This window comes from Demequina sp. NBRC 110054 (assembly GCF_002090115.1).
Classification (GTDB): Bacteria; Actinomycetota; Actinomycetes; order Actinomycetales; family Demequinaceae; genus Demequina.
In genome coordinates, this window is record NZ_BBRK01000005.1 from 1 (window position 1) to 115,343 (window position 115,343).

The following is a 115,343-nucleotide window of genomic DNA, read 5'->3' on the forward strand; positions in this document are numbered from 1 at the left end:
TACCAGGGCAATCGTGATGGCGGTCAGCGTCGTGAGGGTGGCTACCGGGGTGACCGTGATGGTGGTTACCGCGGCAACCGTGATGGTGAGCGCCGTGAGGGTGGTTACCGGGGTGACCGCGATGGTGGTTACCAGGGCAATCGTGATGGCGGTCAGCGTCGTGAGGGTGGCTACCGGGGTGACCGCGAGGGTGGCTACCGCGGCAACCGTGATGGTGAGCGCCGTGAGGGTGGCTACCGGGGTGACCGCGACGGAGGCTACCGCGGTGACCGTGAGGGTGGCTACCGGGGCAACCGTGACGGCGGTGGCCGTCCGGGACGCGGCTTGGGAGGTCCGCAGGCGGACCGGGACCGCGGCGCACGACCTGGACAGGCCGAGCGCGCCACGCGTCCTCGGGTCGAGGCCCCCGAGATCCCCGATGAGGTCTCTTTCAACGAGCTGGACCGCGAGGTCAAGGCTCGCCTTCGCACTCTGAGCAAGGACAATGCCGAGGACGTCGGCCGTCACCTCGTGATGGCCGGTCGACTCCTCGACTACGACCCTGAGCGCGCCTACCAGCACGCCCAGGTGGCGTCGCAGCGCGCGGGCCGCGTCGACGTGGTCCGCGAGGCGGCCGCGCTCACGGCATACGCGACGGGACGGTTCGCCGAGGCACTCCGAGAGCTGCGCACCGTGCGCCGTCTCAACGGCTCGAACGAGCACCTTCCCCTGATGGCGGACTGCGAGCGTGGGCTCGGCCGCCCGGAGCGAGCGCTCGAGATCGCACGCGAGGAGGGCGCCTCCGGGCTGTCCGCCGAGGCGAAGGTCGAGCTCGACGTCGTCGTGGCCGGCGCGCGCATGGACCTGGGTGAGGGCGAGGCCGCCCTTGTGCTCCTGGGCCGTCTCAAGCCCGTCGATGAGGCGCAGCGGCTGCGCATCTCCGCTGCGAAGGCCGAGGTGCTTCGCTCGCTCGGACGCGACGAGGAGGCCGAGGCGCTCGAGGCCGAGGTGCCCGAGCCCGAGGTCCCCGTGGACCCGTTCCTCGACGATGTGATCCTCTACGACACGGCCGAGGTCTGGGTCGACGAGACAGAGGACGAGGACCACGACGAGGACGAGGACCACGCCGAGATTGAGGCGAGCGACGACGAGGACCGCGGTCCCGCATCGTCCGGTGACGTCGACGAGACCATGGAAGCCGACGAGCCGGCGGAGGAGTCGGCTGACAAGGAGGACAAGTGACGGAGACGTCGACGCTGCTGGGAACGGAACTTCCGCTGCAGGAGCAGCACGACGTCGCACTGGTCGACCTCGACGGCGTCGCGTATCGCGGCCCTGAGGCGATCCCGACCGCTCCTCCGGCACTTGCGACGGCCCGCGAGGCGGGCATGCGCGTCGTCTTCGTGACGAACAACGCCAACCGCTCTCCCGAGACCGTGGCCGAGCACCTCACCGAGCTCGGCATGCCGACCACCCGTGATGAGGTCATGACGGCCGCACAGGCGGGCGCCGCGCTGCTCGCGACGCTCGTCCCCGCCGACGCGAGGGTGCTCGTGGTCGGCGGCGACGGACTCGTCGAGGCGGTCCGCGAGCTCGGCTTCGCGATGGTCGACAGCGCCGACGACAAGCCCGACGCCGTGATCCAGGGATTCAACCCCGACCTGCGCTGGCGCGACCTCGCGGAGGTCGCCTACGCGGTCCAGGGCGGCGCGGTCCACGTCGCCACCAACCTCGACCTGACGATCCCGAACGAGCGGGGCATCGCCCCTGGCAACGGCTCGCTGGTCCGCGCCGTGGCGCAGGCGACGGGCGCGATCCCTCCCGCCGCGGGCAAGCCCGAGAAGGCGATGTTCCACCTCGCGGCGGCGAAGGCAGACGCGAAGAACCCGATGATGATCGGCGACCGCCTCGACACCGACCTCATGGGTGCGCGTTCCGCTGGCTATGCGGGACTGCTCGTCCTCACGGGTGTTGACCGCGCCCGCGAGGCCATCCTCGCTGCGCCCGAGATGCGTCCGGTGTACATCTCCGATGACATGTCGGGGCTTGCCGAGCCGCATCCCTCGACCGCCCTCGTGGACGGCTGGTGGACGGTGCGGGACGCGAGGGCCCGCGTGGTCGACGGAGCGCTCGAGACCGAGGGCGGCACTCGCATCGACCGGGTCCGCGCGGCGTGCGCCGCGGCATGGAGCTTCGTGGACGAGGGTGGCGAACTCAACATTGAGGCGCTTCCCGCCCACGGGGTAGCCTGAGCCTATGGCTGACATCCACGATCACCGCGTGCCGCTGGGCGAGGTCGACTACCCACCGGAGGTGAAGCAGGCGCTTCGCTCCGTGACCGAGATGCCGGAGTCGCTGGAGGAGCAGGCGGAGTTCTTCGACAAGATCCAGGAGTCGCTGGCGAATCGTCTCCGCGACGATTCCTGAGCGAGACGTGCGGCTCGACCGCGCGCTCGCCGAGCGGGGCCTCGCCCGCTCGCGCTCGCATGCGCAGGAGCTCATCCGCTCGGGTGCGGTGACCGTCGACGGCGCCGTCTCCACCAAGCCGGCCCTCATGGTCGACGAGGTGACGTCGATCGAGGTCCATGGGCAGACGGACTACGTCTCCCGCGCGGCCTTCAAGCTGCTCGGCGCGCTCGACGCGACGGCACCGCTCGGCCTCGACATCAGCGGCATGACCGCGCTCGACGCTGGTGCGTCGACGGGCGGTTTCACTCAGGTACTGCTCGAGCGTGGCATCGGTCATGTCCATGCCGTGGACGTCGGGCACGGACAGCTCTCCGAGCGCATCGCAGCGGACCCCAGGGTGACGGCTCGCGAGGGAGTCAACGTGCGCGACCTCACGTCCGCGTCCGAGGGCGCGGGCGTGGATCTGGTGGTCGCCGACCTGTCTTTCATCTCGCTCAAGATCGTCCTCCCGGCGCTCGTCGACTTCGCGCGCGAGGGCGCCCAGATGCTGCTCATGGTCAAGCCTCAGTTCGAGGTCGGCCGTGAGCGCCTCGGCTCAGGCGGCGTCGTGACGAGCCTCTCGGACCGCGCCGAGGCGGTGGCCGCGGTGCTTGCGGAGGCGCGCGCGCTCGGCCTTGTCGTGCGCCACGTCGAGCGCAGCATGCTCCCTGGTCCACATGGGAACGTGGAGTTCTTCGTGTGGGTCGGCGGAGCATGGCAGGCTAGTGACCAGAACGCGACCGCGCCCGCATGGCCCGTCCTCGACGACGAGGCGCAGGCGGCGGCGATCGCACGCGAGGTCACGTCCTCGTCGGACAAGGAAGGGGAGTGATGGGGCGCCGGATCCTCATCGTCGCGAACCCACACCGCGAGGACACGCTCGCCGCGGTCGAGGTCGCACGCCACGCGCTCGAGAGCTCGGGCGTCGAGACGTGCGCCGTCTTCGACATGGAGCAGGACGTGCCGATCGAGGCCGCGCTCGTGCTCGGCGGTGACGGGACGATGCTGCACGCGGCCCATCTCACGCGGGACGCGGGCATCCCCCTCCTCGGCGTCAACCTCGGGCACGTCGGCTTCCTCGCAGAGCTCGAGCGTGACGACGTGGCACACGCCGCGCAGAGGCTCGCCGACGGCGCGTACACGATCGAGGAGCGCGGCACGGTCGACGTGAGCGTCGTCTCTCCCGACGGAAGTATCGAGAGCGGCTGGGCGCTCAACGAGGCCACGATCGAGCGTGCGAACCCCCGGACGATGCTCGAGGTCTCGCTGGCCGTCGACGGTCGCCCGCTCTCGAGCTTCGGGTGCGACGGCATCGTCGTGGCGACAGCCACCGGCTCGACCGCGCATGCATTCTCCGGAGGCGGTCCCGTCCTGTGGCCGAGCGTCGAGGGCCTGCTGCTCGTGCCTCTCGCCGCGCACGCGCTGTTCGCGCGTCCGCTCGTCGTCGGTCCCGACTCGACCTACACGATCACCGTCGTGCCCCATTCGGAGACCGCTGGCCACGTCGTTCTCGACGGCTCCCGCACCATGGACCTCGAGCCCGGCGGTCGCGTCGAGGTGGCCTACTCGGCCGGACGCGTGAAGCTCGCGCGCCTTACGGACGCACCCTTCACCGACCGGCTTGTGCGCAAGTTCCACCTGCCCACCACGGGATGGCGCGAGGACGGACGTGTGCGGGCCCCCGGCGTCGCGGGGGAGAGTCACTAGATGCTTCACGAGCTCTCGATCGAGAACCTCGGCGTCATCGACTCGGCCCGCCTCGAGCTGGGGCCGGGCCTCACCGTCGTCAGCGGCGAGACCGGTGCCGGCAAGACGATGGTGCTCACCGGGCTCGGGCTGATCCTCGGCTCGAAGGCCGTGCCGGCGACGGTGCGCGCGGGCGCGGACTCCGCGCTCGCCGAGGCCGTGATCGACGTCGAGCCCGGTTCCGACCAGGCGGACCGTCTCGAGGACGCGGGCGCCGTGCTCGACGAGGACGGCACGGTGGTCGTGAGCCGGTCCGTCGGCGCGACCACCAGGTCCCGTACCGTGATCGGGGGACGCACGGTCCCGCAGGCCCTGCTCGCGGACCTCGCGGGCGCGTGGGTCACGGTGCATGGCCAGTCGGAGCAGCAGCGCCTGCGCAGCGCGGCACGCCAGCGTGCGCTGCTCGACGAGTACGCGGGCACGAAGCACGCCGAGGTGCTCGGCGAGTTCACGGCGGCGTGGGACGCGTGGCGCGAGGCGCGCGATGAGCTCGAGCGCATGGAGTCGGGAGCCGACAGGGCCCGCATGGAGGCCGCGCGCATGCGCGATGACCTCGCCGCGATCGACGAGGTCGATCCCCAGCCAGGTGAGGACGAGCAGCTCGCCGCCGAGGCCGCGGTGCTGCAGAACTCCGAGGCCGTGCGTGCGGGCGTGGCCGGCGCGCACGAGGCGATCGACGGGGAGTCCGAGCTGACCCTTGTCATCGCGGTCGACGCCGCGCGCAGGGCGCTCGCCGAGGCGGCGCGCCACGATCCCGCGCTCGATGAGCTCGAGAAGCGGCTCGCCGAGATCTCGTACACCGCGTCGGACGTCTCGATGGAGCTGTCCTCGTATCTGGATCGGATGGACGCCGACCCCGCTCGCCTCGACGAGGTCCTCACCCGGCGGTCCGCGCTCGCCGGCCTGATGCGCCGCATCGGTGCCGACATGGACGGACTTCTCGAGTATCGGCTGCGCGCCGCTGAGACGGTCGCGGAGGACGATGAGTGGGACGAGCGGCTCGAGAGCCGCCGCGAGGCGGCCGCGCGGGCGGAGGCCCGCGTGCGAGATGTCGCCGCGCGCGTGACGGAGGGGCGCGTCGCGGCTGCCGCGCGTCTCGCGACCGCGGTCAACGCGGAGCTCGAGCAGCTCGCCATGCCCGACTCGCAGTTCGCCGTCGACGTCGAGCCCGACGAGCTGCGCCACTCCGGCGCGGACGCCGTCACCATGACCCTTGCGGCGCATCCCGGCGCGCCCGCGCGCCCGGTGGGGGAGGCGGCCTCGGGAGGAGAGCTCTCCCGCGTGATGCTCGCGATCGAGGTCGCGCTCGCCCGCGGCGCGCATCGCCCCGGCCACACCTTCGTGTTCGACGAGGTCGACGCCGGCGTCGGAGGCAAGGCCGCGCAGTCGGTCGGCAGGCGCCTCGCGGAGCTCGCGCGCACCCACCAGGTGCTGGTCGTCACGCATCTCGCGCAGGTCGCCGCGTTCGCCGACACGCACGTCGTCGTCGCGAAGTCGACCGACGGATCGATCACGCGCTCCCAGGTCGCGGCGGTGACCGGCGACGTGCGCGTGCAGGAGATCGCGCGGCTGCTGTCGGGACACGAGGACTCGGACACCGCACGCGCCCACGCGCTTGAGCTGCTGGAGGCCTCCACCGTGGCACCATGAGCCACATGAAGCCCACCCCCCGTCGAGACACCGCACCGACCGAGGGCGAGGTCTCCGGTCCGCTGAGGCTCGAGACGAACGCGCGCGCCCTGCTGCGGCGGCTCCGCGCCGGAGATGTCGCCGTGCTCGACCTCATGGATCTGGACTCCCGCACCGCCGAGGAGCTGATCGAGGCCCGCCCCGCGGCCGTCATCAACACCCAGCGCACCCTCTCGGGCCGCTACCCGGCGGGAGGGGCCGCGGTCCTCGTCGGCGCGGGCCTGCGCGTCGTCGACGAGGCCGGCAGCGCTGTCATGGCGCTTGCCGACGGCACCCACGTGACGGTCGGCGCTGACGGCGTGGTGAGCGCCGACGGCGACGAGCTCGCGCGGGGTACCGTCCTCAGCCCTGAATCGGTCGGCGAGGAGATGCTGGCCGCCGAGGAGGGACTGCACGTGCAGCTCGCGGCTTTCGCCGCCGACGCCGTGGACAGGGTCGAGGCCGAGGCGCCGCTCCTGCTCGACGCGGAGGGGCTGCCGGAGACCGGCGTCGACCTCAGCGGCAAGCAGGTCGTCGTGGTCGCGCCCGGATATCGGCACAAGGAGCGCCTGGCCGCGCTGCGCCCGTACCTGCGCGAGCACCGGCCCGTGATCATCGCGGTGTCCGAGGCCGCGGACTCCGTGGTGGAGAGCGCGTACCCCGCCGCGATCGTGCTCGGCGATGTCGAGACCGTGTCGGAGCGGGCGCTCAAGCGTGCGTCGCACATCTCGCTGCACGACCCCTCGGGAGGCGACGCCGGCGCGAGCAGGCTCGACCCGCTGGGCCTCGCGCACTCGCGGGTCGTGTCCACCCTTGGCAGCGCGGACCTCGCGATCCTGCTCGCGCACGCGGGTGGTGCCGCGTCGATCGTGACGCTCGGCGTGCCCGCGCGGCTCACGGAGCTGCTCGAGACCGCCGCCCACGACCAGACCACAGGCGCCGCGGGGACGTTCCTCGCGAGGCTCCAGGCGAGCGACCGGATCATCGACGCGGAGGCCCTTGCCGTGCTGTACCGCCACCGGTACCCGTGGTGGGTCGTCGCCGCGCTGCTCGCGTCCGCAGTCCTCGCCCTCGGCGTCGCCTTCTGGGCCACGCCCGGAGGAAGGCCCTGGTTCGAGGACCTCTGGCAGACCGTCGGCGGCTGGATCGGGGTCGCCTGATGACGTCCTTCCGCTACCACGTGGTGTCCCTCGCCGCGGTCTTCCTCGCTCTCGCCATCGGGATCGTGCTGGGTTCCGGGCCGATGCGCACAGCGCTCGTGCAGTCCCTGAGCGACGACGTCGACACGCTCGAGCAGCAGGTCGACGACGCGGCTTCCGAGGTCGAGACCGCGCAGGCGGAGGCCGAGGTCGGCAACGCCTACGCCGCCGAGCTCGAGGCGTTCCTCCTCGCCGACACCCTCGAGGGCGTCGATGTCGCCCTCGTGTCCGTGTCCGACCCGTCAGACTCTCGCGTCGAGTCGGCGCGCGAGGCCCTCGTGAAGGCCGGCGCGACGATCAGCGCCGACGTGACCGTTGAGGACGCCTGGACGGACTCGACCCAGAGCACGTTCAGGACGGCGCTCGCGGAGCAGCTCGCGGGACAGGTCGTGGACGTCGATCCCTCGACGACGTCCTCGGATCGGCTGCTCGCGCACGCGCTCGCGCAGTCGCTCGTGCCCACGGGCGACGACTCGGACGGCTCAAGCGTCCTGCTCGATCTCCTCAAGCAGGCCGACCTCGTGACGGGCACGATCACCGGCTCGTCGACCGCGATCGTGGTCGTCTCCGGCGACGGCGGCGATGACGAGGATGCTCGCGCGGCGGCCTCGGACACGCTTGCGGGAGTGGTCGGCGTCCTCGACGGATATGTCGATGGCACCGTGGCCACGCAGGGGGGGTCGGCCACGGGTGATCTTGCCTCGGCGCTTCGCAACGTGCCTGATACCGCCCAGATCAGCACCGTGACCCAGGTCGGCACCATCTACGGCCGCACCGCCGCCGCGCTCGCCCTCGTGGAGCAGATCGCGGGGGGCTCTGGCCACTACGGCGCGGGCTCTGACGGCACGCTGCTGCCGTCCTTCATCCAGGAGTCCGCCTCATGATCGGCGTGGCCGAGGCGACGCGCACCCGTTCTGACTGTTAGGATTGAAGCCCGTGGAGCGATCGAGATTCTCGTCCAATACGGACCATGTCACCCGGCACATCTTCGTCACGGGAGGCGTCGTCTCCTCCCTCGGGAAGGGCCTGACGGCTTCAAGCCTCGGCCGACTTCTCCGGTCGCGCGGACTGCGCGTCACGATGCAGAAGCTGGACCCGTACCTCAATGTCGACCCCGGAACGATGAACCCGTTCCAGCACGGCGAGGTGTTCGTCACGGACGATGGAGCGGAGACGGACCTCGACATCGGGCACTACGAGCGCTTCCTCGACGTGAAGCTCTCGGCCAGCTCGAATGTGACCACCGGCCAGGTCTACTCGCAGGTGATCGCCAAGGAGCGTCGTGGTGAGTACCTGGGCGACACGGTGCAGGTCATCCCGCACATCACCGACGAGATCAAGCGTCGCATGCGCGAGCAGGCGGGCCCTGAGATCGACGTGATCATCACGGAGATCGGCGGCACCGTCGGCGACATCGAGTCCCAGCCGTTCCTCGAGGCCGCGCGCCAGGTGCGCCACGACGTCGGCCGCGACGACGTGTTCTTCCTCCATGTCTCGCTCGTGCCGTACATCGGCCCGTCGGGGGAGCAGAAGACCAAGCCCACCCAGCACTCGGTCGCCGCGCTGCGTTCGATCGGTATCCAGCCCGACGCGCTCGTGCTGCGCTCGGACCGCCCGGTCCCGCAGTCGGTCAAGAACAAGATCGCGCTGTTCTGCGACGTCGAGCCCGACGCGGTCGTGAACGCGATCGACGCGCCGAGCATCTACGACATCCCGAAGGTGCTGCACTCCGAGGGCCTCGACGCCTACGTCGTCCGGCGCCTCGACCTGCCGTTCCACGACGTCCAGTGGGGCTCGTGGGACGACGTGCTGCGCCGCGTCCACCACCCGGCGCACGAGATCGAGGTCGCTCTCGTCGGCAAGTACATCGACCTGCCCGACGCCTACCTGTCGGTCAGCGAGGCGCTGCGTGCCGGAGGCTTCCACCACAACGCCAAGGTGAAGATCCGCTGGGTCGCCTCCGACGGCTGCCAGACCCCCGAGGGCGCCCAGAAGGCGCTCGGTGGCGTCGACTGCGTGCTCGTGCCCGGCGGCTTCGGCGTGCGCGGCGTCGACGGCAAGATCGGTGCGCTGCGCTGGGCGCGCGAGAACAAGGTGCCCACGCTCGGCATCTGCCTCGGCCTGCAGACCATGGTGATGGAGTACGCGCGCAATGTCGTGGGGCTCGAGGGCGCCTCGAGCTCGGAGTTCGACCCTGACACGCAGCACCCCGTCGTCGCCACGATGGAGGAGCAGCTCGCGATCGTCGACGGCCAGGGAGACCTCGGCGGCACGATGCGCCTCGGCGAGTACAAGGCCGTCCTGGTCCCGGGATCGGTGACCGCGGAGACCTACGGCACGACGACCGTGGGCGAGCGTCACCGCCACCGCTACGAGGTCAACAACAACTACCGCAAGCAGCTCGAGGACGCTGGCCTCGTCGTGTCGGGCGAGTCGCCCGACCGCTCGCTCGTCGAGTTCGTCGAGCTACCCGCGGACGTGCACCCGTACTACGTCGCGACGCAGGCGCACCCCGAGTTCCTCTCGCGGCCCACGAAGGCGCACCCGCTGTTCGCGGGGCTGATCGGCGCCGCCCTCGCGGCGCGCGAGGCGCCCGCGGATGAGGCCGCGGTCGCCGAGGCCTGAGAGGTGACGGACGACGCGTCGCTCGCCGACGTTCCCGGGCCGCGCCCCGTGCTCGCCACGCATGAGCGCTTCGAGGGCAAGGTCTGGGAGGTCGCGAGCGACGAGGTCGATCTGGGCGGATCTGGCGTCGTCACGCGCGACTATCTGCGTCACACCGGGGCGGTCGTCATCGTCGCGATGGACCAGCACGACAGGGTCTACCTGGTGCGTCAGTACCGTCACCCGGTAGGGACCGAGTGCTGGGAGCCCCCGGCCGGGCTCCTCGACGAGCCCGGCGAGTCTCCCGTCGACGCCGCGCGTCGCGAGCTCGCGGAGGAGACCGACCTCACCGCCGAGACGTGGCACACGCTCGTGGACTACTTCCCCTCGGGAGGCGGCACGTCGGAGGCGGTGCGAGTCTTCCTCGCCCGCGGCATCGGCAGCGTCCCCGAGGACGAGCGCCACGAGCGCGAGGCCGAGGAGGCCGACATGATCGGCGCCTGGGTCCCCCTGGACGATGCGGTCGCCGCGATCCTCGACGGCCGGATCCACGCATCGTCCGCGGTCGCGGGCCTGCTCGCGGCGGACCGCGCGCGCAGGGACGGCTACGCGTCGCTGCGCGCGGCCGACGCTCCCTGGTTGCGTCCCGAGGCGACGCGCCTCATCCGCTGAACGTTCCCGTCAGCGAGGCCTCGCCGAGCACGTGACCGACCATCGCGTCGACGGCCTCGTTGTACGCGAAGCCCTCGGACAGTCCGAGCATGGAGTCGAGCGCGTACACCGTGAACACATAGGAGTGCGTGCCCGACGGCGGGCACGGCCCGAAGTAGCCGGTGGTGCCCGCGTCGGTCGCGCCGTCGATGCCGAGCTCGTCCCAGGCGCCGGCGTCGACGCCCGAGGCGTCGGCCGGCACGTCGATCACGATGGCGTGCACGAAGTCGGAGGCGTCCACGTCGACGATCGCGAGCGCGTATGACGCGACGTCCTGGCTCGCGCCCGACCAGGAGAGCGCGGGGCTCGTGTTCGGGCCGTCGCACTGTCCGCCGAATGCCGTCGTTGAGGCGGAGTCGGGCAGGGCGGCCCCGTCGTCGAAGTCGGGGGACGTCAGGGACAGGGACGATGCGGTGGTCTCGGACGGGTCGACGTCGACGGGGGAGCCTGTCGGGGCGGTGGTCGGGTTGACGGGTGCCGACTCCTGGTCGGTGACTGTGTCGTCGCCCCCGCAGCCTGCGAGCATCGTCGTCGCGAGCGCGCCGATCGCGAGCCCTCCGAGGATGGTCCGCTTCCGCCGCGCCGCAGCCATGTCAGCCGCCCGCGACCTCCGGCGTGAAGCCCGCGGCGCGCAACGCGTCCAGGACCTCGGCCTGATGGTTCGGTCCCCGCGTCTCGACACTGAGCTGCAGCACCACATCGTTCAGTGTAAGTCCGAGGTCGTGGCGGGTGTGGAGGACCTCGATGACGTTCGCGCCGACCTCGGCGAGCACCTCGGAGACCCGTGCGAGTTGGCCGGGACGGTCGGGGAGCGGCACGCGCAGCGTCATGTAGCGGCCCGAGGCGACGAGCCCGTGAGCGATGATGCGCTGCAGAAGCAGCGGGTCGATGTTGCCGCCGGAGATCAGCGCGACCGTCGTCCCACTCGGTGCGACGTGGCCGCCGAGGATCGCGGCGACGGCGGCCGCCCCGGCGGGCTCGACGACGAGCTTGGTGCGCTCGAGCAGGAGCAGGACCGCCTTCGCGAGGTCGTCCTCGCTCACCGTGACGATCTGGTCCACATGGTCGCGCACGAGCGGGAACGTGTGGTCGCCGGGCCGGACCACCGCGATCCCGTCGGCGATCGTGGCGTGACGCTCGATCGTGACGGGGTGACCCGCGGCGAGTGAGGGCGGGTAGGACGCCGTCGCCTCGGCCTGCACGCCGATGACCCTGATCCGTCGTCCCTGGATCTCGGCGAGCTCCTTGACCGCGGCGCCGATGCCGGCGATGAGGCCGCCTCCGCCCACGGGCACGAGGATCGTGTCGGCGTCGGGCACGTCCTCGAGGATCTCGAGCCCGATCGTGCCCTGGCCCGCGATCACGTCCGCGTGGTCGAACGGATGGATCATCACCGCGCCCGTGCGCTCGGCATGCGCGTGGGCGAGCGCGAGGCACTCCTCGACCGTCGCGCCGTCGGTGACCACGGTCGCGCCGTAGTTCTTGGTCGCGAGCAGCTTGGGCACCGGGGCGCCGAGCGGCATGAAGATCGTCGCGTCGATCCCGAGCTGCTGGGCCGCGAAGGCCACGCCCTGGGCATGGTTTCCCGCCGAGGCGGCGACCACACCGCGGGCGCGCTCCTCCGGGGAGAGTCGCGAGAGCCGGTACGTCGCGCCGCGGAGCTTGAACGAGCCCGTGCGCTGGAGGTTCTCGAGCTTCATGTAGGTCGGCACACCCAGCAGGTCGCTGAGGTAGGACGCGTGATCGACGGGGGTGTGCTGGGCGACGCCCTCGAGCGCGGCGGCGGCCGCCTCGATGTGGGAGAGCGTCACCTCATGGCCGGTCATCATCGCTCCTGCGACGCTGCCGCGGTCTCGGCCCCCGAGGGCTTCGTGAGAGAGAAGAACGCCGAATGCGCGGCGGTGAGCGCGGCGGCTCCGAGCAGGTGCATCCCGACGATGATCTCGGGCAGGCCCGTGAAGTACTGGATGTAGCCGATCGCCGCCTGCGCGAGCGTGATCGCGACGAGCACGACCCACGCCTTGCGCACCTCGTCTCGGTCGCCCTCCGAGCGGTCGCGCCACAGTCGCCACACGAGGAACGCGAGCACCGCCACGAATGCCCACACGGTCATCGCGTGGGCCCTCGCCACGAGTGCAGGGTCGAGCGCGAGGCGCTCGGTCGTGTCGGCGTCACCCGAGTGCGGTCCCGCGCCCGTCGTCAGCGCGCCGACGAAGAGCACCCCCGCGAGCAGGACGACGGACGCCCAGCGCGCCGGTGCCAGGGGATTGCCGACGCGTCGGGGCGCATTGCGGTACGCGAGCGCGAGCCAGACCGCCTGCCACACGAGCAGCATCGACAGGAGCAGGTGAGGGGCGACGACGAGCGGGTGGAGCTCGACGAGCACGGTGATGCCTCCGAGCACCGCCTGCGCGATGACGCCGATGCCCGGCACGAGTCCCCACCACTTGAGATCGGGCCGGGAGTTCCATACGCCGATCGCGAGCAGCAGCGCGACGATGAGCAGGACACCGGTGAGCGTGCGGTTGCCGAACTCGATGAACGGGTGGATCCCCGCCTCGGCGTGCAGCTCGGGCGTGAACTCGCCCGGCTCGCACTGGGGCCAGGTCGAGCAGCCGAGGCCCGAGCCGGTGAGGCGCACGGCCCCGCCGGTCACGATGATCCCGGACTGGGTGAGGATGTTGGCGATCGTCAGCCCGCGCGCGTGGCGGCCGAGGAAGTCGGCGCCCCCGCGAAGGAGTCGGGCTGGGAGCGGCTTCTGCGCCGCGGGGGACTGGTCGGTCGTGCTCACCGGTCAAGTGTAGGCGGGCGCGGAGCACGCGGATCCAGCGATCTTGCGAGGGATAGGGGCTGTCTGCCCTGGCAATCCGTCGAACCGGTTGTACTCCACGTTTCCAAAACATTACAAACGGGCAGAGGCGGGCCGATTCGGTGGCTGTCCACACATTGGCTTGGCCGCGACGGCGCGGCCGCAGAAGGAGCCCTCATGGCAATCCCGCAGACCAACGACCCTCGGTGGCAGAGGCTCATCGACGATCCAGGAGCCCACGCCTATCAGGCGCTCGCGCTGAAGATCATGATGCAGCGCATCGCGCGCAGCGCGCCCAAGACGCCAGCCGAGCGCGACGCCGCGATCGGCGAGGTGCATGGATTCTTCGTCAAGAACGAGCGGCTCGCGGCGGCCGACCTCCAGACCATCTTCGGCTGAAACCCGACAAGCAAAGGACTTCCCACATGACTGGCACCCTGCACACCCTGGACGAGGCGGTCGCGAAGATCGCCACCGGTGTCCCGCTTCTCATCGCCGGCGACGAGGCCCTGCTCGCGCAGCTGCCCGAGGGCCGATGGATCGGGGGCACGATCCCCTACTTCATGACGTCCGACGGCGGACGCACCACGCGCGACCTCCTGCACGTCGACACCTTGCCGTCGCAGGTGACGGACGTCGCGGTCCGCAGCTATGCGGCGGACGAGCTCTCCACGCTCACGGACGATGCGTTCGAGACAGGCTTCTCCATCATCATCGTGCCCGCGGGAAGCGAGGCCCACTCGCGTTACGCCGCTGAGGCGGCCGACTTCCCGGGACTGTTCGACCGTCCCGTCGTCGGCTGGGTCGCCGGCGTGCACCTCGACGATCTCGCGTCGGCGGAGGCGAAGACCTTCGCTGGTTCGGGCGAGTCGGCCAACGCCGACCGGGCCGTGGTGCTCCACGCACAGCTCGCCGACGGCGTGCTCGCGAGCGCCGACATCGTCAACCTGTTCCAGCAGGGCGACGGCGCGACCCTGACCTTCACGAAGACGGGGTTCTCCCAGGACACCGTCTGGGTCGACGGCGAGCCGAAGGTCTTCTCGACGTACTTGGAGGAGATCGGGCACGACACGCGCCTGCCCCTCGTCGCCGACTACTTCGGCGCGATGATCAACGTCTCGTTCCAGTCCGTGCCCGAGGGCGGGGGCGCGGTGGACCTGTATGCGCCGGTGTTCAGCGGCGTGGAGTACAGGCTGGCGTCGCCGGTCGGGGACTACGTCGCGGAGTTCAACTCGCATCTTCCGGCGGGCACCGTCGTCCCGACGTTCTCGTGCAACTGCATCCTCAACTACCTGTACTCGGAGCTCGAGGGCAAGAAGACCGGCGACATCGTCGGCCCCGTCACCTTCGGTGAGATCGCCTATCAGCTCCTCAACCAGACCCTCGTGTATCTGACGATCCACGAGTAGCCGGCGACTCGTCGCGCTCCCTCCCCCCCTGAGCGCGGCGGGTCCGCCGCAATGCGCCCCTTCGAGCCCCTCCGTCGTCGACGGTCGGTCGGTGCTCGGAGGGGCGCCGTGCGTCAGTCGTCGAGGCGCGACGGCGCCACGGAGGGAACCGCCCAGGTCCGGCTGATCCTCACGAAGACGGCGACGAAGGCAGGCTCCTCGCGGATCCCGAGCGCCGCCGGAAGGTCACGACGGACGAGGGCGTCCACGAACCGGCTGGCTGCCCGCGCGTGATCGTCGACCACGTCGCGCCATTCGTCATCGATCGGCCCCTCGATCCGCGAGAGCGACTCGATCTGCACCCGCATCACGGCGCTTGCAACGGTGCGTGCCATGCCGCCGGGCGGGATCGAGACCACCGTGGCGAAGAGTTCGAGGGTCTCGCGGACGAAGCTCCGCAGAGGTCCCCGCGCCGACCCCTCAAGGGACGAGAGGCGCGCACGCAATCGATCGGCCGCCTCGTCGTCCATGTGGTCGATCGCAGCGCCCACGACGAGGGGGGCCACCGCGTTGAGGACCGCCGCGGCCTCGCCGAACGTGACGGGACCGTGTGAGCCGCCCGATCGCAGCAGCTCCGTCAGGGGAGAGGCGTCGCCGGCGAACACGCCGCCGCCGGGTCCGGTGCGCACCGAGATCTCGCCCGTGGCCTGGAGGAGCCTCAGCGCTTCGTGCAGGGTGCCGACGGAGACGTCGCACAGGTGCTGCAGCTCGACGCGGCTCCCGAGCCGGTCGCCGGGGGCGGCCGCGCGCGCAAGGCTCGCGATCTGGTCGGCGGCGGTCTCTGCGCGGCGGCGGCGCCGCGTACCTTCCTCGACCTGTGCCATCGCTCCTCCTCGTCGTTGCCGGGCCGTGTCCAGGCCCATCTCGGCGCGCCCCGATCGTCAGGGAATCGTAAGCCAAATCCTCAATGATGCTCAGAGACGCTCGATATTATTCATGAAGAATTGGCGTGATGCGAGAGCCGCGCCTGCGCAGAGATGGAGAACCCGTGACGCACGACATCGAGACCGCACCCGCCAGTGACGCGCCCCGGAAGCAGCGAGGGAGGCGCCGTCGCGCGCTGAGGATCACGGGCGGCATCGCAGGGGGACTGGTCCTACTCGGAGTCGTCGCCGTCGCGGGGATCGTGATCAAGGTCGTCACCTATACCGATCCCTACGTGCAGAAGGTGGCCGACGCGGGGTATGAGCAGAAGACCGCGGACGTGAACGAGGTGGCCTTCAGCTACGTCGAGGGCCCCGACAACGGAGAACCCCTCGTGCTGCTCCACGCGCAGCTCATGAACTGGTTCGACTACAGCCGGGTCATGCCGGATCTGGCTGAGAACTACCACGTGTACGTCGTGGACTATCAGGGACACGGCGAGACCACCTACCCGGACGACTACGAGATGAGCGCGAACAACATCGGCGCGGACCTCGGTGCCTTCCTCGACGAGGTGGTCGGGGAGCCCGCGTACGTGTCGGGCAACTCGTCTGGAGGCCTGCTCACTCTCTGGCTCGCCGCCAACCGCGGTGACATGGTCAAGGCGATCGTCCTCGAGGACCCGCCGCTGTTCGCGTCCGAGTACCCGCGTATCAAGGAGACCGTCGCGATCAAGGCCTTCTCGAGCTCCGAGGCGGCGGTGCAGGAGGGGGAGACCGACGACTTCTTGAACTTCTGGCTCGACGCCAACAAGGGCTTCTTCAACAAGTACGTCGCGCCGGGCTCCGCCGACGCCATCAAGGGGCTGGTCGCGGCCTACCGCGCCGCCAACCCCGGCGAGCCCACCGAGATCGGGATCATCCCCGATGACACGGTGAAGCTGCTGTTCCAGGGGCTCGAGGAGTACGACCCCCGCTTCGGAGCGGCCTTCTACGAAGGAACGTGGAATGAGGGCTTCGATCATGCCGAGGCGCTCGCCGCGGTCGAGTGCCCCGTGCTGCTGATGCACGCGAACTGGTCGTACAACGAGGAGGGCCTGCTCGACGGAGCGATGGACCAGGACGACGCCGACCTCGCGATGTCCTACCTCCAGGATGGCACCTATGTGAAGGTCGACTCCGACCACGTCGTGCACCTCGAGCACCCCGACGAGTTCGTCGAGATCCTCGACGGGTTCCTCCTCGGCGAGCAGTGACCGTCGTCCACGCAGGTCAGGGACTGATCGACGTCCACAGCCACTTCGTCACCGAGGCGTATGTCGCCGCGGGGAAGGCGGCGGGCATCGAGCACCCGGACGGCATGCCTGGCTGGCCTACGTGGCGTGCCGAGGGCCAGCTCGACCTCATGGACCGCCTCGGCATCGAGACGACAGTCCTGTCCGTGTCCTCGCCTGGCGTGCACCTCGGCGACGACGCACGGGCGCGCGTGCTCGCGCGCGACATGAACCGCGAGGCGGCCGCCCTGTGCGACCGATGGCCCGACCGGTTCCGCTTCCTCGCCGCGCTGCCGCTTCCTGACGTCGACGGCAGCCTCGCAGAGGCCGAGGAGGCCCTTGCCCATCCCGCCGCGGTAGGCGCCGTGGTGGAGACGAACGCGCGCGGTCGCTCCGTCGCGGATCCCGCATTCGAGCCGTTGTGGGCCGCGCTCTCGGTGCGCGAGTCGGTCGTCCTCGTGCACCCGACCTCGCCGCCGAACGCGGCGCAGGTGACGGGGGGAGCGCCGAGCCCGATGCTCGAGTTCCCCTTCGAGACGACCCGCGCGGCCGCGAGCCTCGTGATGCGGGGCGTCACCACCCGTCATCGAGGCATCCGCTGGGTCCTCACCCATTGCGGGGGAGCACTGCCGGTGCTCGGCGACAGGATCGCGACGTTCGCGCGAGCGATGCTCGGCGACGGCGGCCCCGACGTCGACGCCGAGCTGAGGTCCCTCTGGTACGACCTCGCCGGCACGCCGTTCCCGCGTCACGCCGACGCGCTCGTGCACGCGGTCGGCACAGCCCGCGTCGTCTACGGGTCGGACTCGTGCTGGACCTCGGACGCCCTCATCGCCGCGCAGGTGGCGAGCCTCGACGCGGCAAGCGCCGCCGGCGACATCGATTGGCGAGCCCTCACCCGCGCGAACGCGGGGCGACTCCTCGCGCGCCGCTGAGCCGCCTCCCACCGTGCGGGTGACTCCTCGCGCGCCGCGGAGCCGCCTCCCGTCGTGCGGGCGCCCCTCGCGGATGCCCGCAAGGCGACTCCCCGTCGAGCGCCCGCCGGAACATCGGGAGGCTCCTCGTCGTTGACGCGAGGAGCCGGCCGGAGTGCGTGGTCGAGACGTCGCCGGTGAGCGTCCGCCTGAGGCACGCGACGCATCGTCCAGGGCGTCCGTGTCAAGTAAGGCGTGCCTTGCTTGCGCGCTTCTTTTTAATGATCCAAAATGGTTCGTAATTGCTCCGCGGGCGTCGAATGCCCGCTTCCCACGAGAGAAGAGGCGAGACGTCCATGCACGCAGACTCGACGCGCGACCAAGTGCTGAGCCTCATCGTGTCGGACGGCCCGATCACCGCAGCGGTGCTCGCCGAGGAGCTTCATCTGACCGCCGCGGGGGTGCGTCGTCACCTCTCGGCGCTCGAGGACGACGGCCTGATCTCCGACCACGAGCGGCCCGTCCAGGCCGACCGCGGTCGGGGCCGCCCCGCGCGTTCGTTCGTCGCGACCGCGCAGGGTCAGCACGCGCTCACGTCGGACACCGCGTCCGTCGCGGTCGAGGCCGTGCGCTTCCTGCGCGGCACCGGCTCGCTCGAGCAGTTCGTCGAGCAGCAGGTAGGTGAGCTCGAGGCCACGATCGCGCCGCTCATCCCCGAGGGTGCGTCCCTCGAGGATCGCATCGGCATCGTCTCCGATGCCCTCGGTGCGAAGGGCTACGCGTCCTCCGTGCGCCCCGGACCGGGTGGCTACACCCTTCAGCTGTGCCAGGGCCACTGTCCTGTGCAGGAGATCGCGACTGAGGCGCCCGAGTGGTGCGATGCCGAGACCAAGGTGATCGCACGGCTCCTCGACGTCCATGTGCAGCGTCTGTCCACCCTCGCGGGTGGCGCGCACGTGTGCACCACCACCATTCCCGTCGCCCCGGCGGCACCCAAGGAAGGTTGACTATGAGCACCCCCACCGACAACGCCCCGGCGCAGAGCGATGAGGAGATCATCGCCTCGATCGGCGGCTACGAGTACGGCTGGCACGACTCGGACGCGGCCGGCGAGATCGCCGAGCGTGGACTGTCCGAGGAGACCGTCCGTCGCATCTCGGCGCTGAAGAACGAGCCCGAGTGGATGCTGAACACGCGTCTCAAGGCGCTCAAGATGTTCGGCAAGAAGCCGATGCCGAACTGGGGCTCCGACCTCACGGGCATCGACTTCGACAACATCAAGTACTTCGTGCGCTCGACCGAGAAGCAGGCCACGAGCTGGGACGACCTGCCCGAGGACATCAAGGCGACGTACGACAAGCTCGGCATCCCGGAGGCGGAGAAGCAGCGCCTCGTCGCGGGCGTCGCCGCGCAGTACGAGTCCGAGGTCGTCTACCACCAGATCCGCGAGGACCTGGAGCAGCAGGGCGTCATCTTCCTCGACACCGACACCGCGCTCAAGGAGCACCCCGAGCTCTTCGAGCAGTACTTCGGCACCGTCATCCCTTCAGGCGACAACAAGTTCGCCGCGCTCAACACCGCCGTGTGGTCGGGCGGCTCGTTCGTGTACGTCCCGCCGGGCGTCCACGTCGAGATCCCGCTCCAGGCCTACTTCCGCATCAACACGGAGAACATGGGCCAGTTCGAGCGCACGCTGATCATCGCCGACGAGGGCTCCTACGTGCACTACGTCGAGGGCTGCACCGCGCCGATCTACTCGTCCGACTCGCTGCACTCCGCGGTCGTCGAGATCATCGTGAAGAAGAACGCCCGCGTGCGCTACACGACCATCCAGAACTGGTCGAACAACGTGTACAACCTCGTCACCAAGCGCGCGACCGCTGCCGAGGGCGCCACCATGGAGTGGGTCGACGGCAACATCGGCTCGAAGGTCACCATGAAGTACCCGGCGATCTTCATGCTCGGCGAGCACGCCAAGGGCGAGACCCTGTCCATCGCCTTCGCGGGCGAGGGCCAGCACCAGGACGCGGGCGCCAAGATGGTGCACGCCGCGCCCAACACCTCGTCGTCGATCATCTCCAAGTCCGTCGCCCGCGGTGGCGGCCGGACGTCGTACCGCGGCCTCGTACAGGTGCTCGAGGGCGCGAAGAACTCCAAGTCCAACGTGCTGTGCGACGCACTGCTCGTGGACCAGATCAGCCGCTCCGACACCTACCCGTACGTCGACGTCCGCGAGGACGACGTCCACATGGGTCACGAGGCCACGGTCTCGCGAGTCAGCGAGGACCAGCTGTTCTACCTCATGTCCCGAGGCATGGAGGAGACCGAGGCCATGGCCATGATCGTGCGCGGGTTCGTCGAGCCCATCGCGCGCGAGCTGCCCATGGAGTACGCCCTCGAGCTCAACCGCCTCATCGAGCTCCAGATGGAAGGATCCGTCGGTTGACCGTCACCGATCACACCCGCGCCACGTCCGACGCGGCCCACAGCCACGGCCAGGTCGTGCCCGACGCCTCGCGCGCCGACCGCCCCACGTCGTTCGACCCCGAGGTCTTCGGCATCCCGAACAACCGCGTCGAGGAGTGGCGGTTCTCCGCGCTGTCCGACCTCAAGCCGGTCCTCTCGCTCGAGGGCGGCGAGGGCTCGCTGACCTGGGAGGCCCCTGAGCTTCCCGCGGGCGTCGAGCTCGTCCAGGTCCCGGCCGACGAGGCCAAGGCCCGCTCCGTGCGCGCCCCCGGTGACCGCGCATCGTCCGTGGCCGTCGCCCGCTCGGGCGGCGCGACCCTGCTGCGCGTCGACGCGAACGCGGTCATCGAGGACCCCATCGCCATCACCATGACCGGTGCGGGCGAGGACGTCCGCGGTCACATCCTCGTCGAGGTCGGCCCCGGCGCCGAGGCGACGATCGTCCTCACCCGCAAGGGCAGCGCGACGTACTCCGAGTTCGTCTCGGTGGACCTGGGCGACAACGCGGGCCTCAACCTCGTGCTGCTCCAGCAGTGGGAGGACGATGCCGTCCACGCCGGAGAGGTCGTCGCTCGCCTGGGTCGCGACTCGCGCCTGCGCGGCTCGGTCGTGACGCTCGGCGGCAAGGCCGTGCGCCTCAACACGTCCGCGGCCTTCGCGGGCGAGGGCGCCTCGGTCGACCTGTTCGGCCTGTACTTCGCCGACTCCGGTCAGCACCAGGAGCACCAGCTGTTCGTGGACCACGCAGTGCCGCGCTGCACGTCGCGCGTGACCTACAAGGGCGCGCTCGCCGGCAAGTCGGCCCGCACCGTGTGGATCGGCGACGTCCTCATCCGCGCCGCGGCCGAGGGCACCGACACCTACGAGCTCAACCGCAACCTCGTGCTGACCGACGGCGCGCGCGCCGACTCGGTGCCGAACCTCGAGATCGAGACCGGCGAGATCGAGGGCGCGGGTCACGCGTCCGCGACCGGCCGCTTCGACGACGAGCAGATGTTCTACCTGCGCTCGCGCGGCATCTCCGAGGACCAGGCGCGCAAGCTCGTGGTCCGCGGCTTCTTCGCCGACCTCGTGCGCGAGATCGGGATCCCCGAGGTCGAGGCCGGCCTCATGAAGGAGATCGAGCTCGAGCTGGAGCACATCGAGGACGACGAGTGAGCGAGCAGGTTGCCTGCGCCGTGACGGACGTCAAGCCCGGCACGGCCCTGTTGGCCGAGCTCACCCTCGCGGACGGCTCGGACAAGCCGTTCGCGATCGTCCGCGCGGAAGACGGCGAGTTCTACGCGATCGACGACACGTGCACCCACGGCGCGGTGTCGCTGTCGGAGGGCGACGTCGAGGGCTGCGAGATCGAGTGCTGGGCGCACGGCGGCCGCTTCGACTTCCGCACCGGGCAGGCCACCGAGCTGCCCGCGCTCTCGCCCGTCAAGGCGTACCCCGTCCGCATCGACGGCGAGCAGGTGCTCGTCGACATCGACAACCCGAAGACTTCGTAAGACCTTTCACTAGGAGAACCAGCATGAGCACTCTCGAGATCAAGAACCTCCACGCGTCCGTGGAGACCCCCGACGGCACCAAGCAGATCCTCAAGGGCGTCGACCTGACCATCAAGTCGGGCGAGACCCACGCGATCATGGGCCCCAACGGCTCGGGGAAGTCCACGCTCGCGTACTCGATCGCGGGCCACCCCAAGTACACGATCACCGAGGGCACCGTGACGCTCGACGGCGAGGACGTCCTCGAGATGTCCGTCGACGAGCGCGCCAAGGCGGGCCTGTTCCTCGCGATGCAGTACCCCGTCGAGGTCCCCGGCGTGTCCGTGTCGAACTTCCTGCGCACCGCGAAGACCGCGGTGTCGGGCGAGGCCCCCAAGCTGCGTACCTGGGTCAAGGACGTCAAGACGTCCATGGACAACCTGCGCATGGACTCGTCGTTCGCCGAGCGCAACGTCAACGAGGGCTTCTCCGGCGGTGAGAAGAAGCGCCACGAGATCCTCCAGATGGAGCTGCTCGAGCCGAAGATCGCGATCCTGGACGAGACCGACTCGGGCCTCGACGTCGACGCGCTGCGCATCGTCTCCGAGGGCGTCAACCGCGTCAAGGAGAACACCGGCCTCGGCGTCATGCTGATCACGCACTACACGCGCATCCTCAACTACATCAAGCCCGACTACGTGCACGTGTTCGTGAACGGCCGCGTCGCCGAGGAGGGGGGCCCCGAGCTCGCCGAGCGTCTCGAGGCCGAGGGCTACGACCGCTTCCTGGCGGACGCGTAATCACGATGCTTCCCGACCTGCGCGACGACTTCCCGCTCCTGGCCCGCACGGTCAGGAACGGGAAGCCGCTCGCGTACCTCGACTCCGGTGCGACCGCGCAGCGGCCGCACGCGGTGCTCGCGGCGATGGACGACTTCGACCGCCTGCACAACGGCGCGGTCGCGCGCGGCGCGCACCTGCTCGCCGAGGAGGCCACCGAGGCCTTCGAGGGTGCGCGGGCGTCGGTCGCGCGCCTCGTGAACGCTGCCTCTGCCGAGGAGATCGTCTGGACCTCCAACGCGACGGCGGCGCTCAACCTCGTCGCGAACGGCATGGGGAACGCCTCCGCCGGTCAGGGTGGCGCCGAGTCGGCCAGGTTCCGCATCGGACCCGGTGACTCGATCGTCGTCACCCAGGTCGAGCATCACGCCAATCTCATCCCGTGGCAGCAGCTCGCTGCCCGCACGGGCGCCACCCTGCGGTGGATCGAGGTCGACGACCGGGGCGTCCACCGCCTCGAGCAGCTCGCGACCGTCGTGGACGACACCACCAAGGTGGTCGCATTCACTCACGCGAGCAACGTCACGGGCGTCGTCTCCGACGTCGCCGCGTTCGTGGCGCGGGCCCGCGAGGTCGGGGCGCTCACGGTGCTCGACGCGTGCCAGTCCGTGCCGCACCTGCCGGTCGACGTGCAGGCGCTCGGCGTGGACTTCGCCGCGTTCTCGGGTCACAAGATGCTCGGCCCGACCGGCGTCGGTGCGCTGTGGGGCCGCAAGTCGCTGCTCGACGCGCTTCCGCCGTCGGTCTTCGGTGGGGGAGCGATCCAGGTCGTGACGCTCGAGGAGACGACGTGGCATCCCGCGCCCACGCGCTTCGAGGCCGGCACGCAGCCGGTCGCGCAGGCGGTCGGCATGGGAGCCGCGGCCGAGTACCTCATGGCGCTCGGGATGTCCGAGGTGGCGGAGCACGAGCGACGCCTCGCTCGCCTGATCCGCGAGGGCGTCGAGGAGATGTCCGGGGTGCGCCTGCTCGGACCCGTCGGCGACGCGCATGACGTGCTCGGCATCGCCACCGTCGTCGTCGAGGGCGTCCACACGCATGACGTGGGCCAGGTGCTCGACGACCTCGGCATCGCGGTGCGCGTGGGACACCACTGCGCGCAGCCGCTTCACAAGCGCCTCGGCGTGACCGGATCCACCCGCGCCAGCGCACATGTCTACACGACCGAGGAGGACGCCCAGCGGTTCCTCGTGGGGCTCGCCTCGGTCCGAGAGTTCTTCGGAGTGCCCGCATGAGCAGTCTCGAGCAGATGTATCAGCAGGTCATCATGGACCACGCCCGCGCCCGCCACGGCGCCGGCCTGGTCGAGCTGGACCTGCCCGCCGTCGGCGAGTCGCACCAGGTCAACACGACCTGCGGCGACGAGGTGACGCTGCGAGTCGGGCTCGACGGCTCCACGGTCGCCTCGGTCCACTGGGAGGGGCAGGGCTGCTCCATCTCCCAGGCCTCGATCTCGGCGCTGACCGAGCTCGTCGAGGGCCACAGCATCGAGGAGTCCGAGGAGGTCTACGAGGCATTCCGTGCCCTCATGGGCAATCGCGGAGAGGACCTCGGGGACGACCGCGACGACATGCTCGGCGATGCCGGCGCCTTCGTCGGGGTCGGCAAGTATCCTGCCCGTATCAAGTGCGCCCTGCTCGGGTGGATGGCGCTGCGCGACGCAATCGCGCATGCGCAGGCTGCCGAGGGCGCGGAAGGAGAGACGCATGGCTGAGACCATTCCCGCGAACGTCGCGGACGTCGAGGAGGCGCTGCGCGATGTCATCGACCCGGAGCTCGGCATCAATGTCGTGGACCTGGGGCTCGTGTACGGCGTGCACATCGACGAGAACCGCCACGCGGTCATCGACATGACGCTCACGTCGGCGGCGTGCCCGCTGACGGACGTCCTCGAGGACCAGGCGTCTCAGGTGCTCGCCGGCCTCGTCGACGGCTTCCGCATCAACTGGGTGTGGATGCCGCCGTGGGGCCCGGACAAGATCACCGACGACGGCCGCGAGCAACTCCGCGCGCTCGGCTTCAACGTCTGATCCGTCCTTGGGTGCGACGCACGTCGTCCTGATCCGAGGCATCAACGTCGGCGGCAACAACAAGGTGCCCATGGCGGCGCTGCGTTCCGACCTCGGAGCCGCCGGGCTCGAAGACGTGCGGACGTACATCCAGTCGGGCAACGTGCTCGTCTCCGCGCCGGGCCGTGAGCCGCTCGAGGTCAATGGGCTCGTCGGCGACGTCCTGCGCGCGTCGTTCGGCGTCGACACCCCCGTGGTCACGATCACGGCCGAGACGCTCCGCGTCACGGTGGACGATGCGCCCGACGGCTTCGGCGCGAGCGACGACTACCGCTGGGACGTGGTGTTCCTGCGCGAGACCCTGACGGTTGCCGATGCTTATGCAGTGGTGAGGCTTCGCGACGGCGTCGATGCGGTGTGGCAGGGGAGGGACGTGCTGTACTTCCGACGCTCGGAGGCGCAGGCGGGCAAGAGCTACCTGTCGAAGATCATGTCGACGCCCGAGTACAAGCAGATGACGATCCGCAACTGGCGCACCACGACGACGCTCGCGGGGATGCTCGAGGGCTGAGCGATGCGGGCCTCGGCCCCACGCGGGCACCATGTGGCGCGGCACTCGCTGCTCCACGCAGACTTTGCCGGCGCTTGCGGCTCCCTCCCTGCCGGCGCTCTCGGATATGCCCAGGCGTGGCCGGTACGAAACTGTCCACTGGGTGACGCCGCGCTTCGCGAAACGACAATGAGCGTCCACTAGCGCGCGCGACCTCGCCGGTGCGCCCCAGTGGACACTCATGGTCGATTCCCACCTGTGCGTGTGTCCCAGTGGACGATTCCGTACCGCGCGAGCGGGGTGGTCGCGCCGCGCGGAGGGGCGAACGACCCCTCAGCGTCCACCACGGGGCCGTTGCTCACGAGAAAACAACCATGAGCGTCCACAAGCGGGTGAGGCACCGGCTGAATACGCCGTTGTGGACGCGCGTGGTCGGTCGTGGCGCGGGACGATGCGGCGGCCGGGCGTGCAGGGTCGCCGGACGCGCGCGGGTGCCCGGTCGGGCAGCCGCGAAACGGACTCAGAGCGAGATCGCGCCCGTGCTGAGCGCGATCACCGCCGCGATCGCCCCGACCACCGAGACGACGCACACCGTGACCTCCGCGCGCGTGAACACGCGCAGCCCCCGCTCGCGCCGCGCCCACACGTAGAGCACCGTCGCGGGCCCGTAGACGAGCAGCGACAGCAGCACGTACTTGAGGCCTGCGGCGAAGATGAGGAACACCGTGTAGATGAGCGCGACGGACGCGATCGCCAGCACGCCTGACCACCGGCGCGGCCCGAGCGCCTCCTTGAGGGCGAACCCGGCCGTGAGCAGGTAGGGGACCAGCGCGAGCGCGCTCGTGAGCTCGAGCGAGAAGTCGAAGGCGCTCTCGGAGAAGTGAGTGACGATGAGGAAGATCTGGGTCGCGACCGCGGTTGCCATGAGTGCGCTGATCGGCACGCCGCGGCGGTTGACGAGAGTGAGGAAGCGGGGCGCGTCGTCCTGCTTGGCGGCCTCGAAGAGCACCTCGGCCGCGAGCATGAGCCATGCGAGGTAGGCGCCGAGCACCGAGATGAGCAGCCCGATGCCGATGAACCAGGCGCCCCAGGTGCCCACGATCGACTCGAGCACGCCCGCGACCGAGGGCTGTCGGAGCCCCGCGAGCTCCTCGCGGGGCATGACCCCGTACGAGAGCATCGTCACGACAACGAACAGCGCGAGCACCGACACGAAGCCCAGCACGGTCGCGCGACCGATGTCCTCGCGTCTCCGCGCGTAGCGCGAGTACACGCTCGCGCCCTCGACACCGAGGAAGACGAAGACCGTGACGAGCATCGTCGACCGCACCTGCTCCGCGACGGAGCCGATCTCGGTTGTGTCGCCGCGCAGGTTCTCGACGAACACGTCCCACGAGAAGCCGCCGAAGATCACGACGACGATGAACAGGACCAGCGGGATCATCTTCGCGACGGTCGTGAGGGCGTTGAGCCCCGCGGCCTGGGAGACGCCGCGCGCGACGATGATGTGGAAGGCCCACAGGCCGAGCGTGCCGAGGATGAATGCGGCCCACGTGTCGCCCTCCCCGAACACGGGGATCACGGTGCCGAGCGTCGACGCGATCAGCACCCAGTACGTGACGTTGGCGATGCACGCCGAGGCCCAGTAGCCGAAGGCGGAGAAGAAGCCGAGGTAGCTGCCGAAGCCCGCGCGGGCATACGCGACGATGCCGGAGTCCAGCTCGGGCCGGGTCACCGCGAGCCGCTGGAACACGAGCGCGAGCATGAGCATCCCGCCGCCGGCGACGGCCCATGCGAGGAGCGCCGCGAGGCCGCCAGCGGAGTCCGCGAAGGACGAGGGGAGGGAGAAGACGCCCGCGCCGACCATCGACCCGACGACCATCGACGCCAGCACCGGCATGGCCATCGTGCGCACTGGCTTGTGCTGCGTCGTCATCCGGGACCCCCTGCGCCGTCCGCACTGCGAGATTCGGCGTCGTGCCTGAGCGACGCCCCGGTAGTCACGCTAACGCGCGCGGCGGCGGCGTGCCTTCCGAGCGAGCTCCGAGCGACGCGCACGGCGCGACTGCTGCTTCTGCTCGGCGATCTCCGCGCTGTGGTCCTCGACGGCCTCGTCGGAGATCCCGCGCGCGTGGAGCGCCTGTCCCAGGTCGATCGCGAAGCCGACGGTGCGAGTCGCGGCGGGGACGAGCACCGCGCGAGGGGAGCGCTCGACGCCGCGCGCCATCGCGGCCTGGCGGGACTCGCCGAGGATCCGCGCCATCTCGGGGATGAGGCGGATGAGGAGCGAGAACATCAGGCCGATCGTCTCGTGCGGCAGGATCCGCCGCAGCGGCCGCATGAGCCCCGAGAGCAGGTCGAGCATCTCGGACATGGGCGTCGAGCTCGACACCGCGAGTGCCAGGAAGACGACGGTGAGCAGGTCGGACGCGATGTCCACTCCGAGCTGCCACTCACCGCGCCACAACTGGTAGCCGGCGGCCATGATCGCGAACAGGAGGGTCCACAGCACGGCGCGCAGCGCGGTGCGCCACCGCGGCAGCGTGGACAGGTACAGGGCGAGCGACGCGCACGCGAACGTGACCCCGGTGACCACGTCCTGCACGAACACCATGAGGATCGACACCGCAGCGAGCAGCAGCACCTTGAACCACGCGGGCGCGAGGTGCAGCGGGGTGCGCAGCGGCCGGTAGGCGCCGAGCGTGGGATTCATGCGCGCTGGGTCTGCTCGGGGCGGCCGAAGATGAGGTCGCGGTAGAACTGGACCGCGTCTCCCGGCGCGCCGTCGAACGCGACCTTGCCTTCGTGGACCACGATGGTCCGCTCCGCGCGCATCGCGCTGTCGAGGTCGTGCGTGACCTCGATGAGCTGCACGGGCAGCGAGCGCAGGAGGGCGCCGACGTGGCCTCGCCACTTGAGGTCGAGCAGCGTGGTCGGCTCGTCGGCCACGATGATGGACGGCGCGACGGCGAGCACGCCGGCGAGCGCGAGCAGCTGGCGCTGGCCTCCCGACAGGGCGCTCACCGCGACGTCGGCGCGGTCCGCCAGACCGAGCGAGTCGAGCGCCTCGAGCGCGGCGCGCATCCGCGCGTCCTTGCCCTTGACGGTGCGACGCAGGGACAGCACCACGTCCTCGGCCGCCGTCGGCATGATGAGCTGCGCCGACGGGTCCGTGAACAGGAAGCCCACCATGCGGCGCACCTCGCGCCCGTGCTTGTGGGTGTCCTTGCCCTCGACGGTCACCGTGCCCTCGGTGGGCATGACGAGTCCGTTGATGAGCCTTGCAAGGGTCGACTTGCCCGAGCCGTTCGCACCGATCACGGAGATGTGCTGCTCGCGCAGCGTCAGGGTGGTCGGCTCCAGGATGGTGACGCCCGAGTCCGGCGCGACGACTGTCGCGTCCTCGAAAACGATCATGCGAACAGACTAGGCGGTCGGAGCGTCGGCCGGTGCCGCCTCACGACGCCTGGTGACAGGCAGAAGACCGGGGTAGGCGCGGTGCACGGCCCACGCGACGGTCGCGGCGGCGACCACCTTGACGACGTCTCCCGGCACGAAGGGCAGCGCGACGACGACGGTCGCGGGCAGGTCGTAGCCGAGGCGGATCGCGAACCAGGTCCAGCCGATGAGGTTGATCACGATGAGCGAGCCGGTGCCGCACGCGAGGGCGAGCCACAGCAGGTTGAGGCGTCCGCTGCGGCGCGCGGCGCGCGCGATCCAGCCGGTGACGAACGCGGCCGGGATGAACGCGGCGAGGAATCCGCCGGTCGGGCCGGCCCATGCGCTGAGGCCGCCCACGTGGCCCGCGAAGATGGGCGCTCCCGCGGTGCCCGCCGCGAGATAGAGGAGCACGGCGGAGGCGCCGCGCCAGGGGCCGAGCACCGCGCCCGCGAGGATGACCGCGAACGTCTGGAGCGTGATCGGCACGCCGCCCGCGAGCGACACGGCGGGCGCGAGGGTCGAGGCCGCGATCAGTGCGGCGAAGACGGACACGAGGGCCACGTTCGGGCCCGTGAAGTGCTTGTGCAGTGCCATCGTGACTCCCGGGGATAATGGTTGGCGGCTCACCATATCGTCACGACGGATGGGGAGCGAGAGGGTTTGCGCGAGGGGCGCGGATCCTTGTGGGATTCGTACAACCCGCCGCAGTGCCCGCCACCGACTAGGAGTTCCATCCCCGTGATCGTCGCCCAGGACCTTGAGATGCGCATCGGCGCACGCGTGCTGCTGCACCCCGCCTCCTTCCAGGTGGGGCCCGGCGACCGCGTGGGGCTCGTGGGCCGCAACGGCGCGGGCAAGACCACGCTCACGAAGATCCTCGCGGGTGAGGGCCTGCCCACCACGGGCAAGGCGATCCAGAAGGGATCGCTCGGCTACCTCCCGCAGGATCCCCGCACCGGCGACCTCGAGCAGATCGCGATGGACCGCATCCTGTCGGTGCGCGACCTCGCGGGCCTGATGCGCAAGATGCGGGAGGCCGAGGAGGGCATGGCGAGCGAGGACCCCAAGGTCCAGGAGAAGGCGATGAACGCCTACCCGCGCCTCGAGGAGCGCTTCCGCGCGGCCGGCGGCTACGCGGCCGAGTCGGAGGCCTCGCAGATCGCAGCGAACCTAGGCCTCGACTCGCGCGTGCTCGCTCAGCCGATCGGCACGCTGTCGGGCGGTCAGCGCCGCCGCGTCGAGCTGTCGCGCATCCTGTTCTCGGGCGCCGACACGCTGCTGCTCGACGAGCCCACCAACCACCTCGACGCGGACTCGATCGTGTGGCTGCGCGGCTTCCTGTCGTCGTTCCAGGGCGGCCTCATCGTGATCTCCCACGACGTCGAGCTGCTTCGCCAGACCGTGACCAAGGTGTTCCACCTCGACGCGAACCGCGGCGTGATGGACCAGTACGCGATGAAGTGGGACCTGTACCTGCGTCAGCGCGAGGCGGATGAGCGTCGTCGTCACCGCGAGCGCGACAACGCCGAGAAGAAGGCTGCGGCGCTCATGGCGCAGGCCGACAAGATGCGCGCGAAGGCCACGAAGGCCGTCGCCGCGCAGCAGATGATCAAGCGCGCCGAGAAGATGCTCGGCGAGACCGAGGGCGTGCGCCAGCAGGACAAGGTCGCGGCGCTCCGGTTCCCGACGCCCGCCGCCTGTGGCAAGACGCCGCTGCGCGCCGACGGGCTCAGCAAGTCGTACGGCTCGCTCGAGGTGTTCACCGACGTGAACCTCGCGATCGACCGCGGTTCGCGCGTGGTCGTGCTCGGCCTCAACGGTGCGGGCAAGACGACGCTGCTGCGCCTCCTGTCGGGAGTGGAGGAGGCGGACACGGGCGAGGTCCTGCCGGGGCACGGCCTCAAGCTGGGCTACTACGCGCAGGAGCACGACACGCTCGACATGAACGCGACGGTGGGCGAGAACATGGCGCACGCCGCTCCCGACCTGGGGGAGACCGAGGTCCGCAAGGTCCTGGGCTCGTTCCTGTTCTCGGGGGACGATGCTGACAAGCCGGCGCGCGTGCTGTCGGGCGGCGAGAAGACCCGCCTCGCGCTCGCGACGCTCGTCGTGAGCCAGTCGAACGTGCTGCTGCTCGATGAGCCGACGAACAACCTTGACCCCGCGTCGCGCGAGGAGATCCTCGGCGCGCTGCGCACCTACGAGGGCGCCGTCATCCTCGTCACGCACGACGAGGGCGCGGTCGAGGCGCTCGAGCCCGATCGCGTGCTGCTGCTGCCCGACGCGATCGAGGACCTCTACAACGAGACCTACCGCGACCTCATCTCGCTCGCGTAGGGCGCTGGGGGGAGCCCAGGGTGCTGGGGGAGCCCAGGGTGCGTCGAGCGCCCGGGACTCGTCGCGGGCGTGGCTAGAGCGCGTCCTCGATCTCCTCATCCGAGGGGTGGCGGCGGCGCCTCGGTCGCGCGGGGGCCGGCTTCGAACCCGACGGATCGCGCTTCAGCTCGAGATCGCGTTTGGTGAGCAGCACCGCGCCCACGGGCACGAGCAGCGCGAACGCCCACCACTGCCATGCGTAACTGAGGTGCGGTCCGAGCGACAGCGTGGGCAGCGGCACCTCGAGCAGCGGCCCGTCGTCGTCGCACAGTCCCGCGCAGTCCTCGGAGGCGACGACGTAGCCAGGGACGATGCTGTCGGTGCCGGGGTCTCCCATCTGGGCGGGGACGATGCGGGTCGCCCCGGCATCGCGCCTCCCGTCGTCCTCCTCGAACGACCGCAGGGTGCCCGAGAACGTGACGTCGGCACCCGTGAGCACCTCGGCGAGCGCGTCCTCGGTGTCCTCGGCGGCGCCGACCGGCGCCCAGCCCAGGTTGACCAGCACGGCCGAGCCATCCTCGAGATCGACCCACGCGAGGTACTGGTAGGCCGCGGTCGAGTCGACGGGACGGTTGCGCAGCGCGACGACACTGTCCGCGTCGATCACGCCCGAGACGGTCACGGTGCGCCACTGAGCGTCGTCGGCAAGCGAGCCGCCCGCGCCCGCGACCTCCTCGACTGGTGCGATGGAGTGCGTCTGCGCGGCCTCGTACGCCTCGATCGCGTCGGCCTTCGCGACGTAGCGCCCGTACTGCCAGCGGCCCGCGACGACGCACAGCGCGGACGCGACCAGCACGATCAGCGCGGTGAGCGCGAGCCGTCCCCACCCGATCTCGCGCGCGACGGCGAGCCAGCGGGAGCGGGGGATGGGTGCGGACACCCCCCGATGCTATTCCCGCCGCGCACCCTCGGACCGCACGCCCCGCGCCCCGCCCAGGGCGAGCATCGTCCATCGCCTACCTCACGCATCGTCCCTGTGGACTGTCCGAGCCCGACAATCCCGGACCCCTGACGCGCACGAACCCCCACATCGTCCGTGTGACCGAGGCTCCACTACCGTGGGATGCATGACACGACACGTGGTGGTGACAGGGGCGAACCGCGGCATCGGCCGCGCGCTCGCGGAGGCCTTCGTCGCGAACGGCGACACCGTGAGCACGATCTACCGGGGCGGGGACCTGCCCGAGGGCGTGACGGGGGCGATCGCGGATGTGACCGACACCGACGCCGTCAACGCGGCCTTCGACGAGCTTGAGGCGCAGCACGGTCGCGTGCGCGTGCTCGTCGCCAACGCCGGCATCACCAAGGACGGGCTCCTTATGCGCATGAGCGACGAGGACTTCCAGTCGGTGCTCGACGTGAACCTCACCGGCACGTTCCGCTGCGTGCGCCGCGCCGTCAACTCGATGATGCGCGAGCGCTTCGGACGCATCGTGCTGGTGGGCTCGGTCGTGGGCCTCATGGGCAACCCCGGCCAGGTCAACTACTCGTCGTCCAAGGCCGCGCTCGTCGGCATGGCCCGCTCGATCACCCGCGAGGTCGGGGCGCGAGGCATCACCGCCAACGTGATCGCCCCCGGCTTCATCACGACCGACATGACCGACGAGCTGCCCGAGGCCACCAAGAAGCAGTACGAGGCGACCATCCCCGCCAAGCGCTTCGGCGCGACGGACGATGTCGCGGCAGCCGCTGTCTACCTCGCCTCCGACGCCGCGGGCTACGTCTCGGGGGCCGTGCTGCCCGTCGACGGCGGCCTCGGCATGGGTCACTGACACCGGCCGCAGGCCGCACCGCACACTAGGCTTCCAAGAACGCTAAGGAGAATGACATGGGCATGCTCGAGGGAAAGAACATCCTGGTCACCGGAGTGCTGACGGAGGGCTCGATCGCCTTCCACGTCGCGCGCCTGTGCCAGGAGCAGGGCGCGACGGTCGTGCTGTCGGGGGTCGGCCGCTCGCTCAAGATCACCCAGGCCATGGGGCGGCGCCTGCCGGTCGAGGCGAAGGTCGTCGAGCTCGACGTCACCAATGAGGAGCACGTCGCCGCGCTCGCGGACAGGGTGCGCGAGCACGTGCCGCACCTCGACGGCGTGGTCCACTCGATCGGCTTCGCGCCGCAGACCGTCATGGGCGGCAACTTCATGTCCGGCGAGTGGGACGACGTGTCGACCGCGGTGCACATCTCCGCGTACTCGCTCAAGGCGCTCGCGGCCGCCACGGCGCCCCTGATGTCCGAGGGCGGGTCGATCGTCGGCCTCACCTTCGACGGCCGCTACGCGTGGCCCGTGTACGACTGGATGGGCGTCGCGAAGGCCGCGTTCGAGTCCGTCTCGCGCTACGTCGCCCGCGATCTGGGTGCACAGGGGATCCGCTGCAACCTCGTGTCCGCCGGGCCGATCCAGACGACCGCCGCCAAGCACATCCCGGGCTTCGACCAGATGGAGTCGAACTGGGACACGCGCGCGCCGCTCGGCTGGGACTCGTCCGACCCCGAGCCCACCGCGAAGGCGGTGACGGCCCTGCTGTCGGACTGGTTCCCCGCGACCACGGGGGAGATGATCCACGTGGACGGCGGAGTGCACGCTATGGGACAGTAGTGCCGTGCCTACGCTGATCCTCGCCCGCCACGCGAAGGCCGAGGCCCCCGCGCCCGGCCTGAGCGACATGGACCGCGCGCTCGCCGTCATCGGTCGCAAGGCCTCCATGCTCCTGGGCGAGGTGATCGCCGAGGAGTCCCTCGTGCCGACGCTCGCCCTCGTGTCTCCCGCGAGCCGCACGCAGCAGACGTGGAAGCTTATGGCGAACGCGCTCGACGGGTGCGCGTCCCGCACCGTCGATTCGCTCTATGAGACGCACGTGCCGGGCCTCCTGAAGGAGCTCAACGCGCTCGATGGCGAGGAGGTCGTCGTGGTCGTGGGGCACGAGCCCACGTCGTCGGCCGCCGCTGCGTTCCTGTCGGGCCAGGGCTCGGACAAGAGGGCGCTCCAGCGTGTCGCTCACGGGCTGCCCACCGGGACGGCCGCGGTCCTCGAGTTCGACTGCCCTTGGAGCGAGCTCGACGCGCGAACCGCGCGCCTCACGGCGGTGCTGTCCGGCCGCGACGTCTGACGATGCCAGCGGAGAACACCGCGGCAGGTCAGTTCGATGCGTTGCGCTGGTGGCTGCTGCGCTGGGGACCTCGCGCCGACTCAGGGGTGGTCCTCGCGGGTGACCCCGACGAGGGCGCTTCTCGTGGCGTCGACGTCGACACGCTGATCGTCGCGCTTCCCGTCATGGCGCTCTCGGGCGACTTCGCGCCCGCCGATATGCAGTACCGCATGCACCGCGAGCTGCTGTGGGACGAGTCGACCGGACGGTGGGGCAAGTCCGCGCGGGTCGATCTCGGAGGAGCCCGCGTCGGCGAGGCTGCGTCTCCCGAGGAGCGCTCGACCGGCGCCGTGGCCCATGCGCTCGAGACCGCGCTGCGCATCGGCGGCGACTCCGTGCCTGAGGAGATGCGGGACCGTTGGACCCGGCAGGCGGCCGAGCTCAGGGCTGTTCTCGGAGACTGAGGCGCGGGCGGATCCGACCACGCCGTGCGCGGCTCCCCTCGACCTTCGCCAAAGGCCGCTCAAGCCTCGTGCGCGCGTACCCGGCGCGTGTCCGCGCGGGCGAGGACGGACTCGTGCACGAGGTGTTCGTAGAGCTGAGTCTCAATCGGCTGAGCACGGACGCGGTGGCACCGGCCTGCGCGATCATGGCCTTCGCCGTGCGCGACTGACTGGGCTGGGCGGCTGGTCGGACGCAGCCCCCGCCCTGGCCGGAGCCGACGGGTGGCGCCGTCTACCCGACGTTGACTACCTGTCTACCGCTGTCCGGCATGGTCGGTGGTGGGGACGACTCACACGCCCCCGACGCGGGAGCGGCCAAGGGATTCCGGGCCCGCGCGACGGTCAAGGCGCAGCAGGGGGCAGGCATGGACCAAAGCACAAAGCCGATCGCCAGTCTTGGGCACCCGGCCTACGCGGAACCGCTTGAGGCGGCGACGCTGCTCGAGCCGACTCAGGTTGCACGCCTTGAGTTGATCGAGTTCCTGATCGACAGCGTCGTAGCGACGGTGACGATGATCCCGTCTTCCACCAACCGTGAGGCGACGATCGACTGGGGCGACGGAGCGACGGATGTGGTCGACCTCCGGAAGCCTCCGGCGACGAGCCCGCTCGCTCCGCCGGGTGCCTACCGGGTGCAGCACGCATACACGCTCGGCGCCGCGCTTGGCAAGGTTCTCGTGTCAGTGGCCGTCGCGTCCGTCGACGGATCCACCTCCTTCGAGGCGGAGACACTGCGCATCGACCCCCGATTCACGGTGAGCGTGGACCCGGTCGTCGTGCGCGCGACCGATCACGACTCGATCTTTGAGGACCGACAGGAGTTCGCGATCTGGGTACGCGTCTACCAGTGGCGGGACGAGGAGCGCGAGGTGATCTACGAACACGAGTGGAAGTGGACACCGGGCCGCGCTCCGGGGGTCGGGGAACTTCCTCCGGTCGGACGCCGCGTGGTGATCGGCGTGCTTCCGCAGAGCGATTTCACACTCGAGATGACGCTCCACGATGAAGCGATCGCCATCTACACGAATTACGCGGACCGTGACTCGACCTTCGGGAAGGTCTGGGATGGTGTGACCGAGTGGCTCAAGGACCCGGGGTTTCCCGAGTTCGATGGCTCGGTCAACTTCAGCACTTTTCTGCATCCCAAGGATCTGTCTCCGACATTCACAGTCTTTCGCAATTACGACACTCGCGATGGCTATTTCTCGTTCGAGTTCTCCGGAACCCTGCGGCTCATCGTGCCGCTCGATGCGCCGCCCGTGTCGGCGTTGGCGTAACGGGCGCACGCTTCGCACCGCGGACCTAGGGGAGGCCCAGGATGGCACCAGATGAGCTCACAGCCCGCGCACGGGCGGCGCGCACGCGCGCCGACCTGGAGTTCTTGCGATACACGAGGGCTCTCATCCGTGAGAGCCTCGAAGGAGTTGACGACTGGTTCGCGGTGGTCCGCCCTCTGCTGGTCTCTCAGGGCGTCCCCGGGCACCTGGTCGACGAGTGGAAGGAGACCGGAGACCCGAGCGTCGTGCTCCTGCAGAAAGATCCCCGAACCGGAAGTGGGTCCGACAGCCTCGACTGCTTCAAGGAGGTGTGCGAGCAACGCGGTGGGGTGTTCACTGACTTCCATGACGCCGATGGCAACAACAGAGGTCTCTGCATCCCACAGGGCTACATTGGCGAGGAGGGGAAACTCGACCTCGGAGACGTCGAGGAATTCATCGACAACGTCATCGGTTCGATCGCCTACTGGGCGTGTCGCGGCAGAAAGCTCCTGGAGCGATGGCTCGGGGTCTCCGAATACCTCTACGATTCAGGTCGCTAGGCGCAGGCGAGGATGACGTCAAGCGCCTCGTCGAGACGCGGGCCGTTGAGCGCGACGTCCGCCTGAGTCTGGACGATCGGCTTCGCGTGCCACGCGATGCCAAGGCCGGCGACCCCCATCATGTCGAGGTCGTTCGCGCCGTCGCCGATCGCGACCGCGTCCTCGGGGGCACAGCCGATCTCGGCCGCGAACTCCTTGAGGGTCACCGCCTTCGCGGCGCGGTCGATCACGGGACCCTGCGTGCGACCCGTGAGACGGCCGTCGGCCACCTCGAGCGAGTTCGCGCGGAAGCGCGTGATCCCGAGCCGGGACGCGAGGGACGCGACGACCTCGACGAATCCGCCCGAGACGAGGGCGACCTCCCAGCCCGCGGCCTGGAGTCCGGAGACGAGCTCCGGGGCACCGGGGGTGAACTCGACCTCGGCGATGACCTCGGCGAACACCGTGTCGGGCACGCCCTCGAGCGTCGCGACGCGCTGACGAAGGGACTCCGCGAAGTCGATCTCACCGCGCATCGCCGATTCGGTCACGGCAGCCACCTCGGCGCGCGTGCCCGCACGTTCCGCGATGAGCTCGATGACCTCCGCGGTGATGAGCGTCGAGTCGACGTCCATCACGCAGAGTCGGGTCATGCGGTGACGACCGTGTTCTTCGAGACGACGGTGATGCCGGACTCCGTGACCGTGTAGCCGCGGGCGATGTCGGACTCGCGGTCGATTCCGATGCGCGCGCCCTCCTCGACCACGACGTTCTTGTCGAGGATCGCGCGGTGCACCTGGGCGTGACGGTTGATGATCACGTCGTCGAGCAGCACCGAGTCCGACACGGTCGACCACGAGTGGAGGCGCACGCCGGGGGAGAGCACCGAGCCGGTGACGGTGGCACCCGAGACGATCACGCCGGGAGACACGATCGAGTCCGCGGCATGGCCGAGGCGGCCCTCCTCGGAGTGGATGAACTTCGCCGGCGGGTGCGTGATGAGGCCCTGGTGCAGCGGCCACTGGTCGTTGTACACGTTGAACACCGGCTGGACCGCGATGAGGTCCATGTGCGCGTCGTAGTACATGTCGAGCGTTCCGACGTCGCGCCAGTAGTCGCGGTCGCGGTCGGTCGAGCCAGGCACGTCGTTGCGGATGAAGTCGTAGAAGCCGCACGTGCCCTTGTTCACGAAGTAGGGGACGATGTCGCCACCCATGTCGTGCTTGGAGCCCGGGTCCTCGGCGTCCGCGACGAGCGCCTCGAGCAGCGCGTCGGCGTTCGCGACGTAGTTGCCCATCGACGCGAGGATCTCGTGAGGGCTGTCGGGAAGGCCCTCGGGGTCCTTCGGCTTCTCAAGGAACGCGCGGATGCGGTCGGGGCTCGCGGGGTCGACGTCGATGACGCCGAACTGGTCGGCGAGGCCGATCGGCTGGCGGATGCCCGCGACGGAGAACTCCGCGCCGGACTCGATGTGCGCGTCGACCATCTGCGAGAAGTCCATGCGGTAGACGTGGTCGGCGCCGACGATCACGACGATGTCGGGCCGCTCGTCCTCGATGATGTTGACCGTCTGGTAGATCGCGTCGGCCGAGCCGAGGTACCAGTGCGGGCCGCGGCGCTGCTGCGCGGGCACCGGGGCGACGTAGTTGCCCAGCAGCGGCGACATGCGCCAGGTGCGCGCGATGTGGCGGTCGAGCGAGTGGGACTTGTACTGCGTCAGCACCACGACGTGCAGATACCTGGAGTTGACCAGGTTCGACAGGGCGAAGTCGATCAGGCGGTAGGTGCCGCCGAACGGGACGGCGGGCTTCGCGCGGGATGCGGTGAGGGGCATCAGTCGCTTGCCCTCACCTCCTGCAAGGACGATGGCGAGAACTTTCGGCGCTGACATATGTCCAGCGTAGCGGCATGGGGACACCGCGTGTAGGGCGCGCGCCGAGAATCGACGCGATAGCGTGGGGGACATGCGAGCAGACCTCCTCACACGCGAATATCCGCCCTTCGTCTACGGAGGCGCCGGCGTCCATGTCAACGAGCTTGCGGCGGTGCTCCGCAGTCGCATCGACGTCCGGGTGCGGGCCTTCGACGGACCCCGCGACGAGCCCGGGGTGACGGGATACACCGCACTCGGCGGCGGCGTCGGGGACGCCTCGCTCGACGTGCTCGCGCACAACCTGCCGATGGCGAAGGACTGCGAGGGCGCCGACCTGGTCCACTCGCACACCTGGTACGCCAACATGGCGGGGCACCTCGCGAAGACGCTGCACGGCGTCCCGCACGTGCTCTCGGCGCACTCGCTCGAGCCGCTTCGCCCCTGGAAGGCGGAGCAGCTGGGCGGCGGCTACCGCGTGTCGAGCTGGATCGAGAAGACCGCCTACGAGGCCGCCGACGCGATCATCGCCGTGAGCGCGGGCATGCGCGCCGATGTCCTGCGCTGCTACCCGGACGTCGACCCGTCGAAGGTGCATGTCATCCACAACGGCATCGACGTGGACGGCTGGGCCGCTCCGAGCACCGACGAGGCGCGCGCCGCGGCCGACGCCGTGGTCGCGCGCTACGGCATCGACCCGACGCGCCCGGCGATCGTGTTCGTCGGCCGCATCACGCGCCAGAAGGGCCTGCCCTACTTCCTGAAGGCCGTCGAGCAGCTGCCGAAGGACATCCAGGTGGTGCTGTGCGCGGGTGCCCCCGACACCAAGGAGATCGCGGCCGAGGTCTCGGGCGCGGTGGAGAAGCTGCAGTCCGAGCGCGACGGCGTCGTGTGGATCGAGCAGATGCTTCCCCGGCCCGAGCTCGTCGCCGTGCTCGACGCGTGCACCGCGTTCGTCTGCCCGAGCGTCTACGAGCCGCTCGGCATCGTGAATCTCGAGGCCATGGCCGTCGGCCTGCCCGTGGTCGCGACCGCGACCGGAGGCATTCCGGAGGTCGTCGTGCCGGGGGAGACCGGCTCGCTCGTCGAGATCGAGCAGATGCAGGACGGCACCGGCACGCCCCTTGATCCGGACGGCTTCGCGGCGGATCTGGCTGCGGCGCTTACGGACATGGTGTCCGACGGTGAGCGCGCCGCCGCGTTCGGCGCGGCCGGACGGGCGCGCGCCGCGGAGCACTTCTCCTGGGAGGCGATCGGGGACCGGACGCTCGCCCTCTACGACTCCGTCCTCGGATAGGCTCGCCCCCATGACCACCGTGCTCGAGATGAGCGGCGTGCAGCTGCGCCGCGACGACAACCTGATCCTGCGCGGCGTGGACTGGACCGTGGACTCAGCGGACCGTTGGGTCCTGCTGGGCCCGAACGGCGCGGGCAAGACCACGCTCATCACGCTCGCTTCCGCGCGGACGCACCCCTCCGAGGGCACGGTCGAGGTGCTCGGCGAGCGCCTCGGCGAGGTCGACGTCACCGACCTGCGCATCCGCGTGGGCCTGTCGAGCTCCGCGCTCGCGGACCACATCCCGCCGGGGGAGCGCGTCGAGGACGTCGTCATGACGGCCGCGCACGGCGTCACGGGGCGTTGGCACGAGGAGTACGAGCCTGTCGACCTTGAGCGCGCCACACTGCTGCTCGAGGCGTTCGGCATGACCGGGTACAAGGACCGCGAGTTCTGGACCCTCTCCGAGGGCGAGCGCAAGCGCGTGCAGATCGCCAGGGCGCTCATGGCCGACCCCGAGCTGCTGCTGCTCGACGAGCCTGCGGCCGGCCTCGATCTCGGTGGGCGCGAGGAGCTCCTCGGCGCCCTCACGGAGCTCGCGGGCGACCGACGTTCTCCCGCGATGGTCATGGTCACGCATCATGTCGAGGAGATCCCCGTCGACTTCACCCACGCGATGCTGCTGCGCGACGGCGAGGTGATCGCCGCGGGTCCGCTCGGTGACGTGCTGACCGCGGACAACCTGTCGCGCACGTATGGCATGCCGGTCCAGGTGCAGGAGTCCGGCGGACGCTGGACCGCTCGTCGTGGCTCCTGAGCGTCGCCCATGAGGGTCTCAGCACGCGCGGACTACGCGATCAGGGCCACGGCCGAGCTCGCGGCAGCCGAGGGCTCGCTCACGACCGAGGCGCTCGCGGAGGCGCAGGCGATGCCTCGCAAGTTCCTCGAGGGAATCCTCACGATCCTGCGCCGCGAGGGCGTCGTGGTCTCGCAGCGCGGTCTGGGCGGCGGATATCGCCTCGCGCGGCCCGCGGAGGAGATCTCTCTCGCCGAGATCGTGCGCGCGGTGGACGGCCCGCTCGTGTTCGTGCGCGGGGAGCGGCCGTCGGAGCTGTCCTACGACGGCGCAGCCGATGACCTGCTCAAGGTGTGGGTCGCGCTGCGGGCGAGCGTGCGCGGCGTCCTGGAGAGCGTGACGGTCGCCGATCTGGCGCGTGGCGCGCTTCCCGCGACGATCACCGACCTCATCTCGGACGAATCCGCCTGGGAGAACCCCTGATATAAACCTACTTTCTTGGTATGTATTGTTTCCTACTGGGGAAGTGGGTTAATGTGCTCCTGACGCGCTACTGAGCCGCATCCGCGGCCGGCGTCGGAAGGAGTTCCACATGCAGACGCTCGTCATGCTCGCTCTGGTCGGCTTCGGCGCCCAGCTCATCGACGGCAGCCTCGGCATGGGCTACGGCGTCACGTCGACCAGTCTCATGCTCGCGCTGGGTCTCAGCCCCGTCCTTGCCTCCGCGACCGTCCACATGGCTCAGGTGGGCACGACGCTCGCCTCCGGTGCGGCGCACGCGCGCTTCGGCAATGTCGACTGGCGCGTCGTGTGGCGCGTCGGCGTCCCCGGCGCGATCGGCGCCTTCGCGGGCGCGACGTTCCTGTCGAGACTGACGACCGAGGCCGCGGGTCCGCTCATGGCGCTGCTCCTGTTCTGCCTGGGAATCTACGTCCTCGCGCGATTCACGGGCCGCAAGGTGAAGGTCGACCGTGCCGCGCGCCCCCTGCGCTCGCGCTTCCTTGCGCCGCTCGGGCTGGTCGCGGGCTTCGTCGACGCGACGGGTGGCGGCGGCTGGGGTCCGATCGGCACCCCGACCCTTCTCGCCTCGGGGCGCATGGATCCGCGCAAGGTGGTCGGGTCGATCGACACGTCCGAGTTCCTCGTCGCCCTTTCCGCCTCGGCAGGCTTCCTCGTCGGGCTCGGCACGGCCGGCATCGACTTCGCGTGGGTGCTCGTGCTGCTCGCAGGCGGACTTGTCGCCGCTCCGATCGCTGCCTACCTCGTGCGCATCGTGCCACCGCGCATGCTGGGTGCCGCGGTCGGCGGGATGATCCTTCTCACCAATGCGCGCACGCTGCTGCACGCCGAGGCGCTCGAGGCGGTGCTGCCGTACGCCTGGGCCGTGTACGCGCTCATCGTGCTCGTCTGGATCGCCGCGCTCGCGTACGCCTTGCGTGGCCACCTCACGGACCGACGCGAGGCCGCGGAGGCGGCCCTGCGGGGCGCCGCCGAGGAGCGTGAGGGCGCCCACGAGGCCGGGCCCGTCGCTGAGCTCGTCGAGCGGCGCTGACCCGACCCCCGCAGACCCGCGAGGCCGGTCCCGCACGCGACAGCGCGGCGGGGCCGGCCATCGCTGTCTCCGGGGGCTGCGTGAGGCGGCATCCATCCCAGGGATGACGACCGCATCGTCCCTCGTCCGCCCGATCATCCCCGGGGCCGATGGAACGCCTCTGTCCCTCCTGCTAGCGTGCCGGAAGGAGGTGGAACATGGATTCCATGTGGTGGTTCATCGCGGCGCTTGTGCTGGGGATCGCGGAGCTCGCGACCCTCGACCTGACGCTGCTGATGTTCGCGGGCGGCGCGCTCGCGGGTGGCATCGCGACGCTGCTGGGTGCGCCGCTGTGGGTGAGCATCGTGGTCTTCGCCGTGGTGTCGAGCGTCCTGCTGTTCGCCGTGCGACCGTTCCTGCTGCGCTCCCTGCGCAAGAAGGGGCCGGTCGCCGAGACGAACGCGGCAGGGCTCATCGGCAAGGAGGCCTACACGCTCGACGAGATCACCGAGCGGACGGGCCGCGTCAAGCTGGCGGGGGAGGTGTGGTCGGCGCGCACGCGCGACGACGCGCCCGTGATCCCGGAGGGCACCGAGGTGTCGGTGCTCGAGATCAAGGGCGCGACGGCCATCGTCGCGCAGGGGGCGGCCGACGGCGTCGCTCAGAAGGAGGAATAGGGCTATGGACGACTTCAACATCGTCGGACTGATCGGCATCATCGCGCTGATCGTCTTCGCGATCTTCATCATCTCGACCATCGCGAAGGCGCTGCAGATCGTGCCGCAGGCGGAGACCCGCGTCGTCGAGCGGCTCGGGCGCTACAGCAGGACGCTCGAGGCGGGCATGCACCTGCTGGTGCCGTTCATCGACAAGGTGCGCCAGAAGGTCGACATGCGCGAGCAGGTCGTGTCCTTCCCCCCGCAGTCCGTGATCACGTCGGACAACCTGGTCGTGGAGATCGACACGGTCATCTACTTCCAGGTCAACGACTCCAAGTCGGCCGTGTACGAGATCGCCAACTACATCGTCGGTATGCAGCAGCTCACGGTCACCACGATCCGTAACGTCATCGGAACCATGGACCTCGAGCAGACGCTGACCAGCCGCGACCAGATCAACGGTCAGCTGCGCGGCGTGCTCGACGAGGCGACCGGCAAGTGGGGCATCCGCGTCAACCGCGTGGAGCTCAAGGCGATCGAGCCGCCGATGTCCGTGAAGGACTCGATGGAGAAGCAGATGCGCGCCGAGCGTGACCGTCGCGCCGCGATCCTCACGGCGGAGGGCGTGAAGCAGTCGCAGATCCTCACCGCCGAGGGTGAGAAGCAGTCGGCGATCCTGAAGGCCGAGGGTGAGGCGCAGTCCCGCATCCTCAAGGCCGAGGGTGAGGCGCGCGCGATCCTCCAGGTCTTCGACGCGATCCACGAGGGCGACGCCGACTCGAAGCTGCTGTCCTACCAGTACCTGCAGATGCTCCCCGAGATCGCGCAGGGCACCAACAACCAGATGTGGTTCGTGCCGACCGAGTTCACGGGCGCCCTCAAGGCGATCTCCGCGGGCTTCGGCGGCGTCGAGGAGCCCGAGCCGCTCGAGCGTGCCGAGCGTGCCGAGAGCCGCAAGTCGCGGATCACGTCGGCCCTCGCCGACCCGCGTGCCGCGCTCGAGGAGGCCCGCCGCCAGGCCGAGGGCGTGTCCGCCGAGGCGGACAAGGCCGGCTCCGAGTCGGGCCGTCCGTTCGACCCGGACGCCGAGAAGGGCCAGTAGGCACTCACGAACCGGGCCCCGGGAAGCCGCTGCTTCTCGGGGCCCGGTCGTGTGCGGGGCGGCCTGCTTCAGTCAGGCCGCGGCTCCCGCAGCATCCTGATCGCCACGAGGATCAGCGCGACGCCGGTGACGAGGACCGCGGACCAGGTGGCGACCGCATTGCCCACGAGGTGCTCCATGAGCTGCGGCACGAATACGAGCAGGCCGATGCCGCCCGGGATCATGAGGGTGAGCAGCTCGCGCCTCAGTACGGCGAGCACGAGCATGCCGACCGCGACCGTGACGCCGATGGTCAGCACGAGCCAGCGGAGGTCCTCGTCGAAGGCCACGGTGCTGATCCCGGAGACGGTCACGAGCCCGCCCGCGATGAGCGCCGGCATCGTGGGGGTCAGGACGCGCGCGATCGCGAGCGCGGTCCACGCGGCGCCCACCGAGCCGATCACGAGGCCGGGGGTGAGGCCCTCGGTCGCGTCGAGCACCTCGATCGTCGTGATCGACACCCCGAGGGCCGTGGCCAGCAGCGCGAGCTGTGCGAGTGCGCGGCGTCGCAGCACGTAGATCGCGGCCGCGACCACCGCCGCGACGACGAACGTCCATAGCGCCGCGTTCTCGTCTCTCAGCCCCGCGGCGTCCACGAGGACCCACGAGAGCCATCCCGCGCACGCCACGGTCGCGAGCAGCAGCGCCGATGCGAGCCGCTGCGCCGCGTCCTGCGGCGAGCGCGAGGCCATGAAGCCCGAGGTGGCGACGACCGCGGTGAGCACCGCGACCAGCGCGATGCGCCCCGCGGTCGGGATCGAGGACCACGTCTGGCCCACGAGGAAGCTGATCGCGGTGATCGCGAGCACCGCACCGAGATAGCCGAGGATCTCTCCGACGAGGGCGAGGGCGCGGCTGCGACCCTCCGGGGGTGCGGGGGCGTCGGGCGCGGATGGTGCGGGCGGGGTGGCGAGGGGCAGGGCCTCCGCGGCCAGCTCTGCGTGCCCATGATCGTTCTCGTAGCGCCTGAGCGCCTCCGCGGTGGTGGCCTCCAGCAGGCCCGCCTCCACCCACTCGTCGAACCTGTCCCGCTGCGCGATCATGACCGCGTCCTCTCAGCTCGGACCCTCGCGGATCCTCACCTCCAGATTACGCCCGTCGGCGCCTCGCACCCAGTGCTGACTGGGATGATGGACGCATGCCCGTCATCCCAGTCGACTCGGCCGCCGACGATCGGCTCGCCGACTATCGCGGCCTCACCGACGTCGCACTGCGCCGCAGCCTCGAGCCCGAGCGCGGCCTGTACATGGCCGAGGGCGCGAAGGTGATCTCGCGCGCGCTGGCCGCCGGCCACGAACCGCGATCCGTGCTCGTGAGCGAGCGATGGCTGGCCGGAGTGGACGAGGCTCTCGCCGCGGCGGAGACGGACGCGCCGGTATACGTCGCGCCGAGCGAGGTGCTCGAGTCGGTGACCGGCTTCCAGGTCCACCGCGGCGCCCTGGCTGCGATGCATCGTCCCGTGCTTCCGTCGGTGTCCGAGCTCGTCGCCGACGCGCGCCGCGTGGTGGTGCTCGAGGGGATCGTCGACCACACCAACGTCGGCGCGATCTTCCGCTCCGCGGCCGGCATCGGCGCGGATGCGATCGTCGTCGCGCCCACGTGCGCGGACCCGCTGTACCGCCGCTCGGTCAAGGTATCGATGGGCACCGTGTTCCAGGTGCCGTGGACGCGCGCGGAGGAGTGGCCGGGGGATCTCGAGCGGCTGCGCGAGGCGGGCTTCGTGGTCGCGGGGCTCGCGCTCGCGGACGATGCGGTGACCCTGGACGAGTTCTCGGCGCTCGGCCACGAGCGGGTCGCGATCATGATGGGCTCGGAGGGCGACGGGCTCTCCCGAGCAGCGCTGCGAAGCGTCGACGCGGTCGTCACGATCCCGATGGCCGGGGGAGTGGACTCGCTCAACGTCGCGGCCGCCTCGGCCGTCGCCATGTGGGAGCTGCGCGTCCGCTGACCGTCCTTCCGCGGGCCCGTGGCCGTCGTCCGGCGGCGCCTTCGCGGGTGCGTACATCTCTGCACGCACGTGTGACGGGTGCGGCTTCGGGGGCTGGTGGGGATCCTCCTGAGTCCCCGGTGTCACCTTCGTCCCAGGTGCGTGCAGGATTGCTCACTGCGCGCCCGTATCGCCTTCTCGGATGTCGGTCCGTCATGGCAGAATCGAACATATGTTCGAACAGGCTCGTGGGGATCGTCTTGCCGCAGCCCGCGCCGCCCTCAAGGAGGTCGAGGCGCGGGTCGGAGTCGCGCGCGACGACTCGGATCGTGCGTGGCCGGTGGATCAGGCCTGGTCCGCGCTGCTTCCCGACGGGCTTCCCCGCGGCAGGGTGGTGAGCGTCTGCGGCTCCACCTCGCTGCTTCTCGCGCTCGCGGGACAGGCCTCTCAGCGGGGCGCCTGGGCGGCTGCGGTCGGCATGCCTGCAGTGGGGGTCGTCGCGGCGCGCAGGCGCGGCATCGACCTGTCCAGGCTCGCGCTCGTGCCGGAGCCCGGCGTGCAGGCGGCCGCGGTCCTCGCGCTGTGCCTCGAGGGCGTCGACGTGGTGATGACGGGCGAGCGGCTCGCGCTGTCGGAGGCGGATCGTCGGCGGCTGGCCTCGCGTGCCCGCGAGCAGGGCGCTCTGCTGCTGTCGGCCGGCCCCTGGGCGGGGGCGGAGCTGTCTCTTGACGTCGAGAGAGTGCGGTGGTCGGGACTCGGCGCGGGTGACGGGCGGCTGCGAGGGCGCGAGGCGACCGTCGTCGTCACGGGACGGCGCGCGGGTGCGGCCAGGCGCGTGCGGATCGCACTGGATGTGGACCACGCGCTCGCGTCCTCGCGCGCCGCGGCCGCCGAGACCCGCGAGGAGGTCGCATGAGCACCGAGGCCAGGGCCGCCCGGGCGACGGGACCCGTGGAGACCGTGCGTCGCGCCGTCCTGTGGGTGCCCGACTGGCCCGTGGTCGCCGCCGTCGCCGAGGCGGGGCTCGGGCTCGAGGCGCCCGCGGCGGTGCTGCACGGCAGGGGGCTCGTGGCGGTCTCCGCCTCGGCGCGCGCCTCGGGGGTGCGGCGGGGCATGCGCAAGCGTGCGGCGCAGCGCGTGTGCCCCGAGCTCGTGATCCTCGGCTACGACGAGGGCAGGGACGCGCGCGAGTTCGAGTCCGTGGCGGCCGCGGCCGAGCAGGTCGTCGCGGGCGTCGAGATCTCCCGCCCCGGGCTGCTGATGATCCCCGCGGACGGCGCCGCGCGCTTCCACGGCTCCGAGGAGACGCTCGCGGAGGCCCTCGTGAGCGCCGTGGCCGAGTCGGGAGGCGAGGCTCAGGTGGGCGCCGCCGACGGCCTGCTCGCCGCGGTGATGGCCGCGAGGGTCTCCGCGCTCGTGCCGTCGGGGGAGTCCGCGGACTTCCTCGCCCCGCTGCCCGTGGACTCCCTGACGCACGCGGTGATGGAGAGGGAACGCAGAGCCGAGGCCGACACCCTCGTCGGCGTGCTGTCCAGGCTCGGGCTCCACACCCTGGGTCAGCTCGCGGCGCTTCCCGCAGGGGACGTGCTGGCGCGCTTCGGGCCGTTCGGCGCGTGGGCGCAGCGCATGGCGCTCGGCCAGGACATCGCTCCGCCGGTGCTCCGGAGGTCCGAGGAGGACATCGCGGTCGAGCAGGACTTCGAGGACCCCGCGGAGCGGGCCGAGCAGCTCGCCTGGGCGGCCAAGGACGCGGCGCAGCGCCTCGACGCGGCTCTCCTGGCCGCAGGGATGAGGTGCGGCAGGGTGCGCATCGCCGCCCGGACCGCCAAGGGTGACGTCCTCGAGCGCGTGTGGCGCACGGATGTCGCCACGCGCTCAGGCGCCTTCGCGGCCCACATGGCCGACCGGGTGCGCTGGCAGCTCGAGGGCTGGCTTTCCGGCACGGGTGACGGGCCCGAGCCTGCGCCGCTGGTCTCCCTGGCGCTCGTCGCGGAGGACGTGGTCGCGCTCGGCGACGAGCAGTCCTACCTGTGGGGAGGCTCCTCGGGCGGCGACGCGAAGGCCCTGCGCGCGCTCGAGCGGCTGCAGGGACTGCTCGGCATCGACGGCGTGCTCGCCGTGGCCGAGCAGGGAGGACGCTCGCCCAGGGACCGGGTCCACGCGCTCGCCTGGGGGCAGGAGGGCGAGCCTCCTCGCCGCATCGAGCACCCCTGGCCGGGGCGGATCCCCGACCCCGCGCCCGCGACGGTCCTGCCCGTCCCCGCGCCCGTCCAGGTGCTCGACGCCGGCGGCAGCCCCCTCGTGATCGACAGGAGGCTCGCCGTCTCGGCCCCGCCCACGTGGGTGCGGCTGACCGCCGATCCTCGCGACGCGCGCGCCAAGGCCCAGCATCGTCATCCCTCCTCGGGCCACGTCGGCGGCGACGAGGGCCCCGTGTGGGAGAAGGCGCGTCCCGTCGAGGCCTGGGCAGGGCCATGGCCCGTCGCGGAGCGCTGGTGGGCGCCGGACGCGGACCGCCGCGCGTACATGCAGCTCGCGCTGCGCACCCCCGACGGGGAGCCGGGCCTCGCGGTGCTCGTCGCCTTCGCGGGCGGGGCCTGGAGGCTCGAGGCGCTCTATGACTGAGAGGAACCGCGGCCGGGCACGGGGAGATCGGGCGGGACGGAGCCATGGCTGAGCCCGAGTACGCCGAACTGCACGCGCACTCGGCCTTCAGCTTCCTCGACGGCGCGAGCCAGCCCGAGGAGATGGCCGCCGAGGCGGGAAGGCTCGGGCTGTCCGCGATGGCGATCACCGACCACGACGGCCTGTACGGCGCCGTCCGCTTCGCGAACGCCGCGCGGGCGATCGGGCTGCCCGCGATCTTCGGATCGGAGCTGCACCTGTCGGTGCCCGAGGGGCCGGGGGGAGCACCGGTGCTGGACGCGCCCACCGATCGGCCGGACCCCCGCGGCTCCCACCTGCTCGTGCTCGCCCGCGGAGCGAGCGGCTACGCACGGCTCTCGCACGCGATCGGCATGGCGCATCTCGCCACGGGGGAGAAGGGCACGGCTCGCTACACGCTCGAGCAGCTCGCCTCGGACGGCGGCGGTGAGCTGCTCGTCCTCACCGGCTGCCGCAAGGGGACGGTGAGGCGCGCGCTCGCGGGCATCGGCGTCCCGGGGGTCGGCCTCGACGCCCAGGGGGTCGGCGTCACCCGCGAGGGCTTCGCCGCGGCGCGCGCGGAGCTGGACCGGCTCGCGGCGCTGTTCGGACGCGACAACGTGGCTGTCGAGATCACCGATACGGGCCAGCCGTACGACTCCGAGGTGAACGATGCGCTCGCCGACCTCGCCTTCGACTCGGGGCTGCCGCTCGTGGCGACCACGAACGCCCACTACGCGACGCCTCGGGACGCCGATCTGGCCTCGGCGCTCGCTGCGGTGCGCGCGCGGTCGGCGCTCGACGACATGGATGGCTGGCTGCCCGGCGGCGCGGGACTGCACCTGCGATCGCCCGGCGAGATGCTCCACCGTCACCGGCGGCACCCGCATGCCGTGGCGAACGCCGCACGGCTCGGTGCCGAGTGCGCGTTCGACCTCCAGCTCGTCGCGCCGAACCTCCCGCCCTACCCGGTCCCCGAGGGGCACACCGAGGCGTCGTGGCTGCGCGAGCTGACGTATCGCGGCGCGCGCGAGCGCTACGGCACTCCCGACTCCGAGCGGATCCCCGGCGCCTGGAAGCAGATCGAGCACGAGCTCGCGGTGATCGAGGCGCTCGACTTCCCCGGCTACTTCCTGATCGTCCACGACATCGTCAACTTCTGCCGCCGCGCGGACATCCTCTGCCAGGGGCGAGGCTCGGCGGCGAACTCTGCGGTCTGCTACGCGCTCGGCGTCACCGCGGTCGACGCCGTCACCCACGGGCTGCTGTTCGAGCGCTTCCTCGCGCCCGAGCGGGACGGGCCCCCCGACATCGACGTGGACATCGAGTCCGACAGGCGCGAGGAGGTCATCCAGTACGTCTTCCAGCGCTTCGGTCGCATCAACGCCGCGATGGTCGCCAACGTCATCCAGTACCGACCGCGCTCCGCGGTGAGGGACGCCGCCCGCGCGCTCGGCTACGACGCGGGCCAGCAGGACGCGTGGTCCACGTCGATCGACCGGTGGTCGACGCTGCGCTCCGACCGCAAGGCCGAGGAGGCCTGGGCCGCGCGACAGCGCGACGCGATGTGGCCCGAGCCGCCGCCCGCCCAGCCGCTCGACCACATCCCCGGACAGGTCGTCGACCTCGCGGAGCGCATGCTGCGCCTCCCTCGACACCTCGGCATCCATCCCGGGGGCATGGTGCTGTGCGACCGCCCCGTGATCGACGTGTGCCCCGTCGAATGGGCGCGCATGCCGGGGCGCACGGTGCTGCAGTGGGACAAGGACGACTGCGCCGACGCGGGGCTGGTCAAGTTCGACCTGCTCGGGCTCGGCATGCTCTCCGCGCTCAAGTACGCGTTCCGCTACGTCCAGGACGTCGAGCGCCAGGACCTGTCGCTGCACTCTCTTCCCCAGGAGGATCCCGCCGTCTACGACCTGCTGTGCGCCGCGGACACCGTGGGGGTGTTCCAGGTGGAGTCGCGCGCGCAGATGGCGACCCTGCCGCGGCTCAGGCCCCGCCGGTTCTACGACATCGTCATCGAGGTCGCGCTCATCCGTCCGGGTCCCATCCAGGGAGGGTCGGTCCACCCCTACATCAACCGCGCGCGAGGCAGGGAGGAGGTCACCTACCTGCACCCGCTGCTCGAGAAGTCCCTCGGCAAGACGCTCGGGGTGCCGTTGTTCCAGGAGCAGCTCATGCAGATGGCGATGGACTGCGCGGGCTTCGACGGGGCGCTGGCCGACCAGCTGCGCCGCGCGATGGGCTCCAAGCGCTCGCCCGAGCGGATGGAGGCGCTGAGGGCCAGGTTCATGGTCGGCGCCCACGAGCGGGGCATCACGGCCGACGTCGCGCAGCAGATCTTCGACAAGCTCAAGGCCTTCTCCGACTTCGGCTTCCCCGAGTCGCATTCGTACTCGTTCGCCTACCTCGTGTACGCGTCGAGCTGGCTCAAGGCGCACAAGCCTGCGGCGTTCTATGCGGGGCTCCTCGCCGCCCAGCCGATGGGCTTCTACTCGCCCCAGTCGCTCGCCGCCGACGCACGCCGCCACGGTCAGGTGGTGCTGCGCCCGTGCGTCGAGAGATCCCAGCCGCTCGCGACCGTCGAGAGGCTCGAGGCGTCGTTCACGCCGCCAGGGGAGACCCGCGAGGACATGGCGCGGCTCACCCGCGTGGATCGCACTCTCGCCGTGAGGATGGGGCTGCGCGCGATCCGCGGCCTGGGCGCGGAGGCGGCCGACGCGATCGTCGCCGCGCGAGAGGAGGCGCCCTTCTCCTCCCTCGGTGACATGGCGCGGCGGGTACGGGTGCGGCCCAGCGGTGTGTCCGGTCAGGTGGGCCTCGCGCCCGAGAAGGGGCTCACGACGGCCCAATGGGAGGCGCTCGCGACTGCCGGGGCCCTCGAGTCGCTCGGCGTGACCCGACGCGAGGGGCTCTGGGCGGCGGGCGTGCTCTCCAAGGAGGGGCCGGGCACCCTGCCCGACGTCGTCCCCGGCGTCGAGGCCCCTCAGCTGCCCGGCATGTCGGTGGTCGAGGAGGCGGTGGCCGACGTGTGGGCCTCGGGCGTCTCCGTCGACTCGTACCCGACCGTGTTCGTGCGCGAGGGACTCGACAGGCAGGGGATCCTGCGCGTGAGCGAGGTGCTCACACACGAGTCGGACCGACGCGTCGCGACCGCGGGCGTCGTCACCCACCGCCAGCGGCCAGGCACCGCGAAGGGGGTCACGTTCCTGTCGCTCGAGGACGAGACGGGATTCCTCAACGTCATCTGCTCCGCGGGTCTGTGGAGGCGCTTCCAGGCGGTCGCGCGCAGGTCCCCGGCCCTCGTGATCCGCGGGAGGATCGAGCGTGCGGACGGGGCGACGAACCTCGTCGCGGAGCATCTGTCCCCGCTGAGCCTCAAGGTGCCGACCACGAGCAGGGACTTCCGATGAGCGTCGACGCCGGCGCACGCACCCCCGCCGCCGCGTCTGCCGCCGAGGGACGCCCTCGCTGCAATGTCCGAAAACCGCCAGCAGCATCCCGCGAGATGAGTCATGCTCATGGACATGTGGGATGACGACACGCGCTACGCGGTGATCCGCGGGCGGGACGCGCGCTACGACGGTCAGTTCTTCACCGCCGTGCTGACGACGGGCATCTACTGCCGTCCGTCGTGCCCCGCGCGCACTCCCGCGAGGCAGAACGTGCGCTTCTACCGCACGTCGGCGGCCGCGCAATCCGCGGGCTTCCGCTCGTGCCGGCGCTGCCGCCCCGAGGCGGTGCCCGGCTCGCCCGACTGGGATGCGAGCGGAGACGTCGCGGCGCGCGCGATGCGGCTCATCGACGACGGCGTCGTCGATCGCGACGGCGTCGAAGGCCTCTCGGCCCGGCTCGGATACTCGAGCCGCCAGCTCCAGCGCATCCTCGTCGACGAGCTCGGCGCGCCGCCCCTCGCCCTCGCCACCGCGCATCGGCTCCACAGCGCGCGAGCCCTGCTCGAGCACACCGACCTCCCGGTCACCCAGGTCGCGCTCACCGCGGGCTTCGGTTCGGTGCGGCAGTTCAACGACGCCGCCCGCCGAGCGTGGGGCCTCTCTCCGAGCCAGGTCCGCGAGGGGCGCAGGAGCCGGCGAGGGGCCGTGGGGCCCCAGGACGATGCGGGCACGGTGACGGTAGACCTCCGGCTCGGTACGAGGGAGCCCTTCGACGGGGCCCGGGCGCTGGGTTTCCTGGCCGCGCGCGCGATCGAGGGCGTCGAGCGTGTCGAGCCCGGGACCGCGCATACGCGGACGATGCGGCTCCACCACGGTCCGGCACGCGCCCGCCTCGCACCGGACGCGACCGGTGTCCACGTGCGGCTCGAGCTCGCCGACCCGCGGGATCTCGGGTCCGCGGTGGCACGCTGTCGCGCGCTGCTCGACCTCGACGCCGATCCCGTGGCCGTCGCGGAGGCGCTCAGCCGCAGCGAGGCCCTCGCGCCGCACGTCGCGACGGCTCCCGGCCTGCGGGTGCCCGGCTCTGTCGACCGCTTCGAGGCGATGATGCGCGCGATCGTCGGGCAGCAGGTGTCGGTCGTGGGGGCCCGGCGCACGCTGTCCCTCCTCGCCGAGCGCTGGGGCGAGCGAGTCGCCCTTGAGGGCGAAGCCGACGGCGACGGAGCTGCGGGTGCTGGCGCTGCGGCCGCTCAAGGCGATGTCGCGCGGTCCGCTCCCGACGCCAGGCCCACGCTGCTGCTCCCGACGGCCGAGGCGCTGCTCGACGTCGATCCCGAGGGAGGGCTCATGCCGGCGTCCCGCTGGCGCGCGCTCCTCGGCGTCGCACGCGCTGTCGTCGACGGAGAGATCGATACGTCGCTGGGAGCCGACCGTGCCGAGGTGCGGAGCAGGCTTCTCGCGCTCCCTGGCATCGGGCCGTGGACCGTCGAGTACGTCATGCTGCGCGGCTACGGGGACCCGGACGCCTTCCCCGGCACCGACCTGGTGCTGAGGCGCGAGATCGGGGGCGAGGCGAAGGACGTGTCTCCCACGGCAGAGTCGTGGAGGCCGTGGAGGGCCTACGCGGCGCAGCACCTGTGGACGGCAAACGCGGAAGGGAGAAGGTCATGAGGCAGGACGAGAAGACGGCCATGAGACGGGGCGTCGAGCCGGGCCCGCCGCGAGGAGACGGCGGGAGCGCGGCGACCACTGTCGAGACCCCGCTCGGGCCGATGACCCTCGGGGCAACCGAGCGTGGACTCGCGATGGCGAGGTTCGAGGAGTGGTCGGAGGGCCCGGCGACGCGTCGGCCTGCCGGGACCCCCGCGATGTCCACCGACGCGGAGCGCGCCGCTCACGCGGTGCTCGCGAAGGCGGTGGCCGCGATCGAGACCTACTTCGCTGGGGACGGCGCGGTGGAGGACCTGCCCGACCTCGACCTGGTCGGGACCGACATGCAGGTCGAGGTATGGCGGGAGCTGCTCACGATCCCCGCGGGCGTGACGCGGACGTACAGGGAGATCGCGGAGGCGATCGGGAGGCCCACGGCAGTGCGTGCTATCGGCGCCGCGATCGGCGCGAATCCCGTCGGGGTCCTCGTGCCCTGCCACCGGGTGATCGGGGCTGACGGAAGCTTCACGGGCTACGCCGGAGGGCTCGAGCGCAAGCGCTGGCTGCTGGCCCACGAGGGGGCGGCGCTGGCCCTGTGACCAGATCTCTTTAACGCCTGTATGGAATAACTTCACCCCGGGTTGAGGTTGCACCCGGTGACCACGCAACATCGAGAAGGAATGAGGTACCAATCATGTGGGACGCCATCCTGTGGATCGCTGCAGTGATCATCGGCATCATCGGAGTCGTCAGGATCCTTCAGAAGGACATCCTGTGGGGCATCGTCCTCATCGTCGTCGCCCTGCTCATCGGGCCCGGCGGCGTGAGCCTCCTCACCTGACGCGCGCGAGCGCGAGACGAGCGAAGCCCGCACCCCTGGGGGTGCGGGCTTCGTCGTGTGCGGTGAGTCTGTGCGAGTGTGCTGAGGGAACGCGTCAGACCAGGTGCACCGCAACGGTCACGCCCGCGATGACGATGGACTCCATCGACATCAGCTTGACGAGGATGTTGAGGCCGGGACCGGAGGTGTCCTTGAAGGGGTCGCCGACCGTGTCGCCGATGACCGCGGCCTTGTGAGCCTCGGATCCCTTGCCTCCGTGGTTGCCCTGCTCGATGTACTTCTTCGCGTTGTCCCACGCGCCACCGGAGTTGGCCTGGAACATCGACAGCGAGAATCCGGCCACCATCGCACCGATGAGCAGGCCGAGCACGCCGGGGACGCCGAAGATGAGGCCGATGATCACGGGCGCGGCGAGCGCAAGGATCGCAGGCATCATCATCTCCCGCTGGGCCGCCTTGGTGGAGATCGAGACGCAGCGCGCGTAGTCGGGGTCGGTCTCGCCACTCATGATCCCGGGGATCTCCCGGAACTGGCGGCGCACCTCGTCGACCATCTGCCCGGCGGCGCGTCCGACGGCGTTCATCGTGATGCCGGAGAACGCGAACGCGAGCATCGCGCCCGTGAACATCGACACGATCACCTTGGGGTTGATGAGCACGACCTCGAAGTAGGTCATCATCTGCATGAGGTCGAGCGACTGGAGCTCGTCCACCGCACCCGCGGCGAGCGTCGTGCCGTCGGGGAAGATGAAGTCGCTGCCGCGCTCGAGGACGTGCGAGATGCCGATCTTCACCTCCTCGATGTATGAGGCCAGGAGCGCCATGCCTGTCAGAGCAGCGGACCCGATCGCGAAGCCCTTGCCTGTCGCGGCGGTGGTGTTGCCGAGCGAGTCGAGCGCGTCGGTGCGCTGACGGACCTCGGGCGGAAGCCCCGACATCTCGGCGTTGCCGCCCGCGTTGTCGGCGATCGGGCCGTACGCGTCCGTGGCCAGCGTGATGCCGAGCGTGGACAGCATGCCGACGGCGGCCATGCCGATGCCGTACAGGCCGAGGTTCATGGTCTCGGTCGAGTACTCGAAGCCGGAGCCGAAGTAGTACGCCAGGGTGGTGCCGAGCACGACCGCGATGACGGGCACCGCGACGGAGAGCATGCCGGAGCCGATTCCGGCGATGATGACGGTCGCCGGACCGGTCTTGCTCGCCGCGGCGATGGTCTTCGTCGGCTTGTAGCTCTCCGAGGTGAAGTACTCCGCGGCCTGGCCGATCGCGATGCCCGTGAGCAGGCCGATCATGAGCGCGAGCCACAGGCCCCACATGTTCGGCATGTCCATGAGCCACAGCACGCCGAGCGACAGCGCCGCGATCAGCACGGCGGCGCCGTTCACACCGCGGCCCAGCGAGCCCAGCAGGTCCTTCTGGGTCGCGCCCTCCTTGGTGCGGACGAAGAAGACGCCGACGATCGACAGCAGCGCGCCGATCGCGCCGATTACCATCGGTGCGATCACCGCGAGGATCTGCACGTCCGTGCCGGAGCTGTAGTACGCGGCGGCGCCCAGCGCTGCGGAGGCGAGGATCACACCCACATAGGACTCGTAGAGGTCGGCGCCCATGCCGGCCACGTCGCCGACGTTGTCGCCCACGTTGTCCGCGATCGTCGCGGGGTTGCGCGGATCGTCCTCGGGGATGCCCGCCTCGATCTTGCCCACGAGGTCGGCGCCGACGTCGGCGGCCTTGGTGAAGATGCCGCCGCCCACGCGAGCGAACAGCGACTGGACCGCGGCGCCCATGCCGAACGTCAGCATCGTCGTCGTGATGACCACGACGTGCTGGGACTCCTCGATGTCGTAGAACTGGGTGAGCACGAAGAACCAGATCGAGATGTCGAGCAGTCCCAGGCCGACCACGGTGAGCCCCATGACGGCGCCCGAGCGGAACGCGACGTTGAGGCCCTTGTTGAGCGAGTGGCGGGCGGCGTTCGCGGTGCGTGCCGAGGCATACGTTGCCGTCCGCATCCCGATGAAGCCCGCGAGGCCGGAGAACAGGCCACCCGTGAGGAACGCGAACGGCACCCAGGGGTTCTGCACGTGCAGCCCGTAGGCGAGGAAGCAGAACAGGATCGTCAGCGAGCCCAGGACGATGCCGACGACCTTGTACTGCTGCTTGAGGTACGCGAGGGCGCCGTTGCGCACATGAAGCGCGATGCGCTCCATCGTCTCCGTGCCCTCGGACTCTTTCATCATGACGGAGAAGAAGTAGTAGGCGGCGCCGAGCGCCATCACCGAGGCGATGGGCACCAGCCAGAACCAGACAGGCATGGGTTCCTCTCGAGGTTGGGGTCGGGGACGCTTACTGACCGAAGGTGGACTGGGCGGAGCGCCACCACGCGTAGTGCTCGCGTTCGAGCGCATCGAGGGTGGGAAGCGCGAAGGTCGTGATGCCCGTGCTGTCGCCGACGTAGAAGCCGCCGCTCACGGTGCGGAAGAGCACCTCCTGCGTCATCTGGCGCAGCACCGTCTTCGTGGGCTTGCCGCCGCCGTCGGCGAGCTCGATCAGGCAGTCGCGGAGGTGGCCGACGTTCGGGTACGGCAGGTCGTCGGCGGCGCCGGCTGCGGGATTCTGCGCGAGCGCGCCGAGCGTGAGCTCCGCGAACACGATGCGGGGCACGTGCACGGGCTGATCCTGGTCGGTGATGAAGTCCGTGAAGCCGGCGGGGTCGAGGGTCGACACCACGCGCGGGGAGACCGGGCAGAACTCCTGATAGAGGTGGGACCAGCCCGTCGCCCCGGGCTCGTACTCCGAGGGCTCGAGCGTGAGGACACGGCCGTCGTCCGTCGCGAGGTGCAGCGCCGTGATCGCCTCGCGCGGGATGCGCTCAAGCACGCGGTAGATCGCGATGTAGAGCGAGCGCTTCGGCGTTCCGTCCGGGTGCGGCACGCATCTCTCGGCGACGCCCGACAGGTCGAAGGCGTCGGCCGGGAGCCGCTCGGCATCGATCGAGAAGAAGACCGCCTGGCCGCGCGAGCGCTTCGCATTGCCGATCGCGTAGTAGAGACCGAACTCCTCCGGAGTGAGCATCGAGGCGATGAGCGCCTCGGGGATGAGCGAGAGATAGAAGTTCGTCGTCATCAGTGTTCCCGTCTTCGTTGACTGGAGTAATGCCTCGCCTTCGACGCTAGGGGCGCGACCGGTGGTGCTACCTGGGCCCTTGGTCCCGTCGAGGTGCGGAATCGGCGGAACGGAGGCCCCGTGAACGTCATTGCCAGCCTGCCACGGAGCGCTCGCATGTGCGCGTTCACACTGGTACGACCGTGAAGGGGCATCGGTGGGCCGGGTCCGGATCCCGGGTCGGCGGGTCTCGAGAGAGGCACGTGCGCGTGGACGATGCTCCGGCGGAGAGTTCCCGACATGCGGACGATGCGCGCGCGGGTTGGCAGGCGACACGCGGACGATGCGGCGGGGGAGCCTGGGGCGAGAAGCGTGTGTCGACCGTTCGGCGAGGGGTGGTGAGGGGTCGTGTCGACGAAGTGGCAATCGACCCCCCGAGATGCGTGCTATTCTTCTATCCGCGCTGAGGCGCCCGGAAGGGTCCTCGGTCCACCTCGTCCGGGTGGCGGAATTGGCAGACGCGCTAGCTTGAGGTGCTAGTGCCCGTTTAAGGGCGTGGGGGTTCAAGTCCCCCCTCGGACACCATCGGAAGGCCCCTCCTCGGAGGGGCCTTCGTCATTTCCTCCCGTCACAGGTCACTAGGCTGGCGAGCATGACCCAGGAGTCGCTCATCCAGCTCACGCAGGACCTCATCCGCATCGACACGTCGAACTACGGGGACGACCCCGGCCCGGGGGAGCGCGTCGCGACCGAGTACGTCGCGACGTTCCTGTCGAACCTGGGGCTCGAGCCCGTGATCCGCGAGGCCGCGCCTGGGCGCACGAGCGTCACCGCGCTGTGGGAGGGCGCCGACCGCACGCGCCCGCCGCTCGTGCTGCACGGCCACCTCGACGTCGTCCCTGCGTTCCCCGAGGAGTGGACCTACCCGCCGTTCGCCGCTGAGATCCACGACGAGATGATCTGGGGTCGCGGGGCCGTCGACATGAAGGGCATCGCCGCGATGTACCTCGAAGCGGTGAAGAGGATCATCGAGGCCGGTCGCAAGCCGGCCCGTGACATCGTGATCGCATTCTTCGCGGACGAGGAGCACGGCGGCCGGCGGGGCGCGCAGTGGATGGTGGAGAACCACCCCGACGACTTCCGCGGCGCGACCGAGGCCATCTCCGAGGTCGGCGGCTTCTCCGTCTCGGTCGGAGGCAAGCGGACCTACCTGATCCAGACCGCGGAGAAGGGGATCTCGTGGCTGCGCCTCGTCGGCACCGGTGTGCAGGGCCACGGCAGCCTGGTCCACCACGACAACGCGGTCGCGCACCTCTCGGGCGCGATGAGCCGCATCGGCGCCCACACCTGGCCCCTCGACATCACGCCCACGTCCGAGGCGCTGCTCCGTGGTGCGGCCGAGCTCCTCGGCCTCGAGTACGAGCCCACCGAGGAGCGGGTCGCCGAGATCGTCGCAGGCATGGGTCCGGTGAGCCGCATGATCGAGGCATCGCTGCGCAACACCTCCAACCCGACGATGCTCGACGCGGGCTACAAGTCCAACGTCATCCCGGACGTCGCGACCGGCTACATCGACGTGCGGTACCTGCCGGGCCAGCAGGAGTCCGTGCTGCGCGAGCTCGAGGAGCTCGCGGGCACCCACGTCAAGGTCGAGCAGTACATCGAGCAGCCCGCGGTCGAGGCGCCGTTCGACACACCCGTGGTCGACAAGATGATCGCCGCGCTGCGCACCGCCGACCCGGAGGCCATCGCGCTGCCGTACATGATGATGGGCGGCACCGACAACAAGCACCTCGCGCAGCTCGGGATCCACGGCTACGGCTTCGCGCCGCTCATGCTCCCCGACGGGCTCGACTTCTCGAGCCTGTTCCACGCGATCGACGAGCGCATCCCGATCCGCTCGCTCGAGGTCGGCGCCGACGTCGTCGAGCAGTTCCTCCTGGACTGCTGAGACGCCCGAGGCGGCTCAGGCCGCGTCGTAGCGGTCCACGCGCATCGTCCGTCGACGCAGCCACACGCGGCGCGCGCCGCCGATGAACCGCTGGGTGCGCGCGAGCTCCCACTTGCCGTACTCGGCCTGCTCCGTGAGCATCGCGCGCGCCTCGGAACGAGTGACGTCGCGAGGGATGTCGACGACGCGCCACTCGAGGTGGGACCGTGCGGACTCCCTGGGGCGCGCCGGCGAGACGACGTGGCCGTCGGTGCGTGTGGTCCTGCTGTTCTTCATGATCCCTCCCATTTCGGTGCAGTCGCGGGTACCGTCAGTTGCATGAACGAGTCGCGTGAGGCGCTGAGGCGCCTGGAGGCCGCCTTCGAGGAGCACCTGGCAGCAGTGGCTGGTCGCCGTGGCGACGATGACGTCGCCGTGGACGATGCGTACGACGCGCTGGCCGAGGCCTTCGAGGCGTACGAGTCGGCGCTGGACGATGAGTTCGGCGAGACACTGCCGGTGGTGCTCGACGACACGGACGAACTGGACTCCCACGCGGCCGAGGACGAGGACGAGATGGACGACGACATCGAGGAGTTCGAGCTCAGCTGAACGATCGAGTTCGTCATCGTACGCCCCCTACCTGCGCTCCGGGTAGCCCAGCTCGGGTGCGGTGACCTCGTCGAGCGCCTCGCGGATCGCGGGCGGAAGCTCGAGGTCGGCCGCCTCGAGCGACGTCTCGAGCTGACGCGCGGTGCGCGCTCCGACGATGGCGGACGAGATCCACTCGCGGGAGAGCACCCAGGCCAGGGCGACCTCCTGAGGGGTCAGGCCCAGCCCGTCGGAGGCCGTGGCGAGCGCGTCCACCACGACGTGCTCACGATCGCCGAGGTACGGCTCGACGAAGCCGGCCAGGTGCTCGGAGGCCGCTCGAGAGTCCGCGGGGACCGCGGCGCGGTACTTGCCGGTGAGGACGCCTCTGCCGAGCGGTGACCATGCCATGACCCCGAGGCCCAGGCTGCGCGCCGCGGGCACGACCTCCCGCTCGATCCCGCGCTGGAGCAGCGAGTACTCCATCTGCGTCGCCGTGATCGATGGCCTTCCCGTGGCCTGCGTCGCGATGCGCGCCGTGGCCCAGCCCGGGTAGTTCGAGACGCCCACGTATCGCGCGCGGCCTGAGCTCACCGCGATCTCGAGGGCGTGCAGCGTCTCATCCGACGGCGTGACCGCGTCGTAGGCGTGGACGAGCCACAGATCGACGTGATCGGTCCCGAGCCTGCTCAGCGAGGCGTCGAGCGTGTCGAGCATCGTGTCGCGCGAGGCGTCGATCATGCCGCCCGCGGGCGTGCGCTTGATGCCGGCCTTGGTGCAGATCTGGACCTCGCCGCGCGAGATGGTGCCGGAGAGCAGCGTGCCGATCAGGGACTCGGAGCCTCCGTCTGCGTACGTCGCGGCGGTGTCGAGCAGCGTGCCGCCCGCGTCGAGGAACATGTCGAGCTGGTCGCCCGCCTCCTCGGGGGAGGTGTCCCTGCTCCAGGTCATCGTGCCCAGGCCGAGGCGCGACACCTCGAGACCGCTCGAACCGACCTTCCTGCGCTGCATGCGGACGACGCTACCGGTCTCCACAGCGGTGCACGCGATGCGACGCGCGGGCGCTAGCCTTGCGTCCATGACGTGGTGGGAGTCTGTTCTTCTCGGCCTGATCCAGGGCCTGACCGAGTTCCTTCCGATCTCGTCGAGCGCGCACATCCGCGTGCTCGGTGAGCTCCTGCCCCATGGGTCGGACCCCGGCGCCGCCTTCACGGCGATCATCCAGATCGGCACCGAGGCCGCAGTGCTGGTGTACTTCCGCAAGGACATCGTGAACATCCTGCGCGCGTGGTTCGCCGCGCTGTTCGGGCACGATGGCAAGGACCGTGCGGCGAGATTCGGCGCGCACAGCCCTGAGGCGAGGCTCGGCTGGTGGGTCATCATCGGCTCCTTCCCGATCGTCATCCTGGGCGTGCTGTTCAAGGATTCGATCGAGACTCATCTGCGGAACCTGTGGATCACGGCGACCGTGCTCGCGGTATTCGCTCTCGTGCTCGCGTGGGCGGACCGCGTCGGCTCCAAGCACCGCGAGATCAAGGAGCTCACTGCGAAGGACGCGATCGCGCTCGGGTTCGCACAGGCCATGGCCCTCGTGCCGGGAGTGTCCCGCTCGGGCGGCACGATCTCGATCGGCCTGTTCCTGGGGCTCACGCGCGAGGCCGCGGCCCGCTACTCGTTCCTGCTCGCGATCCCCGCGGTGCTGGGCTCGGGTCTGTTCGAGCTCGCGACCGAGTACGAGGGGCTGACCGACCCGTCCGGCCCGGGCCTGGCGGCCACCGCGATCGCGACTCTCGTGGCGTTCGTGGTGGGCTACGCGGTCATCGTCTGGTTCCTGAGGCTCATCACGACGCACTCGTTCATGCCGTTCGTGATCTACCGGATCGCCTTCGCGCTCGTCATCGTCGGCCTGCTGGCCACAGGGGTCGTGACGGCGCTGTAGCCGCGGTCGCCGCGCCCGGACGATGCGGCGCGCGCCCAGTCGGCGGACGCACCGCGAGGTACGGCCGAGGGCGTGCCGCTCACGCCGCCGACGCTACTTGCCGGTGCCGCCGTCGCGGCGGCGCAGGAAGCGCTCGAACTCGGCGGCGATCGCGTCTCCCGAGGCCTCGGGGAGGCTCGCCTCGTCCATCATCGACTCGAGCCGGTCCACGTGCTGGGCGATCTCGTCGTCGTCCTCCATGAGCTCGTTGGCGCCGCGCGTCCACGCCTCGGCCTCGTACGGAAGGTCGCCGAGGTCGATCGAGACGCCGAGGAAGCGCTCAATCTGGCTCAGCAGCGCGACCGTGCCCTTGGGGCTCGGCGGATGCGCGACGTAGTGCGGCACGCCCACCCACATCGACAGCACCGTGATGCCGCGCAGCTCGGCCTCGTGGCCCAGCACGCCGAGGATCCCCGTGGGTCCCTCGTAGTCCGAACGCTCGAGGTCGAACAGCGCCCGCGCGGACGCGCTCTCGGAGCTCACGAAGGTGGGCAGGGGTCGGGTGTGCGGCACATCCACGAGCAGCGCGCCGCACGTGATGAGAGTCGTCACCTCGAGGTCCTCGGCATGGTCGAGCACCTCCTCGGCGAAGGAGCGCCAGCGCATCGACGGCTCGATGCCACGCACGAGGGCGATGTCCCGGCTGCCGCGCCACTCTCCCTGCGCGAGGGAGATCACCGAGCCCGGCCACGACAGCACCTTGTCTCCCGAGGCGAGGCGCGTGATCGACGGCCTGCTCACCTGGAAGTCGTGGTACTCCTCGGGATCCAGGATCGCGTGCTCGCGGGCCTCCCAGGACTCCGCGAGGTGATCGAGCGCGGCCGATGCGGCGGTGCCGGCATCGTTCCAGCCCTCGAACGCCGCGATCATCACGGACTCGTCCTCGGGGAGGTGCGGGGCGTCGGTCTCCTCGTTCATCCGGCCAGCCTAGACTGACGGCCGTGAATCCACACTCCTCCGACCCGGCCGCAGTCCTGTGGGACATGGACGGCACCCTGATCGACTCCGAGCCCTACTGGATCGCCGCCGAGAAGGCACTCGCGACGCGGTATGGGGTGGAGTGGACCGACGAGGACGGGCTCGAGCTCGTGGGGCAGGCGCTGCCGTACTCTGCGAGCGTGCTCGCCGCGCGGGGCGTGGACCTGCCCGAGGACGAGATCATCGACTTCCTCGTGTCCTCCGTCGCGGGGGACGTGACGGAGCGCGTCCCGTGGCAGGAGGACGCGCGATCGCTGCTCAACGAGGTCGTGTCGGCCGGCATCCCGTGCGCGCTCGTCACGATGTCCTATGCGCGGCTCGCGGCGGCCTTCCAGGCGCGTGCGCCAGAGGCGTTCCAGGTCGTGGTCTCCGGCGATGAGGTCGAGCGTGGGAAGCCGGATCCTGAGGCCTACCTCCTCGCCGCGAGCCGGCTCGGTGTGGACATCAAGCGCTGCGTCGCGATCGAGGACTCGCGCTCGGGCGTGCGCTCCGCGGCGGCATCCGGCGCCAAGACCCTCGCGGTGAGGCGGCTCACCCCGGTCGAGAGGATCGAGGGCGTGAGCCGGGTGCGGTCGTTCGACGGGGTCGGCCTCGGCACGATCCGGGAGATCGCGGCTGGACGAGTGATCGACGAGCTCGACGAGTAGCCGTTCTCGGCGGCCGCAGAGGTCGACACTCGTCGAGTAGTTGTTTTTGCCTCAAGGACTTTGGTCCCGGTCCGATGGGTGGGTCACCAACCATCCCGGAGGAGAGCCACATGTCCCGCACGCTCCGCTCGATGTCCATCAAGGGCAGGATCCTGACCATCGGCGCGCTCACTGCAGTGGGCATCGTCGCGCTCATCGTCGTGAGCTCCGTCACGCTCGAGAACCGCCTCATGGGCGAGCGTCAGGACGCGACCAGGCAGGTGGTCGAGGTGGCCGCAGACATCATCGAGGGCTTCGTGGCCCAGGAGCAGTCGGGCGCCCTCACGACCGAGGAGGCGCAGGCGGGCGCGATCGCCGCGATCGGCGCACTGCGGTACTCCGAGTCCGAGTACTTCTGGATCAACGATCAGTCGCCCACGATGATCGTCCACCCGATCAAGCCCGAGCTCGACGGCACGGACCTGAGCGGCATCACCGACTCGAACGGCACCGCGATCTTCGTGGAGTTCGTCGACGCGGTGCAGGCCGACGGCTCGGGCTTCGTCGACTACATGTGGCCCAAGCCCGACTCCGAGGTCGCGGCACCGAAGATCTCGTACGTCCAGGGGATCGACGAGTGGGGCTGGATCGTCGGCTCGGGCATCTACGTCGACGACGTTCGCGCCGCGGCGTGGGACGCGGCCGTCGGCATGGCCCTGTGGGGCCTGGGGATTCTCGTGGTGGTCGCCGGGGCCGCCTACGTCATCGGTCGTTCGATCATCCGCGCCGTGTCGTCCGCGACCGACGTCCTCGCCTCGGGCGATCTCGACACGAGGCTGCCGGAGGGTGGCGGGCGCACCGAGCTCGAGCGCCTCGCCGTCGCACTCAACGGGACGCTCGACCGCGCGGCCGCGGTGTCGCGCAACGTCAGCGCTGCGGTCGAGGAGCTCGACGGCGCGGCCACGTCGCTCGCGAGCAGTTCGCACGGCATGACCACCGACGTGGATGAGTCGAACGAGCGGACGTCCGCCGTGGTCGGCGCCGCCGCGGAGGTCAGCGTCGGCATCGACACGATCGCCTCCGCGACCACTCAGATGGGCGCATCGATCCGCGAGATCGCCGAGAACGCCCAGTCCGTCGCGCGAATGGCGGCCGAGGCGGTTGAGGCGTCCGAGGCGACGAGCCGCACCGTCGAGGAGCTCGGTTCGTCGAGCGAGGAGATCGGTGCGGTGGTGAACGTCATCACGGCGATCGCCGAGCAGACGAACCTGCTCGCCCTCAACGCGACGATCGAGGCGGCACGTGCAGGGGAGGCGGGTTCGGGCTTCGCCGTCGTCGCCGAGGAGGTCAAGGACCTCGCCCAGGAGACCGCCCGAGCGACGGGTGGCATCTCGGAGCGCGTCACCGGCATCCAGACGACCGTCGAGCGCGCTTCCGAGGAGATCACGCGCATCGGCGAGATCATCCGCAACATCTCGGACTTCCAGGCGACGATCGCGGGAGCGGTCGAGGAGCAGACGGCGACGACCTCGGAGATGGCCGACAGCACCGAGCGCATCGCCGACAGCAGCCGCATGATCGCGGGCTCGCTCGAGCAGATCGGCGCGGCGTCGGCCCGCACCTCTGAGGGCGTCCGTCAGGTCAGCGCCGCGGCATCGGCGCTCGCCGAGACCTCGAGCCGCCTCCGGGCGGCCGCGCTCGACAGCTAGGCGACGCCCAGCGCGGTCATCGCCTTGTCGGCGGTGAGCTCGGGAGGGGTACCGCCGAACTGCGGGCACAGCGCCTGGAAGCTGCACCAATCGCACAGCTTGCTCGGCCGGGCCCGGAACTCGGCGGTGCGGGCGCACGCGGCGATCTCCGCCCACAGGTCGCGGATCTCCGCCTCGACGTTCGCGATGTCCTCGGCGGTCGGGCGCAGCATGAGCGTGCCGCCGTCCTTGAGGAACAGCAGCTGCAGGAGGGCCGGGCGCGTTCCCTTCAGGCGCTCGACAAGCAGCGCGTAGAACTTCATCTGGAAGCGCTCCTTGGTCCCGTAACGCGGGTGGGGAGTCTTCCCGGTCTTGTAGTCGGACAGGCGGATCGACCCGTCGGGCGCGGTCTCGACCCGGTCGATGATGCCGCGCAGCAGCGGTCCGTTCGGGAGCTGCAGCTCGACGAACTCCTCGCGGCCCGTCGGTTCGAGCCGCGTGGGATTCTCGAGCGTGAAGTAGGTCCGCACCCGGGCACGACCGTCCTCGAGCCATGAGGCGAGGGCCGCATCGTCCTCGTGCAGGTCTGCGAGCTCCGGCTTCTTCGCGAGCATGCGCTCCCAGCCGGGCGCGACCGCGGCCGTGGCCGCCTCCTCGGTGCGTGCGTCGGCGGGCAGGTCGAACAGGTCCTCGAGCACCGAGTGGACGAGCGTGCCGAGCGTCGCGGCGGCCGACGGCGGTTCCGGGATCCGGTCGATCGTGCGCAGCCTGAACATGAGCGGGCACTGACGGAAGTCGCTCGCGCGCGAGGGGGAGAGTGCGGGTCGTCTGGCCATGCGGACACCCTACGCGCGGGCTCCGACAGAGCGACGGTCGCGAGGCCCGACGCCCAGTGGTCCCCCCCCGGGCCAGTGCGACGGTCGCGAGGCCTGACGCCGGGTCGTCGCCCCCGGGAAAGGCGCGAGCGGCACGGTGATCCCCAAGCACGCGGGGGAGAGGGGCCAGGGGCCGATGGCGCTTGACCCCGCTGGGACCGCCTACGGTGGTGGCATGCCCCCGCAGCCCCGCCCCACCAAGGGCTTCTCCCTCGGAACCCTCGTCGGCGCGAGAATCATCGTGCAGCCCTCGACGCTCGTGATGCTCGCGGTGCTCGCGTTCATCTTCGCGTCCGGCTCGGGCGAGGTCTCGAGCCGCACGTTCATCCTCGGCCTGTCGCTCGCGGTGATCCTGTTCGCCTCCGTGTTCCTGCACGAGGCGTCGCACGCGCTCGTCGTGCGCGCCTTCGGCCGTCGGGTCGACGAGATCGTGCTCACGCTGTGGGGAGGCCACACGTCGTTCGACGCGAGGAACCTCACCCCGGCGGTGGCGGGAGTCACGGCACTCGCGGGCCCCGCAGCGAACCTCGTGCTCGGGCTCGGCATCATGGGCGCGGCCGGGCTCGGCCTGCTCACGGGCCTGCCGGGCCAGATCCTCGCGTGGGCGGGGTACGCGAACCTGCTGCTCGCGGCCTTCAACGCGCTCCCCGGCATCCCCATGGACGGCGGCCGCGTCCTCGAGTCGCTCGTATGGGCGATGACCGGCAAGCGCCACACCGGCATGCTCGTGGCCGCGTGGGGCGGCCGTGTGGTGGCGATCGGGCTCGTGCTGTGGGCGGTCGGCACACCGCTGCTGCAGGGCCAGCAGCCCGATCTGTTCTCGCTCGTGTGGGCCGTGCTGCTGTTCTCGATCCTGTGGCCCGCCGCGTCGGCCGCGCTCAAGCACTCGCAGACCGTGGGCCGTCGCATCGGGGTCACCGCCGGGACCCTCATGTCGCCAGCGGCCCCGGTGCCGTACGACGTCACCGTCGCCGATGCGCTCGTGACCGCGGAGTCCTACGGCGCGACCGAGATCGTGGTGCTGTCCGCCGATGGAGCCCCCGCGGGCAGGTTCGACGTCGGGATCGCGCGCAGCGTCCCCGAGGAGCGACGTCCGGCTACGGGGCTCGACGCCGTCGCGATGCCGTTGCCGCGCGGGGCCTCCGTCGAGCTCGACGATGACGCGGAGAGGCTCGTCGAGCGCCTGCGCGAGTGGTGGGGCAAGACCGATGCGTGGGTGGTCCTGCGCGACGGGGAGCCGGTCGGCGTCCTCAGGCTCCTCGATGCCATGAACGCCCTGCGGTAGCGCCGCCTAGGATTGACGGCATGACCCCTGACACCTCCGAGCCCGTCGGCGCGCCCGAGCGGCGCGGCCCGCTGCGCGACGGCGACCGCGTCCAGCTCACCGACCCCAAGGGTCGGCACCACACCATCGTCCTGAGCGCGGGCAAGGTGTTCCACACTCACCGCGGACACTTCAAGCACGACGACCTCATCGGCCAGCCCGAGGGCACCGTCGTGAGCACGAGCGCGGGCACCGCGTATCTGGCCCTCCGGCCGCTGCTGAGCGACTTCGTGCTGTCGATGCCCCGTGGCGCCGCCGTGGTGTACCCCAAGGACGCCGGCCAGATCGTGCAGTACGCCGACATCTACCCGGGCGCGCGAGTCGTCGAGGCCGGCGTGGGCTCCGGAGCGCTCACGATGTCCCTGCTGCGCGCCGTGGGCGACGGGGGATCGCTGACGTCGATCGAGCGGCGCGAGGACTTCGCCGACATCGCGCGCGCGAACGTCGAGTCCTTCTTCGGGGGACCCCACCCGGCCTGGCGGCTCGAGATCGGCGACTTCGCCGACCGCATCGCTGAGGTCGCGGAGCCCGGCACCGTGGACCGCATCGTCCTCGACATGCTCGCGCCCTGGGAGAACATCGAGGCCGCCGCGCAGGCGCTCGCCCCCGGCGGCCTGCTCATCGCCTACGTCGCCACGACCACGCAGCTGTCCCGTCTGGCTGAGGACCTGCGCGAGCACGGCGGCTACACCGAGCCGCAGGCCTGGGAGACGATGGTCCGCACGTGGCACCTCGAGGGCCTGTCGGTGCGCCCCGACCACCGCATGATCGGCCACACCGGCTTCCTGCTGACCACGCGGCGTATGGCGCCTGGCGTCGATGCGCCGCTGCGCCACCGTCGTCCCGCGAAGGGCGCCTACCCCGTGGACGAGGAGTGGACGCCCGAGGACCTCGGCGAGCGCGCCGTCTCCGACAAGAAGGTCCGCAAGGTGCGCCGCGACGCGGTGAAGGCCGCGCCCGGGGGAGCGGAGGACGCCGCCTCCCCGGAAGGCGCCGCCGTCGACGGCGCACCGACCCCCATCGACAACGGCCCCACCGAGGAGGACTGATGGTGCTGGACGCCCAGGACCGCATGGCGGCGCTCGAGCGCCGCAACGCCGAGCTGCAGCGGCTGCTCGAGCTCGCGCGCGAGCAGCTCGGCGAGATGAAGGAGAAGCTCGCGGAGGCGTCGGCCCCGCCGCAGACCTTCGCGACCTTCGTCCAGTGGGTCGACGGCCACGCGGACATCGTGTCTCAGGGACGACGCATGCGCGTCGCGGTCCTGCCGAGCGCGGAGCTCAGCCTCGTCGCGGGCGACGAGGTGCTGCTCAACGGCATGAGCGTCGTGGTGGGCAAGGCCGAGCCCGAGCGCACAGGCCAGGCGGCGATCGTCCGCGAGGTCATCGACGACGAGCGCATCCTCGTGGTCTCCCGCGGTGAGGATGAGCGCGTCGCGGTGCTCATCGGCGCCGACGCCCGCGCCCGCGTGCACGAGGGCGACACTGTGATCATCGACCCGCGCACGGGCTTCGCGTCCGAGAGGGTCGAGCGCACCGGTGTCGAGGCCCTCCTGCTCGAGGAGGTGCCGGACGTCGACTACGCCGCGATCGGCGGTCTCACCGGCCAGATCGAGCGGATCCGGGACGCGATCGAGCTTCCGATCGTGCATCCCGAGCTCTACCGCGAGCACCACCTCCAGCCGCCGCGCGGCATGCTGCTGTACGGCCCTCCCGGCTGCGGCAAGACGCTCATCGCCAAGGCGGTCGCGCACTCGCTCGCCGACGCCGTGGGCGCGGACCGCAGCTACTTCCTTTCCGTCAAGGGGCCGGAGCTGCTCAACAAGTACGTGGGCGAGACCGAGCGCTACATCCGCACGATCTTCGAGCGCGCCCGTGCGAAGGCGCACTCGGGCGCCCCCGTGGTCGTGTTCTTCGACGAGATGGACGCGCTCTTCCGTACCCGTGGCTCGGGCGTGAGCTCCGACATGGAGACGACGATCGTGCCCCAGCTGCTCACCGAGCTCGACGGCGTCGAGTCACTCAGCAACGTCATCGTGATCGGCGCCTCGAACCGCGAGGACATGATCGACCCCGCGATCCTCCGCCCCGGACGTCTCGACGTGAAGATCTCTATCTCGCGGCCCGACGAGCGGTCGGCGGCCGACATCTTCTCGAAGTACCTCACCCCGGCGCTGCCGCTCGCGCCCGCCGAGGTCGAGGCCCACGGAGGGGACGTCCACGCGACGCTTCAGGACATGATCGCCGCGGCCGTCGCGAGGCTGTTCGGCCACGGAGACATCGACCAGCACGCGTCGGGCGCGATGGTGCGCAACATCGTGGACCGGGCCAAGACCGCCGCGATCAAGGCGGTGATCTCCGGGGGCGAGAAGGGGATCTCGACCGCGCACCTCGAGGCCGCCGCCGATCAGGAGATCGCGGAGGCGCGCGCGGTCGCGGCGCGGGAGCTCGGCTGACGTGCGCATCGTCGGACTGGAGACCGAGTACGGCATCACCGACCCCGACCGCCCGGGAGCGAACCCCATCCTGCTGGCCTCTCGGCTCGTGAGCGCGTGCCGCGAGGCGCTCGGCGGGCTCACCGCGCGCTGGGACTACGGAGGCGAGGACCCCCTTCAGGACCAGCGCGGCATGCGGCGCGAGCGCCGCTACGCGACCGCCGACCTGCTCACGGACGCGCCCGAGTACGACGAGGCCACGCGCGGCGTGACGCTCCGTCGGCGACGCGGCTCGTGGGAGGACCCCGCGCATCTCAACGCGGTGCTGCCCAACGGCGCGCGCTTCTACGTGGACCACGCGCACCCCGAGTACTCGGGACCCGAGGTCCGCACCGCGCGCGACGCGGTGCGGTGGGATGCCGCGGGAGACGCGATCGTGCTCGAGGCCGCCAAGCGCTACGAGGAGATCGAGGGCGAGCGGGTCGCGCTGTACAAGAACAACGTCGACGGCAAGGGCGCGAGCTACGGCACGCACGAGAACTACCTGATCCCTCGCGACGTGGACTTCGACGCCCTCGCGGTCGCGCTCACCCCTCACCTCGTGACGCGCCAGGTGTACACGGGCGCCGGCCGCGTGGGGCTCGGGATGTACGGGGACGATGCGGGATTCCAGATGTCGCAGCGCGCGGACTACATGGAGACCGAGGTCGCGCTCGAGACGACGCTCCGGCGCCCCATCGTGAACTCCCGCGACGAGCCCCACGCGACCCGCGGCCGATGGCGCCGACTGCACCTGATCATCGGCGACGCGAACTGCCTCGAGGTCCCCAACCTGCTCAAGCTGGGCACGACCTCGCTGGTCCTGTCCGCGATCGAGGCGGGCGACGAGCGGCTCGAGGAGCTCGAGCTCGCGACGCCCGTCGAGGACGTGCGCACCGTGTCGCGCGACCTGTCGCTCACCGCGCGGCTCACGCTCAAGTCCGGGGAGACCGCCACGGCGCTGGACCTTCAGCGCGCGCTGCTCGAGATCGCGCGCAGCTACGCGGACGATGCGGCGGACGCCGAGGTCATCGCGCGCTGGGAGGGCGTGCTTGATCGCCTCGGCCGCGATGTCATGGAGGCCGCGCGCGAGGTGGAGTGGGTCGCCAAGCTCCAGCTCATGGGCAGGCTGCGCGCCAAGCACGAGGCGGCGCACGGCACGCCGATGCTGTGGGACGACGCGCGCCTGGCCGCGATGGACCTCCAGTGGTCGAGGCTCGGCGACGGTCTCGCGTGGCGCCTCGCGCGGGCCGGCGCGGTCGAGCGGCTCACGACCGACGCCGAGGTCGCGGAGGCCGCTTCCCAGGCTCCGGTGGACACCCGAGCGCGCCTCCGCGGCGCGGCGGTGGTCGGGCTGCGCGACCTCGTCGACGCGGCCGGCTGGTCCACGGTGGTCATCGACCGCGACACCAGGCATGGGAACCTCGAGGTGGTCCACCTGGACGACCCGCATGAGGCCAGCAACGCACTGCTGGACTCCCTGCTCGCCGGATAGACTGACGGCATGCCTCAGGTCAACGCTTCCGGTCAGCCCTACGAGGACGACGCGCCCGAGCCCGCACCGGCTCCCGCGGCGCAGGCGTCCACCGACGCGCTCGACGACCTGCTCGACGAGATCGACGGCTCGCTTCAGACGAATGCGGAGCAGTTCGTGCGCTCGTTCGTGCAGAAGGGCGGCGAGTAGCCCGGCCCGCGGCCGGCCCGCTCGCCCGCTCACGATGCAGATCGCCGAGGTCCCCCCGCCGCTCGAGGTCGAGGACTCCCGTCGGATCTTCGGGCTCGAGACCGAGTTCGGGCTCCACGTCGTCGCGCCTGGCTCTCGCCCCGTGACGCCCGAGGAGGTGGCGGGCCACCTGTTCCACTCGGTCGTGCAGTGGGGCCGCTCGTCCAACGTCTTCCTCACCAACGGCTCGCGTCTGTACATCGACGTAGGCGCGCACCCCGAGTACGCGACCGCCGAGTGCGACACGATCGAGGACCTCATCGCGCTCGACAAGGCGGGGGAGCGCATCGTCCAGGACCTGGTCGCCGAGGGCGAGCAGCGGCTCCGCGAGGCGGGCGTCGACGGCGAGATCCACCTGTACAAGAACAACACCGACTCGGCGGGCAACAGCTACGGCTGCCACGAGAACTACCTGCTGCGTCGGCGCGCTGACTTCGCAGGCTTCGCACGAGGCCTGTTGCCGTTCCTCGTGACGCGCCAGATCGTCACCGGTGCCGGATGCATCACGCGCACTCCCGAGGGCGCGCACTTCAGCTTCTCTCCGCGCGCCGACCACATGTGGGAGGGCATGAGCTCGGCGACGACCCGCTCGCGCCCCATGATCAACACGCGCGACGAGCCGCACGCCAACGCTGAGCTCTACCGGCGGATGCACGTGATCGTCGGAGACTCGACCATGGCGCAGCCCACGACGCTGCTCAAGATCGGCTCGACCGACCTGGTGCTGAGGCTGCTCGAGGCACGCGTCCCGATGCCCGACCTGGCGCTCGCGAAGGAGATGCAGGCGATCAGGGACGTCGCCCACGATCTCACGGGCACCGCGACCGTCGAGCTCGCGGACGGCCGTCGCCTCACCGCGGTCGAGATCCAGCAGTCGTTCCTCGACATGGTCGTCTCCCACCTCGGTGGGCTGATCGAGCGCACCGAGGAGGTCGACCGGATCCTCGACCTGTGGCAGCGCGGCATCGACGCGGTGCGCACGCAGGACCTGTCGGGCATCGACACCGAGCTCGACTGGGCGATCAAGCTCAAGCTCGTGCAGCGCTACCGGGACAAGCTGCAGTGCGAGCTTGACGACCCGCGTCTCGCGAGGCTCGAGCTCGCATTCCACGATGTGTCGCCCACCCGCGGACTCGCGAACCGCATGGAGCGTGAGGGCCTGATCCGCACGGTCGTGTCGGACGAGGCGATCGAGCGCGCGAAGACGGTCGCGCCCGCGACGACGAGGGCCCACCTGAGGGGCCGCTTCGTGCGGGAGGCGCTCGCCTCTGGCCGCGACTTCACGGTGGACTGGGTGCACCTCAAGTTCACGGGCCAGGAGAGCAGGACGGTCCTTCTCAAGGACCCGTTCCGGCATGAGGATGAGCGCGTGGACATGCTGCTCGAGACGGTCACGGGCTGAGCCTCGGCCCGTACACTTGTCTGGCCGACCAACCCCTCAGGAGTGAATTGATGCGTCGCATCGCTGCCCTTGCGCTGGCAGGGTCGCTCGCGCTGACCGGCTGTGTCAGCGGACCGCCCGACAGCTCCGCGTCCGCGTCTCCGAGCGGCTCCGTCGATGCCCTCACCGTCGGCATCGACGAGGACATGTCGCCGACGATCGACTTCCAGCAGGGCCTCGCGTGGGAGGACGCCGAGACGACGGTCGTGTGGGACGGCGACGGCGATCACCTCGAGGCCGGTCAGCCCCTCCTGCTCGACATGTACGGCGTGTCCCTCGAGGACGGTACCGAGGTCATCGACACGTACGACGGCTTCGCGCAGTCCTACGTGCTCGCGCCTGAGCTGCTCGGCGAGGATCTCTACAACGCGCTCCTCGGCGTCCGCGTCGGTGCGCGCATCCTGCACGTGTCGCCTGCCCCCGAGGACAACCCCGACGGTGAGCCGCCGATTGCGATCGTCGTGGACGTGCTCCCCACGCGCGCGGTGGGAAACGAGGTCGAGATCAGCGCGGATCTCCCGAGGATCCGGCTCGCCGAGGACGGCACTCCCACCGTGACGATTCCGGACGGCCTCGAGAAGCCCGCTGATCTGCAGGTCGTCACGACCATCCAGGGCACAGGAACGCAGGTGCGCGACGGCGACTTCGTCAAGGTCAACTTCACCATGGTGAACTGGAAGGGCAAGGAGCTCGACTCCTCGTGGCCCGAGGAGATCGCCCCGCTCGAGGTCGAGGTCGGCTCGGGCGACAGCATCACCGCGATCGAGGAGGGCCTGCTCGACCAGACGGTGGGCTCCCAGGTGATGATCCTGTCGCCAGCGACGCTCGCCTATCCCGACAAGGGTCCCGTCGTCATCGTCGTCGACATCCTTGATGCCTTCACCCCGCAGGAGTCCGAATGACCGTGTCAGTGCGCGTGATCCCTTGCCTCGACGTCGACGCGGGACGCGTCGTCAAGGGCGTGAACTTCGAGAATCTGCGGGACGCCGGCGACCCCGTCGAGCTCGCGCGCGTGTACGGGGACTCCGGCGCCGACGAGCTCACGTTCCTGGACGTCACCGCGTCGTCAGGCAACCGTGAGACCACGTACGACGTGGTCCGCCGCACGGCCGAGCAGGTCTTCATCCCGCTCACGGTGGGTGGCGGCGTGCGCGCGCCCGAGGATGTGGACCGCCTCCTTCGCGCGGGCGCGGACAAGGTCGGCGTGAACACCGCCGCGATCGCGCGCCCCGAGCTCATCACTGAGATCGCGCGGCGCTTCGGCAATCAGGTGCTCGTGCTGTCCGCGGACGCCCGCCGGTGCCGCGACGGCGCGGAGACCCCGTCGGGCTTCGAGGTGACTACCCACGGGGGTCGTCGAGGCACGGGAATCGACGCGCTCGAGTGGATCAGGCGGGCCGAGGAGCTCGGCGCGGGCGAGATCTTGCTGAACTCGATGGACGCGGACGGCACGAATGATGGATTCGATCTTGAGATGATCCGCGAAGCGCGTAATGTGGTCTCGGTGCCGCTCATCGCCTCGGGTGGCGCGGGCACCGCGGAGCACTTCGTGGAGGCCGCCAACGCCGGCGCCGACGCGGTGCTCGCCGCGAGCGTGTTCCACTTCGGCGCGCTCACGCTCAGTGACGTCAAGGAGCACATGCGTGCCGCAGGGATCGAGGTCAGATAGGTGAACGGCCCAGCAAGGCCGGGGGAGTACACGCTCGACGGGTCGTTCATCCGCCAGTCTCGGCAGCTCCTCTGGCATGGTGTTCGTCAGGGTCCCTGGTACTTCGGCGGCTCGATCGTCGCCGCTTCGGTCTTCTCGATCATGACCATCCTCTTCGGCACGCTCCTGGGAGACATCACGGACGATGTCGTGGTCCCCGGGGTCGCGGGCGACCCGCTCGGCGGTCGCTGGGGTGAGATGACCGACGACCCGATGACCGCGATCCTGTACGCGGGAGGGGCCTTCGCCGCGATCGGCATCGTGATCGCGCTCGCGCAGGCGGCTCGCCAGGCGCTCACCCGCGCGGGCGTCGCGCGCATGAGCGGTCGTCACCGGCATGTCCTGTCCGACTCCCTCGCGAGGCTCCCGATGGGGTGGCACCGCACGCAGTCGTCGGGCAGGATCCTGTCGGCCATGTCGTCAGACGCGGACCTGACCACCGGTCCGTTGCACCCGCTCGCCTTCACCGTCGGCTCCGTCGTCATGATGGTGGCCGCCGCCGTGCAGATGTGGCGCGCCGATCCGTGGCTCGCGGTGACGGGCATGGCCGTCATCCCGGCGATCCTCGCGGTCAACTACTTCTTCCAGCGGATCATCACGCCGCTGTGGAGGAGAGGCCAGAGGCTCCGCGCGGGCGTGTCCACGATCGCGCACGAGAGCTTCGACGGCGGCACCGTGGTCAAGGCGCTCGGCGTGGAGGAGCGCGAAGGGCGTCGCTTCGCGCAGGCGGCGCGAGACCTCGCTGAGGCCGACGTCCGGGTGGGCAGGGTCCGCGCGTGGTTCGAGCCGCTCATGGACCTCATGGCACCGCTGGGCGCCGTCGCGCTCATGGCAGTCGGATCGTGGCGCGCCTCGACCGGGTACGTCTCGGTGGGCGACGTGATCTCCGCGATGTACTTCGTGACCCTTCTCGCGGTGCCGATCCGCGGCATCGGCTGGATCCTGGGCCAGATGCCGCAGGCGCTCGTGTGCTTCCGCCGCGTCGGTGAGATCGTCGAGGCCGCGCGCGAGATCGACGAGCCGGGCCACATCGAGATCGAGGGCTGTGGTGCGGGCACCGTGAGCTTCGTGGGCGCGTCCATCGGCGCGGACGACGGGCATGACGAGCTGACCGTGCTCGTGGAGGGTGCCTCGATCGAGCTCCACGCGGGCACCGTGACCGCGCTCGTCGGCCCGACGGGCTCGGGCAAGTCGACGATCGCCCTCGCCGCCTCGCGGCTCACGCTGCCGGCCTCGGGCCAGGTGCTCCTTGACGGAGTGCCGCTGTCCGACGTGAAGAACCTTGAGAGCCACGTCGCGCTCGTGCCGCAGACGGCGTTCGTGTTCGCCGGCACGGTGAGGGAGAACGTCACCCTGGGCGACGACTACGACGACAACGCGGTGTGGGACGCGCTCGAGCGCGCCTCGATCCATCGCGTGGTCCGCAACCTCGTGGAGCCAGGAGCCGATCCGCTGTCCGCAGTGCTCGACGAGCGCGGCTCCAACCTGTCCGGCGGCCAGCGGCAGCGTCTCGCGCTCGCCCGTGCGCTCGTGCGCCGACCCCGCGTGCTGATCCTGGACGATGCGACCTCCGCGGTCGACCCCGTGGTCGAGCGCGAGATCCTCACGGGCCTGTCGGCGTCGGACGACGCGCCGACGGTTCTGCTGGTGGCCTACCGCCTCGCCTCCATCATGATGGCCGACAGCGTCGTGCACATGGACTCCGGTCGTGTGGTCGACGCGGGCTCGCACGACGAGCTGTTCTCCCGTGACGAGGGCTACCGCGACATCGTGCTCGCCTACAAGCGTGACGCCGAACGCGCAGCGAACGAGATCGGGGGAGCGAAGTGAGCGAGCCGACCACCATCAGGCAGACCTTCGTGCGCGGCTTCGCCGTCAGCCCTGAGCTCCGCGACGGCCTGGGCGTCACGCTGTCGCTCGCGATGGTCGCGGCGGCGGGCATGATGGCCGTGCCGTTCGTGACTCAGCAGGTGACCGACAAGGGCCTGCTCGCCGAGGGCGGCGTCGACCTTCAGGTCGCGTTCACCTACTCGGGCATCGGCGCGGTGATGCTGATCATCTCGACGTTCATCAACCGCACCGTCCGGATCCGGATGGTCACTCAGGCAGAGCGCGGCATGGCGACCCTGCGCATCAAGGGCTTCGACACCGTTCACGACCTGTCAGTGCTGACGCAGAACGCGGACACCCGCGGGGGCTACGTGTCGCGCGTCACCGGTGACGTCGACACCGTGCGCAACCTCATGCAGTGGACCGGTGCCGCGATGATCACCGCGGCATTCCAGTCGTTCATCATGCTCATCGTCATGGCGGTCTACTCGTGGCAGCTCGCACTCGTGGTGGTGGCCTGCTACATCCCGACGGTCATCATCGTGAAGTACATGCAGCCGTCGATCATCCGCGCGTTCGCGCGGGTGAGGGCGGGCGTCGCGGAGATGCTAGGGATCACCGGCGAGCAGCTCGTCGGCATCTCGACCATCCGGGCCTACGGCGTCCAGGGGCACATGCGGGACGACCTCCGCGCCCCCAACAAGCAGATCATCGACGACGACACGCGCGCGGGCTGGCTCGCCTCGGGCCTGTTCTCCGCGAACGCCGCCGCCCAGTCGATCGCGACGGGGCTCGCGCTCATCGTCGGCATGAGGCTCGCGCTCGACGGGAACCTGAGCGTCGGCACGGTCGTCGCCTTCGCCTTCCTCGTGTACCAGTTCGCGGGCCCGATCGGCTGGATCATCGAGATGCTCGCCGAGATGCAGCGCGCCCTCGTCGGCTGGAGGCGCGTGATCGGGCTCGTCGACACGCCCGTGACCGTCGCCGACCCCGGCGCGGCGGGCACCCCGGTGCCGCGAGGCCAGGGCGGCGTCTCGATCTCCGGCGTGCGTCTGACCTACCCGAGCGGACCCGAGGTGCTCAAGGGCATCGACCTCGAGGTGCCCGCGGGTCGGCGGGTCGCGCTCGTGGGCGAGACCGGCTCGGGAAAGACCTCGCTCGTGCGACTGCTCGCACGCTTCATCGACCCCACGCAGGGCACGATCGAGGTGGGCGGCGTGGACCTCAGGGACGTGCCGATGCACGACCTGCGACGTACGGTCGCGATCGTGCCGCAGGAGGGCTTTCTGTTCGACGGCACGATCCGCAGCAACCTCGCCTACGCGCTCCCCGAGGACACCTCGGCGGAGGAGATCGAGCGTCAGTCGCTCGCTGTGTTCGAGTCCCTCGGCCTTGACGGCTGGCTCGTGGCGCAGCCCCACGGCCTCGACACGCACGTGGGCCCGCGCGGTGAGCTGCTGAGCACGGGGGAGAGGCAGCTTGTCGCGATCGCGCGCGCCTACCTGCGCGATCCCGATGTGCTGATCCTCGACGAGGCGACGTCCGCGGTCGACCCCGCGACCGAGGTGCGCATCTCGCGCGCGCTCGAGTCGCTCATGCGGGGCCGCACGTCCGTGGTCATCGCGCACCGGCTGTCGACGTCGGAGCGCGCGGACGCAGTCGCGGTGATGGATGCGGGCGAGATCGTGGAGTTCGGCTCGCATGCCGACCTGGTCGCACAGGGCGGGGTCTACGCGCGCATGCATGAGGCGTGGGTGGCGCAGACGCGCTGACACCGTGTCCCGTCGTGGAAGGATGGGCGCATGCCTCTGGATCCCTCGATCGCCGACCGACTCAAGCGCAACGACGACGGCCTGGTCTGTGCCGTCGTGCAGCAGCACGACACGCGTGAGGTCCTCATGGTCGCCTGGATGAACGACGACGCTCTCCACGAGACCCTCACGTCCGGCCGCGCCGTGTACTGGAGCCGCTCGCGGCAGGAGCTGTGGCGCAAGGGTGACACCTCGGGCCACGCGCAGCGCGTCGTCCGCGCCTCGCTCGACTGCGACGGAGACGCGATCCTGCTCGAGGTCGACCAGGTGGGCGCGGCCTGCCACACGGGCGAGCGCACGTGCTTCCTCACCGGCGGCGACCTCGGCGCCGTGAACGGTCTGGAGGGCAGCGATGACTGACGCGCCCGTGGCCGTCGGTTGGGGCGAGACCTGGCCCGCGCTCGACCGCTTCAAGGAGCTCGGAGCCAGCCACCGCGTCGTCCCGGTGGTGCGACGCGTGCTCGCCGACTCGACCACGCCGGTGTCGGTCTACCGCGCGCTCGCGCAGTCGCGGCCGAACACGTTCATCCTCGAGTCGGCCGAGCCCGACGGGACCCTGGGCCGCTTCTCCTTCATCGGCGTGCGGTCGCGCGCGGCGCTCACGATCGACGGGGACGAGGCACGCTGGACCGGCGATGTGCCCGTCGGACTGCAGGGCGGCGCGCCGCTCACCGCGATCCGACAGGTGCTGTCCGAGCTCGCGTCCGAGGCGATCCCCGGCCTGCCGCCGCTCACAGGCGGCATGGTGGGCGTGCTCGGCTGGGACATCATCCGCCAGTGGGAGCCGACCCTGCCCAAGAAGGCTCCCGCCGAGATCGACGTGCCCGACGTGCTGCTCCTGCTCGCGACGGACATCGCCGTGGTCGACCACCTCGACGGCTCGGTGTGGCTCATCGCGAACGCCGTGAACGCCGACGCGCAGGCCTCGGGCATCGAGGCCGCCTACGCCGACGCGGTCGCCAGGGTCGACGCGATGGAGAAGGCGCTCGCCGAGGCACCGAGCGGCGAGGTGTCCGGCCTCGGCGAGACTGCCGAGCCCGAGATCCGCCAGCGGTCGGCGATGGGCGAGTACGAGCACACCGTCGAGTTCGCCAAGGAGGCGATCCGCGACGGCGAGGTCTTCCAGGTGGTGCCGTCGCAGCGTTTCGACGTGCCGTGCGAGGCAACCCCGATCGACGTCTACCGGGTGCTCAGGACCGTGAACCCGAGCCCGTACATGTACTGCTTCCAGCTCGAGGACGCCGACGGGCGCTCCTTCGCGGTCGTGGGGTCGAGCCCCGAGTCGCTCGTGCGCGTCGAGCGCGGCGCGGTGTCGACCTTCCCGATCGCCGGCTCGCGTCCGCGCGGCGCGACCCCTGACGAGGACAAGCGTCTCGAGGAGGAGCTGCGCGCCGATCCCAAGGAGATCGCGGAGCACGTGATGCTCGTGGACCTCGCCCGCAACGACCTCGTCAAGGTGTGCGAGCCCACGTCGGTCGAGGTCGCGGACTTCATGTCGCTCAACCGCTACAGCCACATCATGCACCTGTGCTCGACGGTGATCGGCACGCTCGAGGACGGGCACACCGCGTTCGACGCGTTCACCGCGACGTTCCCCGCCGGGACGCTCTCTGGCGCGCCGAAGCCCCGCGCGATCGCGCTCATCGATGAGGTCGAGCCGGCCAGGCGCGCGCTCTACGGCGGTGCGGTCGGCTACTTCGATTTCGCGGGCAACACCGACACCGCGATCGCGATCCGCACCGCGCTCATCAAGGACGGCATCGCGTACATCCAGGCCGGCGCGGGCATCGTCGCGGACTCGGTTCCCGAGACCGAGGCGGCCGAGACCAGGAGCAAGGCGGCGGCGATGATCCGCGCCGTGTCGCTCGCCTCCCGCCTCTCGCCGCGGGGTCGTGGCTAGACTGTCGCCATCCCCGGATCCTCACGAAGGAGCATGAAGTGTCGAGCAGCGTGAAGCTCAACCCCCAGGACCTCCCCGAGGCGGCCCCGCACAACCACGGCCGCACCCTCGCGGCATGGGTCACGAACGTGGGCCTGGTCGTGGCAGCGGTCATCGCCGCGCTGGGCATCGGGATCCCTCAGATGACCCTGGTGTGGGTCGGAACAGCCGTCGCCGTCGTGTCGCTTGCGGCCGGCGGGGCGCTCAAGGCTCTCGGCCACGGCCAGACCTCGAGCTGATCTCGGCGCTGGCAGGCGCCGTGCCGTCGCAGGAACAAAGGAGAAGATCGCATGACTGACATCCCGCCGCCCCCGATGCCGCCCCAGCCGCCGATGCCGGGCCAGCCCGCTTACGGCGCAGGCCCGTCGGACGCGAAGAACAGCCTCGGCACCTGGGCGCTCGTGCTCGGCATCCTCAGCATCGTCTGCTGCGGACTCTTCGCCGGCATCCCGGCCATCATCGTCGGCCAGAAGTCGAAGGAGGCCGCGGCCCAGGGCCTCGCCACCAACGGCAACCTCGGCCAGGTCGGCTTCATCCTCGGCATCATCGGCTCTGCGCTGTCGGTGCTCGGTGGTGTCTTCTACGGCATCGCCGCCGCGACCGGCTCGTACTCGTACTGACCAGGCTGTGACCACAGACGCCGCCGTCGCGCGCTCGACCCCGCATCGTCTTGCGGGTCCTGCCGTCGCGACGGCGGCGCTGCTGTGCGGGACCGCCTACACGGGTCTTCAGGACCCGACCGGCTCGGGGGTCTTCCCCTCCTGCATCTTCTACGCCGCCACCGGGCACTGGTGCCCGGGATGCGGCGGCCTGCGGGCGGTCCACTCGCTCCTCCAGGGCGACCTGGCGCTCGCGCTGCAGTACAACATCGTCGTGGTGCTGCTCATCCTCCCGCTCGGCATCGCGGCCGTCGGCCTGTGGTGGTGGCGCACGTGGTCTCGCCAGGGCACGGTGAGGATCCCGATGTGGTTCGCGATCGGCATGCCCGCGTTCCTCGGTCTGTTCTGGATCGTGCGGAACCTCCCACCGTTCGCGCCCTACCTCACCGTGCAGTGAGCCTCCCGTTGACGGTGCGCTGACCGGTCGGTGCCGCATCTGGCGGTCATTCGACCCTTTCGTCCGGCGCTACCATTGACGGCAGGGAGGTGGACCGACCATGAGCGTCCTGCAGAGCATCGTGGCCGGAGTCCGGGAGGACCTGGCAGTACGCGAGGAAGCGACATCGATGGCCGCGCTCAAGGAGCGCGCCGCGAGGCTGCCGGGGGCGATCGACGCCTACCAGAAGCTCGCATCCGACGAGATCTCGGTGATCGCCGAGGTCAAGCGGTCGAGCCCCTCCAAGGGCGATCTGGCCGACATCACCGACCCCGCCTCGCTCGCGACCGAGTACGCCGCCGGGGGAGCGACGGTCATCTCGGTCCTCACCGAGCAGCGCCGTTTCGGCGGCTCACTCGCCGACCTGGATGCGGTGCGCGCCAAGGTCGACACCCCGATCCTCCGCAAGGACTTCATCGTCACGCCGTACCAGGTGTGGGAGGCCCGCGCCCATGGAGCCGACATGGTGCTCCTCATCGTGGCGGCACTCGAGCAGAACGCGCTCGAGGGCCTGATCGAGCGCGTCCACTCGCTCGGCATGACCGCGCTCGTCGAGGTGCACGACGCGGAGGAGGTGACCCGCGCCGTCGACGCGGGGGCTCGCGTGGTCGGCGTCAACGCGCGCAACCTCAAGACCCTCGAGGTCGACCGCCACACGTTCGCGCGAGTCGCGCCGACCATCCCCTCGGGGATCCTGCGCGTCGCCGAGTCCGGCATCCGCGACAGCCACGACGTGGTCGAGTACGCCCGCCTCGGTGCGGACGCGGTGCTCGTCGGCGAGGCGCTCGTGAAGGATCGCGACCCGCGCACCGCCGTCGCCGAGATGGTGGCCGCCGGCGCGCACCCCGCCCTGCGGTCGGTGCGTCCGTGACCGAATCGCTGCAGGCCGCGCCCGGGCCGTTCTTCGGAGAGTTCGGCGGACGCTTCCTTCCCGAGGCGCTCATGGCCGCCCTCGACGAGCTCACCGACGCGTACGACAAGGCACGCGTGGACCCGTCCTTCACCGCGGAGCTCGACCGCCTCGCCCGTGACTACACAGGGCGTCCCTCGATCGTCACCGAGATCCCGCGCTTCGCGGAGCACGCCGGCGGAGCGCGCATCCTTCTCAAGCGCGAGGACCTCAACCACACGGGCTCGCACAAGATCAACAACGTCCTCGGCCAGGCTCTCCTCACCAAGCGGCTCGGCAAGACGCGCGTGATCGCGGAGACGGGCGCGGGCCAGCACGGAGTCGCGACCGCGACCGCCGCGGCGCTCATGGACCTCGACTGCGTGATCTACATGGGCGAGGAGGACACCGAGCGGCAGGCCCTCAACGTCGCACGCATGCGTCTGCTCGGCGCCGAGGTCGTGCCGGTCACGACCGGATCGCGCACGCTCCGCGACGCGATCAACGAGACGTTCCGCGACTGGGTCGCGAACGTCGAGAGCACCAACTACATCTTCGGCACCGCCGCGGGACCCCACCCGTTCCCCGCGATGGTGCGCGACTTCCAGCGCGTGATCGGCGTTGAGGCGCGCGAGCAGATGCTCGCGCTCGGCGGTCTCCCGGACGCGGTCCTTGCGTGCGTGGGCGGCGGCTCGAACGCGATCGGCTCCTTCGACGCCTTCCTTGACGACGCGGACGTCCGCCTCATCGGCTGCGAGGCCGCCGGCGACGGGGTCGAGACCGGACGTCACGCCTCGACCATCACCGGTGGTCGCCCCGGAGTGCTCCACGGCTCGCGCTCGTACATTCTCCAGGACGAGGACGGGCAGACGCTGCCCTCGCACTCGATCTCCGCGGGTCTCGACTACCCGGGCGTCGGCCCTCAGCACTCGTGGCTCGCGGACATGGGCCGCGCCGAGTACTGGCCCATCACGGACGCCGAGGCCATGGACGCCTTCCGGCTGCTGTGCCGCACCGAGGGCATCATGCCGGCCATCGAGTCGTCGCATGCGCTCGCCGGTGCGATCAAGCTCGGCAAGGAGCTCGGTCCCGACGCGACCCTGCTGGTCACCCTCTCGGGACGCGGTGACAAGGACGTGGAGCAGGCGGCCCAGTGGTTCGCGATGATGCCGGGGGAGGACGCGTGACCGCTCTGGGAGACCGCCTCGATCAGATCAAGGCGGAGGGGCGTTCCGCGCTCATCGGCTACCTTCCCGTCGGGTTCCCCTCGGTCGAGGGCTCTGCTCGCGCGATGCGCGAGATGGTCGAGGCCGGAGTCGACATCGTCGAGGTCGGCCTGCCGTACTCGGACCCCGTCATGGACGGCGAGACCATCCAGCTCGCGGCTGAGGCCGCTCTCGCGCGCGGTACCCGCGTCGGCGACGTCTTCGAGGGCGTCCGCGCGGTCGTCGAGGCCGGTGCGGTGGCCGTCGTGATGAGCTACTGGAACCCGATCCTGCAGTATGGGCCCGCGCGATTCGCCGATGATCTTCTCGCTGCGGGCGGCTCTGGCGTCATCCTCCCCGACATCACGCCCGACGCGGGCTCCGGCTGGGCCGAGGTCGCCGCGTCGAGGGATCTCGACACGATCCACCTCGTCGCGCTCACGACCACGACCGAGCGCATGCACCTCACGTGCCAGGCATCGTCGGGCTTCGTCTACGCCGCGGCGCTCATGGGCGTCACCGGTGAGCGCTCGTCGATCGGTGGCGGCGTCGAGGAGCTCGTGGGCCGCGCACGCGACGCCGGCGCTCCCCGCGTGTGCGTCGGACTCGGCGTGAAGACGGGCGAGCACGCGGCGCAGGTCGCGAGCTACGCGGACGGTGTCATCGTCGGCTCGGCGCTCGTGCGCTGCCTCGCCGACCACCCGGACGACCTCGACGCCGGCATCGCGGCGCTCCGGGCCAAGACCGAAGAGCTTGCTGCCGGTGTGAGAGGACACGCGTGAGGGCTTCGATCCCCAGCCCACCACTCGAATGGTCGAGCTTCTCGATCGGCCCGCTGACCATCCACGCCTACGCGCTGTGGATCCTGCTCGGCATCTTCATCGCGCTGTGGCTCACGCGCAAGCGCTGGATCGCACGCGGCGGGGACCCCGAGGTCGTCGAGACGATCGCCTTCTGGGCGATCCCCTTCGGCATCATCGGCGGCCGCATCTATCACGTCATCTCGAGTCCCGCCGCGTACTTCGGCGAGGACGGCAACCCGATCGACGCCCTGAAGATCTGGGAGGGTGGGCTCGGCATCTGGGGCGCGGTCGCGCTGGGCGCGCTCGGCGCCTGGATCGGTGCGCGGCGCGCGGGCGTGTCGTTCACCGCCTTCGCCGACGCCGTCGCTCCCGGCGTGCTGCTTGCCCAGGCGATCGGTCGCATGGGCAACTACTTCAACCAGGAGCTGTTCGGCGGTCCGACGGACCTTCCCTGGGCCCTGCAGATCGACGAGGCCTTCCGCCCCGCCGGCTACGAGTCGTTCGCGACCTTCCACCCGACCTTCCTGTACGAGATGGTGTGGAACCTGGCCGGCGTCGCGGTGCTGCTGTGGGCGGACCGGCGCTTCAAGCTGTGGGGCGGGCGCGTCTTCTGGCTCTACGTCGCCGTGTACACCTCGGGCCGACTCTGGATCGAGATGGTGCGGATCGACACCGCCGTCCACATCCTCGGCGTCCGTGTGAACACGTGGGTGTCGGCCCTCGTCCTGCTGACGGCGATCCTCGCCTTCGTGTGGCTGGGTGTCAGGCAGCGACGCCTCGCCGAGGTGCCGGCGCGCGACACGCTCGCCGCGAGACCGGTGGCCGCCGCGGCAGTCGTTGAGGACGGCGAAGCCGACGACTCGGACGCCGCCGCCGATGCGGACACGGACGATGCTTCGGTCGCGGGCGACGAGGACGCCACGGACGATGCTTCGTCCTCAGGTTCGAGTGCCGACGTCGACGCTGCCGAGGGCGACGAGGCGGACGCCCCGGGCGCCGACGCGCCCGACTCCGACGGCGAGGGGACGGATCCCGAGGCCGAGCGAACGCGGGAGACCGCGGAAGGTGCCGGTACGCTGGGCGATGCGGACAGTGCCGGAGACCCTGGCGAGACGCCCCGCGCGCAGTAAAGAGTTCCAAAAGGGCTTGTCCTGCGCGGTACGCTGGACACCCATGCTCCCCTAGGGTCGACGGCGCCCATCAACCATGAGGACCCGCCACGTGCGAGGTCCTGCGAAGGACGGTTCAATGGCCTCGCTTCTCAGCGCACCTCAGCCCGCCGGAGGGCTGTACAACCCGGCATACGAGCACGATGCCTGTGGCGTCGCGTTCGTCGCGACGCTTCGCGGCACCGCCGGCCGCGACATCGTCGATGCGGGGCTGACGGCGCTGAAGAACCTCGAGCACCGAGGCGCCGTCGGCGCCGAGACCGAGACCGGCGACGGCGCGGGCATCCTCACCCAGGTCCCGGACGCCTTCCTGCGCGAGGTCGTGGACTTCGAGCTGCCCGCAGCGGGGGAGTACGGCGTCGGGATCGCCTTCCTCACGCCCGGCTCGGAGGACATCGAGGTGTCGATCGTCGAGGACGCCGCCGCCGTCGAGGGCGTGACCGTGCTCGGCTGGCGCGACGTCCCCGCGGACCTGTCGACGCTCGGGCCGTCCGCGCGCGCCGCGGCGCCGGTGTTCCGTCAGATCTTCCTCGCGTGCGACGGGCTGTCCGGCATCGAGCTCGACCGCCGCCTGTACCGCACGCGGCGCCGCTTCGAGCAGGGCGGCGGGCCCTTCTTCGCCTCCCTGTCCTCGCGCACGCTGACCTACAAGGGCATGCTGACCACGTATCAGCTCGAGCAGGTCTTCCCCGACCTGCTGCACCCGTCGTTCGCCTCCGAGCTCGCGCTGGTCCACTCGCGCTTCTCCACCAACACGTTCCCGTCGTGGCCGCTCGCGCAGCCGCTGCGCCTGATCGCGCACAACGGCGAGATCAACACCGTGCAGGGGAACCGCAACTGGATGGCGGCCAAGGAGGGGATGCTGCAGTCGGACCTCCTCGGCGATCTCTCCGAGCTCGGCACCACGTGCACCAACGGCGCCTCCGACACCGCGTCCTTCGACGAGGTGCTCGAGCTGCTCCACCTCGGCGGACGCTCGCTGCCGCACGCCGTGCTGATGATGATCCCCGAGGCGTGGCAGAACAACCCGCACATGGACCCGGCCCGCCGCGCGTTCTACGAGTACCACTCGACGCTCATGGAGCCCTGGGACGGCCCGGCCGCGCTCCACTTCACCGATGGCACGCTCATCGGCGCCACGCTCGACCGCAACGGCCTGCGCCCCGGTCGCTTCTGGCTGACGGAGGACGGCCTGGTCGTGTGCGGCTCCGAGGCGGGCCTGCTCGACATCGACCCCGCCAAGGTTGTGCGCAAGGGCCGCCTGCAGCCCGGCCGCATGCTGCTCGTCGACACGGCCAAGGGCCGCATCGTCGAGGACGAGGAGATCAAGGCGCAGCTCGCCGCTGAGCACCCGTACGGGGAGTGGATCGAGAAGCACGCCATCCACCTCTCCGAGGTGCCGGACCGCGAGCACATCTCTCACTCGACGCGCTCCGTGCAGCGTCGTCAGCGCGCCTTCGGCTACACCGAGGAGGAGCTCAAGATCCTCCTCGCGCCGATGGCGATGAACGCGATCGAGCCGATCGGCGCCATGGGTTCCGACACCCCGATCGCCGTGCTGTCGAAGCGCCCGCGCCTGCTGTTCGACTACTTCGTGCAGATGTTCGCGCAGGTGACCAACCCGCCGCTCGACTCGATCCGCGAGGAGATCGTCACCTCGATCGGCGGCGCGGTCGGGCCCGAGCCGAACCTGCTCGCGGCCCTGCCCGAGCACGCGCGCAAGATCATGCTCGACTTCCCGGTCATCGACAACGACGAGCTCGCCAAGATCGCGCACATCGACGCTGACCCGCGCCTCAAGGGTGTGTTCTCTGCCCGCAAGATCCGGGGCCTGTACCGGGTGGCAGACGGCGCCGAGGGGCTCGAGTCGCGCCTCAAGGAGATCTTCGACGAGTGCGACCAGGCGCTCGCCGACGGCGTCTCGTTCCTGATCCTGTCCGACCGCGACGCGAACAAGGACCTCGCGCCGATCCCCTCGCTGCTGCTCAGCTCCGCGGTCCACCACCACATGGTGCGTCACCACACCCGCACGCAGATCACGATCATCGTCGAGGCCGGCGATGTGCGCGAGGTGCATCACGTCGCGCTGCTGATCGGCTACGGCGCAGGCGCGGTCAACCCGTACCTCGCCATGGAGACGGTCGAGGACCTCGCGAAGCGGGGCTACCTCGGTGACGTCGACGGCGAGAAGGCCGTCAAGAACCTCATCAAGGCGCTCGGCAAGGGCGTGCTCAAGATCATGTCGAAGATGGGCATCTCGACCATCGCCTCCTACCGCGGGGCGCAGGTGTTCGAGGCCGTCGGGCTGTCGCGCGAGCTCGTGGACCGTCACTTCGTCGGCACGCCGAGCCAGATCGACGGCGTCGCGCTCGACGTCATCGCGCAGGAGGTCGCCCAGCGGCATGCCGACGCCTACCCGGCCTCGGGCGAGCTGCCGGCCCACCAGCGCCTGAACACCGGTGGCGAGTACCAGTGGCGCCGCGACGGCGAGGAGCACCTCTTCGACCCGGAGACGGTGTTCAAGCTTCAGCACTCGACGCGCACGCGCCGCTATGACCTCTTCCGGGAGTACACGGACCGCGTCGACGACCAGTCCAAGCGCGCGATGACACTGCGCGGGCTGCTCGACTTCGCGAGCGACCGTCCTGCGGTGCCGATCGACGAGGTCGAGTCGGTCGCGGACATCGTCAAGCGCTTCAGCACGGGCGCCATGTCGTACGGCTCCATCTCTCAGGAGGCGCATGAGACGCTTGCGATCGCCATGAACCGGCTCGGCGCCAAGTCCAACACGGGCGAGGGCGGCGAGGCGCCGGAGCGCCTCATGGACCCCGAGCGTCGCTCGGCGATCAAGCAGGTGGCCTCGGGCCGCTTCGGCGTGACGAGCGAGTACCTCGTGAACGCGGACGACATCCAGATCAAGCTCGCGCAGGGCGCCAAGCCCGGCGAGGGTGGTCAGCTCCCGGGCACGAAGGTGTACCCGTGGGTCGCAGAGACTCGTCACTCGACGCCCGGCGTCGGCCTCATCTCGCCGCCGCCGCACCACGACATCTACTCGATCGAGGACCTCAAGCAGCTCATCCACGATCTGAAGAACGCGAACCCCGTCGCACGCATCCACACCAAGCTGGTGTCGGAGGTCGGCGTCGGCACGATCGCGGCGGGTGTGGCCAAGTGCAAGTCCGACGTCGTCCTGATCTCGGGGCACGACGGCGGTACCGGCGCGAGCCCGCTGAACTCGCTCAAGCACGCGGGCGCGCCGTGGGAGATCGGCCTGGCCGACACCCAGCAGACGCTCGTGCTCAACGACCTGCGCGACCGCATCGTCGTGCAGGTGGACGGCCAGCTGAAGACCGGCCGCGACGTGGTCGTGGCAGCGCTGCTCGGCGCCGAGGAGTTCGGCTTCGCGACCGCGCCGCTCGTCGTGTCCGGCTGCGTCATGATGCGCGTGTGCCACATGGACACGTGCCCCGTGGGCGTCGCGACACAGAACCCCGAGCTGCGCGAGCGCTTCACAGGCAAGCCGGAGTTCGTGGAGACCTTCTTCGAGTTCATCGCCGAGCAGGTGCGCGAGCACCTGGCGGCACTGGGCTTCCGCTCGATCGCCGAGGCGGTCGGCCACGTCGAGGCGCTCGAGACCCGCGCGGCCATCACGCACTGGAAGGCGAAGGGCCTCGACCTCTCGCCGGTGCTCGCGCGCCCGACCGACGGCGCGGCGCTGATCAACGCGACGACGCAGGACCACGGCCTGGCTGAGGCGCTCGACCAGCAGCTGATCGCACAGGCGCAGCCCGCGCTCGACCACGGCGAGAAGGTCGCGATCGAGCTGCCCATCCGCAACGTCCACCGCACGGTCGGGACGATGCTGGGCTACGAGCTCACCCGCAGCCACGGGGGAGCGGGCCTGCCCGACGACACGATCGACGTGACCTTCACCGGGTCCGCGGGCCAGTCGTTCGGCGCGTTCGTGCCCAAGGGCATCACGCTGCGCCTCGAGGGCGACGCCAACGACTACGTCGGCAAGGGCCTGTCCGGAGGACGCATCGTGGTCCGCCCTCCGCGTGAGGCCATGCTCGACGATTCCAAGGACGTCATCGCTGGCAACGTCATCGGCTATGGCGGCACCTCGGGGGAGATCCTGCTCCGCGGCGTCGTCGGCGAGCGCTTCCTGGTCCGCAACTCGGGCCTCACCGCGGTCGTCGAGGGAGTGGGCGACCACGCGCTCGAGTACATGACGGGTGGCACCGCGCTGATCCTCGGCCGCATCGGTCGCAACCTCGGCGCCGGCATGTCGGGGGGCACGGCATATGTGCTCGACCTGCGCACCGAGCGTGTCAACCGCGAGGCGCTCGCCTCGGGCGAGCTCACGCTGTCTCCGCTCGATGCCGAGGACGAGACCATCGTCCGTGGCCTGATCGAGAGGCACGTCGAGCAGACCTCCTCGCCGTTCGGCAAGGAGCTGCTGTCCAGCTGGGACGAGTCGGTGACGAGGTTCACCCGCGTGCTCCCGGCGCAGTACGCGCGAGTGCGGGACGCGCTCGCCGAGATCGAGGCGCAGGGCGGGGACCTCACCGCGCCCGGCGCATGGGCCGACTTCCTGGAGGTGACCGGTGGCTGATCCGCGCGGATTCCTGAAGGTGCGGGAGCGCGAGCTCCCCGCGAACCGACCCGTCCCGGTGCGCCTGCGCGACTGGAGCGAGGTCAAGGACGAGCTGTCCAAGGACTCGGCTCAGCTCGAGCGCCAGGCGGGCCGCTGCATGGACTGCGGCATCCCGTTCTGCCATCAGGGCTGCCCGCTGGGCAACCTGATCCCCGAGTGGAACGACCTCGTGTGGCGCGGCCAGTGGGAGGACGCGATCGAGCGTCTCCACGCGACCAACAACTTCCCCGAGTTCACCGGACGCATCTGCCCGGCGCCGTGCGAGACCTCGTGCGTGCTCGGCATCAACCAGCCCGCCGTGACCATCAAGAACGTCGAGGTGTCGATCATCGACGAGGCGTTCAAGCGCGGGCTGGTGCGGCCTCACGTCGCCCAGCGCCACACGGGACGCACCGTCGCGGTGGTCGGTTCGGGCCCCGCGGGTCTCGCGGCGGCGCAGCAGCTCACGCGCGTCGGCCACACGGTCGCGGTGTTCGAGAAGGACGACCGCATCGGCGGCCTGCTTCGGTACGGCGTCCCGGACTTCAAGCTCGAGAAGCGCCACATCGATCTGCGCGTCTCGCAGATGGAGGCCGAGGGCACCCGCTTCCGCACGGGCGTCGAGATCGGCAAGGACATGACGTGGGCGGAGCTGCGCGCCCGCTACGACGCGGTCCTCATCGCCTCGGGCGCCCCTGTGCCGCGTGACCTGCCGCTTCCCGGTCGTGACCTCGACGGCATCCACTTCGCGATGCCCTACCTTCACCAGGGCAACCAGGCCGCCGCCGGCGACGAGGTCGCTGAGCAGATCACGGCCGAGGGCAAGCACGTCATCGTCATCGGTGGCGGCGACACCGGCTCGGACTGCATCGGCACCGCGCTGCGCCAGGGCGCGGCCTCCGTGACGACCCTCGCGATCGGCAAGAAGCCGCCGCTCGGACGCACCGAGTCGATGCCGTGGCCCACCGACCCCCGCGTGTTCGAGGTCTCGACCAGCCACGCCGAGGGCGGCACGCGCGAGTACCTCGCCTCGACCGTCGAGTTCGTCTCCGATGACGCAGGGCACGTGAAGGCGCTGCGCGTCGCCGAGACCCAGAACAACGCCGATGGCTCGCGCACCCCGACACCGGGCACCGAGCGCGATGTGCCCGCGGACCTGGTATTGATTGCTATGGGGTTCACTGGGCCTGAGGTCACGTTGCTGCAGGACCAGTCCCGAGTAGCGTTGACGTCGCGTGGTCAGATCGACCGCGCCGAGAACTTCTCGACGTCCGCCGACGGCGTCTACGTCGCCGGCGACGCGGGTCGAGGCGCCTCGCTCGTGGTCTGGGCGATCGCCGAGGGCCGCGCTGCCGCGGCGGCCATCGATGAATACTTGACCGGGAGCACAGAGCTCCCGGCGCCAGTGACGGCGCGCACCACAGCGCTCCGTGCATAACGCAAGGTTGGAGAACATGCGAAACGCGAAGATTGTCTGCACGATCGGCCCGGCCACCGCGCCGCTCGACCGGATGCGAGAGCTCGTCAACGCCGGAATGGACGTGGCCCGCATCAACCGCAGCCACGGCAGCGCCGAGGAGCACGAGCAGGTCTACCGCAACGTCCGTCAGGCCGCGGCCGAGTCGGGACGCAACGTCGCCGTCCTCGTCGACCTTCAGGGCCCCAAGATCCGCCTCGAGAAGTTCGCGAACGGACCCCACGAGCTCGCCGTCGGCGACGTCTTCACGATCACCACGCGCGACGTCGAGGGCACCAAGGACATCTGCGGCACGACCTTCAAGGGCCTGCCTGGTGACTGCAACCCCGGCGACACGCTGCTCATCGACGACGGCAAGGTCCGTCTTGAGGTGACCGACGTGACCGAGACCGACGTCGTGACCAAGTGCGTCGTCCCCGGTCCCGTGTCCAACAACAAGGGCATCAACCTCCCGGGCGTCGCGGTCTCCGTGCCGGCGCTGTCCGAGAAGGACGAGGACGACCTGCGCTGGGGTCTGAAGCTCGGCGCGGACTTCATCGCGCTGTCGTTCGTGCGCTCCGCGCAGGACTACGAGGACGTCGCCCGCATCATGGCCGAGGAGGGCCGCACGGTCCCCGTCGTCGCCAAGGTCGAGAAGCCGCAGGCGGTCGACAACCTCGAGGAGATCGTCGACGCGTTCGACGGCGTCATGGTCGCCCGCGGTGACCTCGGCGTCGAGCTCCCGCTCGAGGAGGTGCCGCTCGTCCAGAAGCGCGCCATCGAGCTGTGCCGCGCGAAGGCCAAGCCGGTCATCGTCGCGACCCAGGTGCTCGAGTCCATGACCCACGCGCCCGTCCCGACGCGCGCCGAGACCTCCGACTGCGCCAACGCCATCCTCGATGGCACCGACGCCGTCATGCTCTCCGGCGAGACCTCCGTCGGCGACTTCCCGATCATCACGGTCCAGACCATGGCTCGCATCGTCGAGAACACCGAGCGCAAGGGCCACAGCCGCATCGCCGCGTTCCCGTCGGTCCCCAAGACCCGTGGTGGCGCGATCACCCTCGCCGCGGCCGAGGTCGCCGAGAAGCTCGACGTGAAGTACATCTGCACCTTCACGCAGTCCGGTGACTCGGCGCGTCGCATGTCGCGTCTGCGTCCGGAGACCCCGATGCTCGCCTTCACTCCCGACGCCGGCACGCAGCGCAAGCTCGCGCTCTCGTGGGGCATCACGACCGAGCTCGTCGACCACGTGAGCTCGACCGACGAGATGGTCAAGGTCGTCGACTCCTACCTCAAGGACAAGGGTCTCGCCTCGGACGGCGAGTATGTGATCGTCGTGTCGGGTGCCCCGGTCGGCATCCCCGGCACCACGAACTCGATCCTGGTGCACAAGGTCGGTCAGCTGCCCGCGACCGTCGCCTGATAGCTGCCTGAACGAAGGGCCCCGGCCGCATCGGCTGGGGCCCTTCGTCATGCACGGCGCGAATCGTCGGCGAGCCAGGGATCGATGGTCCTGGCGATTCCGCGACCGCGCATTCCGGTGTCGCCACCGCCCGCCGATCCTGCGCCCGCGCCGCTGCGTTGAGGGATCGTGGGAAGGCTCACACAAGGGTTCAATGCGCGACGGATCCTCTCTATGCTCCCGGGCATGGCCTCCTCGACGCGCACCCTCCTTGCCAAGGCGACCAGCACGGCGCTTGCCGCCGTCGCCCTGCTCGGGATCGGGGCAGTGCCCGCGACCGCGACGGAGGAGGGGTTCACGATCGGGTCGACCTCGCTGGCCACACCGGCGTCCGGGGGGCGGTACATCTACGTCTCCACCTCAGGCAGCGACACCGTCGACGCGCCGAACAAGACATTCTCGAACGGCGATCCTTACCCCGACATCAAGCGCCTGAACTGCCTGACCAAGGACCTCTACCCGGGCTGGGTGGAGAAGGAGGGGTGGTCTGACGAGAAGGCGTGCCCCGAGCCGACGGCGGCCAACCCGCTCGCCACGATCAAGATCGCGATGCAGGTCGCCGAGGCGGGCGACGTGATCGTCGTCCGCGGCGGTACGTACTACGAGCGCCTCGGCTACGGCATCGCGCGCGGCACGGAGGCTCGCCCCATCGTGCTTCAGAACAAGCCCGGTGAGCGCGTCGTGGTGAAGGGCCGGATGGTTCTCAAGGGCGCGGACTACTGGACGATCGACGGCCTGCGCTGGCGATGGGACAAGGACGCGACCGGCTCGGCCATGGCGCTGGTGCGCTTCTTCGGCGGTACGGGCTGGACGTTCACGCACAACGACATCCGGTACACGCGCGGCGCGAACCTCTTCGTGTCAGCGAAGCGCGGCGCGGATACCGAGGCGGAGCGGATCGCCTACGCCCCGCACGACTACACGATCTCCAGCAACTTCATCGGATACAACCTCGGAACGCGGGCGCACAGGGACCACAACATCTATCTGATGGCAAGCATCTGGTCCTCGGGCGGCCTCATCACGCACAACCTGCTCGTGAGCGCCCCGAACGGTTCCAACATCAAGGTCGCTGGTTCCCATCAGGCGAACGAGTCGCCAGTCGACGTGAAGATCACGTACAACACGATGCTCGGCGGCCAGACCGGTGTGGTGATCGGGCTCAAGGCACGGAAGATCGTCCTCGCCCACAACGTCATCGGGCTCCAGGTCGATCCCGATCGGGCCAGCGGTGCGGTGAAGACCTACCGTCTGCGCTATCCGAAGAGCATCACTGTCCGGGACAACGTGATCAGCGGATACAACTACAAGGTCCGCGAGGTAGGCAACGTGGCGGACGACATGCATATCTCCGTGGAAGATACCCGGCACTGGGCGGTCAAGTACACCGGCAAGCTCAAGGGAGCGAGCATCCACTTCACGTGGGGAGTGGTCGAACGCAACTACGGGCACAACGCCGGCTGGTGACTCGGCGGCCGAACGGCCATCCGCGCTCGAACCGTCGTTGGCTCTCTCTGCCGAGCACGAGCGCTCCGCGGCTCAGCCCTGGTCGTCGGCCTTCGGACGCAGGTCCTCCCAGTTGCGCGGCCCCAGGTCGGGGATGGCGCGGTCGTACTCCGATTCGAACAGCTCCGAGGAGATGATGAAGTCGGCGGTCGCGACGTTCGAGGCCATGGGGATGTTCCACAGCGCGCCGAGGCGGAGAAGGGCCTTCACGTCGGGGTCGTGCGGCTGGGGCTCGAGCGGGTCCCAGAAGAAGATCAGCATGTCGATCGCGCCCTCGGCGATCCGTCCGCCGATCTGCTGGTCGCCGCCGACAGGGCCCGAGAGGAAGCGGTGGACGGGAAGACCGAGCTCGTGCTCGAGCATCGTCCCCGTAGTGCCCGTCGCGAACAGGTGATGGGGAGCGAGCCGCACCTTGTTGAAGCTGGCCCACTCGAGCAGCTCGACCTTCTTGTTGTCGTGCGCGACCAGGGCGATGTGACGCTTGACTCGGGGCACCGAGGACCTCCGTGCTGCTTGGGCCGCGGTAGGCGGCGATCATGTCGAGGGACCTGATCCAGCATGCCATGGACTGCGGTGGTGGCAGCACGCCGGAACGGGGCTGCGGGGCCGCACGTGTGCGTGTCGGTGTCGGTGTCGGCGTCGGGGGAGAGCCAGTGTGCGGCGGCGTCCCTCGGGGCGAGCGCCTATCGGGCGCTCCGCCAGGCAAGCGCCTTGAGGCGACGCACCAGCGGCGATCCGCGCCTCTCTGTCCGGGGCTGAGTGCCCCGAGTGGGATTCGAACCCACACTTGTGCGGGTTTGAGCCGCATGCCTCTGCCAGTTGGGCTATCGGGGCCCGACGACTAGGCTAGCGGCTGTGACAGCTGACAACGACACGACGCAGGCGAGCGGAGCCGCGTCCCCGAAGTCTCGTCGGGCCCTTGTGGTCGAGGACGAGGCACTCATCCGCATGGACATCGTCGAGACCCTCACCGAGGGCGGCTACGACGTCGTCGGCGAGGCCGGTGACGGCGAGGAGGCGATCGCCAAGGCCAAGGAGCTCAAGCCCGACATCGTCGTGATGGACGTCAAGATGCCGGTGATGGACGGCATCACCGCCGCCGAGCACATCGCGAAGGACAGGGTCGCGCCGGTCGTGCTGCTGACCGCGTTCTCGCAGAAGGAGCTCGTCGAGCGCGCGCGCGATGCGGGCGCGATGGCGTACGTCGTCAAGCCCTTCACCCCGGGCGACCTGCTGCCCGCCGTCGAGATCGCCGCTTCGCGCTATCAGGAGATCCGCGCGCTCGAGTCGGAGATCGCCGACATCAACGAGCGCATGGAGACGCGCAAGAAGGTGGAGCGCGCCAAGGGCCTTCTCATGGAGAAGATGAAGCTCAACGAGCCCGAGTCGTTCCGTTGGATCCAGAAGACCTCGATGGACCGCCGTCTGACGATGCGCGAGGTCGCCGAGGCCGTCATCGACCAGATGGGCGGCGGCAAGTAGCAGCCCGGCCATCACCACGTTCCGAGAGGCGCGGCACCCGTGTGGGGCCGCGTCTCTCGTCTGCCTGGGACTTTGGTCACCCAATGACGAAAAACGCGGTGAATTGTGTGTGACGTGCGTGTTTCCTCTCGTGATTCCTGGCGCAGGTCACGAAATCGTGATGATCGTGACCCATGAGAGAAACAAACGGTCGCTAGTTTGGCGGCATCGAGTAGGGACCGTCCCTACACCGATGCGCTGACGGTGGCTCCCGTCAGTTTGGAGGAAAAAACATGGCACGATGGAACACCATCGCGCGTGGCGCGGCCGTGGCGGCCGTCGCAACGCTGGCCCTTGCGGCCTGCTCGGTTGAGGGTGACGCGGACTCGAGCAGCTCGGCGGAGGGCAGCGACAGCGCTGCCTCGGGCGACGCTCTGAAGATCGGCACGCTGCTTCCGATCACCGGCTCGCTGGCCTTCCTGGGCCCGCCCGAGATCGCCGGTGTCGACCTCGCGATCCAGGAGATCAACGAGGCCGGCGGCGTCAACGGTCAGGACGTCGAGGTCATCCACGCTGACTCGTCCGACACCGCCAACCCGCAGATCGCCTCGCAGTCGGTCTCGGACCTCATCGCTGAGAACGTCGGAGGCATCATCGGTGCCGCGTCGTCCTCCGTGTCGCTGAACGTCGTCGACGACATCGCCGCGGCTTCCGTGGTCCAGATCTCGCCCGCGAACACCTCGACCGCGCTGTCGGGCTACTCGGACTTCTACTTCCGCGTGGCGCCGCCGGACACCGTCCAGGGCAACGCGCTCGCCAACGTCATCATGGACGACGGCATCGAGAGCCTCGGCATCCTGGTGTTCGAGGACGACTACGGCACGTCGCTGCGCGACGTCGTGGTCGACACCCTCGGTGACACCGTCGACGTGACCTACGGCGAGACCGAGACGTTCGACCCGACCGCGACGAACTTCTCCGCTGAGGCGCAGGCCGTCATGGCGACCGACCCCGAGGCGATCCTGATCATCGCCTTCGAGCAGACCGTCCAGGTCATCAAGGCGCTGCAGACCGCCGGCTGGGACGACTTCTCGATGACGTACTACACGGACGGAAACACCGCCGACTACTCGGAGGACCTCGACGCGGGTCTGCTCGAGGGCGCGAAGGGCACCATCCCCGGTGCGAACCCGACCGAGGAGTTCCAGGCGCTGCTGAACAGCGTTGCGGACGAGGAGCTCGACTCCTTCGCCTACGGCGCTGAGTCCTACGACTCGGCCATGCTGCTCGCGCTCGCCGCGGTCGCCGGTGGCGGCGTCGACGGTGCGACGATCCAGGCCAACATGGCTGCGGTCTCCGGTTCCACCGGTGGCACGGAGTGCTCCGGCTTCGCCGAGTGCGCCGAGCTGCTCGAGGCCGGCGAGTCGATCGCCTACACCGCGGTCTCCGGTTCGGGTGCGTTCAACGACGCCAACGACCCCTCGTCCGCCTACATCGGCGTGTACGAGTTCGATGGCTCGAACGTCCCGGTGTGGACCGAGGCCGTCTACGGTGAGGTTCCCGCCGCGTAATTCCCGCACTGCGGTGATTGCGTAGCAACACACGCGAAGGGCCCCTGGCTTCGGCCAGGGGCCCTTTCGCATGCCCTGGAGGGGTCGGCCTGGCGTGCCAGGCACGCCGCCGGGCCCACCTCACCCACCCGCGCGCCCTCGTCGTCCCCACCCCGCATCCGCATCGTCCACACCACGGATCCGCACCCAGCCGCCCCAGCATCGTTCCCGCCCAGACCCACCAGCAGCGTCCACAACGTCGCCCCCTCCGGCACCCACCCGCATCGTCCACACCACGACCCACCAGCAGCGTCCACAACGTCGCCCCCTCCGGCACCCACCCGCGCGCCGGTGGACACTCATTGTCGGTTTCCGCCGTCGCGGGCGTCCTAGTGGACGGATTCCTACCGGTCTCCTATGAGGGTCGCGACGCGAGGGGCGGCTACCAGACGCCGAACGGCGAAGGCGCGAGGCCGGATGGCCCGGCGCCGCATCTTCCCGGTACCGCATCGCCTGGGAACCGCTGGCAGCCCTGAGCGGTACAGGAATGTCCACCAGGGCACAGACGACGTCCAGAAACGACCTTGAGCGTCCACTAGGGCGCAGACCGCGACTCGCGACCCCGCAGGCGTCCTCTCTGGAGCAGGACCGAGTACGGCGCCGGAGCGACGCCGGCCGGCCCTGGGCCGAGGAGGCGCACCGGAGGTGCACCCGGGGCAGCGGGGGCGTTCCACACCGCCATGGGCCGAGGGAGCGGCCTGGCGGGGACGCAGAAGCGCCCCGCCACCTTGAGGGTGACGGGGCGCTTCTCGCGGGCTGGAGGCCTAGGCTCCCAGCGTGCCCAGGTACAGCTCGATGACCTTGGGGTCCTTGAGCAGCTCCTGGCCGGTCGCGGTGTAGGCGGACGTGCCCTGATCGAGCACGTAGCCGCGGTCCGCGATCTGCAGGCAGCGACGAGCGTTCTGCTCGACCATGATGACCGTGACGCCGGTGCGGTTGATCTCTCGCGTGCGGACGAAGGTCTCGTCCTGACGCGCGGGGGACAGGCCAGCAGACGGCTCATCGAGGAGCAGCACGTGCGGGTCCATCATGAGCGCGCGGGCCATGGCGACCATCTGACGCTCACCACCGGACAGCGAGCCCGCGCGCTGGGTGCGGCGCTCACCGAGCACGGGGAACAGGTCGACGATCTTGTCGAACTGCTCCTTGAACTTCTTCGGCGCCTGGTACGAGCCCATCTCGAGGTTCTCCTCGATGCTGAGCGAGGGGAACACGTTGTTCGTCTGGGGGACGAATCCGATGCCTCGCTTGACCAGCTCGTCAGCGCGCTTGTTGGTGATGTCCTGGCCGGCGAGGCTCACGGAGCCCGAGCGGATCGGCACGAGGCCGAACAGCGCCTTGAGGAACGTGGACTTGCCGGCGCCGTTGGGGCCGATGATGCCGATGAGCTCGCCCTCGCGGACCTCCATGGTGCATCCGTTGAGGATGTCGATCCCAGGGAGGTATCCGGCGATGATGTCATCGGCGTGGAGGATGACAGGTGCGTCGTTCACTTAGCGCTCCTCGGACAGGTCGGTGTCGTGGTGCGCGCCCAGGTAGGCATCCTGCACCGCCTTGTTGGCCATGACGGTCCCGGGAGGGCCCTCGGCGATGATCTTGCCCTCGGCCATCACCACGACCCAGTCGGAGATGCGGCGGACCATGTGCATGTCGTGCTCGACGAACAGGACGGTGACGCCCTGGTTCTTGAGCTCGATGATGTGGTCCAGGAGCGACTCCGTGAGCGCCGGGTTCACGCCGGCCATGGGCTCGTCGAGCATGACGATCTCGGGGTCGGACATGAGGGCACGGGCCATCTCGAGCAGCTTGCGCTGACCGCCGGAGAGCTCTCCGGCGTAGTCGTCACGCTTCTTGTCGAGCTTGAAGCGGACGAGCAGCTCCTCCGCCTTGGCGGTGATCTCCTCCTCCTGCTTCTTCCAGAGCCCGGGGAACATCGCCCGCATGAGGCTCTCGCCGACCTGCTCCGACGCACCGAGACGCATGTTCTCGATCACCGTCATGCGCGAGAGCGCCTTGGTGAGCTGGAACGTGCGCACCATGCCCGACCGCGCGACTGCGGCAGGGGACTTGGAGTGCAGGGAGAACCCGTTGAACGACCACTCGCCCGTCTGAGGCTTGTCGAAGCCGGTCAGCAGGTTGAAGAAGGTCGACTTGCCGGCACCGTTCGGTCCAATCAGCGCGGTGATCGCGTTGCGCTGGACCTCGAAGTGCTCGACGTCGACCGCGGTCAGACCACCGAAGTGACGGTGGATGTGGTCCGCGACGATGATCTTGTCCATCTTCGGCGCGCCGGGCTCGTGGGGCACCAGGGCGAACGGATCCGCCGAGGTGGGCGTGGGCTTCTCGTCAGCCATTGATCGCCAGCTCCCTTCTGTTTCCAAGGATGCCCTGTGGTCTGAAGATGACCAGCAGCATCAGCGTGACACCGACCAGGATCAGCGCGAAGGGCTCGCGGGCGGTCGTCGACATGATGGCCTCGGGGATCAGCGCAGCGGAGAGCTGCTTGACCAGCACGATCGCGGCCCAGAAGATCACCGAGCCGAGGATCGGGCCGAACACGGTGGCGGCACCACCGAGGAGCAGCAGCGTCCAGATCCAGAACGTGGTGGGGCGACCCATGGAGTCGGGGGACACCGCGTTTCCGAACGACCAGAAGATGCCGCCGAGCGCGCCGAGCACGCCACCGATGACGAGCGCCTGCATCTTGTACGCATAGACGTTCTTGCCGAGCGAGCGGACAGCGTCCTCGTCCTCGCGGATGCCCTTGAGCACACGGCCCCAGGGCGACTTCGCGAGCATCCAGAAGACCCACGCGAAGAGTGCGACCGAAGACCATGAGACGACCACGAGCCACCACGAGGTCGAGGCGGAGCCGTGGAGCTGCCACGGGCCGATCGTGATGAGAGCGTCGGGGAACGGCGAGAGCGACTCGAACGGCTCCTTGTAGTCCGTGCCGCGGATTCCGGTCGAACCACCCGTGATGTTCTTCATCACCGAGGATCTGCCGAGGAACCTGACGAACTCCGCCGCAGCGATCGTCACGATCGCCAGATAGTCGCCGCGCAGCTTGAGCGTGGGCCAGCCGAGCAGGAGGCCGAAGGCGACCGCGAGCAGGATGGCGACCGCGAAGCCGAGCAGCATGCCGCCGCCCTCGCGCACCGTGATGGCGTAGCCGTACATGCCCAGCAGCATGAAGCCGGCGTGGCCCATGTTGAGCAGGCCGGTGAGGCCGAAGTGGAAGTTGAGGCCGATCGCCGCGAGCGCGAACGCCGCAGTGGTCGGCGCGAACATCTCGCGGGTGACCGCGATGAGGATATCCATGGCTTAGCCCACCCTTTCCGCACGGCCGAGGATTCCCTGGGGCCTCACGAGGAGCACCAGGATGAGGACGATCAGCGCGACGGCGATCTTGAGGTCGGCGGGAAGCACGAGCGTCGACATCTCGACGACGACTCCGATGACGAGCGAGCCGACAAGGGCGCCGAAGGCCTGTCCGAGACCGCCGAGCGTGACAGCCGCGAACATCAGCATCAGCAGACGCGCGCCAGCGTCGAAGGCGGTGCCGCCCTCGTACAGGGCGAGCAGCACACCGCCGAGGCCGGCGAGGCCCGCCGAGAGCACCCACACGAGGCGGATGATCTGCGAGACCTGGATGCCGGACGCCGAGGCGAGAGCCGGGTTGTCGGACACCGCACGGGTCGCACGGCCGAGTCGGGTCTTGAGCAGGAACCACGAGACGCCGCCGAGGCAGATCAGCGCGATCGCGACGGAGATGATGGTCGTGTCGGTGATGGTCACCGGGCCCAGGTCGATCGCGTTGCCAGCAGACGTGGTCAGGCCGATGCGCCCACCGCCGATCCACCACTGGATGAAGTTCAGCAGCGCGAGCGACAGACCGATCGAGACGATCATCTGCTGCACGGTGCCGACGCCCTTGCGGCGCAGCGGCGACCACAGGAACTTGTCCTGCAGCCAACCGGTGCCGGCCGACACGGCGATGCCGATCGCGGCACCGACGAGCAGCGGCAGCCCTATGTTGAACGACACCGGGATGAGCGGGATGGACACGTCCTGCGGGGTCACCAGGAAGTAGGTGAGCACGGCACCGAACGAGACCTGCTCGCCGTGTGCGAAGTTGCTCAGCCCCGTGGTGCCGTAGATGAGGGAGAGGCCCACGGACGCAAGTGCCAGAAGCGTTCCGAAGGCGAGTCCGTTGACAAGCGACTGCAGCCACAGGATGTTGTCTGCAGTCGAGCTGGTTGCGGTCGTGGTGGCATCGTCGCTCGACGTATCGGCGGCGACCGCATGGGTCGCCACGTCTGTCGCCTGCGCGCTATCGGACATCAGCATCACTGAGACAAGGGTGATGGCTGTGGCCGCGAGCAGGAAAACGACGATCGCACGCACGATGACGCGGCGATCGATGGTCGTCGTCACTGTTTCCTCCTGTTAGGGATGTCACTCAAACTAGCGGAGGGATGTTTCGTTTGTGTAGCGCGACGATAACGTGGCGGCCTCGGCAGGAATCCTGCGCGAACCGCTAAGAATCCTGCGAATGGGCGATCAACATGCAGGTAAGCCGCGCAGAAGCGACCTTTCGGTCCTTGTCGTCGACGACATCGATGCTGTAAGAGCAGACCCGTCCGCCGAGGTGCAGGGCGGTCGCTGTGGCGGTCACGAGACCCTCGCGCACGGCGCGGTGATGGGTGATCGACAGGTCGACGCCGACCGCGGTGCGTTCCGGTCCGGCGTGCACGTAGGCGGCGTAGGAGCCGAGCGTCTCGGCGAGCGCCGCGGTGGCGCCGCCGTGGAGCAGCCGCAGCGGCTGCGTGTTGCCGTGCACGGGCATCGTCCCCACGGCACGCTCGGCGGACACCTCCAGGATCGAGATGCCGAGTCGCTCCATGAGCGAGCCCGGCACCACGGCGGTGAGATCGTCATCGATGTCAGTCATGGCGATAGGTTGTCATGTGTGAGCACCACTCCCCAAGGAACTCTTCTGCTCGTGGACGGACTGTCGATGGCATTCCGGGCGTTCTTCGGCCTTCCGGTCGAGAACTTCGCCACGTCGACGGGCACCCCGACCAACGCCGTGTACGGCTTCACGACGATGCTGGCGTCGCTGATGAAGGACCGCGAGCCGACTCACGTGGCCGTCGCCTTCGATCTCCCGGGCGGCACGTTCCGCACCGAGCGCCTGCCCTCCTACAAGGGCACCCGCGACGCGACGCCGCCCGAGTTCGAGCCTCAGGTCCCGCTCATCCGCGAGATGCTCGCGGCGCTCGGCGTGGCCGCGGTCGACAAGGAGCGCTACGAGGCCGACGATCTCCTCGCGACGTATGCGAGGCTCGGACGAGAGGCCGGCATGCGCGTCCTCGTCGTCTCGGGTGACCGCGACACCATCCAGCTCGTCAACGAGGACGTGACGCTGCTGTATCCGCGCAAGGGCGTCTCCGACCTCGTCGAGTTCACGCCGGACGCGGTGCGTGAGAAGTACGGCGTCGACCCTGGCCAGTATCCAGACCTGGCCGCGCTCGTCGGCGAGACCTCGGACAACCTCCCCGGTGTGCCCGGCGTCGGACCCAAGACCGCCGCCAAGTGGATCGGGACGTACGGGGGGCTCGAGGAGATCCTCACGCAGGCCGACGACGTCCCCGGCAAGGCGGGACAGAGCCTGCGGGACCACCTCGACCAGGTGCGCCTCAACCGCGAGCTCAACCACCTGCTCACCGACCTCGAGGTGCCTTTCGCGGTCACCGACCTCGAGTACGAGGGCGCCGATGCGCAGGGCATCCACGAGATGTGCGATGCGCTCCAGTTCCGGACGCTGCGCGATCGCCTCATGCCGTTCGTCTCGGGCGACGCCGCGCAGGACGCGGAGCCCGAGCCGGAGCTCGAGGTCGTCGTCGAGGGCGCGGTCGATGCCGTGGTCGCCCTCGCCGGCGAGGTCGCGGTCCACGTGGATGGCAGGGGAGGCGCCGATGCGGACGCGTGGGCTGTGGGCGTTGCGCAGGGAGGCAACGCCTGGGGCATCGATCTGGCGGAGCTGTCTGCCGCCGACGAGAAGCGCCTCGCCGCGTGGCTAAGCGATCCTGGCGTCCCCAAGGTGCTCCACGGGGCGAAGGACGCGTGGCACTCGCTCGCCTCTCGCGGAATGAGCTTGGAAGGACTCGTGGGCGACACCCAGATCGCGGCGTTCCTCGTGAACCCCGACCAGCGGGGCTTCGATCTCGACTCGGTGCTGCAGCGCTACCTGGGCGTGTCGTCCGCCACGTCGGCGGGAGGAGATGAGCTCGACCTCGGGCTCGGTGCGTCGGTCGGGATCGCGGCGGGGGAGCGCGCGGCGCGAGTCGCAGCGCTGGCGGACGTGCTCGCCCCTGAGCTGGCCGACCGCGGGATGACCGACCTGTACCGCGACCTCGAGATCCCGCTGATCGCGGTGCTGGCGCGCATGGAGGACGCGGGTGTCGCGGTCGACTCCGCTCATCTCGGTGGCCTGTCGGACGAGGCCCTCGGCCGCGCCGCGCTCGCCGCGCAGGACGCGTACGACGCGATCGGCGGAGACCAGGTGAACCTGGGCAGCCCCAAGCAGCTCCAGGAAGTGCTCTTCGAACGGCTCGGCATGCCCAAGACCCGCAAGATCAAGACCGGGTACTCGACCGATGCAGGCTCCCTTCAGGAGCTCTACACGAAGCGGCCCCACCCGTTCCTCGAGGCGCTGCTCGCGCACCGGGATGCCACCAAGCTCGCGCAGATCATCAAGGGGCTCGCGACGGAGGTGCGCGCCGATGGGCGCATCCACACGACGTTCTCGCAGACCGTGGCAGCGACGGGACGCCTGAGCTCGCGCGACCCGAACCTGCAGAACATCCCGATCCGGACGGATGAGGGACATCGGATCCGCGAGGCCTTCGTCGTCGGAGACGCCTTCGACACTCTCGTGACGGCGGACTACAGCCAGATCGAGATGCGGATCATGGCGCACCTGTCGGGCGACGAGGAGCTCATCTCGGCCTTCCGTGCGGGGGAGGACCTGCACCGTTTCGTCGGCTCGCGAGTGTTCGGCGTCGAGCCGGAGGACGTCACGGCGCAGATGCGCTCGCAGGTCAAGGCGATGTCCTACGGGCTCGCCTATGGGCTGTCGAGCTTCGGGCTGTCGAAGCAGCTCGGCCTCGAGGTGGGCCAGGCGCAGGCGCTCATGGACGACTACTTCGCGCGGTTCGGCGCGGTGAGGGAGTACCTCCACGGCGTCGTCGTGCAGGCCCGCACGGACGGATACACGGAGACGATCTTCGGCCGCCGGCGGTACATCCCGGACCTGAACTCGTCCAACCGGCAGAGGCGGGACATCGCGGAGCGGGCGGCGCTCAACGCACCGATCCAGGGCTCCGCGGCCGATCTCATCAAACGTGCCATGCTTGGGGTGGATCGTCGGCTGCAGGACGAACGTCTGTCATCCAGGCAGGTACTTCAAGTGCATGATGAACTCGTGGTCGAGACGGCCCCCGGAGAGCGGGATGCGGTCGAGTCGATCCTTCGGGAGGAGATGGGTGGCGCGGCTGACCTCGCCGTGCCGCTCGACGTGAACGTCGGAGCGGGCGCCAGCTGGCGCGCCGCAGGACACTAGGGATGGTGGCATGCGCATCGGAATCCTCACGGGCGGCGGAGACTGCCCGGGGCTCAACGCAGCGATCAGGGCGGTGGTGAAGCGCGGCACCGCGCAGCACGGCTGCTCGATCGTCGGCTTCATGAACGGCTGGCAGGGCGTGATCGACGGGGACGCGAAGCCGCTCACCCGCGACGACGTGTCCGGGAAGCTCGTGGAGGGCGGCACGATGCTCGGCACGGCCCGCTGCCACCCTCACAAGGTGAAGGGCGGCATGGAGGCCGTCAAGGACACGGTCCAGAATGAGAAGCTCGACGGCCTCATCTGCATCGGCGGCGACGGCACGCTCAAGGCTGCCGGCAAGGTGTCGGACGCGATCGGCATCCCGGTGATCGGGATCCCGAAGACGATCGACAACGACGTCGTCGGCACCGACGCGGCGATCGGATTCGACACGGCCGTCACCGTCGCCACCGAGGCGATCGACCGTCTGCACTCCACGGCGGAGTCGCACAACCGCGTCATGGTCGTCGAGCTGATGGGCCGCCACAGCGGCTGGATCGCCGTCACCGCTGGTATCGCCGGCGGTGCTGACATCATCCTCGCCCCTGAGGAGCCGTTCGACATCGACAAGATCGCGAAGCGGATCAAGCACCGTCACCGCTACAAGAACTTCTCGATCGTCGCGGTCGCCGAGGGCGCCATCCCTGCCGAGGAGAGCTCGTGGGACGGCAAGCCGACCATCGATGCGAAGGGCAACCCGATCGCCGGCTCGATCGGGCACGAGGTCACGAAGGCGATCGAGGCGCGCACCGGGTTCCCGACGCGCCTCACCGTCCTGGGCTACGTCCAGCGCGGAGGAATCCCGACGGCGGCCGACCGACTTCTCGGCACCCGCTTCGGCGTCGCCGCGATCGACGGGATCGTCGCCGGCGAGAGCCACAAGTTCACCGCGATCCAGGGCGAGCACGTCGTGCTTGAGGACTTCGCGGTGATGTCCGGCAAGACCAAGTGGGTTCCCGAGAACCTCCTGCAGGCGGCACGCGAGCTCTGAGCCGCGCGACAGTGGGGTCACCGTCCGGACATCGTGACCGGACGGTGACCCTTGCTGCTTTGTGCAAGGCGCTCGCAAGGGAGTAGCATGGTCAGCGGCCTTCTGTGCGCGTTCGCGCGCGCAAACGAGGACCTGTCCATATTCATACGAATTCCCTGTCCACCGGAGCTACTCCTTAATGTCCGTTTCCTCCCCCGAGTCCACCCCGATCGCCGTCAACGACATCGGCACCGCTGAGGATTTCCTCGCTGCCATCGACGCGACCATCAAGAACTTCGACGACGGCGACCTCGTCGAGGGCACCATCGTCAAGGTCGACCGTGACGAGGTCCTCCTCGACATCGGTTACAAGACCGAAGGCGTCATCCCCGCCCGCGAGCTCTCCATCCGTCACGACGCCGACCCCGACGATGTCGTCAACGTCGGCGACACGATCGAGGCCCTCGTTCTCACCAAGGAGGACAAGGAAGGCCGTCTGATCCTGTCCAAGAAGCGTGCGCAGTACGAGCGCGCCTGGGGCTCGATCGAGAAGGTCAAGGAGGAGGACGGCGTCGTCACCGGTACCGTCATCGAGGTCGTCAAGGGCGGCCTGATCGTGGACATCGGTCTGCGCGGCTTCCTGCCCGCCTCGCTCGTCGAGATGCGTCGCGTCCGCGACCTGGGCCCCTACATCGGTCAGCAGATCGAGGCGAAGATCATCGAGCTCGACAAGAACCGCAACAACGTGGTCCTGTCGCGCCGTGCCTTCCTCGAGCAGACGCAGTCCGAGGTGCGCTCGTCGTTCCTCACCGCGCTCAAGCCGGGCCAGGTCCGCAAGGGTGTCGTCTCGTCGATCGTCAACTTCGGTGCGTTCGTCGACCTCGGCGGCGTGGACGGCCTCGTGCACGTCTCCGAGCTGTCGTGGAAGCACATCGACCACCCGAACGAGGTCGTCTCGGTCGGCCAGGAGGTCGAGGTCGAGGTTCTCGACATCGACATGGACCGCGAGCGCGTCTCGCTGTCGCTCAAGGCGACCCAGGAGGACCCGTGGGCGGTCTACGCCCGCACCCACGCGATCGGCCAGATCGTCCCGGGCAAGGTCACGAAGCTCGTCCCGTTCGGCGCGTTCGTCCGCGTCTTCGAGGGCATCGAGGGCCTGGTGCACATCTCGGAGCTCGCCGTCCGCCACGTCGAGCTGCCCGAGCAGGTCGTCCAGGCCGACGAGGAGGTCTTCGTCAAGATCATCGACATCGACCTCGAGCGTCGCCGCATCTCGCTGTCCATCAAGCAGGCGAACGAGGGCGTCGACCCCGCGGGCGAGGACTTCGACCCCGCGCTCTACGGCATGACGGCCGAGTACGACGAGCAGGGCAACTACAAGTACCCCGAGGGCTTCGACCCGGAGACCCAGGAGTGGCGCGAGGGCTACGAGGAGCAGCGCGAGGCGTGGGAGGCGGAGTACGCCGAGGCCCACGAGCGCTGGGAGGCCCACAAGTCGTTCGTCGCCAAGCAGGACGAGCAGGCTGCCGTCGCCGAGGCGGAGGCCCCGGCTGCCGCGCCGCGCAAGCGCGCGGGCGCCAAGGGTGGCCCGACCTCGTACAGCTCGCAGGACGAGGACTCCGCCGACGCCGGCACGCTGGCCTCGGACGAGCGTCTCGCCGCTCTGCGTGAGAAGCTGACGGGCAACTAAGCATCACCCGTCGAAGGGCCGCGATCCGCAAGGGTCGCGGCCCTTCGTGCTTCCCGCCGACATGCAGTGTGGCGCGCGTCTCTTCCTGTTGCGGAGGCATGCCTCCCGGTGGTTGACTCCCGGGATGCTGCGAATTGGCCTGACCGGCGGCATCGGTGCCGGGAAGTCGACTGCCGCCGCGCGCTTCGAGGAGCTCGGCGCGCGGCTCGTGGATCATGACGAGCTCGCCCGGCGCGCCGTCGAGCCCGGCTCGGCCGCGCTCGTCGACATCGTGCGGGAGTTCGGCGACCGCGTCCTGCGCGATGGCCAGCTCGACCGCAAGGCGCTGGCCGGCATCGTCTTCAACGACCCGGCGGCGCTCGCGCGGCTCAACGGCATCGTCCACCCGACAGTGTTCGCCATGAGCCAGGCGGAGGACCGCAAGGCGCGCAACGACGGCGTGCCCGTCGTCGTGCACGACATCCCGCTCCTGTTCGAGACCGGCTACGGCGACGGGTTCGACATGGTGATCGCGATCCAGGCCGACCACGCGGTGAGGGTCAAGCGACTCATCGACGGCCGGGGGATGCCGCACGCCGAGGCCGTGGCGCGGATGGCCTCACAGGCCACCGATGCGCAACGCGCCACGATCGCCGATGTCGTCCTGGACGGGAACGGCTCTCCCGAGCATCTGCGGGCGCAGGTCGACGAGCTGTGGGGCCGTGTGGTGCCGGGGGCCTCCCGCTAGCCACGCCCCCTTGCGCTCCCTGGGCTGACGCGTGCTCGTGCCAGGTCTCCACGCCCTCGAATGCCTCGTGCAGACGTGCGGATCGGGGCCTGGGGGAGCGGGACGGCGATGTCAGAGCCTCGGCGTACCGTAGTGCCATGACCCCGGACCTGCGCAGAGCCGACCACCCCTTCCAGGTGGTCTCCGAGTACAAGCCGTCGGGCGACCAGCCCAAGGCGATCGACGATCTCGCCCGCCGGATCGATGCGGGCGAGCGGGACGTCGTGCTGCTCGGTGCGACCGGAACGGGAAAGTCCGCGACCACCGCTTGGCTCGTCGAGAGGCTGCAGCGGCCGACGCTTGTGATGGCGCACAACAAGACGCTCGCGGCGCAGCTCGCGAACGAGTTCCGCGAGCTCCTCCCGCACAACGCCGTCGAGTACTTCGTGAGCTACTACGACTACTACCAGCCCGAGGCCTATGTCCCGCAGACGGACACCTTCATCGAGAAGGACTCGTCGATCAACGAGGAGGTCGAGCGGCTGCGCTACTCCGCGACCAACTCACTGCTGACGCGACGCGACGTCGTCGTCGTCTCGTCGGTGTCGTGCATCTACGGTCTCGGCACTCCCGAGGAGTACATCCAGGGCATGGTGACGCTCGCGGTGGGCGATGTCGTGGATCGTGACTCGCTACTGCGGGAGTTCGTGCAGATGCAGTACGCGCGCAACGACCTCGCGTTCACCCGCGGCACGTTCCGCGTGCGTGGCGACACCGTGGAGATCATCCCGGTGTACGAGGAGCTCGCGATCCGCATCGAGATGTTCGGCGACGAGGTCGAGGCGCTCTACACGCTGCATCCGCTCACGGGCGACGTGGTCGAGAAGCGCGAGCAGGTGCACCTGTTCCCGGCCTCGCACTATGTCGCGAGCGAGGAGCGCATGAACGCGGCGATCCGGACCATCGAGCTCGAGCTCGAGGAGCGGCTTCAGGAGCTCGAGCGGCAGAACAAGCTGCTCGAGGCGCAGCGGCTCAAGATGCGCACGACGTTCGACCTCGAGATGATGCGGTCGGTCGGCACCTGCTCGGGCATCGAGAACTACTCGAGGCACATCGAGCAGCGCGAGCAGGGGACGCCCCCTCACACGCTCCTCGACTACTTCCCGGACGACTTCCTGCTCGTGATCGACGAGTCGCACGTGACGGTGCCGCAGATCGGCGCGATGTACGAGGGCGACGCGTCGCGCAAGCGCACCCTGGTCGACCACGGCTTCAGGCTCCCGTCCGCGCTCGACAACCGGCCGCTGAAGTTCCCCGAGTTCCAGGAGCGGATCGGCCAGACCGTGTACCTCTCGGCGACCCCAGGGCAGTACGAGCTCGAGCGCTCCGACGGAGTGGTCGAGCAGATCATCCGCCCGACGGGCCTCGTCGACCCCAAGATCGTCGTCAAGCCGACCGAGGGGCAGATCGACGACCTCCTCGAGGAGATCCGGCTGCGCGTCGAGCGCGACGAGCGCGTGCTCGTGACGACCCTGACCAAGAAGATGGCGGAGGATCTCACCGAGTACCTGTCCGATCGAGAGGTCCGCGTCGAGTACCTCCACTCGGACGTGGACACGCTGCGCCGGGTGGAGCTGCTCCGCGAGCTGCGGCGGGGACGCTTCGACGTGCTCGTGGGCATCAACCTGCTGCGCGAGGGCCTCGACCTTCCGGAGGTCTCTCTCGTGTCGATCCTCGACGCGGACAAGGAGGGGTTCCTCCGCTCGGGGACCTCGCTGATCCAGACGATCGGCCGCGCGGCGCGCAACGTCTCCGGTGAGGTCCACATGTATGCGGACACGATCACGGACTCCATGGCATCCGCGATCGACGAGACCAATCGCCGTCGCGAGATCCAGGTCGCGTACAACACCGAGCACGGCATCGACCCCACGCCGCTGCGCAAGCGCATCGGCGACATCACCGAGATGCTCGCGCGCGAGGAGGCCGACACCGCACAGACCCTCGAGGAGGCGCGCGCGAAGGCCCCGACGCCGAGCACGGTCGACCCGCAGCAGCGCGAGCGGCCCGCCGAGGAGCTCTCCGACCTGATCGAGGAGCTGTCCGCGCAGATGCGCGAGGCCGCCTCCGAGCTGCAGTTCGAGCTCGCGGCGCGGCTGCGCGATGAGATCGGCGAGCTCAAGAAGGAGCTCAGGGGCATGCTCGCCGCGGGCTGACCCCTCGTGCCGCCTCTAGGATGATCGGGTGGAATCACCCCTCGTCTGGACGATCACGCTCGCGGTCATCGTCGGCATGTTCGCCTTCGACTTCTTCGTGGTCGTGGGCCGCCCGCACGTGCCCTCCTTCAAGGAGTCGATGTGGTGGTCCGTGTTCTACATCGGCATCTCGCTCCTGTTCGGAGCGAGCTTCTGGTGGTGGTCCACGCCGGACAAGGGCGCGGAGTTCCTCGCCGGATACGTGACGGAGAAGTCGCTGTCGGTCGACAACCTGTTCGTGTTCCTCGTGATCCTCACGCGCTTCGCGGTGCCGCCCAAGCTGAGGGAGCGGGTGCTTCTCATCGGAATCGCCCTCGCGCTCGTGTTCCGAGGCTTCTTCATCGCCGCCGGCGCCGCGGCGCTCAACGCCTTCCACTGGGTGTTCTTCCTGTTCGGGCTCTTCCTCATCTACACCGCGATCATGGTCGGTCGGGAGGGCGGCGCCGAGGAGGGGGAGACCGAGTACAAGGAGAACGCCTTCATCCGCGCGGTGCGTCGAGCCATGCCGGTGACGGACGGCTACCGCGGCACCCACATGCTCGTCCACGAGCACGGCAAGCGCATGGTGACGCCGCTGCTGCTCGTGGTCGTCGCGCTGGGATCGACCGACGTGATGTTCGCGCTCGACTCGATCCCGGCCATCTTCGGGCTCACGCAGGATCCGTACATCGTCTTCACCGCGAACGCCCTCGCCCTGCTGGGGCTGCGCCAGCTCTTCTTCGTGGTCGATGGCCTGCTCAGCCGCCTCATCTACCTGTCCTACGGCCTTGCAGTCGTGCTCGGGTTCATCGGCGTCAAGATGATCCTCGAGGCCCTGCACGGCAACACGCTGCCGTTCCTCAACGACGGTCAGCCCTTCGAGAGCGTGCCCGTCCCGTCCACGTGGGTGTCGCTCGGGGTGATCGTCGGCGTGCTCGGCACGGCAGCGATCGCCTCGCTGATCGTCTCGCGGCGCACGGGGGAGCATCTGCACGACCCGCGCGAGGATGTCGAACCCGAGCCTCGCACCGACGAGAACGAGCAGGTCTAGCGAGGCCGGCTACCGGCCGTTCGGGCTCAGGCGGGGAAGTCGCGCCCGGGCCACGCGCCGAATGCGGGCCACTCGCGGATGACCCGCTCGGGAACGAGGCCCGCGAGCACGTAGGGATCGTTCGCCACGATGGTCTCCGCCTCGTCGAGCGAGTCGACGTCGAGCACGATGAGCGCACCGGGCTCGAGCTCGTCGCCGTAGCGGCCGATGACGGGCACCTTCCCCTCCGCGGCGAGCGCGCGGAAGTGGCCAAGGTGCTCAGGGCGCCTGGCTGCGCGCTCCTCGGCGCGCTCGTCGTACGTGTAGTGCACTGCGTAGAGGCTCATGGACCCATCCTGTACCACCGGGCGTGCTCCGCGCCCGTGGCGCTCCGCGGCCGCGGCACGCCAGATCCTCTCGGGTGGCACCGGGACGCGACACGCGAACGGCATCGAACAGGTGTTCGAAGCGGGAGCGCGTAGCATTGCCGTGTGAACGACCGGATCCTGGTGCGCGGAGCGCGCGAGCACAACCTCAAGGGCGTCGATCTGGACCTTCCCCGGGACTCTCTCATCGTGTTCTCGGGGCTGTCCGGATCCGGCAAGTCCTCCCTGGCCTTCGACACGATCTTCGCGGAGGGGCAGCGCCGCTACGTCGAGTCGCTGAGCGCGTACGCGCGCCAGTTCCTCGGGCAGATGGACAAGCCCGACGTCGACTTCATCGAGGGCCTGTCGCCGGCGGTGTCCATCGATCAGAAGTCGACGAACCGCAACCCGCGCTCGACCGTGGGCACGATCACCGAGGTCTACGACTACCTGCGCCTGCTCTACGCGCGCGTCGGCACGCCGCATTGCCCCGTGTGCGGCGAGGAGATCCGCTCGCAGACTCCGCAGCAGATCGTCGACTCGGTGCTCGCGCTTCCCGAGGGCACGCGCTACCAGGTGCTCGCGCCGGTGGTGCGCGGCCGCAAGGGCGAGTACCAGGACCTCTTCGAGGAGCTCCAGCAGCAGGGCTTCGCCCGCGCCCGCGTCGACGGCGAGACGGTGCAGCTCACCGAGCCTCCGCAGCTCGAGAAGAAGCTCAAGCACGACATCGAGGTCGTCGTCGATCGCCTCGTCGCCCGCGACGGCGTCCGGCAGCGCCTTGCCGACTCGGTCGAGACCGCGTTGCGGATCGCGGACGGCCTCGTCGTGATCGACCCCGTCGACGGCGAGCTCCCGCAGCGCCGCTACAGCGAGAAGCGCGCGTGCCCCAACGATCACGTGCTGACGCTCGAGGAGATGGAGCCTCGCACGTTCTCGTTCAACGCCCCGTACGGCGCCTGCCCCGAGTGCACGGGCATCGGCGTGCGCCTCGAGGTCGACCCCGAGCTCGTCATCCCGGACCCGCAGAGGACGCTCAACGAGGGCGCGGTCGCGCCGTGGGCCCAGACGTCCTCGGAGTACTTCGGGCGCACGGTCGCGGCGCTGGCCGACGAGCTCGACTTCTCGCTCGACGAGCCGTGGGAGAACCTGCCGAAGGCCGCGAGGAACGCGATCCTCAACGGCAAGGACTACAAGGTCCACGTGCGCTTCAAGAACCGCTTCGGCCGTGAGCGCCAGTACACGACGGGCTTCGAGGGCGTCGTGACGTGGCTCGAGCGCCTCCACGAGCAGACGGAGTCGGACTTCTCGCGAGAGAAGTACGAGGCCTACATGCGCGAGGTCGACTGCCCCGTGTGCAAGGGTTCGCGCCTCAAGCCCGAGGTGCTCGCGGTGACGATCGGCGGCCGGTCGATCGCGGAGGTCTGCGATCTGTCGATCGCCGACGCTCGGGACTTCCTCGCGACCGCCGAGCTCGACGAGCGCGGCCGCTCGATCGCTGTCCAGGTGCTCAAGGAGATCGACGCGCGGCTGGGCTTCCTGCTCGACGTCGGCCTCGACTACCTCACGATGTCGCGCGCGGCCGGCACCCTCTCGGGCGGCGAGGCGCAGCGCATCCGGCTCGCGACCCAGATCGGCTCCGGCCTGGTCGGCGTGCTCTACGTGCTCGACGAGCCGAGCATCGGCCTGCATCAGCGCGACAACCGGCGCCTGATCGACACGCTCACGAGGCTTCGCGACCTGGGCAACACGCTCATCGTCGTCGAGCACGACGAGGACACGATCCGCACCGCCGACTGGGTCGTCGACGTGGGCCCCGGCGCGGGGGAGCACGGCGGCGAGGTCGTCCACTCGGGATCGTACGAGGACCTGCTCGCCAACGAGCGGTCGGTCACGGGCGCCTACGTGTCGGGACGCCGGTCCATCGAGGCGCCCGCCGAGAGGCGCGAGCTGACCAAGGGACGCGAGCTCGTCGTGGTCGGTGCCCGCGAGAACAACCTGCGGAACATCGACGTGACGTTCCCGCTCGGCGTCCTCACCGCGGTCACGGGAGTCTCGGGCTCCGGCAAGTCGACCCTCGTGAACTCGATCCTCTACACGAGCCTCGCGAACACGCTCAACCACGCGCGTCAGGTCGCGGGTCGGCACACGCGCATCACCGGCACCGACCACCTGGACAAGATCGTCCACGTGGATCAGGGGCCGATCGGCCGCACTCCGCGCTCCAACCCGGCGACGTACACGGGCGTGTGGGACAAGGTCCGCAAGCTCTTCGCCGACACCACCGAGGCGAAGGTGCGCGGCTACGGCCCCGGACGATTCTCCTTCAACGTCAAGGGCGGACGATGCGAGTCTTGCTCGGGTGACGGCACGCTCAAGATCGAGATGAACTTCCTTCCCGACGTCTACGTGCCGTGCGAGGTGTGCAAGGGCGCGCGGTACAACCGGGAGACGCTCGAGGTGCACTTCAAGGGCAAGACCGTCGCCGACGTGCTCGACATGCCGATCGAGGAGGCCGCGGAGTTCTTCGAGGCGATTCCCTCGATCTCAAGACATCTGCGCACGCTCGTCGACGTCGGTCTCGGCTACGTGCGCCTGGGGCAGCCGGCGCCGACCCTGTCCGGCGGCGAGGCGCAGCGCGTGAAGCTCGCGGCCGAGCTCCAGCGCCGCTCGACGGGCCGGACGGTCTACGTCCTCGACGAGCCGACCACCGGACTGCACTTCGAGGACGTCCGCAAGCTGCTGCTTGTGCTCCAGGGCCTCGTCGAGAAGGGCAACACGGTCATCGTGATCGAGCACAACCTCGACGTCATCAAGTCCGCCGACTGGGTCATCGACATGGGGCCCGAGGGCGGTTCCGGCGGCGGCATCGTCGTCGCGGAGGGCACGCCCGAGGAGGTCGCGGACGTCGAGGCGAGCCACACGGGTCGGTTCCTCGCGGAGATCCTCGGCGTCGGTGCCCCCGCGTAGGCTGGCGCGGTGACGAACCCCGCCGACTACAGGCCCGCGACCGGGACGATCCCGGCGCGCCCGGGCGTCTACCGCTTCAGGGACCCCCACGGCCGCGTCGTGTACGTGGGGAAGGCCAAGAGCCTGCGCGCGCGCCTGCAGAACTACTTCCAGCCGCTCGAGCGACTGCACCCGCGCACCCGCGCGATGGTGACGACCGCATCGTCCGTGGAATGGACCGTGGTCCGCAACGAGGTCGAGGCCCTGATCCTCGAGCACACGTGGATCAAGGAGTACGACCCGCGGTTCAACGTGGTCTTCCGCGACGACAAGTCGTACCCGTTCCTCGCCGTCACCATGAACGAGCAGTTCCCCCGCATGCAGGTCATGCGCGGTGACCGCCGCAAGGGCGTGCGGTACTTCGGTCCGTACGCGAAGGCGTGGGCCATCCGGGAGACCGTCGACACGCTGCTCACGGTGCTGC

The 115,343-nt window shown here is 69.9% G+C and carries 107 protein-coding genes and 2 tRNA genes (1 of these 109 running past the window's edge); 82 read left to right on the top strand and 27 right to left on the bottom strand.

From position 1 onward, the window contains the following. Positions 1–507, bottom strand: a 507-nt coding sequence (locus B7K23_RS15840) for a hypothetical protein (RefSeq protein WP_200809841.1), incomplete at its 3' end; no start/stop codon positions are given. A 6-nt stretch (positions 508–513) separates the two neighbouring features. On the opposite strand from B7K23_RS15840, the gene B7K23_RS09275 reads away from it, so the two are divergent. The 10 genes from B7K23_RS09275 to B7K23_RS09315 are packed head-to-tail and all read left to right on the top strand — an operon-like array spanning position 514 to position 10,316. Continuing rightward, positions 514–1,221: a hypothetical protein gene (locus B7K23_RS09275; protein ID WP_234996483.1), complete on the top strand. Its 708-nt coding sequence runs from the start codon at positions 514–516 to the stop codon at positions 1,219–1,221. Further along, on the top strand, positions 1,218–2,231 hold the full coding sequence (locus B7K23_RS09280) for an HAD-IIA family hydrolase (protein WP_084126288.1): 1,014 nt from the start codon (positions 1,218–1,220) through the stop codon (positions 2,229–2,231). The genes B7K23_RS09275 and B7K23_RS09280 overlap by 4 nt, the downstream gene beginning before the upstream one ends. 4 nt (positions 2,232–2,235) lie before the next feature. Further along, entirely contained in the window at positions 2,236–2,406 is a 171-nt protein-coding gene (locus tag B7K23_RS15735) for a hypothetical protein (protein ID WP_159451373.1), read from the top strand. Positions 2,407–2,413: 7 nt separating this feature from the next. After that, a complete protein-coding gene (locus B7K23_RS09285; RefSeq protein WP_200809817.1) occupies positions 2,414–3,259 on the top strand; it encodes a TlyA family RNA methyltransferase in 846 nt (281 codons plus the stop codon). Continuing rightward, on the top strand, positions 3,259–4,134 hold the full coding sequence (locus tag B7K23_RS09290) for an NAD kinase (RefSeq protein WP_084126292.1): 876 nt from the start codon (positions 3,259–3,261) through the stop codon (positions 4,132–4,134). Before B7K23_RS09285 ends, B7K23_RS09290 begins: the two co-directional genes overlap by 1 nt. Next, positions 4,135–5,823 (top strand): DNA repair protein RecN, encoded by a 1,689-nt coding sequence (recN, locus tag B7K23_RS09295; RefSeq protein WP_084126294.1) that lies wholly within the window; start codon positions 4,135–4,137, stop codon positions 5,821–5,823. A gap of 5 nt (positions 5,824–5,828) precedes the next feature. Then, positions 5,829–7,001, top strand: a complete 1,173-nt coding sequence (gene steA, locus B7K23_RS09300; RefSeq protein ID WP_084126296.1) for a putative cytokinetic ring protein SteA — start codon at positions 5,829–5,831, stop codon at positions 6,999–7,001. After that, positions 7,001–7,924 carry a copper transporter gene (locus B7K23_RS09305; RefSeq protein WP_084126298.1) on the top strand — a complete coding sequence of 308 codons (924 nt, stop codon included), beginning with the start codon at positions 7,001–7,003 and terminating at the stop codon, positions 7,922–7,924. Before steA ends, B7K23_RS09305 begins: the two co-directional genes overlap by 1 nt. A gap of 52 nt (positions 7,925–7,976) precedes the next feature. Beyond that, a complete protein-coding gene (locus B7K23_RS09310) occupies positions 7,977–9,665 on the top strand; it encodes a CTP synthase (RefSeq protein WP_084126300.1) in 1,689 nt (562 codons plus the stop codon). Between the two features lie 3 nt (positions 9,666–9,668). Then, the gene (locus B7K23_RS09315; RefSeq protein WP_084126302.1) at positions 9,669–10,316 is read left to right on the top strand and encodes an NUDIX hydrolase; all 648 of its coding nucleotides are present in this window, start codon (positions 9,669–9,671) and stop codon (positions 10,314–10,316) included. Here the strand turns inward: B7K23_RS09315 and B7K23_RS09320 are convergent. Genes B7K23_RS09320 through B7K23_RS09330 form a run of 3 tightly spaced genes read right to left on the bottom strand, consistent with a single transcriptional unit; the run spans position 10,306 to position 13,146 of the window. Further along, positions 10,306–10,947: a YbhB/YbcL family Raf kinase inhibitor-like protein gene (locus tag B7K23_RS09320; RefSeq protein ID WP_159451374.1), complete on the bottom strand. Its 642-nt coding sequence runs from the start codon at positions 10,945–10,947 to the stop codon at positions 10,306–10,308. The two genes, B7K23_RS09315 and B7K23_RS09320, sit on opposite strands and share 11 nt — an antisense overlap. Before the next feature lies 1 nt (position 10,948). Then, positions 10,949–12,181, bottom strand: a complete 1,233-nt coding sequence (gene ilvA / locus B7K23_RS09325) for a threonine ammonia-lyase (protein WP_143338218.1) — start codon at positions 12,179–12,181, stop codon at positions 10,949–10,951. Further along, positions 12,181–13,146 (bottom strand): heme A synthase, encoded by a 966-nt coding sequence (locus B7K23_RS09330; protein ID WP_143338219.1) that lies wholly within the window; start codon positions 13,144–13,146, stop codon positions 12,181–12,183. The genes ilvA and B7K23_RS09330 overlap by 1 nt, the downstream gene beginning before the upstream one ends. 195 nt (positions 13,147–13,341) lie before the next feature. Between B7K23_RS09330 and B7K23_RS09335 the strand changes: the two genes are divergently transcribed. Both B7K23_RS09335 and B7K23_RS09340 read left to right on the top strand, forming a co-directional pair. Next, entirely contained in the window at positions 13,342–13,563 is a 222-nt protein-coding gene (locus tag B7K23_RS09335) for a hypothetical protein (RefSeq protein WP_084126308.1), read from the top strand. 26 nt (positions 13,564–13,589) lie between these two features. Beyond that, on the top strand, positions 13,590–14,573 hold the full coding sequence (locus tag B7K23_RS09340; protein ID WP_084126310.1) for a DUF6976 family protein: 984 nt from the start codon (positions 13,590–13,592) through the stop codon (positions 14,571–14,573). Between the two features lie 113 nt (positions 14,574–14,686). Here B7K23_RS09340 and B7K23_RS09345 read toward each other — a convergent pair whose 3' ends face one another. Beyond that, on the bottom strand, positions 14,687–15,436 hold the full coding sequence (locus B7K23_RS09345) for a hypothetical protein (protein ID WP_084126312.1): 750 nt from the start codon (positions 15,434–15,436) through the stop codon (positions 14,687–14,689). A gap of 164 nt (positions 15,437–15,600) precedes the next feature. Here B7K23_RS09345 and B7K23_RS09350 point away from each other — a divergent pair, with 164 nt between their 5' ends. From B7K23_RS09350 to B7K23_RS09400, 11 genes are all read left to right on the top strand, one after another. After that, a complete protein-coding gene (locus B7K23_RS09350) occupies positions 15,601–16,731 on the top strand; it encodes an alpha/beta fold hydrolase (RefSeq protein WP_200809818.1) in 1,131 nt (376 codons plus the stop codon). Beyond that, on the top strand, positions 16,728–17,684 hold the full coding sequence (locus B7K23_RS09355; protein ID WP_084126316.1) for an amidohydrolase family protein: 957 nt from the start codon (positions 16,728–16,730) through the stop codon (positions 17,682–17,684). The genes B7K23_RS09350 and B7K23_RS09355 overlap by 4 nt, the downstream gene beginning before the upstream one ends. Before the next feature lie 335 nt (positions 17,685–18,019). Next, positions 18,020–18,670 carry a metalloregulator ArsR/SmtB family transcription factor gene (locus B7K23_RS09360; protein WP_084126318.1) on the top strand — a complete coding sequence of 217 codons (651 nt, stop codon included), beginning with the start codon at positions 18,020–18,022 and terminating at the stop codon, positions 18,668–18,670. Between the two features lie 2 nt (positions 18,671–18,672). Continuing rightward, the gene (gene sufB / locus B7K23_RS09365) at positions 18,673–20,109 is read left to right on the top strand and encodes a Fe-S cluster assembly protein SufB (RefSeq protein ID WP_084126320.1); all 1,437 of its coding nucleotides are present in this window, start codon (positions 18,673–18,675) and stop codon (positions 20,107–20,109) included. Next, positions 20,106–21,287 (top strand): Fe-S cluster assembly protein SufD, encoded by a 1,182-nt coding sequence (gene sufD / locus B7K23_RS09370; protein ID WP_084126322.1) that lies wholly within the window; start codon positions 20,106–20,108, stop codon positions 21,285–21,287. The genes sufB and sufD overlap by 4 nt, the downstream gene beginning before the upstream one ends. Next, a complete protein-coding gene (locus tag B7K23_RS09375; protein ID WP_084126324.1) occupies positions 21,284–21,625 on the top strand; it encodes a non-heme iron oxygenase ferredoxin subunit in 342 nt (113 codons plus the stop codon). The genes sufD and B7K23_RS09375 overlap by 4 nt, the downstream gene beginning before the upstream one ends. Before the next feature lie 23 nt (positions 21,626–21,648). Further along, positions 21,649–22,404, top strand: a complete 756-nt coding sequence (sufC, locus tag B7K23_RS09380; protein ID WP_084126326.1) for a Fe-S cluster assembly ATPase SufC — start codon at positions 21,649–21,651, stop codon at positions 22,402–22,404. Positions 22,405–22,409: 5 nt separating this feature from the next. After that, a complete protein-coding gene (locus B7K23_RS09385) occupies positions 22,410–23,678 on the top strand; it encodes an aminotransferase class V-fold PLP-dependent enzyme (RefSeq protein ID WP_084126328.1) in 1,269 nt (422 codons plus the stop codon). Next, entirely contained in the window at positions 23,675–24,157 is a 483-nt protein-coding gene (sufU, locus tag B7K23_RS09390; protein WP_084126330.1) for a Fe-S cluster assembly sulfur transfer protein SufU, read from the top strand. Before B7K23_RS09385 ends, sufU begins: the two co-directional genes overlap by 4 nt. Next, positions 24,150–24,473 carry a metal-sulfur cluster assembly factor gene (locus B7K23_RS09395; protein ID WP_062202514.1) on the top strand — a complete coding sequence of 108 codons (324 nt, stop codon included), beginning with the start codon at positions 24,150–24,152 and terminating at the stop codon, positions 24,471–24,473. Before sufU ends, B7K23_RS09395 begins: the two co-directional genes overlap by 8 nt. 7 nt (positions 24,474–24,480) lie before the next feature. Beyond that, the gene (locus B7K23_RS09400; RefSeq protein WP_084126332.1) at positions 24,481–25,023 is read left to right on the top strand and encodes a DUF1697 domain-containing protein; all 543 of its coding nucleotides are present in this window, start codon (positions 24,481–24,483) and stop codon (positions 25,021–25,023) included. A 499-nt stretch (positions 25,024–25,522) separates the two neighbouring features. Here the strand turns inward: B7K23_RS09400 and B7K23_RS09405 are convergent, their stop codons facing one another. The 4 genes from B7K23_RS09405 to B7K23_RS09420 form a co-directional block, all read right to left on the bottom strand. Beyond that, complete coding sequence (locus B7K23_RS09405; protein ID WP_084126334.1) at positions 25,523–26,938, bottom strand: basic amino acid/polyamine antiporter; 1,416 nt, start codon at positions 26,936–26,938, stop codon at positions 25,523–25,525. Between the two features lie 69 nt (positions 26,939–27,007). Continuing rightward, positions 27,008–27,715, bottom strand: coding sequence for an energy-coupling factor transporter transmembrane protein EcfT (locus tag B7K23_RS09410; protein ID WP_084126336.1), 708 nt, complete (start codon positions 27,713–27,715; stop codon positions 27,008–27,010). After that, positions 27,712–28,419 carry an energy-coupling factor ABC transporter ATP-binding protein gene (locus tag B7K23_RS09415; protein ID WP_084126338.1) on the bottom strand — a complete coding sequence of 236 codons (708 nt, stop codon included), beginning with the start codon at positions 28,417–28,419 and terminating at the stop codon, positions 27,712–27,714. The genes B7K23_RS09410 and B7K23_RS09415 overlap by 4 nt, the downstream gene beginning before the upstream one ends. Before the next feature lie 9 nt (positions 28,420–28,428). Further along, a complete protein-coding gene (locus B7K23_RS09420; RefSeq protein ID WP_084126340.1) occupies positions 28,429–29,037 on the bottom strand; it encodes a biotin transporter BioY in 609 nt (202 codons plus the stop codon). A 144-nt stretch (positions 29,038–29,181) separates the two neighbouring features. Here B7K23_RS09420 and B7K23_RS09425 point away from each other — a divergent pair, with 144 nt between their 5' ends. Then, entirely contained in the window at positions 29,182–30,780 is a 1,599-nt protein-coding gene (locus tag B7K23_RS09425; RefSeq protein ID WP_084126342.1) for an ABC-F family ATP-binding cassette domain-containing protein, read from the top strand. Positions 30,781–30,853: 73 nt separating this feature from the next. On the opposite strand, the gene B7K23_RS09430 is transcribed toward B7K23_RS09425, so the two are convergent. Further along, positions 30,854–31,699 (bottom strand): SURF1 family protein, encoded by an 846-nt coding sequence (locus tag B7K23_RS09430; protein ID WP_084126344.1) that lies wholly within the window; start codon positions 31,697–31,699, stop codon positions 30,854–30,856. Between the two features lie 187 nt (positions 31,700–31,886). On the opposite strand from B7K23_RS09430, the gene fabG reads away from it, so the two are divergent. The 6 genes from fabG (at position 31,887) to B7K23_RS09460 (ending at position 36,227) form a co-directional block, all read left to right on the top strand. After that, positions 31,887–32,591 carry a 3-oxoacyl-ACP reductase FabG gene (gene fabG / locus B7K23_RS09435; protein WP_084126345.1) on the top strand — a complete coding sequence of 235 codons (705 nt, stop codon included), beginning with the start codon at positions 31,887–31,889 and terminating at the stop codon, positions 32,589–32,591. Positions 32,592–32,647: 56 nt separating this feature from the next. After that, the gene (gene fabI / locus B7K23_RS09440; RefSeq protein WP_084126346.1) at positions 32,648–33,415 is read left to right on the top strand and encodes an enoyl-ACP reductase FabI; all 768 of its coding nucleotides are present in this window, start codon (positions 32,648–32,650) and stop codon (positions 33,413–33,415) included. Positions 33,416–33,419: 4 nt separating this feature from the next. Next, positions 33,420–33,926, top strand: coding sequence for a histidine phosphatase family protein (locus B7K23_RS09445; RefSeq protein WP_084126347.1), 507 nt, complete (start codon positions 33,420–33,422; stop codon positions 33,924–33,926). A gap of 2 nt (positions 33,927–33,928) precedes the next feature. Beyond that, positions 33,929–34,369: a hypothetical protein gene (locus B7K23_RS09450; RefSeq protein ID WP_084126348.1), complete on the top strand. Its 441-nt coding sequence runs from the start codon at positions 33,929–33,931 to the stop codon at positions 34,367–34,369. Positions 34,370–34,773: 404 nt separating this feature from the next. Beyond that, entirely contained in the window at positions 34,774–35,685 is a 912-nt protein-coding gene (locus tag B7K23_RS09455) for a hypothetical protein (RefSeq protein ID WP_143338220.1), read from the top strand. Positions 35,686–35,726: 41 nt separating this feature from the next. After that, positions 35,727–36,227 (top strand): hypothetical protein, encoded by a 501-nt coding sequence (locus tag B7K23_RS09460; protein WP_084126350.1) that lies wholly within the window; start codon positions 35,727–35,729, stop codon positions 36,225–36,227. On the opposite strand, the gene serB is transcribed toward B7K23_RS09460, so the two are convergent. Continuing rightward, positions 36,224–36,859: a phosphoserine phosphatase SerB gene (serB, locus tag B7K23_RS09465; RefSeq protein ID WP_084126351.1), complete on the bottom strand. Its 636-nt coding sequence runs from the start codon at positions 36,857–36,859 to the stop codon at positions 36,224–36,226. The two genes, B7K23_RS09460 and serB, sit on opposite strands and share 4 nt — an antisense overlap. Then, complete coding sequence (gene glgC, locus B7K23_RS09470; RefSeq protein ID WP_084126352.1) at positions 36,856–38,097, bottom strand: glucose-1-phosphate adenylyltransferase; 1,242 nt, start codon at positions 38,095–38,097, stop codon at positions 36,856–36,858. The genes serB and glgC overlap by 4 nt, the downstream gene beginning before the upstream one ends. Before the next feature lie 73 nt (positions 38,098–38,170). Here glgC and glgA point away from each other — a divergent pair, with 73 nt between their 5' ends. From glgA to B7K23_RS09500, 6 genes are all read left to right on the top strand, one after another. Beyond that, entirely contained in the window at positions 38,171–39,373 is a 1,203-nt protein-coding gene (glgA, locus tag B7K23_RS09475) for a glycogen synthase (RefSeq protein WP_084126353.1), read from the top strand. Between the two features lie 10 nt (positions 39,374–39,383). Next, positions 39,384–40,169, top strand: coding sequence for an ABC transporter ATP-binding protein (locus B7K23_RS09480; RefSeq protein ID WP_084126354.1), 786 nt, complete (start codon positions 39,384–39,386; stop codon positions 40,167–40,169). Between the two features lie 9 nt (positions 40,170–40,178). Continuing rightward, complete coding sequence (locus tag B7K23_RS09485; protein WP_084126355.1) at positions 40,179–40,631, top strand: Rrf2 family transcriptional regulator; 453 nt, start codon at positions 40,179–40,181, stop codon at positions 40,629–40,631. Between the two features lie 109 nt (positions 40,632–40,740). Then, complete coding sequence (locus tag B7K23_RS09490) at positions 40,741–41,700, top strand: sulfite exporter TauE/SafE family protein (RefSeq protein WP_084126356.1); 960 nt, start codon at positions 40,741–40,743, stop codon at positions 41,698–41,700. A gap of 197 nt (positions 41,701–41,897) precedes the next feature. Beyond that, on the top strand, positions 41,898–42,356 hold the full coding sequence (locus B7K23_RS09495; protein WP_084126357.1) for an NfeD family protein: 459 nt from the start codon (positions 41,898–41,900) through the stop codon (positions 42,354–42,356). Positions 42,357–42,360: 4 nt separating this feature from the next. Beyond that, positions 42,361–43,440, top strand: a complete 1,080-nt coding sequence (locus B7K23_RS09500) for an SPFH domain-containing protein (RefSeq protein WP_084126358.1) — start codon at positions 42,361–42,363, stop codon at positions 43,438–43,440. 68 nt (positions 43,441–43,508) lie between these two features. Here the strand turns inward: B7K23_RS09500 and B7K23_RS09505 are convergent, their stop codons facing one another. Further along, positions 43,509–44,522 (bottom strand): DUF2157 domain-containing protein, encoded by a 1,014-nt coding sequence (locus B7K23_RS09505; protein ID WP_084126360.1) that lies wholly within the window; start codon positions 44,520–44,522, stop codon positions 43,509–43,511. Positions 44,523–44,617: 95 nt separating this feature from the next. Between B7K23_RS09505 and B7K23_RS09510 the strand changes: the two genes are divergently transcribed. The 7 genes from B7K23_RS09510 to B7K23_RS15845 all read left to right on the top strand — a co-directional run bounded on the left by B7K23_RS09510 (position 44,618) and on the right by B7K23_RS15845 (position 53,938). Continuing rightward, the gene (locus B7K23_RS09510; RefSeq protein ID WP_084126361.1) at positions 44,618–45,427 is read left to right on the top strand and encodes an RNA methyltransferase; all 810 of its coding nucleotides are present in this window, start codon (positions 44,618–44,620) and stop codon (positions 45,425–45,427) included. Between the two features lie 211 nt (positions 45,428–45,638). After that, a complete protein-coding gene (locus B7K23_RS09515) occupies positions 45,639–46,322 on the top strand; it encodes a hypothetical protein (RefSeq protein WP_084126362.1) in 684 nt (227 codons plus the stop codon). Further along, entirely contained in the window at positions 46,319–48,031 is a 1,713-nt protein-coding gene (locus B7K23_RS09520; RefSeq protein ID WP_084126363.1) for a DNA polymerase Y family protein, read from the top strand. The genes B7K23_RS09515 and B7K23_RS09520 overlap by 4 nt, the downstream gene beginning before the upstream one ends. Before the next feature lie 44 nt (positions 48,032–48,075). Continuing rightward, a complete protein-coding gene (locus B7K23_RS09525) occupies positions 48,076–51,465 on the top strand; it encodes an error-prone DNA polymerase (protein WP_084126364.1) in 3,390 nt (1,129 codons plus the stop codon). A gap of 108 nt (positions 51,466–51,573) precedes the next feature. After that, complete coding sequence (locus B7K23_RS09530) at positions 51,574–53,118, top strand: DNA-3-methyladenine glycosylase 2 family protein (RefSeq protein ID WP_084126934.1); 1,545 nt, start codon at positions 51,574–51,576, stop codon at positions 53,116–53,118. Beyond that, a complete protein-coding gene (locus B7K23_RS16080) occupies positions 53,115–53,696 on the top strand; it encodes a methylated-DNA--[protein]-cysteine S-methyltransferase (protein ID WP_304441565.1) in 582 nt (193 codons plus the stop codon). Before B7K23_RS09530 ends, B7K23_RS16080 begins: the two co-directional genes overlap by 4 nt. Before the next feature lie 95 nt (positions 53,697–53,791). Continuing rightward, a complete protein-coding gene (locus B7K23_RS15845) occupies positions 53,792–53,938 on the top strand; it encodes a GPGG-motif small membrane protein (protein ID WP_200809819.1) in 147 nt (48 codons plus the stop codon). A gap of 94 nt (positions 53,939–54,032) precedes the next feature. On the opposite strand, the gene B7K23_RS09540 is transcribed toward B7K23_RS15845, so the two are convergent. Both B7K23_RS09540 and B7K23_RS09545 read right to left on the bottom strand, forming a co-directional pair. Further along, on the bottom strand, positions 54,033–56,252 hold the full coding sequence (locus B7K23_RS09540; protein WP_084126365.1) for a sodium-translocating pyrophosphatase: 2,220 nt from the start codon (positions 56,250–56,252) through the stop codon (positions 54,033–54,035). A 31-nt stretch (positions 56,253–56,283) separates the two neighbouring features. Next, positions 56,284–57,063: a hypothetical protein gene (locus B7K23_RS09545; protein ID WP_084126366.1), complete on the bottom strand. Its 780-nt coding sequence runs from the start codon at positions 57,061–57,063 to the stop codon at positions 56,284–56,286. Between the two features lie 475 nt (positions 57,064–57,538). On the opposite strand from B7K23_RS09545, the gene B7K23_RS09550 reads away from it, so the two are divergent. Beyond that, positions 57,539–57,627 (top strand) — tRNA-Leu (locus tag B7K23_RS09550). A gap of 67 nt (positions 57,628–57,694) precedes the next feature. Continuing rightward, positions 57,695–58,993 (top strand): M20/M25/M40 family metallo-hydrolase, encoded by a 1,299-nt coding sequence (locus tag B7K23_RS09555; protein ID WP_084126367.1) that lies wholly within the window; start codon positions 57,695–57,697, stop codon positions 58,991–58,993. Between the two features lie 15 nt (positions 58,994–59,008). On the opposite strand, the gene B7K23_RS16045 is transcribed toward B7K23_RS09555, so the two are convergent. Beyond that, positions 59,009–59,269 (bottom strand): DUF5703 family protein, encoded by a 261-nt coding sequence (locus tag B7K23_RS16045; protein ID WP_084126368.1) that lies wholly within the window; start codon positions 59,267–59,269, stop codon positions 59,009–59,011. Positions 59,270–59,311: 42 nt separating this feature from the next. Here B7K23_RS16045 and B7K23_RS09565 point away from each other — a divergent pair, with 42 nt between their 5' ends. Further along, positions 59,312–59,584 (top strand): hypothetical protein, encoded by a 273-nt coding sequence (locus B7K23_RS09565; RefSeq protein WP_084126369.1) that lies wholly within the window; start codon positions 59,312–59,314, stop codon positions 59,582–59,584. Positions 59,585–59,611: 27 nt separating this feature from the next. On the opposite strand, the gene B7K23_RS09570 is transcribed toward B7K23_RS09565, so the two are convergent. Then, positions 59,612–60,574, bottom strand: coding sequence for an aldo/keto reductase (locus tag B7K23_RS09570; RefSeq protein WP_084126370.1), 963 nt, complete (start codon positions 60,572–60,574; stop codon positions 59,612–59,614). 67 nt (positions 60,575–60,641) lie between these two features. Here B7K23_RS09570 and B7K23_RS09575 point away from each other — a divergent pair, with 67 nt between their 5' ends. Then, a complete protein-coding gene (locus B7K23_RS09575; protein ID WP_084126371.1) occupies positions 60,642–61,502 on the top strand; it encodes an undecaprenyl-diphosphate phosphatase in 861 nt (286 codons plus the stop codon). Positions 61,503–61,595: 93 nt separating this feature from the next. Here B7K23_RS09575 and B7K23_RS09580 read toward each other — a convergent pair whose 3' ends face one another. Further along, positions 61,596–62,459, bottom strand: a complete 864-nt coding sequence (locus B7K23_RS09580) for a PAC2 family protein (protein ID WP_084126372.1) — start codon at positions 62,457–62,459, stop codon at positions 61,596–61,598. Positions 62,460–62,482: 23 nt separating this feature from the next. Here B7K23_RS09580 and B7K23_RS09585 point away from each other — a divergent pair, with 23 nt between their 5' ends. Continuing rightward, positions 62,483–63,166: an HAD family phosphatase gene (locus tag B7K23_RS09585; RefSeq protein WP_234996484.1), complete on the top strand. Its 684-nt coding sequence runs from the start codon at positions 62,483–62,485 to the stop codon at positions 63,164–63,166. 110 nt (positions 63,167–63,276) lie between these two features. After that, entirely contained in the window at positions 63,277–64,854 is a 1,578-nt protein-coding gene (locus B7K23_RS09590) for a methyl-accepting chemotaxis protein (protein WP_084126373.1), read from the top strand. Here the strand turns inward: B7K23_RS09590 and B7K23_RS09595 are convergent. Next, complete coding sequence (locus tag B7K23_RS09595) at positions 64,851–65,669, bottom strand: PD-(D/E)XK nuclease family protein (RefSeq protein ID WP_084126374.1); 819 nt, start codon at positions 65,667–65,669, stop codon at positions 64,851–64,853. The two genes, B7K23_RS09590 and B7K23_RS09595, sit on opposite strands and share 4 nt — an antisense overlap. Before the next feature lie 214 nt (positions 65,670–65,883). Between B7K23_RS09595 and B7K23_RS09600 the strand changes: the two genes are divergently transcribed. The 23 genes from B7K23_RS09600 to B7K23_RS09710 all read left to right on the top strand — a co-directional run bounded on the left by B7K23_RS09600 (position 65,884) and on the right by B7K23_RS09710 (position 94,139). Further along, positions 65,884–66,993 carry a site-2 protease family protein gene (locus tag B7K23_RS09600; RefSeq protein ID WP_143338222.1) on the top strand — a complete coding sequence of 370 codons (1,110 nt, stop codon included), beginning with the start codon at positions 65,884–65,886 and terminating at the stop codon, positions 66,991–66,993. 20 nt (positions 66,994–67,013) lie between these two features. Continuing rightward, a complete protein-coding gene (locus B7K23_RS09605) occupies positions 67,014–68,081 on the top strand; it encodes a tRNA (adenine-N1)-methyltransferase (protein ID WP_084126376.1) in 1,068 nt (355 codons plus the stop codon). After that, the gene (gene arc / locus B7K23_RS09610) at positions 68,081–69,484 is read left to right on the top strand and encodes a proteasome ATPase (protein WP_084126377.1); all 1,404 of its coding nucleotides are present in this window, start codon (positions 68,081–68,083) and stop codon (positions 69,482–69,484) included. Before B7K23_RS09605 ends, arc begins: the two co-directional genes overlap by 1 nt. A gap of 1 nt (position 69,485) precedes the next feature. Beyond that, positions 69,486–70,997 carry a depupylase/deamidase Dop gene (gene dop, locus B7K23_RS09615; RefSeq protein WP_084126378.1) on the top strand — a complete coding sequence of 504 codons (1,512 nt, stop codon included), beginning with the start codon at positions 69,486–69,488 and terminating at the stop codon, positions 70,995–70,997. Positions 70,998–71,006: 9 nt separating this feature from the next. After that, positions 71,007–71,186, top strand: coding sequence for a ubiquitin-like protein Pup (locus B7K23_RS09620; RefSeq protein WP_084126379.1), 180 nt, complete (start codon positions 71,007–71,009; stop codon positions 71,184–71,186). 34 nt (positions 71,187–71,220) lie between these two features. Further along, the gene (gene pafA / locus B7K23_RS09625; protein ID WP_084126380.1) at positions 71,221–72,627 is read left to right on the top strand and encodes a Pup--protein ligase; all 1,407 of its coding nucleotides are present in this window, start codon (positions 71,221–71,223) and stop codon (positions 72,625–72,627) included. A 50-nt stretch (positions 72,628–72,677) separates the two neighbouring features. Continuing rightward, positions 72,678–73,568 carry an FKBP-type peptidyl-prolyl cis-trans isomerase gene (locus B7K23_RS09630; RefSeq protein WP_084126381.1) on the top strand — a complete coding sequence of 297 codons (891 nt, stop codon included), beginning with the start codon at positions 72,678–72,680 and terminating at the stop codon, positions 73,566–73,568. After that, positions 73,565–74,335, top strand: coding sequence for an imidazole glycerol phosphate synthase subunit HisF (gene hisF, locus B7K23_RS09635; RefSeq protein ID WP_084126382.1), 771 nt, complete (start codon positions 73,565–73,567; stop codon positions 74,333–74,335). The genes B7K23_RS09630 and hisF overlap by 4 nt, the downstream gene beginning before the upstream one ends. Beyond that, positions 74,336–76,204, top strand: a complete 1,869-nt coding sequence (locus B7K23_RS09640) for an ABC transporter ATP-binding protein (RefSeq protein ID WP_084126383.1) — start codon at positions 74,336–74,338, stop codon at positions 76,202–76,204. Beyond that, positions 76,201–77,976, top strand: coding sequence for an ABC transporter ATP-binding protein (locus tag B7K23_RS09645; RefSeq protein WP_084126384.1), 1,776 nt, complete (start codon positions 76,201–76,203; stop codon positions 77,974–77,976). The genes B7K23_RS09640 and B7K23_RS09645 overlap by 4 nt, the downstream gene beginning before the upstream one ends. A gap of 30 nt (positions 77,977–78,006) precedes the next feature. After that, complete coding sequence (gene hisI / locus B7K23_RS09650) at positions 78,007–78,375, top strand: phosphoribosyl-AMP cyclohydrolase (RefSeq protein ID WP_084126385.1); 369 nt, start codon at positions 78,007–78,009, stop codon at positions 78,373–78,375. After that, positions 78,368–79,915, top strand: a complete 1,548-nt coding sequence (locus B7K23_RS09655) for an anthranilate synthase component I (protein ID WP_084126386.1) — start codon at positions 78,368–78,370, stop codon at positions 79,913–79,915. The genes hisI and B7K23_RS09655 overlap by 8 nt, the downstream gene beginning before the upstream one ends. A gap of 38 nt (positions 79,916–79,953) precedes the next feature. Beyond that, a complete protein-coding gene (locus tag B7K23_RS09660; protein WP_234996485.1) occupies positions 79,954–80,193 on the top strand; it encodes an HGxxPAAW family protein in 240 nt (79 codons plus the stop codon). A gap of 51 nt (positions 80,194–80,244) precedes the next feature. Continuing rightward, the gene (locus B7K23_RS09665; RefSeq protein ID WP_084126388.1) at positions 80,245–80,574 is read left to right on the top strand and encodes a DUF4190 domain-containing protein; all 330 of its coding nucleotides are present in this window, start codon (positions 80,245–80,247) and stop codon (positions 80,572–80,574) included. A 7-nt stretch (positions 80,575–80,581) separates the two neighbouring features. Then, complete coding sequence (locus B7K23_RS09670; RefSeq protein ID WP_159451375.1) at positions 80,582–81,010, top strand: DUF2752 domain-containing protein; 429 nt, start codon at positions 80,582–80,584, stop codon at positions 81,008–81,010. Between the two features lie 100 nt (positions 81,011–81,110). Next, on the top strand, positions 81,111–81,920 hold the full coding sequence (gene trpC / locus B7K23_RS09675) for an indole-3-glycerol phosphate synthase TrpC (RefSeq protein ID WP_084126390.1): 810 nt from the start codon (positions 81,111–81,113) through the stop codon (positions 81,918–81,920). Next, positions 81,917–83,125, top strand: coding sequence for a tryptophan synthase subunit beta (trpB, locus tag B7K23_RS09680; protein ID WP_084126391.1), 1,209 nt, complete (start codon positions 81,917–81,919; stop codon positions 83,123–83,125). Before trpC ends, trpB begins: the two co-directional genes overlap by 4 nt. Then, complete coding sequence (trpA, locus tag B7K23_RS09685) at positions 83,122–83,925, top strand: tryptophan synthase subunit alpha (protein ID WP_084126392.1); 804 nt, start codon at positions 83,122–83,124, stop codon at positions 83,923–83,925. Before trpB ends, trpA begins: the two co-directional genes overlap by 4 nt. Beyond that, complete coding sequence (gene lgt, locus B7K23_RS09690) at positions 83,922–85,076, top strand: prolipoprotein diacylglyceryl transferase (protein WP_084126393.1); 1,155 nt, start codon at positions 83,922–83,924, stop codon at positions 85,074–85,076. The genes trpA and lgt overlap by 4 nt, the downstream gene beginning before the upstream one ends. A 118-nt stretch (positions 85,077–85,194) precedes the next feature. Further along, positions 85,195–89,730: a glutamate synthase large subunit gene (gltB, locus tag B7K23_RS09695; RefSeq protein WP_143338223.1), complete on the top strand. Its 4,536-nt coding sequence runs from the start codon at positions 85,195–85,197 to the stop codon at positions 89,728–89,730. Beyond that, a complete protein-coding gene (locus B7K23_RS09700; RefSeq protein ID WP_084126395.1) occupies positions 89,723–91,189 on the top strand; it encodes a glutamate synthase subunit beta in 1,467 nt (488 codons plus the stop codon). The genes gltB and B7K23_RS09700 overlap by 8 nt, the downstream gene beginning before the upstream one ends. Positions 91,190–91,205: 16 nt before the next feature. Next, on the top strand, positions 91,206–92,633 hold the full coding sequence (gene pyk, locus B7K23_RS09705; protein WP_084126396.1) for a pyruvate kinase: 1,428 nt from the start codon (positions 91,206–91,208) through the stop codon (positions 92,631–92,633). A 225-nt stretch (positions 92,634–92,858) separates the two neighbouring features. After that, entirely contained in the window at positions 92,859–94,139 is a 1,281-nt protein-coding gene (locus tag B7K23_RS09710; RefSeq protein WP_143338224.1) for a hypothetical protein, read from the top strand. A 72-nt stretch (positions 94,140–94,211) separates the two neighbouring features. Here the strand turns inward: B7K23_RS09710 and B7K23_RS09715 are convergent, their stop codons facing one another. After that, a complete protein-coding gene (locus B7K23_RS09715; RefSeq protein ID WP_084126398.1) occupies positions 94,212–94,673 on the bottom strand; it encodes a methylglyoxal synthase in 462 nt (153 codons plus the stop codon). 265 nt (positions 94,674–94,938) lie between these two features. Then, positions 94,939–95,012 (bottom strand) — tRNA-Leu (locus B7K23_RS09720). Between the two features lie 21 nt (positions 95,013–95,033). Here B7K23_RS09720 and B7K23_RS09725 point away from each other — a divergent pair. Then, positions 95,034–95,660, top strand: coding sequence for an ANTAR domain-containing response regulator (locus B7K23_RS09725; protein ID WP_143338225.1), 627 nt, complete (start codon positions 95,034–95,036; stop codon positions 95,658–95,660). Positions 95,661–95,932: 272 nt separating this feature from the next. After that, positions 95,933–97,210, top strand: a complete 1,278-nt coding sequence (locus B7K23_RS09730; protein ID WP_084126400.1) for an ABC transporter substrate-binding protein — start codon at positions 95,933–95,935, stop codon at positions 97,208–97,210. A gap of 803 nt (positions 97,211–98,013) precedes the next feature. Here B7K23_RS09730 and B7K23_RS15500 read toward each other — a convergent pair. From B7K23_RS15500 to B7K23_RS09750, 5 genes are all read right to left on the bottom strand, one after another. Further along, positions 98,014–98,742 (bottom strand): ABC transporter ATP-binding protein, encoded by a 729-nt coding sequence (locus B7K23_RS15500; RefSeq protein WP_234996486.1) that lies wholly within the window; start codon positions 98,740–98,742, stop codon positions 98,014–98,016. Next, the gene (locus tag B7K23_RS15505; RefSeq protein ID WP_143338226.1) at positions 98,743–99,603 is read right to left on the bottom strand and encodes an ABC transporter ATP-binding protein; all 861 of its coding nucleotides are present in this window, start codon (positions 99,601–99,603) and stop codon (positions 98,743–98,745) included. Beyond that, the gene (locus tag B7K23_RS09740) at positions 99,596–100,570 is read right to left on the bottom strand and encodes a branched-chain amino acid ABC transporter permease (RefSeq protein WP_084126401.1); all 975 of its coding nucleotides are present in this window, start codon (positions 100,568–100,570) and stop codon (positions 99,596–99,598) included. The genes B7K23_RS15505 and B7K23_RS09740 overlap by 8 nt, the downstream gene beginning before the upstream one ends. A gap of 3 nt (positions 100,571–100,573) precedes the next feature. Then, a complete protein-coding gene (locus B7K23_RS09745; RefSeq protein ID WP_234996487.1) occupies positions 100,574–101,686 on the bottom strand; it encodes a branched-chain amino acid ABC transporter permease in 1,113 nt (370 codons plus the stop codon). Positions 101,687–101,789: 103 nt separating this feature from the next. Then, complete coding sequence (locus B7K23_RS09750; protein ID WP_143338227.1) at positions 101,790–102,203, bottom strand: PaaI family thioesterase; 414 nt, start codon at positions 102,201–102,203, stop codon at positions 101,790–101,792. 18 nt (positions 102,204–102,221) lie between these two features. Here B7K23_RS09750 and polA point away from each other — a divergent pair, with 18 nt between their 5' ends. From polA to B7K23_RS09780, 6 genes are all read left to right on the top strand, one after another. Next, positions 102,222–104,876 carry a DNA polymerase I gene (polA, locus tag B7K23_RS09755; RefSeq protein ID WP_255376304.1) on the top strand — a complete coding sequence of 885 codons (2,655 nt, stop codon included), beginning with the start codon at positions 102,222–102,224 and terminating at the stop codon, positions 104,874–104,876. Positions 104,877–104,886: 10 nt separating this feature from the next. Further along, on the top strand, positions 104,887–105,909 hold the full coding sequence (locus B7K23_RS09760) for a 6-phosphofructokinase (RefSeq protein WP_084126404.1): 1,023 nt from the start codon (positions 104,887–104,889) through the stop codon (positions 105,907–105,909). A 178-nt stretch (positions 105,910–106,087) separates the two neighbouring features. Then, positions 106,088–107,578 carry a 30S ribosomal protein S1 gene (gene rpsA, locus B7K23_RS09765; protein WP_084126405.1) on the top strand — a complete coding sequence of 497 codons (1,491 nt, stop codon included), beginning with the start codon at positions 106,088–106,090 and terminating at the stop codon, positions 107,576–107,578. Between the two features lie 124 nt (positions 107,579–107,702). After that, complete coding sequence (gene coaE / locus B7K23_RS09770; RefSeq protein ID WP_084126406.1) at positions 107,703–108,305, top strand: dephospho-CoA kinase; 603 nt, start codon at positions 107,703–107,705, stop codon at positions 108,303–108,305. 137 nt (positions 108,306–108,442) lie between these two features. Continuing rightward, a complete protein-coding gene (gene uvrB, locus B7K23_RS09775) occupies positions 108,443–110,500 on the top strand; it encodes an excinuclease ABC subunit UvrB (protein WP_084126407.1) in 2,058 nt (685 codons plus the stop codon). A gap of 28 nt (positions 110,501–110,528) precedes the next feature. Next, the gene (locus tag B7K23_RS09780; RefSeq protein ID WP_200809820.1) at positions 110,529–111,569 is read left to right on the top strand and encodes a TerC family protein; all 1,041 of its coding nucleotides are present in this window, start codon (positions 110,529–110,531) and stop codon (positions 111,567–111,569) included. A gap of 26 nt (positions 111,570–111,595) precedes the next feature. Here the strand turns inward: B7K23_RS09780 and B7K23_RS09785 are convergent, their stop codons facing one another. Further along, positions 111,596–111,895 carry a YciI family protein gene (locus tag B7K23_RS09785; protein ID WP_159451376.1) on the bottom strand — a complete coding sequence of 100 codons (300 nt, stop codon included), beginning with the start codon at positions 111,893–111,895 and terminating at the stop codon, positions 111,596–111,598. A gap of 144 nt (positions 111,896–112,039) precedes the next feature. On the opposite strand from B7K23_RS09785, the gene uvrA reads away from it, so the two are divergent. Together uvrA and uvrC are read left to right on the top strand one after the other, a co-directional pair. Continuing rightward, on the top strand, positions 112,040–114,880 hold the full coding sequence (gene uvrA, locus B7K23_RS09790) for an excinuclease ABC subunit UvrA (protein WP_084126409.1): 2,841 nt from the start codon (positions 112,040–112,042) through the stop codon (positions 114,878–114,880). A 9-nt stretch (positions 114,881–114,889) separates the two neighbouring features. Further along, positions 114,890–115,343 carry the beginning of an excinuclease ABC subunit UvrC gene (gene uvrC / locus B7K23_RS09795; RefSeq protein ID WP_084126410.1) on the top strand. Its footprint extends 1,430 nt past the window's final position, so the window shows 454 of its 1,884 coding nt (coding positions 1–454); it begins with the start codon at positions 114,890–114,892; its stop codon lies beyond the right edge, outside the window.

Excerpts from the sequence above, each read along its gene's own strand:
- B7K23_RS09275 (WP_234996483.1), top strand. The coding sequence starts at position 514 with ATGGCCGGTCGACTCCTCGACTACGACCCTGAGCGCGCCTACCAGCAC.
- B7K23_RS15735 (WP_159451373.1), top strand. The coding sequence starts at position 2,236 with ATGGCTGACATCCACGATCACCGCGTGCCGCTGGGCGAGGTCGACTAC.
- B7K23_RS09290 (WP_084126292.1), top strand. The coding sequence starts at position 3,259 with ATGGGGCGCCGGATCCTCATCGTCGCGAACCCACACCGCGAGGACACG.
- recN (WP_084126294.1), top strand. The coding sequence starts at position 4,135 with ATGCTTCACGAGCTCTCGATCGAGAACCTCGGCGTCATCGACTCGGCC.
- steA (WP_084126296.1), top strand. The coding sequence starts at position 5,829 with ATGAAGCCCACCCCCCGTCGAGACACCGCACCGACCGAGGGCGAGGTC.
- B7K23_RS09305 (WP_084126298.1), top strand. The coding sequence starts at position 7,001 with ATGACGTCCTTCCGCTACCACGTGGTGTCCCTCGCCGCGGTCTTCCTC.
- B7K23_RS09320 (WP_159451374.1), bottom strand. The coding sequence starts at position 10,947 with ATGGCTGCGGCGCGGCGGAAGCGGACCATCCTCGGAGGGCTCGCGATC.
- ilvA (WP_143338218.1), bottom strand. The coding sequence starts at position 12,181 with ATGACCGGCCATGAGGTGACGCTCTCCCACATCGAGGCGGCCGCCGCC.
- B7K23_RS09335 (WP_084126308.1), top strand. The coding sequence starts at position 13,342 with ATGGCAATCCCGCAGACCAACGACCCTCGGTGGCAGAGGCTCATCGAC.
- B7K23_RS09340 (WP_084126310.1), top strand. The coding sequence starts at position 13,590 with ATGACTGGCACCCTGCACACCCTGGACGAGGCGGTCGCGAAGATCGCC.
- B7K23_RS09345 (WP_084126312.1), bottom strand. The coding sequence starts at position 15,436 with ATGGCACAGGTCGAGGAAGGTACGCGGCGCCGCCGCCGCGCAGAGACC.
- B7K23_RS09360 (WP_084126318.1), top strand. The coding sequence starts at position 18,020 with ATGCACGCAGACTCGACGCGCGACCAAGTGCTGAGCCTCATCGTGTCG.
- sufB (WP_084126320.1), top strand. The coding sequence starts at position 18,673 with ATGAGCACCCCCACCGACAACGCCCCGGCGCAGAGCGATGAGGAGATC.
- sufC (WP_084126326.1), top strand. The coding sequence starts at position 21,649 with ATGAGCACTCTCGAGATCAAGAACCTCCACGCGTCCGTGGAGACCCCC.
- B7K23_RS09385 (WP_084126328.1), top strand. The coding sequence starts at position 22,410 with ATGCTTCCCGACCTGCGCGACGACTTCCCGCTCCTGGCCCGCACGGTC.
- sufU (WP_084126330.1), top strand. The coding sequence starts at position 23,675 with ATGAGCAGTCTCGAGCAGATGTATCAGCAGGTCATCATGGACCACGCC.
- B7K23_RS09395 (WP_062202514.1), top strand. The coding sequence starts at position 24,150 with ATGGCTGAGACCATTCCCGCGAACGTCGCGGACGTCGAGGAGGCGCTG.
- B7K23_RS09405 (WP_084126334.1), bottom strand. The coding sequence starts at position 26,938 with ATGACGACGCAGCACAAGCCAGTGCGCACGATGGCCATGCCGGTGCTG.
- B7K23_RS09410 (WP_084126336.1), bottom strand. The coding sequence starts at position 27,715 with ATGAATCCCACGCTCGGCGCCTACCGGCCGCTGCGCACCCCGCTGCAC.
- B7K23_RS09415 (WP_084126338.1), bottom strand. The coding sequence starts at position 28,419 with ATGATCGTTTTCGAGGACGCGACAGTCGTCGCGCCGGACTCGGGCGTC.
- B7K23_RS09420 (WP_084126340.1), bottom strand. The coding sequence starts at position 29,037 with ATGGCACTGCACAAGCACTTCACGGGCCCGAACGTGGCCCTCGTGTCC.
- fabG (WP_084126345.1), top strand. The coding sequence starts at position 31,887 with ATGACACGACACGTGGTGGTGACAGGGGCGAACCGCGGCATCGGCCGC.
- fabI (WP_084126346.1), top strand. The coding sequence starts at position 32,648 with ATGGGCATGCTCGAGGGAAAGAACATCCTGGTCACCGGAGTGCTGACG.
- B7K23_RS09450 (WP_084126348.1), top strand. The coding sequence starts at position 33,929 with ATGCCAGCGGAGAACACCGCGGCAGGTCAGTTCGATGCGTTGCGCTGG.
- B7K23_RS09455 (WP_143338220.1), top strand. The coding sequence starts at position 34,774 with ATGGACCAAAGCACAAAGCCGATCGCCAGTCTTGGGCACCCGGCCTAC.
- B7K23_RS09460 (WP_084126350.1), top strand. The coding sequence starts at position 35,727 with ATGGCACCAGATGAGCTCACAGCCCGCGCACGGGCGGCGCGCACGCGC.
- serB (WP_084126351.1), bottom strand. The coding sequence starts at position 36,859 with ATGACCCGACTCTGCGTGATGGACGTCGACTCGACGCTCATCACCGCG.
- glgC (WP_084126352.1), bottom strand. The coding sequence starts at position 38,097 with ATGTCAGCGCCGAAAGTTCTCGCCATCGTCCTTGCAGGAGGTGAGGGC.
- glgA (WP_084126353.1), top strand. The coding sequence starts at position 38,171 with ATGCGAGCAGACCTCCTCACACGCGAATATCCGCCCTTCGTCTACGGA.
- B7K23_RS09480 (WP_084126354.1), top strand. The coding sequence starts at position 39,384 with ATGACCACCGTGCTCGAGATGAGCGGCGTGCAGCTGCGCCGCGACGAC.
- B7K23_RS09485 (WP_084126355.1), top strand. The coding sequence starts at position 40,179 with ATGAGGGTCTCAGCACGCGCGGACTACGCGATCAGGGCCACGGCCGAG.
- B7K23_RS09490 (WP_084126356.1), top strand. The coding sequence starts at position 40,741 with ATGCAGACGCTCGTCATGCTCGCTCTGGTCGGCTTCGGCGCCCAGCTC.
- B7K23_RS09495 (WP_084126357.1), top strand. The coding sequence starts at position 41,898 with ATGGATTCCATGTGGTGGTTCATCGCGGCGCTTGTGCTGGGGATCGCG.
- B7K23_RS09500 (WP_084126358.1), top strand. The coding sequence starts at position 42,361 with ATGGACGACTTCAACATCGTCGGACTGATCGGCATCATCGCGCTGATC.
- B7K23_RS09505 (WP_084126360.1), bottom strand. The coding sequence starts at position 44,522 with ATGATCGCGCAGCGGGACAGGTTCGACGAGTGGGTGGAGGCGGGCCTG.
- B7K23_RS09510 (WP_084126361.1), top strand. The coding sequence starts at position 44,618 with ATGCCCGTCATCCCAGTCGACTCGGCCGCCGACGATCGGCTCGCCGAC.
- B7K23_RS09515 (WP_084126362.1), top strand. The coding sequence starts at position 45,639 with ATGTTCGAACAGGCTCGTGGGGATCGTCTTGCCGCAGCCCGCGCCGCC.
- B7K23_RS09520 (WP_084126363.1), top strand. The coding sequence starts at position 46,319 with ATGAGCACCGAGGCCAGGGCCGCCCGGGCGACGGGACCCGTGGAGACC.
- B7K23_RS09525 (WP_084126364.1), top strand. The coding sequence starts at position 48,076 with ATGGCTGAGCCCGAGTACGCCGAACTGCACGCGCACTCGGCCTTCAGC.
- B7K23_RS09530 (WP_084126934.1), top strand. The coding sequence starts at position 51,574 with ATGGACATGTGGGATGACGACACGCGCTACGCGGTGATCCGCGGGCGG.
- B7K23_RS16080 (WP_304441565.1), top strand. The coding sequence starts at position 53,115 with ATGAGGCAGGACGAGAAGACGGCCATGAGACGGGGCGTCGAGCCGGGC.
- B7K23_RS15845 (WP_200809819.1), top strand. The coding sequence starts at position 53,792 with ATGTGGGACGCCATCCTGTGGATCGCTGCAGTGATCATCGGCATCATC.
- B7K23_RS09540 (WP_084126365.1), bottom strand. The coding sequence starts at position 56,252 with ATGCCTGTCTGGTTCTGGCTGGTGCCCATCGCCTCGGTGATGGCGCTC.
- B7K23_RS09545 (WP_084126366.1), bottom strand. The coding sequence starts at position 57,063 with ATGACGACGAACTTCTATCTCTCGCTCATCCCCGAGGCGCTCATCGCC.
- B7K23_RS09555 (WP_084126367.1), top strand. The coding sequence starts at position 57,695 with ATGACCCAGGAGTCGCTCATCCAGCTCACGCAGGACCTCATCCGCATC.
- B7K23_RS16045 (WP_084126368.1), bottom strand. The coding sequence starts at position 59,269 with ATGAAGAACAGCAGGACCACACGCACCGACGGCCACGTCGTCTCGCCG.
- B7K23_RS09565 (WP_084126369.1), top strand. The coding sequence starts at position 59,312 with ATGAACGAGTCGCGTGAGGCGCTGAGGCGCCTGGAGGCCGCCTTCGAG.
- B7K23_RS09570 (WP_084126370.1), bottom strand. The coding sequence starts at position 60,574 with ATGCAGCGCAGGAAGGTCGGTTCGAGCGGTCTCGAGGTGTCGCGCCTC.
- B7K23_RS09575 (WP_084126371.1), top strand. The coding sequence starts at position 60,642 with ATGACGTGGTGGGAGTCTGTTCTTCTCGGCCTGATCCAGGGCCTGACC.
- B7K23_RS09580 (WP_084126372.1), bottom strand. The coding sequence starts at position 62,459 with ATGAACGAGGAGACCGACGCCCCGCACCTCCCCGAGGACGAGTCCGTG.
- B7K23_RS09590 (WP_084126373.1), top strand. The coding sequence starts at position 63,277 with ATGTCCCGCACGCTCCGCTCGATGTCCATCAAGGGCAGGATCCTGACC.
- B7K23_RS09595 (WP_084126374.1), bottom strand. The coding sequence starts at position 65,669 with ATGGCCAGACGACCCGCACTCTCCCCCTCGCGCGCGAGCGACTTCCGT.
- B7K23_RS09600 (WP_143338222.1), top strand. The coding sequence starts at position 65,884 with ATGCCCCCGCAGCCCCGCCCCACCAAGGGCTTCTCCCTCGGAACCCTC.
- B7K23_RS09605 (WP_084126376.1), top strand. The coding sequence starts at position 67,014 with ATGACCCCTGACACCTCCGAGCCCGTCGGCGCGCCCGAGCGGCGCGGC.
- arc (WP_084126377.1), top strand. The coding sequence starts at position 68,081 with ATGGTGCTGGACGCCCAGGACCGCATGGCGGCGCTCGAGCGCCGCAAC.
- B7K23_RS09620 (WP_084126379.1), top strand. The coding sequence starts at position 71,007 with ATGCCTCAGGTCAACGCTTCCGGTCAGCCCTACGAGGACGACGCGCCC.
- pafA (WP_084126380.1), top strand. The coding sequence starts at position 71,221 with ATGCAGATCGCCGAGGTCCCCCCGCCGCTCGAGGTCGAGGACTCCCGT.
- B7K23_RS09630 (WP_084126381.1), top strand. The coding sequence starts at position 72,678 with ATGCGTCGCATCGCTGCCCTTGCGCTGGCAGGGTCGCTCGCGCTGACC.
- hisF (WP_084126382.1), top strand. The coding sequence starts at position 73,565 with ATGACCGTGTCAGTGCGCGTGATCCCTTGCCTCGACGTCGACGCGGGA.
- hisI (WP_084126385.1), top strand. The coding sequence starts at position 78,007 with ATGCCTCTGGATCCCTCGATCGCCGACCGACTCAAGCGCAACGACGAC.
- B7K23_RS09655 (WP_084126386.1), top strand. The coding sequence starts at position 78,368 with ATGACTGACGCGCCCGTGGCCGTCGGTTGGGGCGAGACCTGGCCCGCG.
- B7K23_RS09665 (WP_084126388.1), top strand. The coding sequence starts at position 80,245 with ATGACTGACATCCCGCCGCCCCCGATGCCGCCCCAGCCGCCGATGCCG.
- trpC (WP_084126390.1), top strand. The coding sequence starts at position 81,111 with ATGAGCGTCCTGCAGAGCATCGTGGCCGGAGTCCGGGAGGACCTGGCA.
- gltB (WP_143338223.1), top strand. The coding sequence starts at position 85,195 with ATGGCCTCGCTTCTCAGCGCACCTCAGCCCGCCGGAGGGCTGTACAAC.
- pyk (WP_084126396.1), top strand. The coding sequence starts at position 91,206 with ATGCGAAACGCGAAGATTGTCTGCACGATCGGCCCGGCCACCGCGCCG.
- B7K23_RS09710 (WP_143338224.1), top strand. The coding sequence starts at position 92,859 with ATGGCCTCCTCGACGCGCACCCTCCTTGCCAAGGCGACCAGCACGGCG.
- B7K23_RS09730 (WP_084126400.1), top strand. The coding sequence starts at position 95,933 with ATGGCACGATGGAACACCATCGCGCGTGGCGCGGCCGTGGCGGCCGTC.
- B7K23_RS15505 (WP_143338226.1), bottom strand. The coding sequence starts at position 99,603 with ATGGCTGACGAGAAGCCCACGCCCACCTCGGCGGATCCGTTCGCCCTG.
- B7K23_RS09740 (WP_084126401.1), bottom strand. The coding sequence starts at position 100,570 with ATGGATATCCTCATCGCGGTCACCCGCGAGATGTTCGCGCCGACCACT.
- B7K23_RS09750 (WP_143338227.1), bottom strand. The coding sequence starts at position 102,203 with ATGACTGACATCGATGACGATCTCACCGCCGTGGTGCCGGGCTCGCTC.
- B7K23_RS09760 (WP_084126404.1), top strand. The coding sequence starts at position 104,887 with ATGCGCATCGGAATCCTCACGGGCGGCGGAGACTGCCCGGGGCTCAAC.
- rpsA (WP_084126405.1), top strand. The coding sequence starts at position 106,088 with ATGTCCGTTTCCTCCCCCGAGTCCACCCCGATCGCCGTCAACGACATC.
- coaE (WP_084126406.1), top strand. The coding sequence starts at position 107,703 with ATGCTGCGAATTGGCCTGACCGGCGGCATCGGTGCCGGGAAGTCGACT.
- uvrB (WP_084126407.1), top strand. The coding sequence starts at position 108,443 with ATGACCCCGGACCTGCGCAGAGCCGACCACCCCTTCCAGGTGGTCTCC.
- B7K23_RS09785 (WP_159451376.1), bottom strand. The coding sequence starts at position 111,895 with ATGAGCCTCTACGCAGTGCACTACACGTACGACGAGCGCGCCGAGGAG.